This window comes from Serratia sp. PF-27, from assembly GCF_030053255.1.
Lineage (GTDB): Bacteria > Pseudomonadota > Gammaproteobacteria > Enterobacterales > Enterobacteriaceae > Serratia > Serratia bockelmannii.
Genome location: NZ_JASGBT010000015.1, coordinates 110,065 through 222,021 on the forward strand (window position 1 = coordinate 110,065; position 111,957 = coordinate 222,021).

Here is a 111,957-nt window from a genome sequence, read left to right on the forward strand (position 1 = left end):
GGAACCTGAACAGCTGCAAGACGATGTGGTTACGGCGCTTAAAAAAAGCGGTATCCCATCATTGCAGCCTGAATTCATGCAACAGCAGTTGAATGCGGCCAAAACTGATTTGGCGGACGCAGTAAAAGCCCTGGCACTTCAGCCTGACAATAGCGACGCCATTATTAATCAACTGGTCGCCAAGCTTAAAAAACAGGGTGAGGCCATCTCGCAAGATGTGGATCAAGACGCCCTGAAAAAGGCCTTGGCAGAAAATACCGATATGACGCCGCAGGAAGTGGACCAGACGGTGAAGAATTTGGTCGAAGCCAAAAATAAAACTGCACAGCTGGTTAATCAGCGTTTGGATGACGCCGAAGCAAAAATCAATCAGGCAAAACAGGAGTATGTGGAGCTGAAACAGAAGGCGCGCGAACAGGCTGCCGCTGCTGCAGACGAATTGTCGCGGGCTGCATTATGGTCATTCTTTGCGCTGTTGATTGGCGCAGTGGTCAGTGCGTTGGCCGGCTTGTGGGGCGTTAACACCAATGCCCGCCGTATCGCGGTATCACCTGCGCAGGCGTAATCTTCGGGCTCCTTTGCGCGTCTCGATGATAGAGGGATGAGAGCCTGGAATATTAACGACGATGAAGTGACAGCCAGGAAAGACTGGCCCCACCCCGGCCCAGGTGTCGGGGTTTTTTTATTGTTTCGGCGTAATTAACGACCACCTTTCGCGTGGCTCAGGGCATTAGGCACCAATTGCCACGATCCCTGAGAACAGGTGGATACCATAGATGCGCTGTAAATAATAATGAGTGTGATTATGAAACAAGAACTGCATCTTTTACTGGGGAAAATCGGCGCATTCGCGCTTTCCGCCGCCTTCATGGCGGCATTGGTCGGCCTGGTGTTTATCGACGTGCACTGGCTGCATAACTTCGTTCATGAAACCTCGCTGACCGAAGCGGCACAGGAACTGTTGCTGCTCGCCATCTCCGGCGGTTTTTTCGCCGCTGCCCGGCGACAGGCTGAACGGCGTTCCGCCTGGCTGCTGGTTGGCGGCTTCTTTCTCTGCATGCTGATCCGCGAGATGGACTTCGCGTTCGATGCGTTGTGGCATGGCGCCTGGGTGTGGTTCGCACTGGCGGTCGCCCTGGCCTGCCTGTGGCATGCGGCACGGCATATTGCGGCCACGGTGCGCGGTCTGGTCTATTTCGTGACGCATCCCGGCTACGGCATGATGTGCGCCGGCCTGCTGTGCATTCTGGTGTTTTCACGCCTGTTCGGCATGAGCGCGCTGTGGCAAACGCTGATGCTGGACGGCTACAACCGAGTGGTGAAAAACATGGTGGAAGAGGGGTGCGAACTGTTGGGCTACGGCCTGTGTCTGTTGGCTACCCTCAGCTATCTGAAAGGCGTTTTGGCATCGAATGAGGCGAAAGTGTGAGGGCGGTGGCACTTTATTTATCCGGAACAATTTTAGTGATACTATTCGCTTAGCCGAATGCGGCTGAGAAGGTATGCGTTCCATTCTGTATACCCAGTGAGGTTTCAATCTGGCAATTGTGGGCGAGATCTGAAACCTGGCTGACCAAACCCAAAATCCAATTTTCGTACTGCATGTGATCTGTCGTGTGGGTCACCACTGTAGATAAGGAATTATTAATGCCTGTTATTACCCTTCCTGACGGAAGTCAGCGTCATTTCGACCACCCCGTTTCCCCGATGGATGTCGCGCGCGATATCGGCCCTGGCCTGGCGAAAGCCTGTATCGCCGGCCGCGTCAACGGCGAGCTGGTTGACGCCGGCGATCTGATCGAATCGGATGCGCAGTTGGCCATCATCACCATCAAAGATGAAGACGGTCTGGAAATCATGCGCCACTCCTGCGCGCACCTGCTGGGTCATGCGATCAAGCAGCTGTGGCCGGATACCAAAATGGCGATCGGTCCGGTGATCGACAACGGTTTTTATTATGACGTGGACATCGACCGGACCCTGACGCAGGAAGACCTGGATCTGCTGGAAAAGCGGATGCACGAGTTGGCCGATAAGGATTACGACGTCATCAAGAAGAAGGTCAGCTGGCAAGAAGCCCGTGACACCTTCGCTGAGCGCGGCGAAATCTATAAAGTGGCGATCCTGGATGAGAACATCAGCCATGACGATCGTCCGGGTCTGTATCACCACGAAGAATACGTCGACATGTGCCGCGGCCCGCACGTGCCGAACATGCGTTTCTGCCACCATTTCAAACTGCAGAAAACCTCCGGCGCTTACTGGCGCGGCGACAGCAAAAACAAAATGCTGCAGCGTATCTACGGTACCGCCTGGGCAGACAAGAAGCAGCTGAACGCCTACCTGCAACGCCTGGAAGAAGCGGCCAAGCGCGATCACCGCAAGATCGGCAAACAGCTCGACCTGTATCACATGCAGGAAGAAGCGCCGGGTATGGTGTTCTGGCACAACGACGGTTGGACTATCTTCCGCGAGCTGGAAGCCTTCGTGCGCATGAAGCTCAAAGAGTATCAGTACCAGGAAGTGAAAGGTCCGTTCATGATGGACCGCGTGCTGTGGGAAAAAACCGGCCACTGGGAAAACTACAAAGACGCCATGTTCACCACCGCGTCGGAAAACCGCGAATACTGCATCAAGCCGATGAACTGCCCGGGTCACGTGCAGATCTTCAACCAGGGCCTGAAGTCGTACCGTGATTTGCCGCTGCGCATGGGTGAATTCGGCAGTTGCCACCGCAACGAGCCTTCGGGTTCCCTGCACGGCCTGATGCGCGTGCGCGGCTTCACGCAGGATGACGCCCACATCTTCTGTACCGAAGAGCAGGTGCGCGCCGAAGTGAACGAATGTATCCGCATGGTGTATGACGTGTACGGCACTTTCGGCTTCGACAAGATCGCCGTCAAGCTGTCCACGCGTCCGGAAAAACGCATCGGCACCGACGACATGTGGACCCGTGCGGAAGAAGACCTGGCCGCCGCGCTGACCGAGAACGGCATTCCGTTTGAATATCAGCCGGGTGAGGGCGCCTTCTACGGACCGAAAATTGAATTTACCCTGCATGATTGTTTGGATCGCGCATGGCAATGTGGTACCGTGCAGCTCGATTTCTTCTTGCCGGGCCGTTTGGGCGCATCGTACGTTGGCGAAAACAACGATCGCGTCGTGCCGGTAATGATTCACCGCGCCATTTTGGGCTCCATGGAACGCTTCATCGGTATCCTTACCGAAGAATATGCCGGGTTTTACCCGACCTGGATCGCTCCGGTGCAGGTGGTGGTGATGAATATCACCGATAGCCAGTCTGATTACGTCCAGCAATTGACCAAAAAACTGCAGGATGCAGGTATTCGCGTGAAAGCGGACTTGAGAAATGAGAAGATTGGCTTTAAAATTCGCGAACATACTTTACGTCGAGTCCCTTACATGTTGGTGTGCGGTGACAAAGAGGTCGAAGCAGGCAAAGTTGCCGTTCGTACCCGCCGTGGCAAAGACTTGGGAAGCCTGGACGTAAACGAAGTCGTAGACAAGCTGCTGAAAGAGATTCGCAGCCGTAGTCTTCATCAACTGGAGGAATAAAGTATTAAAGGCGGAAAACGAGTTCAACCGGCGCGTCCTAATCGCATTAACAGAGAAATTCGCGCGCAAGAAGTTCGCCTAACCGGCGTCGATGGCGAGCAGATTGGTATTGTCAGTCTGAATGAAGCTCTTGAAAAAGCTGAGGAAGCGGGCGTTGATTTAGTAGAAATCAGCCCAAATGCCGAACCGCCAGTTTGCCGAATCATGGATTACGGCAAATTCCTCTACGAGAAGAGCAAGTCGACGAAAGAACAGAAGAAGAAGCAAAAAGTTATCCAGGTTAAGGAAATCAAATTCCGTCCTGGCACCGATGATGGCGACTATCAGGTCAAACTACGCAACCTGATTCGCTTTCTGGAAGATGGCGATAAAGCCAAAATCACCCTGCGTTTCCGTGGGCGTGAGATGGCGCACCAGCAGATCGGTATGGAAGTGCTTAACCGCGTCCGTAAAGACCTGTGTGAAGATATGGATCTGGCAGTGGTCGAATCCTTCCCTACGAAGATCGAAGGCCGCCAGATGATTATGGTGCTCGCTCCTAAGAAGAAACAGTAAGGCTTACAAGTAATGGAACCCGCGCGGCGCTTGCGCTGTGTGGGTTTTATTCGCCCAACTGATTCGTTGTTTAACAATGCGAAGTGGATTTAATTAAAATGCCAAAGATTAAAACTGTACGTGGTGCAGCCAAGCGCTTCAAAAAAACCGGCAGCGGTGGTTTTAAGCGTAAACATGCCAACCTGCGTCATATTCTGACCAAAAAAGCAACCAAGCGTAAACGTCACCTGCGTCCGAAAGGCATGGTGTCTAAAAACGATCTGGTCCTGGTTACCGCGTGCCTGCCGTACGCATAAGCCATTTTTTTTGAATTTAGAATAAGACTTTAGGAGAGAGCATATGGCTCGCGTAAAACGTGGTGTAATTGCACGCGCACGTCACAAGAAAATTATGAAGCAGGCGAAAGGTTACTACGGTGCCCGTTCGCGCGTATATCGTGTTGCCTTCCAGGCAGTAATCAAAGCAGGCCAGTATGCTTACCGTGACCGTCGTCAACGTAAGCGTCAGTTCCGTCAGCTGTGGATTGCACGTATCAACGCAGCTGCTCGTCAGAACGGTCTGTCTTACAGCAAGTTCATCAACGGCTTGAAAAAAGCGTCGATCGAAATTGACCGTAAGATCCTGGCTGACATCGCAGTCTTCGACAAAGTGGCCTTCGGCGCACTGGTTGAGAAAGCGAAAGCAGCTCTGGCGTAAGTCAGTAGAAGAGGGAGCTTGCTCCCTCTTTTAATCTTTGTTTTCAGCGACAAATATTGACTTTCATTGCCCGCCGCTATATCACTGGTGGTCAATCATCGACAAGGTACCGCAATCATGCACGCAGCTATTTTTCGTTTCTTTTTTTACTTTAGCGCCTGATTTCAGGAGGCTTTGCGCGTAAGAAAAGAAACGAAAAGTAGCGCCTAAGCCTCCCTCGTGGAGGCTTTTTTGTTTTTGGCCATCGGCTCGCCTTGCAAAGCGTTGCGGTGAGAACGGCGGGTACTCAGCCGGCCCTGTGCCGCGCAGGTGAGCCATCCGGCCGACAACGCATTGAAAAGTCTTTGAAGATTGCTCAAAGGCGTGTTCGAATAATAGATAACAATTACTTAGGGCCATCCCGGCCAGAGGAAGAGGAAAGCAATGCCACATCTCGCAGAGCTGGTTGCCAGTGCCAAGGCAGCCGTAGAAGATGCCCAGGATGTTGCCGCGTTAGATTTGGTACGCGTCGAATATTTTGGCAAGAAAGGTCATTTCACCTTGCAGATGCAGTCTCTGCGCGACGTACCGGCGGAAGACCGCCCGGCGGCCGGCGCGGTGATCAACCAGGCCAAGCAAGAGGTGCAAGACGCCCTGAACGCGCGCAAGAACGCGCTGGAAAGCGCCGCGCTGAACGCGCGCCTGGCGGCTGAAACCATCGACGTCTCCCTGCCGGGCCGTCGCATGGAAAACGGCGGCCTGCACCCGGTGACCCGCACCATCGACCGCATCGAAACCTTCTTCGGCGAGCTGGGCTTCTCCGTCGCTACCGGCCCGGAGATTGAAGACGATTACCATAACTTCGACGCACTGAATATTCCAGGGCATCACCCGGCGCGCGCCGACCACGATACCTTCTGGTTCGACGCCACGCGCCTGCTGCGCACTCAGACCTCCGGCGTGCAGATCCGCACCATGAAGAACCAGCAGCCGCCGATCCGCATCATTGCGCCGGGCCGCGTTTATCGTAACGACTACGATCAGACTCACACCCCGATGTTCCACCAGATGGAAGGGCTGATCGTCGATAAAGACATCAGCTTCACCAACCTGAAGGGCACGCTGCACGATTTCCTGAATAACTTCTTTGAAGAAGACCTGCAGGTTCGTTTCCGTCCGTCCTACTTCCCGTTCACCGAACCGTCCGCTGAAGTGGACGTGATGGGCAAGAACGGCAAATGGCTAGAAGTGCTGGGCTGCGGCATGGTGCATCCGAACGTGCTGCGCAACGTGGGCATCGATCCGGAAGTTTACTCCGGCTTCGCCTTCGGTATGGGCATGGAGCGCCTGACGATGCTGCGTTACGGCGTCACCGACCTGCGCGCATTCTTCGAAAACGATCTGCGTTTCCTCAAACAGTTTAAGTAAGGCGGGAATATCACATGAAATTCAGTGAACTCTGGTTGCGCGAGTGGGTAAACCCGGCCATCAGCAGCGAAGCATTATCCGATCAAATCACCATGGCCGGTCTGGAAGTGGACGGCGTGGACCCGGTTGCCGGCGCGTTTAACGGCGTTGTGGTGGGCGAAGTGGTCGAGTGCGGCCAACACCCGAACGCCGACAAACTGCGCGTCACCAAGGTTAACGTAGGCGGCGATCGCCTGCTCGACATCGTCTGCGGCGCGCCGAACTGCCGCACCGGCCTGAAAGTGGCGGTCGCCACCGTGGGCGCGGTGCTGCCGGGCGACTTCAAAATCAAGGCCGCCAAGCTGCGCGGCGAGCCTTCGGAAGGCATGCTGTGCTCATTCTCCGAGCTGGGCATTTCCGACGATCATGACGGCATCATTGAGCTGCCGCTGGATGCGCCGATCGGCACCGACATCCGCGACTATCTGAAACTGAACGACAACACCATCGAGATCAGCGTCACGCCGAACCGCGCCGACTGCTTGGGCATCATCGGCGTTGCGCGTGACGTGGGCGTACTGAACCAGGTTGCGCTGACCGAGCCGGATATGAGCCCGGTGGCTGCCACTATCGACGCCACGCTGCCGATCCGCGTTGACGCGCCGCAGGCGTGCCCGCGTTATCTGGGCCGCGTGGTGAAAGGCATCGACGTCAAGGCGCCAAGCCCGTTGTGGATGCGTGAAAAACTGCGTCGTTGCGGTATCCGTTCTATCGATGCCGTCGTCGACGTCACCAACTATGTGCTGTTGGAACTTGGCCAGCCGATGCACGCCTTCGATCTGAGCCGCATCGACGGCGGCATCGTGGTGCGCATGGCGGAAGAAGGGGAAACCTTGACGCTGCTGGACGGTAACGAAGCCAAACTGAACGCCGACACCTTAGTGATCGCCGATCATCAAAAAGCGTTGGCGATGGGCGGCATCTTCGGCGGCGAGCATTCCGGCGTCAACGGGGAAACCCAGGACGTGCTGCTGGAGTGCGCTTTCTTCAGCCCGCTGTCGATCACCGGTCGCGCGCGCCGTCACGGCCTGCACACCGATGCTTCTCATCGCTATGAGCGCGGTGTCGATCCGGCGCTGCAGTACAAAGCGATGGAGCGCGCCACGCGCCTGCTGCTCGACATCTGTGGCGGCCAGGCCGGTCCGATTATTGACGTGACCGATGAAAACGAATTGCCGAAGCGCGCCACCATCACGCTGCGCCGCGAGAAGTTGGATCGCCTGATCGGCCACGTGGTGCCGAGCGAGCAGGTCAGCGACATTCTGCGCCGCCTGGGTTGCCAGGTGACCGAGCAGGGCGACAGCTGGCAAGCGATCGCGCCGAGCTGGCGTTTTGATATGGAGATCGAAGAGGATCTGGTGGAAGAAGTGGCGCGTGTTTACGGCTACGACAACATCCCGGATGTGCCGGTGCGTGCCGATCTGGTGATGACCCAGCATCGCGAAGCCGATCTGACGCTCAAGCGCGTGAAGACCATGCTGGTCGATCACGGTTATCAGGAAGCGATCACCTATAGCTTCGTCGATCCGAAAGTGCAGGCGTTGCTGCATCCGAATGAAGAAGCGCTGATCCTGCCGAGCCCGATTTCGGTCGAAATGTCGGCCATGCGCCTGTCACTGTGGACCGGCCTGCTGTCCGCGGTAGTGTACAACCAGAACCGCCAGCAGACGCGTCTGCGCCTGTTCGAAAGCGGCCTGCGCTTTGTGCCTGATAGTGCGGCAAATCTGGGTATCCGTCAGGACGTCATGCTGGCAGGCGTGATCGCCGGCCATACGCACGATGAACATTGGGATCTGGCGCGCAAGCCCGTCGACTTCTATGATTTAAAAGGGGATCTGGAGTCTGTCCTCGAGCTGACCGGTAAATTATCCGAAATTCAGTTCCGGGCGGAAGCCAATCCGGCCCTGCATCCAGGGCAAAGTGCGGCGATTTATTTGCACGGCGAACGCGTTGGTTTCATCGGTGTGGTTCACCCGGAACTTGAACGTAAACTGGATCTTAACGGCCGCACCGTGGTGTTTGAACTGGAGTGGAACAAGCTTGCGAGCCGCGCCGTGCCTCAGGCGCGGGAGATTTCGCGCTTCCCGGCAAACCGCCGTGATATCGCTGTTGTGGTGGCTGAAAACGTCCCCGCAGAAGATATTTTGGCCGAGTGTAAGAAAGTTGGCGCAAATCAGGTAGTTGGCGTAAACTTGTTTGACGTGTACCGTGGCAAGGGCGTGGCAGAAGGTGACAAGAGCCTGGCTATCAGTCTGGTATTGCAGGATACCGCTCGTACACTGGAAGAAGAGGAGATAGCCGCTACCGTTGCAAAATGCGTAGAGGCTCTAAAACAGCGATTCCAAGCATCCTTGAGGGATTGAACCTATGGCGCTTACTAAAGCTGAAATGTCAGAACACCTGTTTGAGAAGCTTGGGCTTAGCAAACGGGACGCCAAAGACCTGGTGGAACTGTTCTTTGAAGAGGTCCGTCGGGCCCTTGAGAATGGCGAACAGGTAAAACTGTCGGGTTTTGGCAACTTTGATCTGCGTGACAAGAACCAACGTCCGGGGCGTAACCCGAAGACCGGCGAAGACATTCCGATTACGGCGCGCCGCGTGGTGACCTTCCGTCCGGGGCAGAAGCTGAAAAGCCGGGTAGAAAACGCCAGCCCGAAAGGGTGAGTGACGTGACATCAAAAAAGGCCGCTTGCGCGGCCTTTTTCTTTTCTGGGACAAAATTCAGTTTATTCCTAATTCTCAAGGCGACTATTAAATTTGTTCGTTAAGTCGGTATGGAGGAATTAATTTAACCTCAGTTGCGGAATATTCTTATATCTTATTATTGTTGATGAGTGAATCTATTTTCTCTCCTCAGTAACGGCCGTAATAATGGCCAGGGCCATCGCCGCGGTGGCCGCCGCCCCAGTGAGGGCCCCAGCAGCAGGCGCTGAGGCTTGAGGCCAAGGCTACAACGGCTAACAACCTACCTATACGTTTAATCATTTTATTATCCTCCGATGGGAATCCGGTTAATTATAATTTTCGCGTCGCTTAAGCGATGTCAGCAATTCGTTAAGCCTTGTCAGTGGCTATGATAATTAAAGGCGGCGGCAAACAGTGTAGGGATTGTGTAAGGCCGTCGAAAACGATCTGAAAATAGGTATCGATGAGATAGTCGTTAAATAAATGCGCTGATATAACCACTGCAGCAAGAAAAATAGAGTGAGAAGGTAAAATGAAAAAAATCCTGTTGCTGGTGTGTATCCCGCTGTCGCTGTCGCTGTCGCTGCCGCTGGCGGCGCAGGCCGATGTGTCCGTCGATATCAACGTGCCGGGCGTTTCTCTGCACCTGGGGGATCAGGACCGCCGCGGCTACTACTGGGATGGCTACGACTGGCGCCCACCGCAGTGGTGGCATGCGCACCAGGGCCGAGGTCTGGGGGAGCGCAATGCGCGCGGTCTGTACTGGGACGGCGGACGCTGGCAACCTTCGCCGCCGCGTGGCTATGAACATCGCCAGCCGGCACGCAGCGGCAATCCGTTCCACGGCGATCGCGATAATCGCGACCACGACCGCCGTCATGACGATCGTGGTGACCATGACCGCCGTGATGACGCCCGCGGTCAGCCTTATCCACCGGGCAACGCCGGCCCGCATCGTTAATCCCTGAGTTTATCGGCGGCTGGTTTTGCCATCATCGTTGCGATGACGGGCAGGACCAGCTGCTGCTTTCCTGCGCCATCGCCTACGCAAGGCTTCCCCTTGCGGCGTTAACCCCCTAATATTCGACTCAGACGTCAATTATCCGGCCACGACAGCGGCCGGCAGGGAATCGCCGCGCCATGCCAACCAGCCGTACCTTCACCTTACTGTTGCAACATCAACGTTACTGCGATAAACGCCAGGTCAGTCTGTTGGCGCTGGGCGTGGCGGTGGCTTTATTGTTCAGCCTTTGCGCCGGCGACCAATGGATATGGCCGTCAGAATGGTTCAGCGAACGGGCGCAACTGTTCGTTTGGCAACTGCGCTTGCCGCGCGCGCTGGCGGTGATGCTGGTCGGCGCTGCCCTGGCGGTGGCGGGCGCGGTGATGCAGGCGCTGTTTGAAAACCCGCTGGCGGAGCCCGGTCTGCTGGGCGTCGCTAACGGCGCCGGTGTCGCGCTGGTGCTGACGGTGTTGTTGGGGCACGGTTTGTTGCCGGTGGCGCTGTTGAGCGCCGCCGCGATAGTCGGTGCGCTGGCGATGACTTTCTTGCTGTTGGGCTTTGCTCGCCGGCGACGCTTGACCAATGCGCGGTTGTTGCTGGTCGGCGTGGCGCTGGGCATCGTATGTAGCGCGCTGATGACCTGGGCAGTTTATTTCAGTACCAGTCTCGATCTGCGGCAGCTGATGTACTGGATGATGGGCGGCTTCGGTGGCGTAGACTGGCGCCAAAAGTGGCTGGTGCTGGCGCTGCTGCCGGTGTTGCTGTGGCTGTGTGGCCAGGGGCGGGTGCTCAATCTGATGGCGCTGGGCGAGGTGCAGGCGCGACAGCTCGGGCTGTCGCTGCATCTGTGGCGCAATCTGCTGGTGCTGGCGATCGGCTGGCTGGTCGGTGTCAGCGTGGCGCTGGCCGGGGTGATCGGCTTCGTCGGCCTGGTGATCCCGCATATTTTGCGGCTTACGGGCCTGACTGACCAGCGCTATCTGTTGCCGGCCTGCGCGCTGGCGGGGGCCGGCGTGTTGCTGGTGGCCGATGTGGTGGCCCGCGTTGCGCTGCTGGCGGCCGAGCTGCCGATCGGCGTGGTGACCGCCACGCTGGGGGCGCCGCTATTTATCTGGTTACTGACCCGGACAAAGGGCGTAAGGTAGTTTTCTTTATTCACCTGCCATTAAAAAACCAAAGGATGACAACCGATGAGTAAGCCAATCTACAATCTGCCGTTACAGACTATCGAGAATCAGGCCACCACGCTGGGGAGCTATCAGGACAAGGTGCTGCTGGTGGTCAACGTAGCCTCGGAGTGCGGCCTGACCAAGCAGTACGAAGGGCTGGAAGCGCTGTACGAAACCTATCGCGATCGGGGGCTGGAAGTTCTGGGGTTCCCGTCCAATGAATTTCTGGGTCAGGAGCCGGGCAGCAACGAAGAGATCCTGGCGTTTTGCCGCGGAACCTTCGGCGTGCAATTCCCGATGTTCGCCAAGATTGAGGTGAACGGCGAAGGCCGTCATCCGCTGTATCAGGCGTTGATTGCCGCCCAGCCGGAAGCTGTCGCCCCGGAAGGCAGCGAGTTCCTGGCGCGGATGACCAGCAAAGGGCGTGCGCCGAAGCACACCGGCGATATTCTGTGGAACTTCGAGAAATTCCTTATCGCACGCGACGGCACGGTGATCCAGCGCTTCTCGCCTGACACCACGCCAGAGGATCCGGCGCTGGTGGCGGCGGTGAAACAAGCGCTGGCGGGATAATACGGATGCTGCAACTCGTTGAGGTTGGGGTGGCGGGGCGCCTGGCGCCTTTTACGGCACAGATTGACGGCGGGTTGCAGGTTCACCTGATCGGCCCAAATGGCGCAGGGAAGAGCACCTTGCTGGCCCGGGCGGCGGGCATGCTGCCGGGGCAGGGCGAAGTCTGCCTGGACGGACGCGCGCTGTCCGGTTATTCGGGCGACGAGCTGGCGCACCGACGCGGTTATCTCAGCCAGCAACAGCCGCCGGTGTCGCTCATGCCGGTGTTTCAGTATTTGGCGTTGCACCGGCCTGCCGGCGCGGCGCAAACTGAGGTGGAGCAAGCCATCCTCTATCTGTGCCAGCGGTTGAAGCTGGTGGATAAACTGTCACGCATGCTGGCGCAGCTTTCCGGCGGAGAATGGCAACGGGTGCGACTGGCGGCGGTATTGCTGCAGGTGTGGCCCAGCGTCAACCCGCATAGCCGATTGTTGTTGCTGGATGAACCGACCAATAGCCTGGATGTGGCGCAAAAGGTTGCGCTGGATCGCCTGCTGCGCGAATTCTGCCAAAGTGGGCGCAGCGCGCTAGTGTGTGCGCACGATCTGAATCATACCCTGCAGCAGGCCGATCGGGTTTGGTTGTTGCACGCTGGGCAGTTGGTCGCGCAGGGCATCACCCGTGAGGTGATGGTGCCCGCACTGTTGTCGCAGATCTATGAAGTGGATTTCCACCTGCAATGGGTGGGGAACCAGCGTTGGATCATGACCCGCACGGCTTAATTCGCCCCGGCGGCATAAATGTAAACGAAAACTAAACGTAGTGAATATAAATATCCGGGTAATCATCGGCTATTATTGTGCTGCCTCTCATTTTCTCGTGGATTTTCTTGAAAAACGTCGATGACGTGCTACGCTTGATTCGGCAAAAATAAAATAAGTAAATAATTATTAATAAATATAAGAAATTGATTTTAATAATAAATTTAAATTAATGATGACGGCACCTTCCTATCAGTTCTCCCACTGATGACGAGTCTCGTCTTAAGGTTTAGTTAAGCTTGCGGCCTTACATTGTCAGTTAATCCACGGAAACGATTCTTCTCTGGCGTTTAATATTCGTTAAACGAAAGGGATTTACAGTGTCATCAAAAGCAGCTCGATACGTTTGGGGTTAACTATGGATCAATTTTTGCCTTTCTCTCGTCCGGCCATCGGCGATGAAGAAATCGCCGCGGTAGAGAAAGTGTTGCGCTCCGGTTGGATCACCACCGGGCCGCAAAACCAGCAACTGGAAAGCGACTTCTGTTCCACCTTCGGCTGTAAGCACGCCATCGCGGTCAGTTCCGCCACGGCGGGCATGCACATCACGTTAATGGCGCTTGGCGTCGGCCCTGGCGACGAAGTCATCACCCCTTCGCAAACCTGGGTCTCCACCCTCAACATGATCGAGCTGCTGGGCGCCACGCCGGTGATGATCGATGTTGACCGCGATACGTTGATGGTCAGCGCCGCCGACGTCGAGGCTGCCATCACCCCGAATACCAAAGCGATTGTTCCGGTGCATTACGCCGGTGCCCCCCTGCAGATGGATGCGCTGCGCGCCGTGGCCGAACGCCATGGTCTGCCGCTGATCGAAGACGCCGCCCACGCGGTCGGCACGCGCTACAACGGCGAATGGGTCGGCGCGCGCGGCACGGCGATTTTCTCTTTCCATGCGATCAAAAACGTGACCTGCGCCGAAGGCGGCCTGATCGCCACCGACGACGATGCGCTGGCGGATCGCCTGCGTTGCCTGAAGTTCCACGGTCTGGCCGTCGATGCCTTCGATCGCCAGCAGCTTGGCCGCAAACCGCAGGCCGAAGTGGTGGAACCGGGGTACAAATACAATCTGTCCGACATTCACGCGGCGATCGCCGTGGTGCAACTTTCGCGCTTCGCCGAGCTGAACGCGCGTCGCAAGGCGCTGGCGCAGCGCTACCTGAGCGCGCTGGAAGGCTCGCCGTTCCAACCGTTGGGCGTGCCGGATTATCCGCATGACCACGCCTGGCACCTGTTTATGGTGCGCGTCGATCCCGAGCGCTGCGGCCTCGATCGCGACCAACTGATGGAGCGCCTGAAAGAGGTTGGCATCGGCACCGGGCTGCATTTCCGTGCCGCGCACACCCAGAAATTCTACCGTGAGCGCTATCCGCAGCTTTCTTTGCCGAATACCGAGTGGAACTCGGCGCGGCTGTGCACCTTACCGCTATTCCCTGATATGACCGACGCCGACGTGGATCGCGTGGTCAATGCCTTGTCTTCTGTTGTGGAGTCTTTACGTGTCTCGCGTTGAACCGATTAAAAAAGTGTCGATAGTCATTCCGGTATACAACGAGCAGGAAAGCTTGCCGGCGTTGCTGGAACGCACTACTGCCGCCTGTAAGCAGTTATCTCAACCCTATGAAATCATCCTCGTCGACGATGGCAGCAGCGACAATTCCGCCGACATGCTGACTGCGGCGGCGGAAAAGCCGGACAGCAACGTGGTCGCTGTCTTGCTGAACCGCAACTATGGCCAGCACTCGGCCATTATGGCCGGTTTCAATCAGGTGACCGGCGATTTGGTGATTACGCTGGACGCCGATCTGCAGAACCCGCCGGAGGAGATCCCTCGTCTGGTCAGCGTGGCGGAAGAGGGCTATGACGTGGTGGGCACCGTGCGCGCCAACCGTCAAGACTCCTGGTTCCGCAAAAGCGCCTCGCGCGTGATCAATATGATGATTCAACGCGCCACCGGCAAGTCGATGGGGGACTATGGCTGCATGCTGCGTGCCTACCGTCGTCATATCGTTGAGGCGATGCTGCACTGCCATGAGCGCAGTACCTTTATCCCGATTCTGGCGAACACCTTCGCCCGTCGCACGACCGAGATCGACGTGCGTCACGCCGAACGTGAGTTTGGCGACTCCAAGTACAGCCTGATGAAGCTGATCAACCTGATGTACGACCTGATCACCTGCCTGACCACTACGCCGCTGCGTTTGCTCAGCGTGGTCGGCAGCATCGTGGCGCTGTCCGGGTTTGTATTGGCACTGGTGCTGATTGCGCTGCGTCTGCTGCTCGGCCCTGAATGGGCCGCCGGCGGCGTGTTCACCCTCTTCGCCGTGCTGTTCACCTTTATCGGCGCCCAGTTTGTTGGCATGGGGCTACTGGGTGAATACATCGGCCGCATCTATACCGACGTGCGTGCGCGTCCTCGCTATTTTGTTCAGAAAGTGGTCGGTGCACAGCAGGACCACAATACTCAGGAAGAAGAATGATGAAAGCTATTGTATTTGCTTACCACGATATTGGCTGCGCAGGTCTGAAAGCGCTGACTGAGGCGGGTTATGACGTGCAGGCCGTATTCACGCACACCGACGACCCTGGTGAGAACAATTTCTTCTCCTCCGTGGCCCGTTTGGGCGCCGAATTGGATCTGCCGGTCTATGCGCCGGAAGACGTAAATCACCCGCTATGGGTTGACCGCATCCGCGCACTGCAGCCGGACGTGATCTTCTCGTTCTACTACCGCCACATGCTGAGCGACGAGATCTTGTCGCTGGCGCCGCAGGGCGGTTTCAACCTGCACGGTTCGTTGCTGCCGCACTACCGTGGCCGCGCCCCGGTGAACTGGGCGCTGGTGAATGGCGAAACCGAAACCGGCGCCACGCTGCACAAGATGGTGAAACGCCCGGATGCCGGCGACATCGTCGGTCAGCAGAAAGTGACCATCGCAGACAACGACACCGCGCTGACGCTGCACAAAAAAGTGCTGGAAGCCGCGCAGGTCGTGTTGCAAGAGCAGCTGCCGAAGCTGAAGAACGGCACCGCCACCTTCACCAAGCAGGATGAGTCTCAGGCCAGCTACTTCGGCCGCCGCACCGCAGCGGACGGCGAGATCCTGTGGCACAAGTCCGCCAAAGAGATCAACAACCTGGTACGCGCCGTCACCGAACCGTACCCGGGCGCATTCAGCTACCTCGGCCAGCGCAAGCTGATCGTCTGGCGCTCCCGCGTGCTGGATACCCAACATGATAAACAACCGGGCACCGTGCTGAGCACCTCGCCGCTGGTCATCGCCTGTGGCGAAGGCGCGCTGGAGATCGTCGCCGGCCAGAACGACAGCGGTCTGTACGTGCAGGGCAGCCGCCTGGCGCAAGAAATGGGCATCGTCACCGACGTGCGCCTGGCCGCCAAGCCGAATGCCGTGATGAAACGCCGCACTCGCGTGCTGATCCTCGGGGTTAACGGCTTCATCGGTAACCACCTGACCGAACGCCTGCTGCGTGACGATCGCTACGACATCTACGGCCTGGATATCGGCTCTGACGCCATCAGCCGCTTCCTCGACAACCCGCGTTTCCACTTCGTGGAAGGCGACATCAGCATCCACTCCGAGTGGATCGAGTATCACATCAAGAAATGCGACGTGGTGCTGCCGCTGGTGGCGATCGCGACTCCGATCGAATACACCCGTAACCCGCTGCGCGTGTTCGAGCTTGACTTCGAAGAGAACCTGAAGATCGTTCGCGACTGCGTGAAATACAACAAGCGCATCATCTTCCCGTCCACCTCAGAAGTGTACGGCATGTGCGACGACAAAGAGTTCGACGAAGACCATTCGCGTCTGATCGTCGGGCCAATCAACAAACAGCGCTGGATCTACTCGGTCTCCAAACAGCTGCTGGATCGGGTGATCTGGGCTTACGGCGCCAAAGAAGGCCTGAAGTTCACGCTGTTCCGTCCGTTCAACTGGATGGGGCCGCGTCTGGATAACCTGGACGCCGCGCGCATCGGGTCTTCCCGCGCCATCACCCAGCTGATCCTCAACCTGGTGGAAGGTTCGCCGATCAAACTGATGGACGGCGGCGCACAGAAACGTTGCTTCACCGACATCAACGACGGCATCGAAGCGCTGTTCCGCATCATTGAGAACCGTGATGGCCTGTGCGACGGCCAGATCGTCAACATCGGCAACCCGACCAACGAAGCGAGCATCCGCGAGCTGGCGGAAATGCTGCTGGAAAGCTTCAACAACCACCCGCTGCGCGACCGCTTCCCGCCGTTTGCCGGCTTCAAGGACGTGGAGAGCAGCAGCTACTACGGTAAAGGTTACCAGGACGTCGAGCACCGCACGCCGAGCATCAAGAACGCTCACCGCCTGCTGGGCTGGCAGCCAACCATCGAGATGAAGCAAACCGTCACCGATACGCTGGACTACTTCTTGCGCACTACCGTTCAGGAAGGGAACGGTGCATGAAGAAAGTCGGTCTGCGGGTTGATGTAGATACCTTCAGCGGCACCCGTGAAGGGGTGCCGCAGTTGCTGGACCTGTTCGACAAGTACGACATTCAGGCCAGCTTCTTCTTCAGCGTGGGACCGGACAACATGGGGCGCCATCTTTGGCGCCTTTTGCGTCCGAAATTTCTGTGGAAAATGCTGCGTTCGAACGCCGCCTCGCTGTATGGGCTGGATATTCTGCTGGCCGGTACCGCCTGGCCGGGGCGCAACATTTCACGCGCGCTGGGGCCGCTGATGAAGCGCACCGCCGAAGCCGGCCATGAAGTCGGGCTGCACGCCTGGGATCACCAAGGGTGGCAGGCCAAGGTTGGCAAGTGGAGCGAAGCGCAGCTGACCGAACAGGTGCAGCGGGGCGTCGACGCCCTGAGCGCCTGCACCGGCCAGCCGGTGAAATGCTCCGCCGTGGCGGGCTGGCGTGCCGATACGCGCGTGCTGGAGGTCAAGCAGCGCTTCGGCTTTCATTACAACAGCGATTGCCGCGGCACCCATCCGTTCCGTCCGGTGCTGAGCGACGGGCGCCACGGCACGGTGCAGATCCCGGTGACGTTGCCGACCTTCGACGAAGTGATCGGCAGCGAAGTCAGCATGGCCGACTTCAACGACTACATTCTGCGCGCCATCGAGAACGATCGCGGCGTGCCGGTGTACACCATTCACACCGAAGTGGAAGGCATGTCGCAAGCGGCGATGTTCGAACAGTTATTGCAACGCGCACGGCAGCAGGGCATCGAATTCTGTCCGCTTAGCGCGCTGTTACCACAAGATTTGGCGTCACTGCCGTTGGGCCGCATCAAGCGTGCTCCTTTCCCCGGCCGCGAAGGTTGGCTGGGCTGTCAAACCGATGTGAAGGACGTTACATGAAGGCGCTAAAAGGATCCTGGGCCATTCTGCTGGCCGTTTTTTTTGCTCTGGTTTACCTGATCCCGCTTAACGGCCGCCTGCTGTGGCAGCCGGATGAGACGCGTTATGCCGAGATCAGTCGTGAAATGCTGCAGCGCGGCGATTGGGTGGTGCCGCACCTGCTGGGGCTGCGTTATTTCGAAAAGCCGGTAGCGGGTTACTGGTTCAATAACATCAGCCAGTGGCTGTTTGGCGAAAACAACTTTGCGGTGCGTTTCGGCTCGGTGTTCAGCACCGGCATGACCGCGCTGCTGGTGTTCGCGCTGGCGATGCTGATGTGGCGCAATGCGCGCCGCGCCAGCCTGGCGGCGCTGATGTTCCTGTCGATGGTGCTGGTGTTCAGCATCGGCACCTACAGCGTGCTGGATCCGATGATCTCGCTGTGGCTGGCGGCGGCGATGGTCAGTTATTACCTGACGCTGAAGGCCTCCTCGGTCAAGGGAAAACTGGGCGCTTACGCACTGCTGGGCTTGGCCTGCGGCATGGGCTTTATGACCAAGGGCTTCCTGGCACTGGCGGTGCCGGTGATCGCGGTGATCCCGATCGTTATCCAGCAACGCCGCATCAAGGATCTGCTGTGCTATGGCCCGGTGGCGATCGTGACCGCGACGCTGCTCAGCCTGCCGTGGGCGCTGGCGATCGCGCAACGCGAACCCGACTTCTGGAATTATTTCTTCTGGGTCGAGCATATTCAGCGTTTCGCCGAAGATAATGCTCAACACAAGGCGCCGTTCTGGTATTACCTGCCGGTTCTGCTGGCGGCGGTGCTGCCTTGGCTGGCGCTGCTGCCCGGCGCGCTGCTCAAAGGTTGGCGCGAGCGCGTGCAGCGCCCGGAGCTGTTCTTCCTGCTGAGTTGGGCGATGATGCCGTTGATCTTCTTCAGCATCGCCAAAGGCAAGCTGCCGACCTACATTCTGCCGTGCATGGCGCCGCTGGCGCTGCTGATGACCGCCTATGCGGAAGACTATGCCGCCACGCTGCGCGCCAAGCTGTTCAAGGCCAATGCCTGGTTGAACGGCCTGTTCGGGCTGATTGGCATCGTGGCGCTGGTGGTGTTGAGCTCCGGTCTGCTGCCGAAAGCGCATCTGTTTACTCCCCAAGAGTGGCCGAAAGTGGTGCTCGGCCTGATCGCCTTCGGTGGTTGGCTGCTGTTCGCATTGGTTTCCGCACGCGATAACGGCCGCCAATGGCGCTGGGCGGCGGCTTGCCCGGTGCTGCTGTGCCTGGTGATCGGTTACGCCATTCCGCAACAGGTGACCGATTCCAAACTGCCGCAAAACTTCGCCCGCGCCACGATGGCCGAGCTGGGCGACAGTCGTTACGTGCTAAGCGACAGCGTTGGGCTGGCGGCCGGCCTGGCCTGGGAGCTGAAGCGCAGCGACGTGCTGATGTACAGCCAGAAAGGCGAGGTGGCCTATGGTCTGGAGTATCCGGACGCCAAAGGCCACCTGATCAGCGATGCCGATTTCCCGCAGTGGCTGGCGCAGGCGCGTAAGCAGGGGAACGTATCGTTGGTGCTGCAACTGTCACGTGGCGAAGCGCTGCCGCAGGAGCTGCCTGCCGCAGACAAGGTGGATCGCATGAACCGCCTGGTGCTGATGTGGTATAAACAGCAACCATGATCGGTTTTCTGTTGGTGATAGTGGTCAGTCTGCTCACCTGTGGTGGGCAGCTGTGCCAGAAACAGGCGGCGCACTGTTGGGAACGGGCGGGCGAGGCGCGGCTGAAACAGACGCTGCGCTGGCTGGCGCTGGCGGTGCTGCTGCTGGGGCTGGGCATGGCGGTGTGGCTCAATGTGCTGCAGCGTCTGCCGCTCAGCCTGGCTTACCCGATGCTCAGCCTGAACTTCGTGATGGTGACGCTGGCGGCGCGCTGGCTGTTTCATGAGCCGACGACCGCTCGCCACTGGTGCGGCGTGGCGTCGATTATGCTGGGGATCCTGCTGATGAGCGTGCATTCATGAAGGGCTATGCCTGGGGCGCCGCCAGCGTACTGCTGGTGACGCTGGCGCAGTTGCTGATGAAGTGGGGCATGGTGCAGATCCCGCTGATGTCGTTCGCCGATGTCTCGTTGGCGTTGATCGGCAATTACTGGATACCGCTGCTGGCGGTGGGCGGCGGCATCTTCGGCTATGCGCTGTCGATGCTGTGTTGGTTTTTCGCGCTGCGCCATCTGCCGTTAAACCGCGCTTATCCTCTGTTGAGCGTTAGCTACGCGCTGGTCTACCTGGCGGCGGTGATCCTGCCGTGGTTTAACGAGTCCGCTACGCTGCTGAAAACGTTGGGCACGCTGTTTATTCTGTTCGGCGTCGGGCTGATTAACAGCAAATCCGAGACAAAATCGCCGGAATAGGGGCTAAACCGGCGATCCTGCTATTATCTCCCTCATGGCGCTTGCCTTTTTCCCCGTGCGGGAGATAAATTAACGCCCAATAGCGCTCTCCTTACGTGGTGCCGGCTTTGCCTCGCAGGCGGTGTGGTGGTGTACCGGATGGCATAATGCGGCAACGTGTTCAATGAAGGGATATTATGCGGATGCGTGTGTGGTTTTTATTAGCCAGTTTGATCCTCGCCGGTTGCAGCAGCCATGCGCCGCCGCCCAGCGGCCGCCTGGCGGATTCTATCGTGGTGGTGGCCCAACTCAATGAACAACTGCGCCAGTGGTACGGTACGCCATACCGTTACGGCGGCCTGGATCGCGGCGGCGTAGATTGCTCCGGCTTTGTTTACCGCACGTTCCGCGATCGCTTCGACATGCAACTGCCGCGTTCGACCGAAGAACAGACCTCACTGGGTACCAAGGTCTCACGCGATGAGTTGATGCCGGGCGATCTGGTGTTTTTCAAAACCGGCGGCGGTGAGAACGGCCTGCATGTCGGCATTTACGATACCAATGACCAGTTTATCCATGCTTCGACCAGCCGCGGGGTGATCCGCTCCTCGCTCGATAACGTCTATTGGAAGCGTGTGTACTGGCAGGCGCGACGCATTTAACCTTAACCCGTTGATTTGGTGTATCATGGCGGCATCTCGTGTTTTGAACGGTGCCTGCCATGAACAGCCTGCGTTTACTGATCTCCGACTCCTACGATCCCTGGTTCAACCTGGCAGTGGAAGAGTGCATCTTCCGCGAAATGACTACGCAAAAAATTCTCTTCCTGTGGCGCAATGCCGAAACGGTGGTGATTGGTCAGTCGCAGAACCCCTGGAAAGAGTGCAATACCCGGCGCATGGAGCAGGATGGCATTCGGCTGGCGCGGCGCAGCAGCGGCGGCGGGGCGGTATTTCACGACCTGGGCAATACCTGCTTCACCTTTATGGCCGGCAAGCCGGGCTACGACAAGAGCGTCTCGACCGACATCATTCTGCAAGCGCTGCGGGAGCTGGGCGTGGCGGCCAGCGCGTCGGGGCGTAACGATCTGGTGATGGAAACCGCCGACGGGCCGCGCAAAATATCCGGCTCGGCCTATCGAGAAACGCAGGATCGCGGTTTCCATCACGGTACGCTGCTGCTGAATGCCGATCTGGAACGGTTGGCGGACTATCTCAATCCGGATCCCAAAAAGCTGCAGGCCAAGGGGATTACCTCGGTGCGTTCGCGCGTCGCCAATCTGGCGGAGTTTTTGCCGGGCATCAGCCATGCGCAGGTATGCGACGCCATCGTACAGGCCTTCTTCGCCCACTATGGCGAGACGGTCGAGCCGGAGATTATTTCGCCGGACGTGTTCCCCGATCTGCCCGATTTTGCCGCGCAGTTCGCCAAACAGAGCAGTTGGGAATGGAATTTTGGCAAGGCGCCGGCGTTCAGCCACTTGCTTAACGAGCGTTTCGTCTGGGGCGGCGTAGACTTGTTCTTCGATGTGGAGAAAGGGGCGATTGTTCGCGCGCAGGTGTTCACCGATAGCCTGAATCCCGCTCCGCTGCAGCGGTTGGCGGACATGCTGGTGGGCTGCGCGTACCGCAGTGAGCCCGTCGCCGCCTGCTGTGACCGACTGATGGCGGAGTATCCTCAACAGGCGGCCGAATTAGCCGAGTTGCGGCAATGGCTGAGCGAAACGATCCGTTAGCCGGAGTGGGAATGGTGAAGGGGATGAGCGTGCTCATCCCTTTTTTTATCGCTGAAATCGGCGTTTAGCAGGGGCGTAGCGCAGATTTTCTGAAAATCAAGATGGGCACTTTTTTACATTTTCAATGCCGAGAATAACGGGCGGAATTGATGCGTTATTAAATTTAATCAGTCGTCGTTAACGGTAGGAAAAATCCGCGTTAAGGAGGAAAGATTATTTTACTTTATTTAAGATTTTTCTTAAATAAAACAAGGGAGATAAGTCAAATTTAGCCGCCAATCCATTCAACTTAAGCCAAATACCTTTCCACATAACGCGTTTGGCGGTCGCTATGGCATAAGTCAGGCTGCTTTTCTTTGCGCCTTTCACGATTGTCGTATAGCTTTAATCTATCAATTAAATGATATTTCATGGGTATTTACATTGATATTTCCGATTAATCCCAGAGGGATTGATCGATAAAATATATTGATATACGATGATACGCTAGCCATTCATCCTGTGGCATTAAAATGAACATCCAACTCGAAGCTGACTTTATTAGTAGCTATGTTTTGCAACCTGTTTACTCAATGGAGGGCGGGCTGTTGGCGGTTGAAATGTTGAGCCGTTTCAACAGTCTCGACGGTGATTTAGCCATGCCGGCCGAAATTGGGATTAATTTATTGACGTCTGAACAAAGGATTGAGTTATTTAATGAGCAATTGAAACTTGCGGAGCAGCATGCGGCTTGGTTTACCGGTAACAACGTGCAGTTGACCATCAATATCGAAGAAACCATCGTCGAACTTATTCTTTCTGATTCGGCGTTATGTCAACGGATCGGGCAATATCCTTTTATTGCATTTGAAATCAGTGAGAGTTTTCCGAATCTTTCGGCCGGGAAGAACAACCCGAGCGTGCGGCGATTAAGCGAAATGTTTTCGCTGTGGCTCGATGATTTCGGTTCCGGTAAAGCCACGTTGACCGCGCTGTACGATGGTTTGTTTGACTATGTAAAGATAGACAAGCGTTTTTACTGGCAGCTGTTTACCCATCAGGGATATGACGTGGTCATCGACTCGTTGTTAAAGAATATCAACCTGTTATGTAAAGGCGTAATCGTCGGAGGAATAGAGAAAAAAGAGTACTTTAATAAACTCAGATACGCCGGTGTTTTAGGCCTGCAAGGTTTTTTATGGCCCAGCGTTGGTGTGGATAATCTGCAAGCTTTGCTGGCGAGGCCCAGCGAGTTCAATAATTAAGAAGTGATATAAAAAACTACACACAATGAGGTAAATAATGCACGGGGTGAGGTTACTGTGATCCCGTCGCCGTTATTCGCCATCGCTTTATGCTGATAACTGCGTTTGTCAGCCGACGTTAAAGCGCGTTTCCTCAGCTGAGGGGCAACGCCAAACTCCCCGCATCCGCCCTGGTGACAGGCGGATGCGTTCTCCCTGCATTCCTTCGGTGTTAATCCGCCCGTTCAGGCTCTACACTACGCTGAAACGGAGGGCCTATGCCGCAGTTCGATAACGCTTACTACCAACAGTTACCCGGTTTCTACACCGCCCTGAACCCGACACCGCTCAAGGATGCACGCCTGCTGTACCACAGCGAGCCGCTGGCACGCGAGCTGGGGCTGGATGAAAGCTGGTTTACCCAGGATAAAACCCCCATTTGGGCGGGAGAATCGCTGCTGCCCGGTATGCAGCCGCTGGCACAGGTGTACAGCGGCCACCAGTTCGGCGTGTGGGCCGGGCAACTGGGTGATGGCCGCGGCATTTTGCTGGGCGAACAGGTCATGGCGGATGGCAGCCACCGCGATTGGCACTTGAAGGGGGCCGGGCTAACGCCATATTCACGCATGGGGGATGGCCGCGCGGTGCTGCGTTCGGTTATCCGCGAGTTTCTTGCCTCTGAGGCGCTGCACCATCTGGGGATCCCCACCACCCGAGCGTTGACTATCGTCACCAGCCAGCAACCGGTATATCGCGAGCAGCCAGAACGCGGCGCCATGCTGATGCGAGTGGCGGAAAGCCATGTGCGCTTCGGCCACTTCGAACACTTTTATTACCGTAAACAGCCGGAGCAAGTGCGGCAGCTGGCGGATTTCGTCATCGCCCGTCACTGGCCACAGTTGCAGGATCTGGCTGAGCGTTACCTGCTGTGGTTTACCGACGTGGTCGAACGCACGGCGCGTTTGATCGCCCATTGGCAAACCGTCGGTTTCGCCCACGGCGTGATGAACACCGACAATATGTCGATTCTCGGTATCACCATCGATTACGGCCCTTATGGCTTCCTGGACGACTACCAGCCCGGCTATATCTGCAACCACTCCGATCACCAGGGGCGTTACGCCTTCGACAATCAGCCGGCGGTGGCGCTGTGGAACCTGCATCGCCTGGCACAAACCCTGTCTGGGTTGATGACCACCGAGCAGCTGCAGCAGGCGCTGTCGGCATATGAGCCGGCGCTGATGCGCGCCTACGGTGAACAGATGCGCGCCAAACTCGGCTTCTTCACGCCGACGGCGCAGGATAATGACGTGCTCACCGGTCTGTTGAGCCTGATGGCGCAGGAAGGGCGGGACTATACCCGCACGTTCCGCTTGTTGAGCGAGACCGAACAGCAGCAGGCGCAGTCGCCGCTGCGCGACGAGTTTATCGACCGTGCGGCGTTCGACGCCTGGTATCAGCAGTATCGTCAGCGCTTGCAACAGGAACAGGTCAGCGATGCGGAACGGCAACGGGCGATGAAGGCGGTGAACCCGCGCCTGATCCTGCGCAACTATCTGGCGCAGCAGGCGATTGAGGATGCGGAGAAAGACGACGTGGGCCGTTTGCAGCGGTTGCATCAGGCTCTGCTGAGACCGTTCGACGATGCGCCGGAGTATGACGATCTTGCTGCGCTGCCGCCGGATTGGGGCAAACATCTGGAGATTTCCTGCTCCAGTTGAGATGAAAAAGGGCGCCTCATGGCGCCCTTGATGTTATTGACGTAGATAGACCTGCGGCAGAGACACTTCGGGATGATGCACCACGCCGAGATCGGCCTGATACCAGCGGGTGAGGATCTCCGTCTGCAGGACCTCTTGCGGCGTGCCGCTCGCCACCAGACGTCCCTGATGCAACAGCAGGATCCGATCGGCGTACAGCGCCGCCAGATTGAGATCGTGCAGCACGCAGCAGACGCCCAGCGGCTGTTGCCGTGTCAGCGAGCGCAGCAGGCGCAGAGTGTGCTGCTGGTGATACAGATCCAGCGCCGAGGTCGGCTCGTCGAGAAACAGCCAGGCGGGAGACGGTTGCGGTTGCCACAGCTGCGCCAACACCCGCGCCAACTGCACCCGCTGCTGTTCGCCACCGGACAACCGGCGGTAATCGCGCTGCGCCAGCGCCAGGCAGTCGGTTTGTTCCATCACCTGTTGGATCGCCTGATGCTCGTCGCGTTTGCCGTGCGGCGATCGCCCCATGCTGACCACTTCTTCCACGCTGAAGGGAAACGCCAGATCGCTGTATTGGCGCATCACGGCTCGGACTTTGGCCAACTGCTGCGGCGCCCAGTGTTCCAGCGGGCGGTCGAGCAGCCGGCATTCGCCGCAGTCCGGCGTCAGATAGCCGGTCAGCAAGCGCAGCAGCGTCGATTTGCCGGCGCCGTTAGGGCCGATAATCGCCACCATCTCACCGCTGGCGAGGCTGAGCGAAACGTCGTTGATCAAGCGGCGCGTACCGAGGCTGTAACGCAGCTCTCGGGCTGTCAGGCAGGCGGCGTTATCCACCGGTTCGCTCCCGCTGGCGCATCACCAGCCATAAGAAGTAAGGACCGCCGATCAGGCTGGTCATCAAGCCTACCGGCATTTCGGCCGGCGCCACCAGTGTGCGCGCCAGCGTATCGCTGACCAGCAGCAGACAGGCGCCGCCCAGCGCGGAGCAGGGCAGTAGCCAGCGGTGATCGCCGCCAAGGCGCATGCGCACCAGATGTGGTACCACCAGACCGACGAAGCCGATCACGCCGCTCATCGCTACCGCCGCGCCGATCAGCAGGGCGCTCAGCAACAGCAGCTGCAGCTTGGCGCGCTGGACGTTCACCCCGAGGTAGTGGGCCTCTTCGTCCCCCAGCTGCAACAGATTCAGCCGGCGCGCCTGCAACAGCGTCAGCAGCGCCGTAGGCAGGATCAGCGAGGCGGAAACGGCCAGCGTCGGCCACTGCGACTGGCTGAGGCTGCCCATCATCCACAGCGAGAACTGGCGCAGCTGTTGATCGCTGCTGACGTAGGAGAGCACGCCGATGGCCGCCATGCACAGGGCGTTGATGGCGATGCCCGCCAGCAGCAGCCGCGACAGATTGCCGTGCCCGCTGCGGCTGATGCCGTAGATCAAAAGCGATACCAGCAGGCTGCCGAGGAACGCCGCCAGCATATGGCCGTATAGCGCGATCGTCACCGGCAACGCCAGCGGCATCACGATGAACAGGGCGACAAACAGCGCGCCGCCGCTGCTGATGCCCAGCAGGCTCGGATCCGCCAGCGGGTTGCGGAACAGCCCCTGCATCACCGCGCCGGACACTGCCAATGCGCAGCCGATCACTACTGCCAGCAGCACGCGCGGCAGACGAATGTTCAGCCAGATGTGCCAGGCGGCGTCGCTGAAGGGTTCGCGCCACAGGGTGCGAAACGACAGCGTCAGCGCGCCCAGGTTGGCGGCGACCAGGGCCAGCAACGTCAGCAGCACCAGCAGGCCGATGATGGCCAACTGAGGCGAGGTGCGACAGCGCATTACTTTTGCTCCGCCGCGTGGCGCAGTTTGGCCAGCGCCGCCGGCGTTTCCAGACCGAAGCCCAGCAGCGCCATGTCATCGACGATCAGTACGCGGCGCTGCTTGCCTGCTGGCGTCAACGCCAGGCCCGGCAGCGTCCATAGCTGCTGTTCGCCGCCGAGGGTGCGCACGCCGTCGGTGGTGACCAGCAACAGGTCCGGCGCGCTGGCGATGACGCCTTCCTGCGACAGAGGACGATAGCGGTCAAAACCCTGCATGGCGTTTTTCAATCCGGCGGCGGCGATCACCGCGTCGGCGGCCGTGTGTTGCCCGGCGGCCATCGGCGTAATGCCGCCGTGGCTCATCACAAACAGCACCTTGACCGGCAGCGGAGAGGTGTCGACCGCCGCCAGCTGTTGTTGATAGCGCTCGCTCAGCTGTTTGCCTTGCTCATCACGCTGCAGCGCGGCGGCGATCACGGCGATTTTCTGCGGCACCGCCTGCAGGGTGGTGTCACCCGGCACGCTGACCACTTTGACGCCGCTGTCCGCCAGCTGTTTGAGCACCAGCGCCGGCTGCGCCAGCTCGGTCGTCAGCACCAGCGTCGGTTTGAGCGCCAAAATGCCTTCGGCGTTCAGTTGGCGCATGTAGCCGACGTCCGGCAGCTTTTTCACCGCCTCCGGATGCAGACTGGTGCTGTCACGGGCGATCACGTCGTCGCCGGCGCCGAGCGCGAAGGCGATTTCCGTCACGTCGCCGCCGATCGAGACGATGCGCTGCGCCGCCGCCGCCGCCGCCGCCGCGGTGAGCGGCAGCGCCAGCGTCATCATCAGCGTCAGGCGGCGGATCAAGGAAGATTTCATGCGGCGATGTCCTTGGCGGCGAGCGCGGCAACCTGCTCGCGCCACTGGGTTTGTTCCGGCTGCCCTTCGGTACGCTGGCCATACAGCTGCGCAATCTGCGTGCCATCGGCGGCGAACAGCTCCAGGCTGGTGACGATGCCGTCCTTGGTCGGTTTGCGGGTGATCCAGCTTTCGGCGATGGCGTCTTCGATCAGGTGCAGCGTGAAGCGACGGTTGAACACGTTGATCCAGCCTTCCTGCGGCATCAAACGTTCGATCTGGCCGGTGAAGATCTGCACGCAGCCGCGGTTGCCGACGAAGATCATGATCTCGTTTTGCTGCTGCTGCGCCGCTTCCAGCAGCTGCGACAGCGCGCTGTTGTCCACCTGATAGGCCAGATCGTCGCCGACGGCGCGGAACGCCTGCTGGCGCGTCAGTTTGTTGCGGCTGAGCAGCTGGAAGAACTGGTGAACGTCGGTCATCGCGCGCCATTCACCGTCGATTTTGGCATGATCCTGCGTCGTTTCATCCGCGGTGCTCGCCTCGGCGGGCTGCAGCGCCAGCGCCGGGTTTTCTTCGCTCAGGTGGCGCTCCACCAGTGCCATCCAGGCCGGCAGATCGGTCTCTTCGGTGGTGTAGACCTTGTGCAGCGCATCGCCCTGTTGGTCGAAGAACTGGATGCTGTGGCGCACGCCGCGCTTGTTGGTTTCGCTCATGGCGAAGACGCTGGTCCAGTGGTTGAGGAACAGGCGCAGATCCAGCTCGCGCGGGTTGAGGATCAGCCCGGCGTGGCCGTTGAGGTGCTGGTTGCGGTAGCGGCCCATCTGCTCATGCACCGCATAGCTGTTGCGGGTGATGGACTTGGTGACGCCCACCTGCTCAAGCTCGGTCAGCAGGGTGCGCGCGTCGGCCTGCAGGCGGCGGGTGTCGTGGCCGACGCGGGCGTGCGTCAGCTCCGCTTCGCTGACGCCAAGGATCGCCGCCAGATCGCGGGCGTATTTGCCTGGGTGGTCGATTTTGGCCTGTTGGTAGCGTTCGTATAGGGTGTTGCTCATGCGGGATTCTCCTGCGCTGTAATGCGAACGGCGGACAACCGGGTTGTCCGCCAGATAGTCAAATGATTACCACTGGTAGCTGACCAGCAGTTTGGCGTTGCGTCCATCCTGCGGGATGCCCTGCGGCGAGTAATATTCTTTGTCGAAGGCGTTGCCCAGCACCACGGTGGTGGTCATGCCCTGCAGCCGATCGCGACCCTTGTAGCTCAGATAGAAGTCGTTGACGCCATAGCCGGCTTGTTCGGCCGTGCCGGTCTCCACGCGCGTCGCGCGTTCGGCGAAGGTGGCGACCCAGCCGGCGGACAGACCGGTTTCGCCCAGCGGCACGTCCAGCGAGCTGGTGACAGTGTCTGGATTGATGCTGCTTAACCAGTCACCGGTCGCTTCATTTTTGCCACGGGTGCGGTTATAAGCCAAATCCCAGCCGAACCACGGTGTTTTATAGCTGAGCGTAGCATCCCATCCCCAGATTTTGGCGCGATCGATATTGGTCGAGAATGTGGTGCAACTGATGCAATAAGGGCCTCGCGGACCGCGTCCCAGTTCCATTGTGACATCGGTGGTGATGTAGTCCTTGGCTTTGGTATCGAAATAGCTGGCTTTGAACTGCAGACTATCATCGGCCAGCATCAAATCATCGAAACGCAGACCAAACCCGTACTCTTGGGTTTCGTTGGTTTCCGGTTTCAAATTCGGGTTAGGCACCCAATAGTTGGTGATGGTGGTTGGCCCCATTGGAATTGAGAAGTGTTTGGAGTCGTTGTACATCTCACCCATCGTCGGCGCGCGGAACGCCTGAGAATAGGAGCCGAACAGCATCAACCAGTCGGTAGGCGTAATGCTGACCGCACCGCGAGAGGACCATTTATCCGCATCCACATCGGCATAACCGTCGCTTGAGCCCTTGTAATTGTCATAGCGGGTGCCGGCGAGCAGAGTGACAGGCAGATCGCGCAGCGTGATTTCATCTTGCAGCCAGCCTGAAGCGAAATTGATTTTTGCTTGCGGGAAACTTTCGGTAGCGCCGCCCGGCGTTTGTTCCTGTTTGTAAGCCTCGGTGCCGTAGGTCAGCAGGTGAGAGGCGAAAGTATCCGCAAACAGGCGCGTTCGGTTTTCGAGTTTGGCGCCTTTCGTGGTTTGTTTGCGTGCTTCATCTTCGCTGCCATTGGCGTGAGCGTTAATTTTTACGTCTGAATAATACACTTTCGCTTCTGCATCCAGCCAATCTTGGCCGGCCGGTTTCAGTTTGTAACTCAGTGCCGCGTCGCGTTGAATCGTCGAACGATCGGTCATTAAGTTTCCACTGGAGCTGGCTGGAGTTTGCGGGTTTTTCGGCTCCTGGGCGCTGTTGTTGTAGTAACGCAGGTTGCCGCTCAGCGACTGGCTATCGTCGATCTTCCAGGTGCCTTTGGCCAGCACGTTGCTGATGGTTTCGTCGTTAGGCGCATCGAAGCCGTTGCCCTGACGAAGATCGCCGACGTCGCGAGTGCCGAACGACAGCAGGCCGTCGAGGTTATCGGTCTTGCCGTAGGCGCTGGCGCCCATCCCCAGGCTGTGATCGCCGGTGCCGGCGGTGCCGTAGACGCGGAACCCGGTATCGTGGCCCGGCAGCAGCAGATCGGCGGCATCGACGGTCTCATAAGACACTACGCCGCCCAACGCGCCGCTGCCGTACAGCAACGCGGAGGGGCCGCGCACGATTTCAATGCGTTTCACTAACGCAGGATCCAAAAATGTGCCGTTAATATGGCCGGTATCGGTCCCCTGGCGGATGCCGTCAACCAACGTCAGCACGCCGCGTCGGTCGTAACCGCGCATCATGAGATCTTGCCCATTGCTGCGCCCGGAACCCGTGACGGTAATGCCCGGCACGCGGCGCAGCATATCGGCGGCGGTGCCTGCAGTTTGGCTTTCTGGCGAATTGCCTTCGATGACCGTGACCATCATCGGCGCTTCAAAGCTGCTGCGTTGGTTACCGGTGGCGACCACCGTCATGGTCTCGTCGGCGGCTTTGGCTTTTTTAGCCGGCGCCGCGTTGGAAGAGGATGTTGTGCTGGTGTTTTGTGCCAAGGCCACCGTAGGCAGAGCGCAGGCAATCGCCAGACTCAAAGCGGAAAAACGCAGCCGGGTGGAAAATGTCAGAGGCATGGTGCAACTCTCCGTATGTAATAAAACATATCAATAGATTTGCTGGCTGCCTGGATCAAAAGATCGGGGTGGCTGGCGTTTGAGGATTCTGTGGTTATTTGGTCAGGATCAATTTCCCGGCTTTGGTCTGCCGCAGCTGATAGCGCTGGCCCTGATGGGTAATGAACGCGATGCCGTCGGTGCCGAGCAGCTGTGCGCTGTCGTAGCTGGGCGGCGCGTTTGCGCTGTGCTCGGTCGGGGCCGCGGCGGCGGGGGTAGGCGTGTTGGCAGTATCCATCATCATTGTGCTTATAAAACAGACCATTAAATGGTAATTAATATCAAACTGAGAATCATTATCATGTGAAGGAAAGGTTACATCAAGGAAAATTTTCTTACCGATGGAACCTTTTTGTCGAACGGACATCCGGCGGCGGGCCGAGCGCACTCGGCCCGTAAAAAAGGGGCGTTATTTCAGCAGGGTTTCGATGCGGTCAAACAAACGCTCGGGCTTAGTGATCGGCGCAAAGCGCGTGATGCGCTGGCCGTCGGCGGTGAGCAGGAATTTGGTGAAATTCCACTTGATGCGGCGGCTGCCCAGAATGCCGGGTGCCAGGCGTTTCAGCTCATTGAACAGCGGGTGCGCGCCGGGACCGTTAACGTCTATCTTGCTGAACAGCGGGAAACTGACGCCGTAGTTGAGGCTGCAAAAGTTGGCGATCTCCAGCGGACTGCCCGGCTCCTGAGAACCAAACTGGTTGCAGGGGAAGCCGAGCACCACCAGGCCGCGTTCGCGATAGTATTGCCACAAATTTTCCAGCCCACGGTATTGCGGGGTGAAGCCGCACTTGCTGGCGGTGTTGACCACCAGGTAAGCGCGCGCCGGGAAATCGCCCAGCGTTTTTTGCTCGCCCTGCAGCGTGACGCAGGGGATGGATAACAGAGAGTGAATCATGCCGGGGCTCCCAGTGCGTTTCGGCGGGCGCTAAAGCGTTGCAATCAGTATAGATGAGCGGGGCAGAAGGAATAAAGCCGGGGGCGTGGCCCCGGCCTCTACTGGGTTAGAAACGGCTATCAACCGCATCCGCCAGCATCGCCAGCAGCTGCTCGCTGTCGGACCAGCTCAGGCAAGGATCGGTGATCGACTGGCCATAGGTCAGCGGCTGGCCGGCGACGATTTTCTGCGTGCCTTCCACCAGGAAGCTTTCCGCCATTACGCCGGTGATGGCGGCGGAGCCGGCGCGGATCTGCTGGCAGACGTTGTCGGCCACTTCCAGCTGGCGACGGTGCATTTTCTGGCAGTTGCCGTGGCTGAAGTCGATCACCAGGTGTTCAGGCAGATCGAACTCGCGCAGGCTGTCACAGGCGGCGGCGATGTCGCTGGCGTGGTAGTTCGGCGTTTTGCCGCCGCGCATGATGATGTGGCCATACGGGTTGCCGCTGGTCTGGTAGATGGTCATCTGGCCATGTTTGTCCGGCGACAGGAACATGTGCCCGGCGCGCGCCGCGCGAATGGCGTCGATGGCGATGCGGGTGTTGCCGTCGGTGCCGTTTTTGAAGCCGACCGGGCAGGAGAGCGCCGAAGCCATTTCACGGTGGATCTGACTTTCGGTGGTGCGCGCGCCGATGGCGCCCCAGCTGATCAGATCGGCGATGTATTGGCCGACGACCATGTCCAGGAATTCGGTGGCGGTCGGCAGGCCGAGCTGGTTCACTTCCAGCAGCAGGCGACGCGCCATTTCGATGCCGCGGTTGACCTGGAAGGTGCCGTCCAGCGCCGGATCGGAGATCAGGCCTTTCCAGCCGACGACCGTGCGCGGTTTTTCGAAGTAGGTGCGCATCACGATCTCCAGGCGATCCTGGTAGCGTTCGCGCAGGGCGTTCAGCCGGCCGGCGTAATCGACGGCGGCGTCGAGATCGTGGATGGAGCAGGGGCCGATCACCACCAGCAGGCGGCGGTCTTCACCGGTGAGGATTTTTTCAATGCGTTTTCGTGACGCTGTCACGTTTTCGGCGACGGCCGCCGAGATCGGCAGCGTGTCCGCCAACGCTTGCGGCGTGACGAGGCTGTCGATGCGCGCGGTCCGCAGTTCATCTGTTTTGTGCATGTTGTTCCCTGGAAACTGTTCTTCTCTGCGGCAGGAGTGCCGGGAAGTGATGGCGATCACAATAACGCAAAAAGCGCTGAATTCAACCGTAGAGATTGTGTTCTGTTGATCAAAACCGCGAAAAAAAGCACAAAAAAATCAGCTGCTGTTGAAATAAACGGCAGGCGGCGGGGCACGGCGGCCCCGCGAGAAAATGATCAGAACATGCGGCGACTCATACCGAGGATGTCGAGGATTTTGGTGGAAATCTCTTCGACAGAATAATTGGTGGTATTGAGGTAGCGGATCTGATTTTTGCGGAACAGCGCCTCGACCTCGGCGATCTCCATGCGGCACTGGCGTAATGAAGCGTAACGGCTGTTTTCACGCCGCTCTTCACGGATCGCCGCCAGGCGTTCCGGATCGATGGTCAGGCCGAATAATTTATGCTGAAACGGTTTCAGCGAGGCCGGCAGGTGCAAATTATCCATATCGTCGGCGATAAACGGATAGTTGGCGGCGCGAATGCCGAACTGCATCGCCAGATAAAGGCTGGTGGGGGTTTTGCCGCAGCGCGACACGCCGAGCAGGATCACCTGCGCCTGATCGAGGTTGCGCAGCGAAATGCCGTCGTCATGCGCCAGGGTATAGTCGATGGCGGCAATGCGCGCGTCGTACTTGCCGAGGTTGCTGGCGGTCAGGCCGTGGGTGCGGTTCGGCACCGGCGTCGGTTCCACTTCCAGCTCGCCCTGCAGCGGGCCGACCAGCGCCTGCACGATATCCTGGCAGAAGCCCTGGCTCTGCACGATCACATCGCGCACTTCCGGCGAGATGATGGAGTAAAACACCAGTGGCCGCACGCCGGTTTGATTATAAATATCATCGATTTGCTGGCGAACTGCGCGCGCGCGCGCCTCGGTTTCGACGAACGGCAGGGTAAAGGTGGTCGCCGTGACCGGAAACTGCGACAGCACCGCGTGCCCCAACACTTCGGCGGTGATCGCCGTACCATCCGAAATATAAAAAACGCTTCTTTCCACCCGAGGCTCCTTACCTGAAAACGGTGTTCCTGCTGTCATCACTGTCAATATCATGGGCCGCGGACGATCCGTCGGTAAAGGGGGGAGGGAAAAAATTGTGACGGCGGGACGGTAAAGCGCTTTGCGCCGGCGCGTGAAGAAAAGCGCGTTTTGCCGGCGGTAAAAATTGTGGCGCAACGAGGTTTTTCGACCCGAAACGTAAATTTGCCGTTATTTTCACCAAAAACGGTAGCGTTTGCGCGGTCATTAAAACAGAAGTTTAAAAAGAACGTAATTTGTTGAGAACTAAGCTTTTCGTGCGATTGGGAACGGTTCCCTGCCAAATCAGCCGGTTAGGACATTCTCTTAAAAACCACTTTCTTCAGTGGGTTGATCGATTCACCTTTCCATTTTCCCCAGATCAGTGTGCTAGTCTGATTCGGCTCCGTGTTAGCGGCGCCGTAAAGCAAGCGAATTAAATCCGTCTTTACCCTACTGATAGCAATAAGGATTGTCTCGATGTCCAACAATGGCCCAGACTTGCGTAATGTGCTTTGGTACAACCAGCTTGGCATGCACGACGTTGACCGTGTCGGCGGCAAAAACGCCTCCCTCGGTGAAATGATCACCAATCTTTCCGATTTGGGCGTGGCCGTGCCGAACGGTTTTGCCACCACCGCACAGGCGTTTAACGATTTCCTCGAACAAAGCGGTGTTAACCAGCGCATCTATCAGCTACTGGATCAGACCGACGTTGACGACGTTGCCCAACTGGCCAAGGCCGGCGCCCAGATCCGCCAATGGGTGATCGACACGCCGTTCCACGCCGAGTTCGAGCGTGAAATTCATCAGGCTTACCAACAGCTCGCCGACGGCGAACCGGAAGCTTCCTTTGCGGTGCGCTCCTCCGCCACGGCGGAAGACATGCCGGACGCGTCCTTCGCCGGCCAGCAGGAAACCTTCCTCAACGTGCAGGGCATCGACGCCGTAATGGTGGCGATCAAGCACGTGTTCGCCTCGCTGTTCAACGACCGCGCCATCTCTTATCGCGTGCACCAGGGCTATGACCACCGCGGCGTGGCGCTGTCGGCGGGCGTACAGCGCATGGTGCGCTCGGATCTGGCCTCCTCGGGCGTGATGTTCACCATCGATACCGAGTCCGGCTTTGATCAGGTGGTGTTCATCACCTCCGCCTTCGGTCTGGGTGAAATGGTGGTGCAGGGCGCGGTGAACCCGGATGAGTTCTACGTGCACAAACCGACGCTGCAAAAAGGCAAGCCGGCGATCGTGCGCCGCAACCTGGGCTCGAAAAAGATCCGCATGGTGTACGCACCGTCGCAGGATCACGGTAAGCAGGTGCGCATCGAAGACGTGCCGGAAGCGCAGCGCAGCCGTTTCTCGCTGACGGATGACGAAGTGCAGGCGCTGGCGCAGCAGGCGATCCTGATCGAAAAACATTACGGCCGCCCGATGGATATCGAATGGGCGAAAGACGGCCATACCGGCAAGCTGCTGATCGTGCAGGCGCGTCCGGAAACCGTTCGCTCCAACGAACAAACCATGGAGCGCTACCAGCTGAATGGCACTAGCCCGGTGCTGGTGGAAGGCCGCGCCATCGGTCATCGCATCGGCGCCGGTCCGGTGAAAGTGATCCACGACATCAGCGAAATGGATCGCATCCTGCCGGGCGACGTGCTGGTGACCGACATGACCGACCCGGACTGGGAGCCGATCATGAAGAAGGCCGCCGCGATCGTCACCAACCGCGGCGGGCGCACCTGTCACGCGGCGATCATCGCCCGTGAGTTGGGCATCCCGGCGGTGGTAGGCTGCGGCCACGCCACCGATGTGCTGAAAGACGGCCAGAAAGTCACCGTTTCCTGTGCGGAAGGCGACACCGGCTTCGTTTACAGCGACATGCTGGATTTCAGCGTGCAGAGCTCCGAAGTGACCGAGCTGCCGGATCTGCCGCTGAAGATCATGATGAACGTCGGCAACCCGGATCGCGCTTTCGACTTTGCGCGTTTGCCAAATGAAGGCGTGGGCCTGGCGCGGCTGGAATTTATCATCAACCGCATGATCGGTGTGCACCCGCGCGCGCTGCTGGAGTTCGATCAGCAGACACCGGCGCTGCAAAACGAAATTCGCGCGTTAATGCAGGGTTACGACCACCCGGTCGAGTTCTACGTTGGCCGCCTGACAGAAGGGATCGCGACGCTGGGTGCCGCCTTCTGGCCGAAGCGTGTGATCGTGCGCCTGTCCGACTTCAAATCCAACGAGTACGCCAACCTGGTGGGCGGCGATAAGTATGAACCACACGAAGAGAACCCGATGCTGGGCTTCCGCGGCGCCGGCCGTTACGTGGCCGACAGCTTCCGCGATTGCTTCGCGCTGGAGTGCGAGGCGGTGAAACGCGTGCGTAACGAAATGGGGCTGACCAACGTCGAAATCATGGTGCCGTTCGTGCGCACCGTGGCCCAGGCGGAAGCGGTGGTGGCGGAGCTGGCGCGTCAGGGGCTGAAGCGCGGTGAAAACGGGCTGAAAGTGATCATGATGTGCGAGATCCCGTCCAATGCGCTGTTGGCGGATCAGTTCCTCGAGCACTTCGACGGCTTCTCTATCGGTTCCAACGACATGACCCAGCTGGCGCTGGGGCTGGATCGTGACTCCGGCGTGGTGTCGGAGCTGTTCGACGAGCGCAACGAGGCGGTGAAAGCGCTGCTGTCGATGGCGATTCAGGCGGCCAAACGCCACGGCAAATACGTCGGCATCTGCGGCCAGGGCCCGTCTGACCATGAAGACTTCGCCGAGTGGCTGATGGAGCAGGGCATCGACAGCCTGTCGCTCAATCCAGACACCGTGGTGCAGACCTGGATCAATTTGTCGAAAAAGAAATAATGTCTCGGCCTCGCTGAGGCATTAACGCCGGGCCGCAGTTAACGCTGCGGCCTTTTTATTTCCGAATGTAAATAACGGCGCGTAAAATAATCAATTCGACGAAAAAAGAATAAAAAAAAGCCCACCGTAGGAGATGGGCAAAGACTACACACAGCAATTCACATGTATGGCATTACATTGTTCAGAAAGGTTGCTTTAAAATCAGTGATTTGAAGCAATAGATGGCCATAATACTAGATTTTTGAACGCGACTAGTCATTAAGAATCATCCTAATCGATAGCGCCATCACATTTTATTTGTGGGAGTTATCTCTTTTTGCCGCTTGCAACAAACAGGGATTTACATTGCACCTTTCATTCGCTGTACCGTAATCAATATAGGGCGGCATTATATTTGGTGGAGATATTACTCGAATGAGGTAGGAATAATGACCTGAGTGAAATGTTCCGCCCGACGATGCGGGCGGAAGGGGGGAATTAGCGTTTTTCCAGATCTTCGATGACTTGCTCCGGCGCGGTGGTCGGCTCCGGCGCTTCATCCATCCAGGCGGTCAGCAGGCGATAAGATACCGCCAATACCACCGGGCCGATGAACAGGCCAATCATACCGAAGGCCAGCAAACCGCCGATAACGCCGGACAGGATCAGCAGCAGCGGCAGGTCGGCGCCCATGCGGATCAGCACCGGGCGCAGCACGTTATCCAGCGTGGCTACCACGCAGCTCCAGACCAGTAGTACGGTGCCCCAGGTGGTGTCGCCGTGCCAGTACAGCCAGATGATGGCCGGCACCAGCACCAACAGCGGCCCCAATTGTGCCACGCAGCAGATAAAGATCAGCATCGTCAGCAGGGTGGCGGCTGGTATGCCGCTCACCGCCAGACCGATGCCGCCCAGCACCGACTGCACCAACGCCGTCACCACCACGCCCAGCGCGACGGCGCGGATCGCCTGGCCGCCCAGTAGCACCGCCGCATCGCCGCGTTTGGAACCGAGGCGTACCGCAAAGTGACGGATACCCAGCGCCACCTGCTCGCCACGCGCATACAACAAGGCGCTGAACAGCAGCATCAGCGCGCAGTGCAGCAGCAGACGACCGATATGCGCCGCCTGCGCCACGAACCAGGTGGCGGTTTGACCGAAGTACGGCTGTACCTTCGCCAACAGCGCAGCGCCGCCGGCGTTAACCAATGTGTGGTAGCTGGTATAGAGCCTGTCGCCGATCATCGGCACGGACTGCAGCCAGGCGAGATCGGGAATGTGCAGCTTGCCGGGTGAACTGGCCCAGGCGATCAGCGGCGCGCTGTTATCCACCACGCTGCTGATCAGCAGGGAAATCGGCAGAATGAACAGCAGGATCAGCAGCAGGGTCATGACCAACACCGCCAGCGAGCGACGGCCCCATAGCAGCTTTTGCAGTTTGAGCAGCAACGGCCAGGTGGCGATCACCACCATGCCCGCCCAGGCGAAGCCGAGAATAAACGGTTGGATCACCCAAAAACAGGCAACGATCATGATGGCGATAAACAGCACGCCGAAAATAATTCGCGGTAAGTCGTAACGCGATTGCGGGAGTGGCATCAGTGGCTTCTCATCCTGGTCAATTAAATCCCTGGCACCGGCGAATCGGGGTGCCTGTCGGTCGGTTTATCGCCGCCGGGCGGCCGCCTGTGGCGGCGCTCGCAGGGCGGTAATAATGTGAATGCCTTCACTAAACGAGTATGTTAGTTTTTAGTGTCACTAAAAAATAGGGTGGGTCTGAATTAAAGGCCCGATTCAGCGTACATCAGCGCATAAAAAATAGACGGACAGGGTCAAAAAAGCGAATGATCCCACAGATTTCTCAGGCGCCCGGCCTCGTTCAACGGGTGCTCGACTTTTTGGAAGCACTGAAGCAAAACGGATTCAACGGCGATACCGCCACCAGCTACGCCGACCGCCTGACGATGGCCACCGACAACAGTATCTATCAGCTGTTGCCCGATGCGGTGGTGTTCCCCCGTTCCACCGCTGACGTGGCGCTGATTGCGCGTCTGGCCGGGGAAGAGCGATTCAATACGCTGACCTTCAGCCCGCGCGGCGGCGGCACTGGCACCAACGGCCAGTCGCTCAATACCGGCATCGTGGTCGATATGTCGCGCCATATGAACCGCATTCTGGAGATCAACGTCGAACAAGGCTGGGTGAAAGTCGAAGCCGGCGTGATCAAGGATCAGCTGAATCAATACCTGCGGCCGTTCGGCTACTTCTTCTCGCCGGAACTGTCCACCAGCAACCGCGCCACGCTGGGCGGCATGATCAACACCGACGCCTCCGGCCAAGGTTCGCTGGTATACGGCAAAACCTCCGATCACGTGTTGGGCCTGCGGGCGGTGCTGCTGGGCGGCGAGATGATCGATACCCGCGCCATGCCGACGGCGCTGGCGGAAACGATTGCTCTGGAAGAGACCGCGGAAGGGCGCATTTACCGCACGGTGCTCAATCGCTGCCGTGAGCAGCGCGCATTGATCCTGGAGAAATTCCCCAAGCTCAACCGCTTCCTCACCGGTTACGATCTGCGCCACGTGCTGAGCGACGATCTGCAAACCTTCGATCTGACGCGCATCCTGACCGGCGCCGAAGGCACGCTGGCGTTTATCACCGAGGCGCGGCTGGATATCACGCCGCTGCCGAAAGTGCGCCGCCTGGTCAACGTGAAGTACGACTCCTTCGACTCGGCGCTGCGCAATGCGCCCTTTATGGTCGAGGCCAAGGCGCTGTCGGTGGAAACCATCGATTCCAAGGTGCTGAATCTGGCGCGTGAAGACATTGTTTGGCACTCGGTGAACGAACTGATCGCCGACGTGCCGGATAAAGAAATGCTCGGGCTGAACATCGTCGAGTTCGCCGGCGACGATCGGGCGCTGATCGACGGCCAGATGGAGGCTCTGTGCCAACGGCTGGATGAACTGATCGCGCAGCGGAAGGGCGGCGTGATCGGGTACCAGATCTGCGGCGATCTGGCTGGCATCGAGCGCATTTACAACATGCGCAAGAAGGCGGTCGGGCTGCTGGGCAACGCCAAGGGGCGCGCCAAGCCGATTCCGTTTGCCGAGGATACCTGTGTGCCGCCGCAACACCTGGCGGACTATATCGTCGAATTCCGTCAACTGCTTGACGACCACAACCTGAGCTACGGCATGTTCGGCCACGTCGACGCCGGGGTGTTGCACGTGCGCCCGGCGCTCGACATGTGCGACCCGCAGCAGGAAGTGCTGATGAAGCAGATCTCCGATCGGGTGGTGGCGCTGACCGCCAAATACGGCGGTCTGTTGTGGGGGGAGCACGGCAAGGGCTTCCGTGCCGAGTACAGCCCTGAGTTCTTCGGGGAAACGCTGTATGAAGAGCTACGCCGCATCAAGGCGGCGTTTGATCCGGATAACCGTTTGAACCCGGGCAAGATCTGTTCGCCACTGGCGGTAGATGCGCCGATGATGGAGGTAGACGCGGTCAAACGCGGCACCTTCGATCGTCAGATCCCGGTCGAGGTGCGCACTTCGTTCCGCGGCGCGCTGGAGTGTAACGGCAACGGCCTGTGCTTCAACTTCGACGTGCGTAGCCCGATGTGCCCGTCGATGAAGATCAGCGGCAACCGCATTCATTCGCCGAAAGGGCGGGCGACGCTGGTGCGCGAGTGGCTGCGTCTGTTGGCCGAGCAGGGCGTCGATCCGTTGGCGCTGGAGAAACAGCTGCCGCAGCAGCGCCTCAGCTTGCGCGGTCTAATCGAGAAAACCCGCAACAGCTGGCATGCCGGCAAGGGCGAGTACGACTTTTCGCACGAAGTGAAAGAGGCGATGTCCGGCTGTCTGGCCTGCAAGGCCTGTTCCACCCAGTGCCCGATCAAAATTGACGTGCCGGGGTTCCGTTCGCGCTTCCTGCAGCTTTACCATACCCGCTACCTGCGCCCGGTGAGCGACTACATGGTCGCCGGCGTAGAGAGCTATACCCCATTGATGGCCCGCGCGCCGAAGGTGTTCAACTTCTTCTTCCGCCAGCCGTGGCTGCGGGAGATGAGCCGCAACGCCGTCGGCATGGTCGATCTGCCGCTGTTGTCCAGCCCGACGCTGCGTCAGCAGCTGTCCGGCCACCGCGCGACCACGCTGACGCTGGAACAGTTGGAAGGGCTGAGCGCCGAGCAACGCGAAGAACACGTGCTGATTGTTCAGGATCCGTTCACCAGCTATTACGACGCCAAAGTGGTGGCGGATTTCGTTCGGCTGGTGGAAAAGCTCGGCTATAAACCGGTGCTGCTGCCGTTCTCGCCGAACGGCAAGGCGCAGCATGTGAAGGGCTTCCTGACGCGCTTTGCCCGCACCGCGCGCAAAACCGCCGATTTTCTCAACCGCATGGCGCAGCTCGGCATGCCGCTGGTGGGCGTCGATCCGGCGCTGGTGCTGTGCTACCGCGACGAATACCGTGAGATCCTCGGCGCCGAGCGCGGCGATTTCCAGGTGCAGCTGGTGCATGAATGGTTGCAACAGCGGATCGCGGATCGCGCCGAACAGCCGGCGACCGGCGAACCCTGGTATCTGTTCGGTCACTGCACCGAAACCACCGCGCTGCCGGCCAGCGGCCAACAGTGGGCGGCGATCTTCGCCCGCTTCGGCGCCAAACTGGAGAACGTCAGCGTCGGCTGCTGCGGCATGGCCGGCACTTACGGCCATGAAGCCAAGAACCTGCAAAACTCGCTCGGCATTTATGAGCTATCATGGCATCCGACGCTGCAGCGTTTGCCGCGTCAGCGCTGCCTGGCGACCGGTTATTCCTGCCGCAGCCAGGTGAAACGCATTGAGGGCAATGGCGTGCGCCACCCATTACAGGCACTTCTGGAGATGATTGAGTGAAATTGTGGAAACGTGAAACATCGCTGGAGCAGCTGAACCGCGCCGGCGACGGCTGCATGGTCAGCCATGTGGGCATCGAGTTTACTCAGCTGGGCGAGGATTTCCTGGAAGCCACCATGCCGGTGGACGGCCGTACCCGCCAGCCGTTCGGGCTGTTGCACGGCGGGGCGTCGGTGGTGCTGGCGGAATCGATGGGATCGATGGCCGGTTACCTGTGCAGTGAGGGCGAGCAGAAAGTGGTGGGGCTGGAGATCAACGCCAACCACCTGCGCGCGGTGTTCGATGGCCAGGTGCGCGGGGTATGTCGCGCACTGCACGTCGGCCGTCGCCATCAGGTGTGGCAAATCGAGATCTTCGACGCGCGCGATCGGCTGTGCTGCACCTCGCGCCTGACCACGGCGGTCATTGACTGATTCTCGCCGGTCCCGCAGGCTGCCGGCCTGCGGAGCCTTTCGCTTTACAGCTGAAACGGCACGCGTTTAACGAAGTCCTTCTGAAACGCATTCGCCTTCTCCCAGGTACCTTCCATTGCATATTTTTGGCAGATCAGCGTCAGCGTGTGGCGGGCGAAGTGGTAGCTTTGCACCCGAAACAGCTGGCAGCGCTGCGGATTGTTGATCTCGACGATCAGCCGATTATGCAGTTTGCTGAGCGCGTGCAGGTAGCTGTCGTCATCGCCGTTCTCCAGGCACAGATTGGCCATGGTGAGGCTGACGCTGTTGTACCGCTTCAGGTGGTCGATATTGCATTCCGGGCGCCGCAGCGCCGCTTCGGCCATATAAAAGTCCACCGTGGCGTCGCGCACGCTGAATTTGTAGTCATCAATCTTGCCCAGCAACCATGCGTTGATCGAAAGAGTCATTGGCTTCGCGCTCAAATCCAAATTGAATGATAATCATTATCATATAAATTGCCGCGTTGCCGATCAATCCCCGGTGCGGCGTTTTTTCATCGTGGGGGTGTAAAAGGCCGCCGACGACCCAATTTAATCCTGAGCGACTAAACTTTAACCTGAGGGGCGCGCGCTGGTGCCGCGCCACGAAATGCCGATAAACGCACATTTACGACAGACAGAATGCAGAAATAGGTATTTTCTATGAATGTTTAGATCGGCAGTGTACCGCGGCACTGTAACGCTGACGGGCCACCGGGGAGTGCGGTACGGTGATGCAGGATAAAGAACAAATTCATAGGGATAGCATGCACACCTTGCCGCCAGATGCCGCAAGCTACCACGAATGTCCCGCTGGCTTGCCGCACGCCGCAGCGAAAAACCGCGCTCGCGGTGGATACCCCCGCAAAACAAACGGTTGAAGTGATAATCGTTATCACTAACATATAAGCAACCCAGATTGGCTGTGGCCAAACACGAGTGTGAGGTAGACCCTATGCAAACGGAAAATGTCGGCACCTTTTCTCTGGATGAAAATGTCTGGCAAGGCATTTCGCTCAGCGACAGCGCCGTACGACAAATAACGAAACTGATGCAGCAGGATCCGCAGGTGAAAGGGCTGCAGCTAGGGGTGAAACAATCCGGCTGCGCCGGCTTTGCCTATGTGCTGGATCTGACCCGCGAACCCGCCGATGACGATCTGCTGTTTGAGCGCGACGGCGCCAAACTCTATGTGCCGCTGAAGGCCATGCCGTTCATCGATGGCACCACGGTAGATTACGTCCGCGAAGGGCTGAATCAGATATTCAAATTCAACAACCCTAAAGCTCAGCATGCCTGCGGGTGCGGCGAGAGCTTTGGCGTTTGAGCGATGCAATCAACATGACACGAAGCAATGTAGAAATGCCTAATGAAGTGCAGGCTTGGGTCAGCGAAGGTCGCTACAAAGAAGGTTTCTTCACCCAGCTGGCAACCGATGAGTTGGCCAAAGGCATCAACGAAGAGGTGGTTCGCGCCATCTCGGCCAAGCGCAACGAACCCGAGTGGATGCTGGAATTCCGCCTCGAGGCCTACCGCGCCTGGCTGCAGATGGAAGAGCCGCACTGGCTGAAGGCCAATTACGAACGCCTTAACTACCAGGACTACAGTTACTATTCGGCGCCGTCCTGCGGCAGCTGCGACGATGCCTGTGGTTCGCAACCCGGCGCCGAGCAGCAACCAGGCGCGGCGACGGAAAAAGATTACCTGACCAGCGAAGTGGAGCTGGCGTTCAATCAGCTCGGCGTGCCGGTGCGCGAGGGCAGCGAAGTGGCGGTGGACGCCATCTTCGACTCAGTATCGGTCGCTACCACTTACCGTGAAAAACTGGCGGAGAGCGGGGTGATCTTCTGCTCGTTCGGCGAAGCGATTCAGGAATACCCGGATCTGGTGCGTCAGTACCTGGGGCGCGTAGTGCCGTCCAACGATAACTTCTTCGCTGCGCTGAACGCCGCGGTGGCCTCTGACGGCACCTTCGTCTATGTGCCGAAAGGCGTGCGCTGCCCGATGGAGCTGTCGACCTATTTCCGTATCAACGCCGCCAAAACCGGCCAGTTCGAGCGCACCATCCTGATCGCCGACGAAGGCAGCTATGTCAGCTATATCGAAGGCTGTTCTGCCCCGGTGCGCGACAGCTATCAGCTGCACGCGGCGGTGGTGGAAGTGATCCTGCATAAAGACGCCGAAGTGAAATACTCGACGGTGCAGAACTGGTTCTCCGGCGGTGAGAGCAAGGGCGGTATCCTCAACTTCGTCACCAAGCGCGCGCTGTGCGAAGGCGCCGGCTCGAAAATGTCCTGGACCCAGTCGGAAACCGGCTCGGCCATCACCTGGAAATACCCGAGCGTGATCCTGCAGGGCGACAATTCGATCGGCGAATTCTTCTCGGTGGCGCTGACCAGCGGCCATCAGCAGGCGGACACCGGCACCAAGATGATCCACATCGGCAAAAACACCAAGTCGACCATCATCGCCAAAGGCATCTCCGCCGGCCACAGCGAGAACACCTATCGCGGCCTGGTGAAAATCCTGCCGGGGGCGGAAAACGCCCGTAACTTTACCCAGTGCGACTCGATGCTGATCGGGCCGGACAGCGGTGCCCACACGTTCCCTTACGTTGAAGCGCGCAACAACAGCGCTCAGCTGGAGCACGAAGCCACCACCTCGAAGATCGGCGACGACCAGCTGTTCTACTGCCTGCAGCGCGGCATCAGCGAGGATGACGCCATTTCGATGATCGTCAACGGTTTCTGCAAGGACGTTTTCTCCGAGCTGCCGCTGGAGTTCGCCGTCGAGGCGCAGAAACTTCTGGCCATCAGCCTGGAACACAGCGTGGGTTAATCGCCGCATTTTTAGCGCCGTCGGCGCTATCTGAGGACACAGCATGTTAAGCATCAAGAATTTGAAAGTCAGCGTGGAAGGCAACGAGATCCTCAAGGGATTGGATCTGGAGATCAAACCGGGCGAAGTGCATGCCATCATGGGGCCGAACGGCTCGGGCAAGAGCACGCTGTCCGCCACGCTGGCCGGGCGTGAAGAGTACGAAGTGACCGAAGGGGAAGTCACCTTCAAGGGCAAGGATCTGCTGGAGCTTGATCCGGAAGACCGCGCCGGCGAGGGCGTGTTTCTGGCCTTCCAGTACCCGGTGGAGATCCCCGGCGTCAGCAACCACTTCTTCCTGCAGACCTCGGTCAACGCGGTGCGCAAATACCGCGAGCAGGAGCCGCTGGATCGCTTTGACTTCGCCGATTTCATCGAAGAGAAAATCGCGCTGCTGGACATGCCGGCCGACCTGCTGACCCGTTCGGTCAACGTCGGTTTCTCAGGCGGCGAGAAAAAGCGCAACGACATTCTGCAGATGGCGGCGCTGGAGCCGGATCTGTGCATTCTCGATGAAACCGACTCCGGTCTGGACATCGATGCGCTCAAGATCGTCGCCAACGGCGTCAACTCGCTGCGGGACGGCAAGCGCGCCTTTATCATCGTCACCCACTACCAGCGCATTCTGGACTACATCCAACCGGATTACGTACACGTGCTGTCGCAGGGGCGCATCGTCAAATCCGGCGATTTCTCGCTGGTAAAACAGTTGGAGGAGCAGGGCTATGGCTGGCTTACCGACCAACAGTAATTCAAACGCGCTGCAGCAGCTGTATCGCCTGTTCGAAGGCCGCGGTGGCGAGCGTTCGCCGCATGCGCTGGCGCACTGGCAGCAGGCGCTGCGCCTCGGCTGGCCGACGCGCAAGCATGAAAACTGGAAATACACGCCGCTGGAGAGCCTGCTGGAGCAGCAGTTCCTCGAGCCGCAGCCCGCATTGGTGTGCGCAGAGCAGCTCGAGGCGCTGGCGCTCGGCATCGATGCCTGCCGGCTGGTGTTTATCGACGGCCGCTACAGCGCCGCGCTGAGCGATGACGATCTGGGTGATTACCAGTTTGAGTTGACCGCCTACGGCACGCCACAGGCGCTGCCGGAGGCGATCCAACCGGAAATTTTCCTGCACCTGACCGAAAGCCTGGCGCAGGAAACCAGCCTGATTCGCCTGCCGGCCGGCAAGGCCCCGGCTCGTCCGCTGTACCTGCTGCATATCAGCAGCGGACGCGGCGCCAGCGGGGAAGTGAACACCGTGCATCACCGCCATCATCTGGAGATTGGGCGCGGGGCCGAGGCGGAAGTGATCGAACACTACGTCAGCCTGGGCGAGGCCGCGCACTTCACCGGTGCACGCCTGACCGCCAACGTGGCGGACAACGCCGGACTGTTGCACTGCAAGCTGGCGTTTGAGAGCCAGCCAAGCTACCACTTTGCCCATAACGATTTGGTCATTGGCCGCGACGCGCGGGTGAAAAGCGACAGCTTCCTGCTGGGCGCCGGCTTGACGCGGCATAACACCAGCGCGCAGCTGAACGGCGAAGGCGCGAACCTGGTAATCAACAGCCTGGTGCTGCCGGTGGGCAAAGAGATCTGCGATACCCGCACCTATCTAGAGCACAACAAAGGCTATTGCGAGAGCCGCCAGCTGCATAAAACCGTGGTCAGCGATCGCGGCAAGGCGGTGTTCAACGGCATGATCAAAGTGGCCAAGCACGCGATCAAAACCGACGGCCAGATGACCAACCATAACCTGCTGTTGGGGAAGGTGGCGGAGGTGGATACCAAGCCGCAGCTGGAGATCTACGCCGACGACGTTAAATGCAGCCACGGCGCCACCGTGGGGCGCATCGATGAAGAGCAGCTGTTCTATCTGCAGTCGCGCGGCATCGACAAACACGCGGCGCAGCAGATGATCATCTTCGCCTTCGCCGCCGAGCTGACCGAAGGCATCGCCAACGACACCATCCGGGAACGGGTGCTGGCACGCATCGCCCAGCGCCTGCCGGGGGAGGCTGCATGAGTTATCCGATTGAACGCGTGCGCGGCGATTTCCCGCTGCTGGCGCGTGAGGTGAACGGCCAACCGCTGGCCTATCTCGACAGCGCCGCCAGCGCGCAGAAACCGCAGGTGGTGATCGACCGCGAGCTGGATTTCTATCGCCACGGCTATGCCGCGGTGCATCGCGGCATTCACACCTTGAGCGCCGAGGCGACTCAGCAGATGGAAGCGGTGCGGGAACAGGCGGCGCGCTTTATCAACGCCGCCTCGGCGGAAGAGATGGTGTTCGTCAAGGGCACCACCGAAGGCATCAACCTGGTGGCCAACAGCTTTGGCCGCCACCTGCTGCAGCCGGGCGATGCGATTCTCATCACCGAGATGGAACACCACGCCAACATCGTGCCCTGGCAGATGCTGGCGCAGGAGCGTGGGTTGCAGCTGCGGGTTTGGCCGCTGCAGCCCGACGGCACGCTGGATCTGGCGCGGTTGCCGGAGCTGGTCGACGCGTCCTGCAAACTGCTGGCGCTGACCGAGGTCTCCAATGTGCTGGGCACCGTCAACCCGGTGCGCGACATCATCGCCCGCGCCAGAGCCCTGGCGCCGGATCTGACGGTGCTGGTGGACGGCGCGCAGGCGGTGATGCACCAGCGCGTCGATGTTCAGGCGCTGGACTGCGATTTTTACGTGTTTTCCGGCCACAAGCTGTACGGCCCTTCCGGTATCGGCATGCTGTATGGCCGCCAGGCGCTGCTGCAGCAGATGCCACCGTGGGAAGGGGGCGGCTCGATGATCCGCCAGGTCAGCCTGACGGCGGGCACCACCTTCGCCGATCCGCCGTGGCGCTTCGAGGCGGGTTCGCCGAACACCGCCGGCATCATGGGGCTGGGGGCGGCGTTCGATTACGTCGAAGCCCTGGGTCTGAATGCGATCCACGATTATGAACAGTCGCTGATGCACTACGCGCTCGAGGCGCTCAAGCAGGTGCCGACGCTGAAAATCTATGGTCCGGCACATCGGGCCGGGGTGATCGCCTTTAATTTGGGAGAACACCACGCCTATGACGTCGGCAGCTTCCTCGATCAGTATGGCATCGCCATTCGCACCGGCCATCACTGCGCCATGCCACTGATGGCGTTTTATCAGGTGCCGAGCATGTGCCGCGCTTCGCTGGCGTTATATAATACCCGCGAAGAGGTGGACCGGCTGGTGGCCGGGCTGCAACGCATTCATCAGCTATTAGGTTAGGCCGGGGCGCGTCCCCGGCGGTACAAAAGGATCCCCATGGCGAATTTGCCGGACAAAGATAAATTGGTGCGTAATTTCTCCCGCTGTCTGAACTGGGAGGAGAAATACCTGTACGTGATTGAACTTGGCGCCAAGTTGCCGCCGCTGGACGAGGCCGAGCGGCAGGCCGGCAACCTGATTTCCGGCTGTCAGAGCCAGGTGTGGATCGTGATGCGTCTCGATGAGCAGGGGCAGGTCGAGTTTCACGGCGACAGCGATGCGGCGATCGTCAAAGGGTTGCTGGCGGTGGTGTTTATTCTTTATCGTCAATTAACGCCACAACAGATCGTCGATCTCGATGTGCGGCCGTTTTTCGGCGAACTGGCGCTCAGCCAACATCTGACGCCTTCACGCTCGCAGGGGCTGGAGGCGATGATCCGTGCCATTCGCAGTAAAGCGGCGCAGCTGGCCTGATCCTTAACGCCTTTCTCCTCAAGGCTCATTGATATATTCGCTTTGTCAATGAGTCTTTACAATCCGTTGTTTTCCCCAGGAACCATCCCCCAATTCAGTGATATTTCAGCAGCTTACCTATTGACGTTTCGTTGACAATCAACGACGGCGATTACGTTATAACGTGTTGATTTTTAGAGAACTTATTGCCTTTGATGCCAGCATTGCTAGTATTAATCAGGTATTGTCTGATTTACCCACCGTCGGGCGCTCGTTAGCCTTGGGGGCGAACCGTCATAAAAAATATAGGGATGATAATGAAACGTGCGTTGAGTTTAATGGGCATGGTCTTCGCCACCGTACTGGCCGGCACGCAGGCCGCCAGTGCGACCGAGTACCCGCTGCCGCCGCCAGACAGCCGTCTGATCGGTGAAAACACCACTTATACCGTGCCAAACGACGGCCGTCCGCTGGAGGCGATCGCCGCCGACTACAAGATTGGCCTGCTGGGCATGCTGGAAGCCAACCCTGGCACCGACCCGTTCCTGCCCAAGCCAGGCACGGTGCTGACCATTCCGACCCAAATGCTGCTGCCTGACACTAAGCGTGAAGGGATTATCGTCAATCTGGCCGAGCTGCGTCTTTACTACTACCCGAAAGGCGAGAACAAAGTGATCGTCTATCCGATCGGCATCGGCCAGACCGGGATGCACACGCCGCTGGAAGTGACCTCCATCAGCCAGAAGATCCCTAACCCGACCTGGACGCCCACCGCCAACATCCGCAAGCGCTATCAGTCCCAGGGCGTGACGCTGCCTGCAGTGGTGCCGGCCGGGCCTGAGAACCCGATGGGGCTGTTCGCCCTGCGTCTGGCGATGGGGCGCGGTGAATACCTGATCCACGGCACCAACGCCAACTTCGGTATCGGCATGCGTGTCAGCTCCGGCTGCATTCGCCTGCGTCCGACGGACATCGAAGCGCTGTTCAATCAGGTGCCGCGTGGTACACGGGTGCAGGTGATCAACGATCCGGTGAAGATTTCGGTTGAGCCGGACGGCAAACGCTATGTGGAAGTGCACCAGCCGCTGTCGCGGGTAGAAAGCGACGATCCGCAGACCATGCCGATCGCGTTGTCTAAAGCGGAGAAAGCCTTTGCTGCGGATGGTCAGACCGATCGCGCCGTGTTCGATAGCGCGGTTGTACGCCGTTCTGGCATGCCGGTGCTGGTCAACGTAGGAGAGAGTCCGTCTGAGGTGAGTTTAACGCCTGCAGCGGCGCCTGCGGCGAATAAGAGCCCATTCAAGGCAGCGCCAATCAGTTCGGTGAACTAAGTTTGCAAGATTGAGCGGTCGAAGAGGGGTTCAGCGTGCTGAACCTCTTTTTTTGCCCGCTATGCAGGAAAAATCAGTCCAGGATACAGGCGAAAAAAAAACGGCGCACAATGTGCGCCGTTTTCAATAACCAAAGCTATCTTACTTTTTGTAAGCGTGAGCTTGGTTGTCCAGACGCTGGTTAGCGCGTGCTGCGTCGTCTTTAGCAGCTTGAACGTCAGAACGCATTGCGTTCACGTCGTTGCTCAGCTGATCAACTTTAGCGTTCAGAGTCTGAACGTCAGAAGACAGTTGATCGATTTTAGCGTTGCTAGAGCAGCCAGCCAGCAGAGTGGAACCCAGGATTACCGCGCCCAGTACCAGTTTAGTACGATTCATTATAACACCCTCTAGATTGAGTTAATCTCCATGTAGCGTTACAAGTATTACACAAACTTTTTTCGAAAGAGAATAATTTTTTAGTGTTGAGGTGCTTTATTTTGATCGTTCGCTCAAACTTGCATCTGGTTTTACAAATTAGTTAAAAAAACGAGGGAAAACAGCCGGCTTCCATGGGACTACTCCGATTCTTTATTAGCTAAATAATGAGCGGTCCGCGGTTGCGTTTTGAGAAAAATAGGTTACTGCTGATAAAAAAAACGCCGCAAAGCGGCGTTTTGATCAAGGCAATTATGTCACGTTTTATATTACAGCACGTGTACCGAGGCAGTGTTGGTGGTGCCGCTCGGCACCAGCGCGCCGGAAACCATCACCACGACGTCGCCTTTTTGCGCCAGGCCGCTGGCCAGCGCGGCTTCTTTACCGATGCGGTAGAAGTCGTCGGTAGAAGCGATTTCCTTGACCATCTGCGGGATGACGCCCTTGCTCAGCACCAGCTGATGCGCGGTAGTCTCATTGGTGGTCAGCGCCAGGATCACCGCGTTCGGGAAGTATTTACGCACGGATTTCGCTGACTTGCCGCCGCTGGTGGCGACGACGATCAGCGGCGCGTCCAGTTTCTCGGCGGTTTCAACCGCGCCACGGCACACCGCTTCGGTGATGCGCAGCTTGCGGCGATCGTTCAGGGAGTCGATGCGGCTTGGCATCACGCGATCGGTGCGCTCGCAGATGGTCGCCATGATGTTGACCGCTTCCAGCGGATATTTGCCCTTGGCGCTCTCGCCGGACAGCATGACAGCATCGGTGCCGTCCAGGATGGCGTTGGCAACGTCGCCGGCTTCCGCACGGGTAGGGCGCGGGTTTTTGATCATGGAATCGAGCATCTGGGTGGCGGTGATCACCACTTTACGCGCACGGTTGCATTTTTCGATCATCATCTTCTGGGCGAAGATCACTTCTTCGACCGGGATCTCCACGCCCAGATCGCCGCGGGCAACCATGATGCCGTCGGACGCTTCGAGGATTTCGTCGAAGTTGTTCAGGCCTTCCTGGTTCTCGATCTTGGAGATGATCTGGATCTGCTCGCCGCCGTGCGCTTTCAGGTGCTCGCGGATCTCCAGCACGTCGGAACGTTTACGGATGAAGGACGCCGCCACGAAGTCGACGCCTTGCTCGCAGCCGAAGATCAGGTCGCGTTTGTCTTTTTCGGCCAGCGCAGGCAACTGGATGGACACGCCCGGCAGGTTGACGCCTTTGTTCTCGCCCAGATCGCCGTTGTTCAGCACCTTACAAACGACTTCGTTCTCGGTCACGTTGGTGACTTCCATGCCGATCAGGCCGTCGTCAACCAGCACGGTGTTACCGATCTTCAGGTCGGCGGCGAAGCCGGCGTAGGTGACCGCTACGCGATCGCTGTTGCCGATCACACTCTGGTCGGTGGTGAAGGTGAAGGTTTGGCCGGCGACCAGCGAGGCGTCTTTACCGCCTTCCAATTTCATGGTGCGAATTTCCGGGCCTTTGGTATCCAGCAGGATGCCGGCGTTGATACCGGTTTTCGCCATCACGGCGCGCATGTTCTTGATGCGGTTGCCGTGCTCTTCATAGTCGCCGTGAGAGAAGTTGAGACGCATCACGTTCATGCCCGCATTGAGCAGGTTGGTCAGCATTTCTTCCGATTCGGTTTTTGGACCGATGGTACAAACAATTTTGGTCTTTTTCATGGCGGAGTTTTCTACAAGTTGTGATGGATAAAAAAACGAATTTGACCGGCGCTATTTACGCCGATAGGGAATTTGAGCCGTGCCTGGTGGTGAAAAACATAGTTAAGGATAGGTGACGACAGTTGAAGTGGGGCGGAAAAATTCAGCCCGCGCGGGGGCGCGGAGATGCTGCGCAACGGGGTGAGATGAAATCGTGTTGTTATTGCGTTTTCGCAGATCAAGGGCTGAAACCATTCAACTGATAGACGTTGCGCATTATAAAGGCTAAGCGGCGGGAAACAAAATAAAAAACCGCAGCGGTGTGGCGGATATGTCAAAACGGGGGCAAATGTGGCGCAAATGCAACGCGTTGCGTACAGCTTGTTGCGCAAATAACCTTGCTGTAAATACGGCTTAGCGCGTTTGCGGGATTTCCAGCAGCACGCCGGCGCTCAGGCAGAAGCAGCCGCTGGCGACGTTGGCCGGCAGGATCAGGCTCTCGCCGGCCCGTACTGTCCGCGTATCGCCGCCGAGGGTGAACTCGAATTCACCCGATATCACCCGGGTTTGCAGCGCATGCGGGGGCTTTTGCAGTTGGCCAAAGGCGCCGGCCTCGAAACGCACTTCCGCCGCCGGCGAACCGTCGCTCATCACCCCTTCACGGCGGGCAAGGCCATTGTCGAGCGGTAAAAAGGCGGTTTTGGCGGTGAAGGTGGTCATGTGGCGTTCCTGATGGTGGATGGCGGTAGTTCGGCGCAATCGACATGAGAAATCGAGCGGTCGAGCAGAGACGAAACAACGGGAAGTATAACGCGATAGGGGGAGAGATAAATCAGCAATATGGTGCGTCCGAGTGGACTCGAACCACCGACCCCCACCATGTCAAGGTGGTGCTCTAACCAACTGAGCTACGGACGCACTGTACTGCTTCTGGAATTTGGTGCGTCCGAGTGGACTCGAACCACCGACCCCCACCATGTCAAGGTGGTGCTCTAACCAACTGAGCTACGGACGCATCTTTTCCTGTCTGTCATGGCTGACAGCGGGGACGAATATTAACGAGCTACCTGCGCGCTGGCAAGGGGAAAAGCGCAATTTTATTCGGTATTTCACGCGATTGCTGAGGTTGTGCGCAGTCCGGCGTTTTTTTCCGCAAACCGCAGCCCGGCCGGGGATGAAACCGGCCGGGAGCGGATTCAGCGCGTGGATCGCTGCAGGATGACGGCGGTCGGCTGTTTCTGCAGCCAGCGCATACGCAGCGCCATCATGATGGCGGCGAAGGTCAGGCCAATGATAAAGCCGATCCAGAAGCCGCTTGGCCCCATTGCCGGCACCACCACGTCGGTTAACGCCAGCAGATAGCCGCTCGGCAGGCCCAATACCCAATAAGCGATAAAGGTGATGAAGAAGATCGCTCGGGTGTCTTTATAACCACGTAGCACGCCGCTGCCGATCACCTGGATCGAATCCGAAATTTGGTACAGCGCCGCCAACAGCATCAGCTGCGAGGCCATAGCCACCACCGCCGGGCTGTCGTTGTACAGCAGGGCGATCGGTTCGCGCAAGGTGGCGGTAAACAGCGCGGTGCAGACGGCCATGGTGATGCCGACGCCGATGGCGGAATAGGCGGCGACGCGTGCGCCTTCGACCGAGCCTTCCCCCAGACGATAACCGACGCGGATGGTGGCGCCGACGCCCAGCGACAGCGGCAGCACGAACATCAGCGCGCTGAAGTTAAGCGCGATCTGGTGGCCGGCGACCGCGACGATCCCGAGCGGCGAAACCAGCAACGCCACCACGGCGAACAGCGTGACTTCGAAGAACAGCGCCAGCGCCACCGGCATGCCGATGCCGATCAGGCGCTTCAGCGCCGCCCAGTCCGGGCCGCCGAGATCGCCGACCTGGCGTTTGATGTCGCGCTGCGACGGCGCGCGCTTCACGTACCAGCGCATCATCAGGAACATGATCCAGTAGACGCTGCCGGTGGCGACGCCGCAGCCGACGCCGCCGAGCTCCGGCATGCCGAACTTGCCGTAGATGAAGATGTAGTTGATCGGGATATTCACCAGCAGGCCGAGGAAGCCGATCACCATGCCGGGCTTGGTTTTAGACAACCCCTCGCACTGGTTGCGCATCACCTGGAAGAACAGGTAGCCCGGCGCCCCCCACATGATGGCGTGCAGGTAGCCGACGGCTTTATCCGCCAGCTGCGGATCGATGTTGTGCATCATGTCGATGACGAACTTGCAGTTATACAGCACGACGATCAGCAGTACGGAGACGCCGGAGGCCAGCCAAAAACCCTGGCGCACCTGATGGCCGATACGATCGCGGCGGCCGGCACCGTTGAGCTGAGCGATAACCGGGGTCAACGCCAGCAGCAGACCGTGGCCGAACAGGATGGCCGGCAGCCAGATTGAGGTGCCGACCGCCACCGCCGCCATGTCGGTGGCACTGTAAGCGCCGGCCATGATGGTATCCACCACGCCCATAGCGGTTTGCGATATTTGCGCGATAATGACCGGGATAGCGAGAGCCAATAAACTACGCGCTTCAATTAAGTACTTCTGCACGCATACACCTTTTCTATTTATATATGTGGGAGGGAGGGCTGCCGCGAGAGGACAACAATTAAAATAGCGGAATTTTGTCAAAAAGATTGTACCTGCTCGGCGTCGTTAAGCAAACGCCGCAGATAAATAGTTATTAAATGCGCAGCCATTCCTTTTTTACCGTCGCGGATTTGGTTTTCAGCGCCAACTGGGGCAAACTGCCGGTAGCGTTTTAACCTATTTAGCAAGAAGAGGCACATATGTTCACCGGTATCGTACAAGGCACCGCGCCGCTGGTCGCCATTGATGAGAAACCCAATTTCCGCACCCACGTGATCGAAATGCCTACCGAGCTGCTGCCGGGGCTGGAGCTGGGCGCGTCGGTGGCCCATAACGGCTGCTGCCTGACCGTCACCGCGGTGGAAGGCAACCGCGTCAGCTTCGATTTGATCAAAGAAACGTTGCGCCTGACCAACCTCGGCGATCTGGCGCTGGGCGACATCGTCAATATCGAGCGCGCGGCGAAGTTCAATGATGAAATTGGCGGCCATTTGATGTCCGGCCATATTATCTGCACGGCGGAGGTGGCCAAGATTTATACCTCGGAAAATAACCGCCAGGTATGGCTGCGCATGCCGGATGCGGAATTGATGAAATATGTGCTGCACAAAGGTTTCATCGGCATCGACGGCATTAGCCTGACCATCGGCGAAGTGGTGAATAACCGTTTCTGCGTGCACCTGATCCCGGAAACGCTGGATCGCACCACGCTGGGTAAAAAACGCCTCGGTGACAAGGTGAACATCGAGATCGATCCGCAAACGCAGGCGGTGGTGGACACCGTCGAGCGCGTGCTGGCCAACCGGGAAGTGACGCTGGCGGCGGCGGTGGCGCCGGCGCACAAAGACTGACAGCGATTCGGGCGTTGCCGCCGGAATCGAATCATAAGCAGAGAGGAGAAACGCGTGAAGTTTTATGGGAAAACGTTGTTGTTAACCGCGTTGCTGGCGCTGAGCGCCTGCAGCAGTTCGCCTGAGCAGGGCGCGGGCGCGCAAATGGCCGATGCGGACGATACCTGTGGCGCATCACAGTATCAAAACTTCGTCGGCAAACCGATGAGCTCGCTGGAAGGCGTACGGATCGACGCCAAGGTGCGAGCCATTCCGTACAACTCTGCCGTCACCATGGATTTCAACCTGCGCCGCCTGAACTTCCTTGGCGACAGCGACGATAAAATCATCCGCGTTTACTGCGGCTAAGCCGTACGCTTCGAACGAGCAAAAAAGGCCCCGGCGATGTGACTACCGGGGCCTTTTTTGTCGGGCAAGTGGCTTAGCGGGCGACGCGGATGCCGCCTTCAACGCCTTTCGGGCTGAATACCACCTGCCACAGTTGCAGATCGCGCGCCCGGAACGCGCCGGCGCAGGCGTTCAGGTAATAGCTGAACATCCGCTCGAAGCGTTCGGAGTAGCGCGGGGCAAGCTGCGGCCACGCCTGTTTGAAGCGCTCGAACCAGGCCATCAGCGTGCGATCGTAGTCGGCGCCGATGTTGTGCCAGTCTTCCATCACGAAATGGCCTTCGCTGGCTTCGGCGATATGGCTCACTGAAGGCAGGCAGCCGTTCGGGAAGATATATTTGTTGATCCACGGATCGACGTTCATGTCGGTTTTGTTGGAACCGATGGTGTGCAGCAGGAACAGGCCGTGCGGCGCTAAATTGCGTTCTACCACATTGAAATAGGTGCGGTAGTTTTTCGGCCCGACGTGCTCGAACATGCCGACCGAGACAATGCGATCAAACTGCTGATGAAGATCGCGATAATCCTGCAGCAGGATCTGCACATCCAGCCCGGCGCAGCGAGCCTGGGCCAGCTTCTGTTGTTCGGCGGAAATGGTCACGCCGACCACCGACACGCCGTAATTCTTCGCCGCATAGGCAGAGAGGCCGCCCCAGCCGCAGCCGATGTCCAGTAAGCGCATGCCTGGCTGCAGCTGCAGTTTTTCGCAGATCATCCGCAGCTTCGCTTCCTGCGCTTCCTCCAGCGTGGTGGCGTCTTTCCAGTAGCCGCAGGAATACTGCATGTAAGGATCGAGCATCAGGATAAACAGATCGTTGCCGAGATCGTAATGTTCTTTGCCGACGATCCAGGCGCGCTTTTTCGATTGCAGGTTGGTCAGGCGCGCGACGGCGATCCGCAGGGTATCTTTCAAGTGGTGGGGAAGTTTCTTCTCCAGCCCGGCGCTGACCACGCGCTGGAAGAATATATCCAGCCGTTCGCACTCCCACCAACCGTCCATATAACTTTCGCCGAGGCCCAGTGACCCTTGTTGCAAAACGCGTTTAAAGAATTCGGGATTTTTAACCTGAATATCGAAAGGGCGCGATCCATTGATTTCGATACCGGCCAGACCGAGCATTTCGTGCGCGATGCGATACCACTGGTTATCCTGGATGCTCAGATCTTCTATACACGATGAACTCATAGCTTCTCCATCACCTTCTTCTGACTGATGACCCGTTAGGAAACAGCTTAGACAATTTCTGCGGGTGCATACGTATACCGACGGGAAATAAGCCCGCGGCGTCTGATATCCGACTATGAACAGAGGAAATTTAAAGAAACGACCCGACGCAAATGGCGCAGGATAAACGCCTCTTTAAAAAAGAGTGTGACGCAAGACGCGTACACAAGAGCTAATTGAGATATAGAGATTATAAGGTGTTACTTTATAAAGTTGTTTTTGAGTATAGGCGTGCCGAGGCGTTGACTCAACTGTAAATCGCACTCGGCGCGCATATTCTTTAAGTGATTATTAAGCTTGGCAATTATGACGCTGAGTTAGCATGTTTCCGCTGCGCCTTTTGCTGCGCATCGCCCGCTTTTCCCCGCTGGAGGAAATAGCCCAGCGCGGCGAGGATCACCGTAGACACCATCACCGTCACCGTCGCCACCAGCGGCTGGGCAATAAACGCCGACACCAGCATGCTCGCCACAAAACACAGCCCCAACTGCAGCGTATTTTGCAGCGCGGCGGCTTTGCCGCTGCTTTCCGGGAACGGCATCAGCGCATTCGCCACCATGATCGGGTAGCCCGCGCCGTTGACCAGCGCCATCACGCAGAACGGGATCAGCAGCGTGGTGAGCGTCGGAGCGGTTACGGTCGCCACCAGATACAGCGCCACCATGCTGACACCATAAGCTACCAGCAGCCACGGCAGCAGGGTTTTGCCATTGATGCGTTTGAGCGCGGCGCGGCAGCCATAGCCCCCCAGCAGGAAAGCCAGCGTCTGCGGCACATAGCTCAGACCAATGTCGCTCGGGCCATAGCCCATATCACCGAGGATGAACGGCGAGCCGGTCAACCAGGCAAAGAAGCCGGCCGAGCAGGCGGCGTACATGGCGACGTTGCCGCTGAACACCGGGGATTTCAATAATTGCCAAAAACTGACGCTGCTTTTTGGCGCATCGGCGGCGGGTTGAGTTTTGGCGCGATCTTTGAGCAGCAACGTCGGCAGCAGCAGCAGGGCGGTGATGGCCAGCAACACGGCGAAGATCGCACGCCAGCTGGCGTGGTTAAGCAGCCAGGCGCCAAGCAGCGGCGCCAGCGCCGGCGACAGCGCGACCAGCGGCATGATGGTGGCGAATACGCGATTGGCCTGGCCTTCGCGATAGCGGTCGACCACCAGCGCTTGCCAGATGGCGGCGGCGGAACAGACGCCGACGGCCTGAATAAAGCGCAGTATCCAGAGCTGCACGGCATTTTCCACCCACAGCATGCCCAGGCAGCCGAACGCGAACAGCGTCAGGCCAATCAATAATACCGGTTTGCGGCCCAGCCGGTCGGAGAGCGGCCCCCACAGCAGCTGCGCGAAGGCGAAGCCGGCCAGAAATATGCTCAGGCTGGCGCTGACCGCGCCGGCGGAAATTTGCAGTTCCTCCCGCATGGCGCCAAAGGCGGGCAGGTACATATCGGTCGCCAGATAACCCAGCATGCTCAGGCCGGCGAGATAGAACATAAAACCAAAGGAGTTTCGCATGGTATTTCTCGTTAATATTTTAGTGTCGCAGGTTTTTAGCGCCGGCCAGTGTATCCGGCTGGATCTCTGCTTGTGAAACGGTAATATTTGCAAAGTGCTGTTAAAAAAATTGAAGGCAAAGCGATGTGGTCTGAATATTCTCTTGAAGTGGTTGACGCGGTGGCGCGCACCGGCAGTTTCAGCGCGGCGGCGCAGGAGCTGCACCGGGTGCCGTCGGCGGTGAGCTACACCGTGCGGCAGTTGGAACAATGGCTGGCGGTGCCGCTGTTTGAGCGGCGTCACCGTGATGTGGAGCTGACGCCGGCCGGCGCGTTATTTATCAAGGATGCGCGAGCTGTTATCAAAAAAATGCTCGACACACGCCGCCATTGTCAGCAGGTGGCTAACGGGTGGCGCGGTCAGCTGAATATCGCCGTGGACATCATCGTCAAACCGCAGCGCAGCCGCCAACTGGTGCTGGATTTCTACCGCCATTTCCCCGACGTTGAACTGATGTTGCAACCCGAGGTGTTTAACGGCGTGTGGGATGCGTTGGTGGACGGCAGGGCGGATATGGCGATTGGCGCCACCCGCGCGGTGCCGGTCGGCGGCGGCTTCGCCTTTCGCGACATGGGGGATATGAACTGGCTGTGCGTGGTCAGCCCACAGCACCCGCTCGCGCAACTGGCAGGGCCGCTGAATGACGATCGGCTTAGGCCGTACCCTGCGCTTTGTCTGGAAGACACTTCGCGCAATCTGCCCAAGCGCGTCACCTGGACGCTGGATAACCAGCGGCGGCTGGTGGTGCCGGACTGGACCTCGGCGCTCGACTGTCTGTGCGCCGGGTTGTGCGTCGGTATGATGCCGGCGCATCTGGCGCTGCCGCGGGTGCAGCGCGGTGAGTTGAAGGCGTTGCAGCTGCAGCAGCCGTTTCCCGCCAGCCCGTGCTGCCTGACCTGGCAGCAGGATAAACCGTCACCGGCGATGAGCTGGCTGCTGGCGTATCTGGGCGATGGGGAGACGCTGAATCAGGAGTGGCTGAGCGAGGCGAAGCCGGAAGCCGCGCAGGCTTCCGGCGCGGGGGATTAGCGGCGGTAGTCGATGAACGGCCCGTCGGCGACCGAGCGGCGTTCGATCAGCTTCGGATGCACTTCGATCACCTGCGACTCTTCGCGCTTGCTGATGATGCGATCTAGCAGCATGGTGAAGGCCATTTCGCCCAGGCGCTCTTTCGGCTGGTGAATGGTGGTCAGCGCCGGGGTGAAGTAGCGGGCGTTGCGCACATTGTCGTAGCCGATCACGGAAATATCCTGCGGCACGCGCAGGCCCAGCTCGTCGGCGGCGCAGATGGCCCCCATCGCCATGATATCACCGCCGCAGAATACCGCGGTCGGCCGCTGTTTTTGCGACAGGATTTGGTGCATCGCCTTATAGCCGGACTCCGGCTCGAAGTCACCCTGGACGATCCACTCTTCGCGAATGTCGATATTCGCTTCCTGCAGCGCCTTCATAAAGCCCTGGTGACGGCCACCGCCGGTGTTGCGTGACAGTTGGCCGGGAATGGCGCCGATATCGCGGTGGCCGCGCTCGATCAGGTAACGGCCGGCCAGATAGCCGCCTTCGAACGCGTTATCGATGATGGTATCGGTGAAGTCGCCGCGCGCGGCGCCCCAGTCCATCACCACCATCGGGATGTTACGGTAGTCTTCCAGCATGCCCAGCAGCTGATCCGGATACTCGGAGCACATGACCAGCAGGCCGTCGACGCGCTTTTGCGCCAGCATCGCCAGGTAGGCGCGCTGCTTGTCGAGATTATTGTGCGAGTTGCACAGGATCAGGGTGTAGCCTTTGCTGTAGCAGCTGTTTTCCACCGCCTCGATCACTTCGGCAAAGTAGGGGGCTTCGCTCGAGGTGGCCAGCAGGCCGATCGACTTGGTGTGATTGACTTTCAGGCTGCGCGCCACGGCGCTCGGCGAGTAGTGCAGCTCTTTAATGGCGGCCCACACGGCCGCTTTGGTCTCTTCGGCGACGAAACGAGTCTTATTGATGACGTGCGAAACGGTGGTGGTGGAAACGCCCGCGCGTTTGGCCACATCTTTAATCGTTGCCATGTAAGGAATGACTCCTGAACTCACATGTTTACAGCATGTAAGTGTGATGTTAATCGTTTGCCTACGTAGATCCTTCTCCAGAGAAGCGAAAACTGAGTTTTTAGTGTGTTGAAGTCTTCAGCGCTTAATCAGGAGGGGCATGAATGCCGGTACGCAGTTGTGAACTGCGAATTTTGTCGCATATTGAACAAAAGTGGAAGAGGTAATCGAGATTATAAACCGGGAAATGATAACAAGATTTTATCGGCGAACTGTGGGAAAATGATTTGACGTACTAATTGTGCGCCTTTTATCCTTAGGAAAGCCCATTTTAAAGGAGTTGTCATGGATACCGAATTGAAGATGTCGCTGTTCACTACCGTCTGCGCGCTGGCGGTCATTATCGCTTTCAGCTTCGTTGCCGCGTTGAACTGATTTACCCCCGGTTATAAAAAAGGCGCAGCCAGGCTGCGCCTCATCACCTCAGAACCTGCGCTTACGCCAGGTTTTCCGCTGCGAAGGTCCAGTTGACCAACGCCCAGAAGTTTTCCAGGTATTTTGGACGCGCATTGCGGTAATCGATGTAATACGCATGTTCCCACACGTCAACGGTCAGCAGCGGTTTGTCTTCACCGGTCAGCGGGGTGGCCGCGTTGGAGGTGTTGACGATCGCCAGCGCGCCGTCCGGTTTTTTCACCAGCCAGGTCCAGCCGGCACCGAAGTTTTTCACTGCGGCATCGGTGAACTGCTCTTTGAACGCAGCGAAAGAGCCGAAGGATTTGACGATCGCTGCCGCCAGTTCGCCCTGCGGTTCACCGCCGCCCTGTGGTGACAGGCAGTGCCAGTAGAAGGTGTGGTTCCACACCTGCGCGGCGTTGTTGAAGACGCCGCCGTTAGAGGTCTTGATGATCTCTTCGAGCGATTTGCCCTCGAACTCGCTGCCTTTCACCAGGTTGTTCAGGTTAACCACGTAGGTGTTGTGGTGCTTGCCGTAGTGGTATTCCAGGGTCTCGGCGGAGATGTGCGGCTCGAGCGCGTTTTTCTCATACGGTAATGCAGGTAATTCAAACGACATTGCTTCCTCCTTTACAGCGCCATTCGCCTCTCGCCGGGCGAGAGTCATATGGGCCGTTTTTTATTGTGGTCATTCAATCTTAACAATTTTCATCATAAAAAACAGGAAGAAAAGCGAGAAATGCGCGTGGGGAGGTGCGATGGGCGATAGCTTGAGCAGGCGGTTGCGACCGGGGCCGCAACCGCACAGAGCAGGGAATTAACGGATAGTTTTCGGCGTTACTACGCGGCGTGCGCCGATGTAGTGGTTCTGCCAATAGTCGTTGTCGAGCTGGCTGATGCGGATCTCTTCACCGGTGCGCGGTGACTGGATGAATTTGCCGTTGCCGAGGTAGACGCCAACATGGTCCGCCACGCCGCGGTTGTTGATGCGGAAGAACACCAGATCGCCGCTTTCCAGTTCGCTTTTCTTGATCGGCGCCGCGTCGCGCAGGTGATACATCTCGTTGGCGGTGCGCGGCATTTTGATTTTCACCACGTCTTTATAGGCGTAATAGATAAGGCCGCTGCAGTCGAAGCCGGTGCGCGGCGAACTGCCGCCCCAGCGATAAGGCTTGCCCATCTGATCCATCAGCTTGGCCATCGCGGTCTGCTTGGCGTGTTGGTAGCGTTTTTTGTGCGCCGGGCTAAGTTTTAACGGCTTCTCGTCACGCACCAGTTTAGCGGTGGCCATACCGGCTTCGCGGTGGCGACCATAGCCTTTTTTATAGCCCTTCTTCGGCGGGGTGACTTTAATCTTGGCAGTTTTCTGCGCTTTGGCCTTGGGTTTTGCGCTGGCGATCTTTTTCGCGCTTTTCTCGCTTTTCGCCTTGGCGGTCTTGGTTTTTTTCGCGGGGGCCGTCACTTTGGCTTTTTTAGCGGCTTTGTCCGCTTTCTTTTTTCTGCGGTCATCGGGCCGCGCTTCATTAGCATGGCTTTTACGCTGCTCGGCGGCAACACGCGCCTGTGGCGCAGCGTGCGCCAAATTGAAGAAGAGCTGCGTAAACAGCAGCGCAAAGAGCGTAAGAATTAAACGCATGTCGACGTCACCAACCTTGGCCCCGAAGCGGATATCGAAAGAGTTACAGTATTCCCGAATTTCGCCATATAAAACAGCGAAGAACTCATAAATAATAATCCATATTGTGAGAAAACGTTAATGACATTTTTTTTGTTTCAAAATCAGCCTGTTGGTGTATAAAAAAGCGCCAGTCGGCGGTGGCGGATATAATTAAGTCGCGCCGTCATCGCGGCGCAATATATTAGTGAAATGGTCGGATTAAAAATGTTATTCTCAACGTATGTTTTGACCGGAATGACGTGGCCGGTGAAACGCGATCGGCGGCGGGCGAATATCCTTGCAAAAGATGGCGTTTTCTTGCGACTGTTCCAGCCGCTACAATAGCCCGCGTGATGCATGTTGTAGCCATGAAATGTGGCTTGAGGAAGCAATAAATGACGACGACACTTGAAAAAATTCAGCACCAGATCGCTGAAAACCCGATTCTGCTGTACATGAAAGGTTCGCCAAAGCTGCCGAGCTGTGGCTTCTCCGCGCAGGCAGTGCAAGCGCTGTCCGCCTGCGGCGAGCGTTTCGCCTACGTGGATATTCTGCAAAACCCGGACATCCGCGCCGAATTGCCAAAATACGCCAACTGGCCGACGTTCCCGCAGCTGTGGGTAGACGGTGAGCTGGTCGGCGGTTGCGATATCATCATCGAAATGTATCAGCGCGGCGAACTGCAGCAGCTGATCAAAGAAACGGCAGAAAAGTATAAAGCGCAGGAAGACCAGCAGTCTTAATCGACAGGCTTGTGGTTATCGCGTAACGGGCGGCGCCAGTGCAAACTGGGCCGCCTTTTTTGTTGGGCTTATTCGGCGAGATCGCCGGCGGGCAGCGGCCAGCCGCCGAGGCGTTTCCAGCGGTTAACCAGCTCGCAAAACAGCAGGGCGGTTTGCTCGGTGTCGTACAGCGCAGAGTGCGCCTGGCTGCTGTCGAACGGCATACCGGCGGCGATGCAGGCTTTCGCCAACACCGTTTGGCCCAGCACCAGGCCGCTCAGCGCAGCGGTGTCGAAGGTGGCGAACGGATGGAACGGATTGCGCTTCAGGCCGGCACGTTCGGCCGCGGCCATCAGGAAGCTGTGATCGAAGTTGGCGTTGTGCGCCACGATAATGGCCCGGTTACACCCGCGGTCCTTGAGCCCTTTGCGCACCGCTTTGAAAATGGCGTGCAGCGCGTCGTATTCGCTGACCGCGCCGCGCAACGGGTTGTGCGGATCGATGCCGTTAAACGCCAGCGCTTCCGGCTGCAGGTTGGCGCCCTCGAAAGGCTCCACGTGGAAGTGCAGAGTCTCGTCCTGCTGCAGCCAGCCATCTTCGTCCATTTTCAGCGTCACGGCGGCGATCTCCAGCAACGCATCGGTATTGGCGTTGAAGCCGGCGGTTTCAACATCTATTACTACGGGATAAAACCCACGAAAACGACCACTCAGGGCGTTAAGATCACTTTTTTCGGCCATCAGTTTCTTATCTTCATCGAATGCAGCGCGCATTATGGCAAATTTTGCGCCCGGTTGCAGGCGCTATCGCGCGGAGAATCAGCAGGGCGCCAGCGCGCCCTGAAGGGGTGGCTTAATGGCCGAGGCCCTGACCGGCGTGTTTGTTTTCGATCAGCTCAATTTTGTAGCCGTCCGGATCTTCGACGAAGGCGATCACCGTGGTGCCGCCTTTCACCGGGCCGGCTTCACGGGTGACCTTGCCGCCTGCGCGACGGATGCTGTCGCAGGTGGCGGCAACGTCGTCTACACCCAACGCCAGGTGGCCGAAGGCGGTGCCCATGTCGTAGCTGTCGGTGCCCCAGTTATAGGTCAGTTCGATAACCGCGCCTTCGCTCTCTTCCGTATAGCCGACGAAAGCCAGGGAGTATTTGTACTCCGGGTTTTCGCTGGTGCGCAGCAGACGCATGCCTAATACCTTGGTGTAAAAGTCGATGGCACGTTGCAGGTCACCGACGCGGATCATGGTATGGAGTAAGCGCATAATTCCTCTGAATTGACTGTGCCGTGGCAGACGGCGGGTGGATTGAAGCACAAGCGAGTATAGCCTTGTCCTACAAGGGAATTCAATGTGACGAATGAGTGACAATGTCACATGTCGGGGTTGGAGCGGTGGTGTTTAAATATTGATCGAGCGTACCGATCGATACGAAGTAATTGATCTGCACAATCAATTATCAATTCCCCACATAACCGTGTAGAAATTGAACTGCAGCATAAACAACACCAGGGAACCCCGGCCCGCCTTGTGCGGGCCTTTTTGCGCGCGGCGCATAAAAAACGGCCATGCGATTGCGTGGCCGTTGGGGTCAGGACGGGTTACTTCGTCAGAAACGGATAGTCGGTATAACCTTCGGCGCCACCGCCGTAGAAGGTTTCCGGCTTAGGTTCGTTCAGCGGGGCGTGCTGACGGAAACGCTCGACCAGATCCGGGTTGGCGATATAGCTGCGGCCGAAGGCCACCGCGTCGATGAAGCCTTTTTCGATTAACGCTTCGGCTTTTTCGGCGGTGTAGGCGCCAGCGCCGACGATCACCCCTTTAAAGTGGGCGCGCACCGAGTCGCGGAAGGCGTCGGAATACGGTTTGCCACCGGCCCAGTCCGGTTCGGAGATGTGCAGGTAAGCGATGTTGCGCTTATTCAGCTCTTCCACCAAATACAGCGCCGCTTCTTCCTGATCTTCACCGTTGTCCAGCCCATTGAACGGCCCAAGCGGCGAGATACGAATACCGATGTGCTCGGAACCCCATTCGGCAATGGTGGCATCGACCACTTCCAGCGTGAGGCGGGTGCGGTTCTCAATGCTGCCACCGTATTGATCGGTACGTTGGTTGGAAGCCGGTGACATGAACTGGTGCAGCAGATAGCCGTGGGCCGCATGCAGTTCGATGAAGTCGAAGCCGGCGTCACGCGCGTTGGCGGTCGCCTGGCGGAAATCGTTAACGATGCCCGGGATCTCGCTGGTTTCCAGCGCGCGCGGCGTAGAGGTCGGTACGCGTACCCAGGCGCCGGTTTCATTACGCACGGTGGTGCGGGTGTCGGCGTTGATGGCCGAAGGCGCGACCGGCGCTTGCCCGCCCGGCTGCAGGCTGGCGTGGGAGATGCGGCCTACATGCCACAGCTGTACGGCGATGTGGCCGTTTTTGTCGTGTACCGCCTGCGTGATGTGTTTCCACGCGGCGATCTGTTCCGGGGTATGCAGGCCTGGCGCACCGGCGTAGCCTTTCGCCTGGAAGGAGATCTGCGTCGCTTCGGTCACGATCAGGCCGGCGCTGGCGCGCTGCGCATAATATTCCGCCATCAGTGGCGTAGGAATATCGCCCGGTTCGATGCTGCGCAGACGCGTCAGCGGAGCCATAAACACGCGGTTGGGCAGGGTGACGGCGCCAACCTTCAGCGGAGAGAGCAATTTTTCAGTCTTCATAGTGCATCCTGTATTTAATAGACCGGTCGTCTAGTGATGGGCGATAAAAAAACACGAACTGCATTTTCACGAAAAAAGACGGTGGTGTTATGGCTGCGGCGGGCGCAGCAGCAACTCGATGCTTTCCAGCGCGCTGGTTAACGGCGCCAGCGAGTGACGGATCTTGGCGCGCAACGAGGCGCCGAGCCACAGTGAATACAGCGTTTCTGCGGTCGCCGCGGGGCTCATGGCCACCGACAGCGAGCCCTCGGCGATACCGCGCTCGATGGCCTCCTGCAAGTGGCCGATCACGCGAGCGGTGCCCGTTTCCAGCGCATGGCGCATTGGTTCCGACAGATCGCTCACCTCGGCGGAAAGCTTCACCGCCAGGCAGGCGTTATGGCATTCGCTGCGGCAGTGATAGCTGATAGCCTGGGCGTAATAGCCGAGCAGCTGGTGGCGGGCATCGCCGCGTCTGTCGGCAAACAGCGCCTGCATCTGTGCGTCATAATGCGTGAAATAGCGTTGCAGCATCGCTTCGCCGAAGGCTTCCTTCGAGCGAAAATAGTGGTAGAACGAGCCTTTCGGCACGCCCGCGGTAGCCAGCAGTTCGCTCAGCCCCATGCCGGTAAAGCCCAGGCGCAGGCTGAGGGTTTCGCCGGTGGCGAGCAGATGTTCACGTGTATCCACGTTGCAATGCGTTGATTTGGTCATCATGGCGCCGAGCATAATAGACCGATTGGTCTAGGTCAATGGGAATAAAAAAACCGGCGCACAAAACGCCGGTTGTCTGCAAACTATTGTGCCCCAGTGGCACACGGAAGTTAAGCGCTACGCCGCGTTGCGGCAACGCTGCAGGATATCCAACTGGGATTGATATTCGCGGGTCTGTACGTTCAGCATGCCCAACAGGGTGTGGAACAGGTTGTCCTGCGACACGTCGTCCTTTTCCGCCAGCGTGTTCAGGCACTGGCGATCAATGCCGAAATTGCGCTGATAGTCGGCAGACATCCACATCAGGAAAGGCACGTGCGTTTGCTGACTCGGCGCGAAGACATAAGGCGTGCCGTGCAGATACATGCCGTTTTCCCCCAGCGATTCGCCGTGATCGGATAAATAGACCAGTGCGGTATTGAACCGATCGTCATACTGCCGCAGCAGCTTGATGGTGGCATCGAGCATTGCGTCGGTATACAGGATTGAGTTGTCGTAGGTGTTCACCAGCTGTTCATGGCTGCAATCCTGGATCTGATTGCTGTTGCAGGTTGGCGAAAACGTCTGGAATTCTGGTGTGCTGCGGCGGTAGTAAGCCGGGCCGTGGCTGCCCATCTGGTGCAGCACGATCACGCCGTCGTCATTCAGACTATTGATATAGTCGTTCAGCTTGTACAGCAGCACGTTGTCCATGCAAACCTCACCGTCACAGTCCTGCGGCAGTTTCAGCTTGGTCATGTCCACGTGCGGCACCCGGTCACAGGCACCTTTGCAGCCGCCGTCATTATCGCGCCACAGCACATTGACGCCGGCATGCGCCAGCACGTCGAGCATGCCTTCTTGATGCGTTGCCTGAGTCGCGTCGTACTCCTTGCGGGGCATGTTGGAGAACATGCAGGGGACGGAGATCGCCGTTTCGGTGCCGCAGGAACTGGCGTTCTTGAAGTAGACCACGTCGTCCTGCTTCAGGCGCGGGTTGGTTTCGCGCCCGTAACCTCCGAGGGAGAAGTTTTCGGCGCGGGCGGTTTCGCCCACCACCAGGATCACCAGCGTTTTCTTGGTCTGCTTGGCGATCAGCGGCCCTTTACGCGCGTCTTCACCGATCTTGACCAGCGGCAGATTGCGGGTGAAGTAACGTTGTTCGGTAAACTTGATGGTGCCGGCCACGAAGTTGGAAGGCGTCAACATCTTCACCACGCTTTTATTGTTGCGGATCAGCGAAGCGTAGTCTTTGTAGAACAGCGCGGCGACGATCAGGATCACCACCAACGACAGCATGACGTTAGCGGCGCGCAGCCCGACCATGTACCACCAGGGGCGAGTCTGGCGAATTTGGGTGAAGCAGACCGCTACCGCCGGCAGAATGCCGAGCAGCGCCAGCCACAATCCCATGCGCGGCGTCAGCAGCGCGGTCGCCTCCTGCGGGTTGGTTTCGAAGGCGTTTTGCATCATGTTGCCGTCGATCACCACACCATAGCTGAACATGAAATAGTTGGCTGCGGCGCTGCCGAGCAAGAAAAAGATGATCAACGGCTTACGCAGGTAGGGCACGGTCAACACGCTGAAGATAATATTCAGCGCACAGAAGATCACCACCGGCATGCTCGCCGCGAAAATCACGCTGTGGACGCTATCGAAGGTGATATACGACCAGGCGCGATGCAGGAATAACGCGTTTTGAAATAGAGTGAAGAACAGGGCGGTGGCGAGGGTAAAACCGAGGCTGTTGCACTGTAAGCGTTGACGTAACCACATTGCCAATGTCGGGATCCTGAAAGTAGATAATGTCGTGAAATCTACCGGATGAAACTTAAGAAAACCTTAGAAATTCAGAATACTGGCGACGGAGAATACGTGAAAACCGCCAGGCCTTATGGCCTGGCGGTGGGGCAGTTTAGTAGGCGGCGGTGAATTGCGCGCGAATAAACTGAGGTTTTTCAATCTCATCAACGATAGCGACCGCCAGATCTTCCACCGAAATGCTGGCCGGCGCGTCGCCGTTCATCAGCAGTTGCGTGGTGCCGAGGCGGAACTGGCCGGTGCGTTTGCCCGGCTCCAGCAGGGCGGCCGGCGAGAGATAGGTCCAGTCGAGTGCTGATTCGTTGCGCAGTTTATTGCGCAGATCGCGCACCGCCTGCGCGCCGGGGCGGATATTTTCCGGGAACTGCGGCGTATCCACCAGTTCAACGCCCGGCGCCACTTCCAGGCTGCCTGCGCCGCCCACCACCAACAGGCGCTTGACGCCTGCCTGCCCGACAGCGGTAAGGATCTGCTGGGCCCCGCGCGTAGTCTTCTCATACAGGTTGTCTTCGCCCCAGCCGGGATTGTAGGCGCTGATCACCGCATCCTGACCGTGCAACTGCCCCGCCAGCCAGGCGGTGTCGGCGACGTCGCCCAGTGCGATGGTCAGATTGGCGTGCTCCGGCAAATCTTTTTTCTGGCGGGCGATTGCCGTTACCTGAATACCGCGAGCCAGCGCTTCATCTACCACGCGGCGGCCAACAAAACCGGTTGCTCCAATAATGGCTACTTTCATCTGTATGCTCCTTCGGGGATAGGTTCAGTATCGTAAGGCAGGCCGATGTGCCTGCTGCGTGGTGTCTACTCTAGTCCTTAACAATAGCCGTGATTAGTGCCATATTCATGCTTTCTTGATTAAGTAAAACTTCATAATCGTGGATAAACTCAATCGAATGGCGGTATTCGCCACCGTGGTGGCGGAGGGATCGCTGGCCGGCGCGGCGCGGCGTCTGGGCATGACGCCTTCGGCGGTCAGTCAGCATATGCGCTCGCTGGAGAAAGCGCTCGGGGTGCCATTGCTGCATCGTTCCACCCGCCGTCTGGCGCTGACCGAGGCGGGAGCCGCGTTCTATCCCGGCTGCGAGGCGATGCTGCAACAGGCGAAGCAGGCGGAGCAGCGGCTGGCGGAGCTGCGGGATACGCTGGTGGGCGAGCTGCGCATCGCCACCCCGGTCGGCATCGGCGGCCGTTCGTTGGCGGAGGCATTGTCGCCGCTGCTGCAGGCGCACCCCAAGCTGACGCTGCGGGTGCTGGCGGACGATCGCATCGTCGACATGATAGAACAGCGGGTCGACATCGCGCTGCGGGCCAACCGTCAACTGGCGGACGCCAATATGATCGCGCATCCGCTGACGGCGTGGCCGATGGTGCTGTGCGCCGCGCCGCGTTATCTCAGCCAGCATGGGGTGCCGGAAAAACCGCAGGATTTGGTGCAGCACCGCTGGATCTCCAGCGGCTACAGCGGGGCCCATCTGGACTTGCTGCATCAGTCCGGCCAGCAGGTTAAGCTGCGGCTGGCGGAAGGGCAGATCGTCAGTGAGAGCATGAACGTAATGCGCGCCTTTACCCGTGCCGGGCTGGGCATTTCCGTTCAGCCGCTGTATGAAATTGGCGATGAGCTGCAGCGCGGCGAGCTGTTGCTGTTGTTGCCGGAGTGGCGGCCGGCGCCGCTGCGGCTGAACGCGCTGACGCTCGAACGCACTATGCCGGAGAAAAGCCGCCAGGCGCTGCGCTATTTGCGCGACTATTTTCGCCGCAATGGCGAAAAGGGACTTGCCAGCGGCGGCGATGGCGTCTTCAATTAGCAAGAGAACGCAGGAGGAGCCCCGTGGCGCAGCAGCTTGAGTTTTTCGACATTCCCAGCCCGTGTCGCGGCATTTGCCAGGCTGACGATCGCGGATTCTGCCGTGGCTGCCTACGCAGCCGCGAGGAGCGTTTCGGCTGGATGAACATGAGCGACGCGCAAAAGCGCGAGGTGCTGCGCCTGTGCCGTCAACGCTTCCTGCGGCTGCAGCGTGCCAATAAAGCGCCTGACGAGCCGCTGCCTGAGCAGCCGTCGCTGTTTTAACCTTTCCTGATCTGCCGCACGTTCGTGTGGCTTACCGCTTCCCTGTGCCTCACCGGCTTGTGTATGCTGACTGACAACTAATGTCATGAGGTTTTCGCAATGGTAGAACGTATTCGTCTCGCGCCGCAGGGGCCTGAATTTTCCCGCATGATTTGCGGTTACTGGCGGTTGATGGAGTGGGGCATGTCGCCGCAGCAGCTGCTGACGTTCATCGAACAGCATGTCGAACTGGGCGTCACCACCGCCGATCACGCCGATATCTACGGTGGCTATGCCTGCGAACAGGCGTTCGGCGATGCGCTGCGCCTGAAGCCGGCGCTGCGCCAGTCGCTGGAATTGGTGACCAAGTGCGGCATCGCCACCACCGCCAAGCCCGGCAACCCGATCGGCCACTACATCACCGACCGCGATCATATCGTACAGAGCGCGGAACAGTCGCTGCGCCATCTGCATACCGACTACCTGGACCTGTTGCTGATCCACCGCCCGGATCCGTTGATGGACGCTGACGACGTGGCCGAAGCCTTTGTCGCGCTGCACAAAAGCGGCAAGGTGCGCCATTTTGGCGTCTCCAACTTTACGCCTGCGCAGTTCCAACTGCTGCAGTCGCGCCTGCCGTTCTCGCTGGTCACCAATCAGGTGGAGATCTCGCCGATTCACCAACCGGCGATCCTGGACGGCACGCTCGACCAGTGCCAGCAGCTGCGCATCAAGCCGATGGCCTGGTCCTGCCTGGGCGGCGGCCGCTTGTTCAACGATGCTGAGTTCCAGCCGCTGCGCGACGAGCTGCAGCGAGTGGCGCAAGAGATCGGCGCCGAGACCATCGAGCAGGTGGTGTACGCCTGGGTGATGCGCCTGCCGTCTTCGCCGCTGCCGATTATCGGCTCCGGCAAGATTGAGCGGGTGCGCTCGGCGCTGAAGGCGCAGAAACTGGTGTTGAACCGCCAGCAGTGGTTCCGCATTCGCAAGGCGGCGCTGGGGTATGACGTGCCCTAAGGCGGAGCAGAAAGAGGAAAGCCGGGCGGCGAAAGCGCCCGGCTTTTTTTTATGCTGATCCTTAGGCCAACACCACCTGATCGGTATTGAAGTGATCGAGCGAGACGCCGATCAGCGTGACCTGGCTGTGCCCGAAGGCCAGCACCAGATCGTCGTTTTGCTGCGTGGCGTAGTCGCGAATATTCCCGCTGGCGCCTTCGGTACCGATAAACACCAGTTTATCGGTGGCGTTGAAGCCATACAGCTGGTCGCGGCCAAAATCCCCGCTGAACAGGAAGGTATTGCCGTTGCCGACGCCCTTCAGGATGTCATCGCCGCTGCCGCCGACGAAGGTCAGATTGCCGCCGGCGTGGCCGATCAGCGTGTCGTTGCCGGCGTTGCCGAACAGCCAGGCGTCGTGGCTGCGAGCCTGCAGGAGATCATCGCCGTCGCCGCCGGTGGTAGTGGCGGCATAGGCTTTGAGGCCCGCATCCGATTTCAATCCGGTTGCTGTCACCTGGTGATCCACCTCTTTGCTGAAAATCAGCCAGGAGGTTTCTTTGCTGCGCAGGGTGCTGATGTCGTCCGCCAGCGTAATGCCGCCCTTGGCATCGCGCAGGTAAAGCGTGTTGCCGTCGTAGGCGACCTCGGTGTTTTTCAACGCCTGCTGGGTATCGAAGATATTGTGGCCTTTTCCGCCGGCGATCAGGTTATAGCCGCCGGCGTCGCGGAAGATATCGTCGCCGTCGCGGCCCTCGAGATAGTCGTTGCCTTTGCCGCCCTTGATCAAATCATTGCCGTCGCTGCCGATGATAAACGTCGGTCCGCTGTGCGTTTCCGCGTTGCGGTTCAGGTCTTCCACCCAGGTATTGCCGCGCGTCACGTTCGACAGGTTGGAGACGATGATGGTCGAGTCCTTGTCGGTCAGTGAATAAAACTCGGAGTTCAGCACCCGCATCAGGCCGTCCTGATAAAAGAACGGCAGGTGCGACAGCCAGGTCGGAATGTTGAGAATGGAAAACGGCAGCAGGTTCCAGGCGTCCGACGCGTAGTGGTCGTTGAAGTTGACGATATTGTTGGTGGCGGAGGCGTGCGGCGCATCGTGTACGCCCAGTGACGGCAGGGTCAGTGAGGTGCCGTCGAGCGCGCGGAACACCGGGTCGTTCTCGTAGCCGATGTTGATCACCTTACCGCCGGCTTCGTACTGGGTCGGCGAGGCGAAGGCGACATAGTTGGACTGCGCGTAGAAGCCGCCCCAGTTGGCGTCGCTCTGCGCTGCCATGCTATTGACCGCCAGCCCGCCGAGGCTGTGGCCGCTGACCACCACGTCTTCACCGCTCAGCCCGTGGGCCTTAGCGAATTTCGCCACGTCGCCCAGCAAATTGCCGAAGGCCTTCAGCGTATAGCCGTCGGCATAGCCTTTCGGCCCGAACCCGGCCAGCAGATCGTTAATCACATCGCCGATGGTATCGCCGATCAACGACTCGCGCGGGCCGCTGGTGCCGCGAAATGAGATGCCAATGGCGGTGAGATTGCCTTCGCTGTCATATTTGCCCAGTACTTCGGCCTGCGCGGTGGTGTAACCGGCTGTCTCGCCGTAGTAGGTGCCGCGCGCATCGGTTTTGCCGGCGTAACCGAGCTGCGCGGCGCTGATCACCGACCAGCCGGCATTGTTTACCGCCTCCTGCGCGGCCTGTTCGGAGTCGGGGTTCCAAGGGAGGCCAGGCAGGCCACCCTGCGACTGGGTACTGCCGATCAGCGCAGTGACCAGCGTCAGCGGCAGACCGAGGCCGAAACCGGTCTGGTGATAGCCTTCATCGAAGCCGTTATCGATATTATGGTAAGCGTAGGTAGAGATGGCCAAGGCGTCGGAAAACAGCGCCTTCGACGCATTTTCGTCCAGATCCTTATAGCTAAAGATGCCCATATCAGTTCCTTATGAAGTATGCCGCCTGGCCGGGGAGTGAACTCTCATGCGTCGGCGGTGGAAACAGGGAAACAACGTTAGCCGAACGACAGCTGGTCAGAGGACCAACATCGGTAGAAATAGTATTAGCCCTAAATATTAGGCGTGCGAATCAAATTGGCGAGATTGTGCGTTGGTTAACAGTGCCGGCGCTGGCTCTCCTATACTGATAGCTCTGTATAGACATTAAGGAGACTGATTGATGAAACGTTATTGGTATGCCGCGCTGGGCCTGATGGCCTGTGTAGCCGCGCAGGCGGCGACGGTCGACGTGGAGATGAACTTGGTGACCGGGCAGGGCATCGGTCAGGATATCGGCAAAGTGGTCATTAGCGAAACGCCGTACGGCTTGCTGTTCACGCCAAACCTGAAAGCGTTGCCTGCCGGGGTACACGGTTTCCACGTGCATGAGAAAGGCAGCTGCGAGCCGGGTATGAAGGACGGCAAGGCGGTGGCGGCGCTGGCGGCCGGTGGGCATTTTGACCCGCAAAAGACCGGGAAACACCTCGGGCCGTACGCCGACGGGCACCTGGGCGATTTGCCGGCCATCTATGTGACCGCCGACGGCATGGCTAACTACCCGGTGCTGGCACCGCGGCTGAAAAAAATCAGCGAAATAGAGGGTAAGGCGCTGATGGTGCACGCCGGCGGCGATAACAACTCGGATCATCCACTGCCGCTCGGCGGTGGCGGCGAGCGCTTTGCCTGCGGCGTGATCAAGTGATCAGCCGCCGCTGACGACCGGCGTTGCGGCAGGCTGGCCCATCGCCTGTTGCAACTGTTGCAGCGAGCAGTAAAGCCGCCAAATCAGCCCGGCTAAATCGCGCGCCGCCTGTTCCGGGTGGTGCGCCAGCGCGTTGCTCATGCGCTGCAGCTCTTGCAGCGTGGCGTCCAGCGAACTGTGCTGCACGCCTTTCTCCGTCATGATGCCGCGCAGGCAGTGGATACAGACGTTGCGCACCGCCGACAGCGGATCGGAACGGGTCTGCCAGTCGCGCAGCTGCCAGACGATATGGCTGCAGTTGAGCAGTACCACGCCCCAGCGCAGCAGCCAGGTGCGGGCCTCCTGATCCTGACTCTGATTAAGCTGGCTGATGCGATGGTAGATCAGCGATTCGAACTGGCTTTCGCTCTGCTGCGGTTTTTTGCTCAACTGATCGATAAAATCGCGCCGCAGCGCGCGGATAATGCGGCGGCTTTTTCGCTTGTCCGAACTGGGGCGTAGGATCTGAAACGCCAACCCGGCCAGCAATACACCGACGATTTTACCGATGTTGTCATTGATAAAGGACTGGTAGTCATAGCTCGGCGGGTTGCTGACGGTCAGAAACGAGCCCATGAAGACGATCAGCTGCCCCCAGAGCGCGGCATAAGGCGGATTCTGCAGCTTGAGCATTTGCATGGTCACCAGGATCGGGAACAGGAAGGCGCAGAACACCCAGAAATCGTCAATTTGGATCATCAAACCGAATTTCACCACAAAGCAGGCGACCGAGAGCAGCAGCACCGCCTTGAGCAAGGTGCTGACGCTGTTGATCGGCGAAGGCGTGGAGGAGTAGAGCACGCAGCTGATGGCGGTGAGCGTTAGCGCCGCGCTGCCGGCGTCCCACTGCGTGTTGATCCAGTAGGCGCAGCCGATCACGATGCATAAAAAGGTGCGCAGGCCGTTATAGGCGGCTTCGTAGCTGTCGGTGTGGCGCGCCAGTGAGGTGACGTGCGGCGGCTGGAGATCGCTGACCGCCGTGGCGCTTTCCAACCGCAGCAGCCAGCGGTTGCAGCGCAGGTAAAGCCAACAGAAATCGCGCAACCGCAGCCAGAAGGCGCGATGGCGGTAGTCCGTCGCATCTTGCGGGGCGATCTGCTGGAGCAGACGCGCCAAGCGATATTTATCGGTGGCGGGATCGCGCAGCTCGTCCAGCAGCTGTGTCAGCACCGGCATCAGATTAGCAGGGCGATCCGGCCAGTTCAGCAGCATGCGGCGCAGGCTGGAAATGACGCTGGTAATGCGCAGCTGCTGGTGCAGCAGATAGTTGAGCAGGTTATTTTGCCGCCGCAGCCGGTAGTGGCTCCAGAATGCCTGAATGCGCAGCAGGTTCATGGTCAGGATCTGGCCGATGACCCCCTCGTGCGAGGTGCGCATCTGCGCGGTGACCTCCGGCTGCCACAGCATGGCGGCGTGCTCCAGCAGGCGTAGCTGCATGCGCCGCAGCGAGGTCAGCAAGGCTTCGCCGTCGGAGGTGCTGGGCAGGATCATCATCATCAACCCGCCGCACAGAATACCGGTGATCACTTCGCAAACCCGCGCCTGAGCGATATCGAATATCTGCTGGGTATCGGTGACGTTGACCGTACCGAAGGCGATGATGGCGGCGGTATAGCCCGCCAGCGCGAAGGCGTAAGAGACGTTGTTTTGGTAATGATTCGAGACGTAGGTGCACAGCCCGATCCAGGCGGCGATGAACAGCGTAAACAGCCAGGGATCGTTCAGACAGTGGCCGGCGATCGCTACCGAGGCGGCGGCGCCCACCAGGCTGCCGAAGATGCGGCCGATGCTTTTGCTGATCACGCCGCCGATGGTGGGGAAACTCACCACCGCGGCGGAGGTGAGCGCCCAATAGGGTTCGTCGAGCTCGAGCACGAACGCCACCCACAACGCCAGACACATCGCCAGCGAGTTGCGCAGCGCATAGCGCCATTGGCCGCCGGTCGCCTTACCCCAGGGGGTACGGCTCCACTCCAGAAAAGGCAGGTTCACACTTTAGTTCCGCTGATGAATCGAAATGGTGCAGGTGGTACCGGCGACCAGCGTCAAATCGGCGGGCACGTTGAGCAATTTTATCCGCACCGGCACACGCTGGGCCAAACGTACCCAAGGAACATTGGGCTTAACGTCCATTAATAGATCGTTGCTGCTGTCGACGCTCTGATCGTAAATGGCGCGTCCGATGCTCTCTACTTCCCCCTGTAGCGGCGTGTTGCCGTTATATAAAACGATGTCCGCTTTATTGCCTTCTTTTATATGCTTCAGCTTGGTTTCTTCGAAATATCCGAGCACATAAAACGAATGCACATCCACCAACGCCACCAGGGGCGTGCCGGCGTTGGCGTAGTTTCCGACGCGTGCCTGCAGGTTGGTGATATAACCGTCGGTTGGCGCATAAATTTTGGTTTTGCTCAAATTCCATTTGGCCTGTTCCAGGTTGGCCAGGGCCGCTTTATAGGCGGCCTTCATTGCCTGAGCGGCTAAATTGGACTCGTCCAAGTCTTCAGCGGAAATAACGTTACGCGGTAAACCGCGGCGGCGGGCAGCCTCATGGTCCGCTTTGGCCAGATCGGATTGCGCTTTTGCCACCGCGGCCTCGGCATTGTCCAGCGCAATCTGGTAGGGCACCGGGTCGAGGGTAAAAATCAGACTTCCCGCAGGTACGAACTGATTGTCATTCGCGCTTATTTTCTCTAATCTTCCAGAGACTTCAGGGGTGATATTGACGAGTTCTGCGCGCACTTTTCCGTCACGGGTCCATGGGGATTGCATATAATAATTCCATAGCCACCAACCGGCGCAGACGGCAATGGCGCAGACGATCACCGTAGAGAAGTATTTTAATGTTTTATGCTGCATGGGTTACCAACTCGCTAAAATCCATAAGGAACCGCTGACGGTCAGAACGAAAATGGACAGGTCCATCAACATGGGATGCCAGATTTCACCGGAATACATCCAGTCTCTCAGCAGCTGATGAATCAGCAGCCATAAGACCAGTCCTAGTAAAAAAGCTTTAAATATAGGTGGAAAATAAAGCGATGCCCCCAGGACCAAATCGGGTAAGGGGGATGAGGTGTGTAACCATGATGTATTCACATTAACAATCCCTAAGGGTGAATATGTTGAATATTTGCATAACGATTAAACAATAGCGGCTAAAAATAGTGGTTATTTCCACAATATACATTATATACATTTGTGTTTTTAATGTGAGTTACCCAAAATAGTCTAAGCTCTGGGAGGTAATGTTAGCATGCTAATTATAAGGAGGGGTAAGTGGAGTCAACATTAGGTTCAGATTTAGCACGATTGGTTCGTGTTTGGCGGGCGCTCATCGATCACCGGCTCAAGCCGTTGGAGCTGACCCAAACGCATTGGGTTACGTTGCACAATATCAATCGCTTGCCGCCGGAGCAGTCGCAAATCCAGCTGGCCAAGGCGATCGGTATCGAGCAACCGTCACTGGTTCGCACGCTGGACCAACTGGAGGAGAAGGGGCTTATCACGCGTCACACCTGTGCCAACGATCGCCGCGCGAAGCGCATCAAGTTGACCGAAGCGGCCGATCCGATCATCAGAGAAGTCGATAGTGTGATCACGTCTACGCGCAGTGAGATTTTAAGCGGCATTACCGCCGACGAAGTGCATCTGTTGGTAGGGCTGATTGGCAAGTTAGAACAAAATATCACCGAACTGCAGAACAAATAATAATATTCTTATTTTCTACGATTACAGTTTCACAGCATCAGAAATAAAACCGGAGGCGATTGCCTCCGGTTTGCCGTGTGCCGCCGGCTGACTTACAGCGGAGAGACGGTGATGGTGTCGCCCATGCGCGCCATGCGCACGCGCTGGCCCGGGCTGAACTTGGTGTCGCCCGCTTTCTGCACCACGACGATGTTCTCTTTCTGGTCGGTTTTGATTTCCAGCTCGTAGCCTGAGGTACGACCGGCCACTTCACCGATGCTGTTGCCCGCTGCGCCGCCGGCGATAGCGCCCGCCGCGGTAGCCAGCGTACGACCGGTACCGCCGCCAACGGTGTTACCCAACAGCCCGCCAATCACTGCGCCGCCGATCATCCCCAAGGCGTTGGAACCTTCCCCGCCCTGAATTTTCACCGGACGCACGGAAACCAGCGTCCCGTAGGTGACGTTCTGCACCTGTTTGGCCTGCGAGGACGAGTAGACATCGCCGGACATGGATTCATTGGCACACCCAGCCAACGTAACGGCGGCGACGGCAACGACGAGAAGACGCTTGATCATATAAAACTCCTGATGGTAGTAGTCCATAACCTGGCAATGCTCACCAGGCAAGATTCAGTGAAAATGATAGACAAAGTATGGCTGAAAGTTGATACAGCGCCATGCCTCATCGCTGCACGCAGCTTAACTTTTCTCTGTTCAACCAATAATAAACCGCGGTTTACCTTTATGACAGCCTCACCGACATTCCGTTGCCGGTTAACGCACGGTTTAACACATGAAATGTGCCACCGCGGCGCACCTGGCTCACGGCCTGTAAAAAAAGCATCATAATTCATGGCGTTAATCCGGCAATTCTGGTTTATTTGTCAGGATGAAATTTGCTTACCGCGCGGGTTAGAGGATGTTGCTATGAAGTCAGGCCGCTATATAGGCGTCATGTCCGGCACCAGTCTGGACGGAATCGATGTGGTATTGGCCGCGATCGACGATCGCATGGTGGCGCAGCAGGCCAGCTATAGCCATCCGATGCCGATCGCGCTGAAAAAAGAGATCCTGGGGATGTGCCAGGGGCAGCAGACCACGCTGGCCGCCGTCGGCCGATTGGACGCACGGCTGGGCACGCTGTTTGGCGAGGCGGTGCTTGGCCTGCTGAAGCAAACCGGCATCGACGCCGAGCAGATCACCGCCATCGGTTGCCACGGCCAGACGGTGTGGCACGAACCGGAAGGCGACGCGCGTTTCTCGATGCAGCTCGGCGACAACAACCGCATCGCCGCGCTGACCAATATCACCACCGTCGGCGATTTCCGCCGGCGCGATATGGCCTACGGCGGGCAGGGCGCGCCGCTGGTGCCTGCGTTTCATCAGGCGCTGCTGGGGCATCCCGTCGAGCGGCGTATGGTGCTGAACGTCGGCGGCATTGCCAACCTTTCTCTGCTGTTGCCCGGTGCGCCGGTGCGCGGTTTCGATACCGGGCCGGGCAATATGCTGATGGATGCCTGGGTCTGGCGTCACCGTGCGCAACCTTACGATCAGGACGGCGGCTGGGCGATGCAGGGGCGAGTCTGCTTGCCGCTGTTGCAGCAAATGCTGGCGGACCCTTACTTTGCGCTACCGGCGCCGAAAAGCACCGGCCGAGAGTATTTCAATATCGCCTGGTTGGAGCGGCAGCTGGCCGGATTGCCGGCGATTGCGCCGGTCGACGTGCAGGCCACGCTGACAGAGCTGAGCGCCGTCAGCATCAGCGAACAGGTACAACTGGCCGGCGGGTGCGAGCGCCTGCTGGTCTGCGGTGGCGGAGCGCGCAACACGCTGCTGATGGCGCGCCTGTCGGCGCTGTTGCCGGGCACGGAGGTCGGGCTGACCGACGATTGCGGCGTCAGCGGAGACGACATGGAGGCGCTGGCCTTTGCCTGGCTGGCGTTTCGCACGCTGTCCGGCCAGGCCGGCAACCTGCCTTCGGTCACCGGCGCCAGCCGTGAAACGGTGCTGGGTGGGATTTATCCGGTTTTGCCGTTGAGGGGCCGTTAGCTCTGTTAGGATAACCTGTGAAGGATTTCTCTAAGGAGCAACAGCATGAAAAAAGTCATTTTCGTCGCCGGCGCGCTGGCGTTGTCCGGCTGCAGCTACATCCTGCCGCAGAGCAGCCAGACGATGCACTACCAGTGCGGCACTACGCCGCTGACGGTGGGGCTCGACGGCAAGGCGAGCGAAGTCAGCCTGCTGATGGACGGCGAGCAGCTGCATCTTAAGCAGGTGCTGGCGCTGACCGGTGCCAAATACAGCGACGGTAAATACACTTTTTGGTCGAAAGATCGTAACGCCTATCTTGAGCGCAACGGCAAGGTAGTCATGAGCGACTGCGTGTTGACGGAGTGACGGTCACGGCGGCGTCGGAGCGATTGAGTTCCTGACGCCGCAGGCGCAGAATGTAACGACGGATTTTTTCAGTTGGTCGATAAACCAGATGATTGAAAAGAATGAGTTTGATGTTGCGGACCTGCGCCGTGAATATACCCGAGGCGGCCTGCGCCGCAACGATCTGACCGCCAACCCGCTCGAACTGTTCGAACGCTGGTTGAAACAGGCCTGCGACGCGCGCCTGGCCGATCCTACCGCCATGTGCGTCGCTACCGTCGACGAACACGGCCAGCCGTATCAGCGCATCGTGCTGCTCAAGCATTTCGATGAGCAGGGGCTGGTGTTCTACACCAACCTCGGCAGCCGCAAGGCACAGCAGCTGGCGCAAAACCCGCATATCAGCCTGCTGTTCCCCTGGCACATGCTCGACCGTCAGGTGATTTTCCTGGGGCAGGTGGAGCGCCTGTCGACCCTCGACGTGCTGAAGTACTTCAACAGCCGGCCGAAGGACAGCCAGATCGGCGCCTGGGTGTCGCAGCAGTCGTCGCGCATTTCCGCGCGCGGCGTGCTGGAAAGCAAATTCCTCGAGTTGAAGCAAAAGTTCCAGCAGGGCGAAGTGCCGTTGCCGAGTTTCTGGGGCGGATTCCGCGTGAAATTTGACTCCGTCGAGTTCTGGCAAGGCGGCGCCCATCGCCTGCATGACCGTTTCCTGTATCAGCGGGACGGGAATGACTGGAAAATTGACCGACTGGCACCTTGAAGACGTAAAATCCCCTCTAAGCGCTGGTGCTGACGCCGCCGGCGCTTTATTCTATGCGCTACCCTGAATTTTTATTTCGCCACTGGGCGAAAGGCCGTGTACCGGCAAAGGTGCATTCGTTTATACATGGAGTCATTGATGGCAAGCAGCAACTTGATTAAACAACTGCAAGAGCGGGGCCTCGTTGCCCAGGTTACGGATGAGGAAGCGTTAGCGGAGCGACTGGCGCAAGGGCCAATTGCACTGTATTGCGGTTTCGATCCGACCGCTGACAGCTTGCATTTGGGCCATCTGGTTCCTCTGTTGTGCCTGAAGCGCTTCCAGCTGGCCGGCCACAAGCCGGTAGCCTTGGTGGGCGGCGCCACTGGCCTCATCGGCGATCCGAGCTTCAAAGCGGCGGAGCGCAAGCTGAACACCACCGATACGGTGAACGAGTGGGTCGAGAAGATCCGCAAACAGGTTTCCCCGTTCCTCGATTTCGACTGCGGCAGCAACAGCGCCATCGCGGCCAACAACTACGACTGGTTCGGCGGCATGAACGTGCTGACCTTCCTGCGTGACATCGGCAAGCACTTCTCCGTCAACCAGATGATCAACAAGGAAGCGGTCAAGCAGCGCCTGAATCGCGACGACTCCGGCATCTCCTTCACCGAGTTCTCCTATAACCTGCTGCAGGGCTACGATTTCTCCGAGCTGTACAACCGCCACCAGGTGGAGCTGCAGATCGGTGGTTCCGACCAGTGGGGCAACATCACCTCGGGTATCGATCTAACGCGTCGTCAGCACCAGAAGCAGGTGTTCGGCCTGACCGTGCCGTTGATCACCAAAGCAGACGGCACCAAGTTCGGTAAAACCGAAGGCGGCGCGGTTTGGCTGGCGCCGGAAAAAACTAGCCCGTACAAGTTCTACCAGTTCTGGATCAACACCGCCGACGCCGACGTTTACCGCTTCCTGAAATTCTTCACCTTCATGAGCCTGGAAGACATCAACGCGCTGGAAGAAGAAGACAAAAACAGCGGCAAGGCGCCGCGCGCCCAGTACGTGCTGGCGGAAGAAGTGACCGGCATGGTGCACGGTGCGGAAGGCCTGGCGGCCGCCAAGCGCATCACGCAGAGCCTGTTCTCCGGCGCGCTGCATGACATGACCGAAGCGGACTTCGCCCAACTGGCGCAGGACGGTATGCCGACCATCAAACTGGATGGCGACGCCGATCTGCAGCAGGCGTTGGTGAATGCCGAACTGGTGCCGTCACGCGGCCAGGCGCGCACCATGATCGGTTCCAACGCGGTGACCATCAACGGTGAGAAACAGTCCGATGCCGAATACCGCTTCAGCGATTCAGATCGTCTGTTCGGCCGCTACACGCTGCTGCGTCGCGGCAAGAAACACTACTGCCTGGTGGATTGGCAGTAAGCGAATAATGACGGTAAGGGGCCCTGGCGGCCCCTTTATTTTTGCGCAGCCGCCCGGCTGCCGTATTCCGAACGAGTTCTGTCGATGAAAAACATTCTTTCTATCCAGTCGCACGTGGTGTTTGGTCACGCCGGCAACAGTGCGGCTGAGTTTCCGATGCGCCGCATGGGCGTCAACGTCTGGCCGCTGAACACGGTGCAGTTCTCCAACCATACGCAATACGGCCAGTGGACCGGCTGCGTCATGCCGGCCAGCCACCTGACTGAGATCGCGCAGGGAATCGCCAATATCGATCAACTGAAGCGCTGTGATGCGGTGCTGAGCGGTTATATCGGTTCGCCGGAGCAGGGTGACCATATTCTGGAGATCGTGCGTCAGGTTAAGCAGGCGAACCCGAACGCCTGGTATTTTTGCGATCCGGTGATGGGACATCCGGAAAAAGGCTGCATCGTGGCGCCGGGCGTGGCCGAGTTTCACTGCCGCCAGGCGTTGCCGTGCAGCGACATGGTGGCGCCGAACCTGCTGGAGCTGGAAATGCTGAGCCAGATGGCCGTCGCCAACGTGGCCGATGCGGTGCAGGCCGCCCGCGTGCTGATCGCCAAAGGGCCGCGGCTGGTGCTGGTCAAGCACCTGGCCCGCGCCGGCTATCACGCCGACTGTTTCGAAATGCTGCTGGTGACAGCGGACGAGGCCTGGCACATCAGCCGGCCGCTGGTGGACTTCGGCGCGCGTCAGCCGGTCGGCGTCGGCGATTTGACCAGCGGTCTGCTGCTGGTGGATCTACTGAAGGGCGAGGCGCTGGATAAAGCGCTGGAGCACGTGACCGCCGCCGTGTATGAGGTGATGCTGACGACTCAGGAGATGGGGGAATACGAGCTGCAGGTGGTGGCGGCGCAGGATCGGATCGTGCAGCCGCGCAGCGAATTCAAAGCGGTAAAACTGTAAGTGCAACGGGCCCCGGCGATAGCCACCGGGGCCGAGTGTTTACTTCAATCCTTCGGCGTTCAGCGCCGCATCTACCGCCGGGCGCGCCGCAACGCGATCGAACCAGGCCGCCAGATGGGCGTGCTTGCGCACGTCAAACTGCAGGGCGAATGCCCAGCGCAGCACGGTGAACAGGTAGGCGTCAGCCACGCTGAAACGGCTCCCCAACAGGAAGTGCTGCTTCGCCAGCACCGAATCCAGATAGCTGAACTGCTGCTCCAGCCTGGCGCGCGCGATGGTTTTGTATTCCTCGGGCGTCTTCGGGTTGAACAGCGGGCTGAACCCTTTGTGCAGTTCGGTGGCGATGTAGTTCAGCCATTCGATCGCGTGGTAGCGCGACAGGGTACCCGCCGCCGGGATCAGGTTGCGGTCCGGCACGCGGTCCGCCAGGTATTGTACGATCGCCACGCCTTCGGTCAGCAGGCTGCCATCGTCCAGCAGCAGCGCCGGGACCTGTCCCTTGGGATTGATGGCGAGGTAATCGGCTCCGCTCTCGGTTTTCTTCTGCGCCAGATCGACCTTCTCCGCCGTAAAATCCAGCCCTGCCTCGCGCAGCACGATATGCGGGGACAGCGAACAGGCGCCGGCTTTATAGAACAGTTTCATCGGAAGCTCCTTGTTGATGACGAATGACGGGCATGTTTAACCTCTCATCGTAGTCCCATAGCGCCAAAATTACAGCGGCTTAGCTTACAAATTTAACCGATGAGCGCCTCGGTTGTCTGCAGCTGCGCCAGCGTTGCGGCGATCTGCTGTTGCAGCGCCTGCGGCGCCACCTGCATGGGCGAACGTAACTCATTGGCGATCAGCCCCTGTTGGGCCAGTACCGTCTTGACCGGCGCCGGATTCGGGAAGCTGAACATCTGGTGGATCATCGGCAGCAGCTCATAGAAGTTGCTGCGCGCAGCGGCCAGATCGCCGGTGGCGACTTGCTGTACCAGCTGGACGAAACGCTCCGGGTGAACATGCGCGGCGGCGGAAATGGCACCGGTGCCGCCGAGGCACAGCGTGGTGAGGATCAGATTGTCTTCCCCGGTCATCACATCGATTTCGCCGTCGGCGATCAGCGCCATGGTAGCGTCAGGGTTGCCGCCGCAGTCCTTGATGGCGGTGATGCGCGGGTGACGTGCGAGCCGGCGCAGCGTGGCCAGCTCCATGGCGATGCCGGTGCGCTGCGGAATGTTGTACAGGATCACCGGCACGGTGGAGGCGTCGGCCAACTGGGTGAAATAGTCGATCAGGCCGCATTGCGAAGGGCGGATGTAGTAAGGCGCCGGGATCAGCACGCCGGCGATGTCGCGCAGCTGAATGGCCTGCTGCATCTGCAGCGTGGCGGCCATGTTATTGCCGGAAAGGCCCATCACCACCTGATGGGCGGGCGCCACCTCCAGCACGGCGTCGAGCACCGCCAGCTGTTCTTCCTTGCTCAGCGCGGCGGCTTCACCGGTAGAGCCGCAGACCACCAGGCCGTCGATGCCGGCGTCGAGCAGGTGCCGCGCTAGGCGTTTAACCGCCGGCAGATCGACGGCATCTTGATTGAAAGGGGTAACCATCGCCACCCAAATACCCGAAAATGAGGCCATAAAATATTCCTTCTGTGTGACCGACAGAGAAGCCAGATGAGAAAATTGAAGGCGGGGCGTTGCAGGCCATCCAGTCAGCTCATCTGACGGGACAGCGCGCCCCGGTCAAATGAGCGTCTGTTTCTTCGATTTAACCGCCGCCAAACCGCCAACGGACAACGCAGGTGTCATCAGAATATCAGCGTTGCGTGGGTAGGCCATGGCAGTCTCGTGAAAAGGGGAAGTGGGGTGATAATGAATATTCTTCATCAGGCTGTCAATTTACAACAGATTGATAACATTGTTATTCATGATTCATCAGCAGGGATGAGTTTGGCTAATAAATAAAATCCCCGCCGCGGCGGGGAGGGTTTGACTGGCTCAGCGCGGCGGGCGGGAGCCGATAGTGGCAGACCAACTGAAGGTGTCGCCGCTTGGCCGGTAGCGGTTGGCTTTGCGTTCTGCACGCTCTGCCTTGGCGAGCTTTGCTCTGGCGGCCATGATGCGCGCCACCACTTCATCCTTGACCTTGTGCTGTTCGGCGTTGGTCAGCGGCCGGCCGTGGCTTTTACGCGCTTTGTCCAGCTCGGTTTTGACTTCCCGTTGCTCGCTTTCCGTCATCTCTTTCAACGTCAACTTTTTCATCTGTGCCGCCCGTTCGGTGAAGTTGGCTTTCAGTTTAACGGTGTTATGTGACCGAAAATGTTATGGGCATAACGAAAATGCCCCGTAGGCCGGCATTACACCTCCTCCAGCAGATCATCGACAAAACGCCGCATGCGTTCGGTGCGAAGCTCGGCCATGTGCCGCCCGGCGGCAGTCTGGAAGCCGTCTTGCAGTTTGAACAGCTTGGTTTCGAAGTGATCCAGGCTGAAACGTTTGTCGTCGTATTGGCGATGTTCGGCCCGCGGGTCGGCGGCGTCGTACAGCGCACTGCGCATGCGGCCGCCGATATAGAAGCAGCGCGCCACGCCAATCAGGCCAATGGCGTCGAGACGATCGGCGTCCTGCAGGATCTTTGCCTCCAGCGTTTGCGGGGGGATGCCAGCGGAAAAACTGTGCGCTTCAATGGCGTGGGCTACCGCCGCGATGTCCGCCGGCGCCCATTCCAGCCGGGTCAGCGTCAGCGTGGCTTGCTCCGCCGCCATGCGCGAGGCCAGATGGCGCTGCGGCGAGTTTTTTTCCACCGCCACGGCGTCATGCAGCAGCACCGCCGCGCAGAGAATGCGCCGGTCGCCGCCTTCCAGCTTGCTGATGTGGCGGCAGTTCTTCCAGACTCGATGCAGGTGCGCCACGTCATGCGAACCGTCGTCCGACTCGAGGGTGAGCGGCAACAGCGTTTGCGCCAGCGTTTGGTAGGGGGAAAACGGTTGTAACAACTCTTGCGTCAGCGAGGGTAAAGACACGTTCAGCTCCTGTTGGGGAAAATCGGTCAATCAGCATAGCCGTGTCGGATGCCGGGAAAATGACAGAAAAATGGTTATTGTTTACTAAAGTGCAACCCACTATTGTCATAACTGCGGTTTTTGCAGCGAAACAAGCAACCTAGAATAGCCGCATTCCGCCGTCTCCGCTTGGTGAGAGCCTGTGTCCGCGGGGATGGCCGGAATATCCTCATCAGCCATTTGGAGAAGAGACATGCCAACCCCTCTTGAAATAGTGCGCGCAACCTATGAAGGCAGTTCCGAAGAAAACGGCCGTAATCTGCTGGCGGCGCTGGCCCCCGATGCCGAGTGGACCGAAGCCGCCGGTTTCCCCTACGCCGGTACCTATATCGGCCCGGAGAACATCATCAAGAACGTGCATCAGCGCCTGGGCAGCGAATGGCAAGGTTACCGCGCCGATGTCGACCACTTTTACGACGCCGGCGACAATGTGATCGCACAAGGTTTTTATCACGGCACCTACCGGGCCACCGGCAAATCCTTTAGCGCCTCTTTTGCGCATATTTATACGCTGCGCGCCGGCAAAATCGTGAAGTTCGTGCAGATTGTCGACAGCGCTAAAGTGCTGGAAGCGATGCAGCCTTAATCGCCGCCGCGCTTGCCGAATTTGCGGTCGAACTCGCGCCGGTAGCCCCGGGCCTTGTTGCGATCGCGGATCCACAGATAGCCGCACACCAGCGCAACCGCTCCCGAGAAGGTGACGTTGCGCATATCCCGGTCATACCAAAACACCAATAGCGCATCCAGCGCCGCAATCAGCGCGATCCATTTATACATATGGGATTGACGCCGCGTGGCGGCGTTGAGTCGCTTTAACTGTCTTGCTTCGTCCAACACCGGTTTTTGCTGCATAGCGTTTCGTTATCATCAGGCTGTTCACGCTAAATTAGCAGAATTTCCCCAACCGCCGCAAAGATTAACGCGCGGCGTCATGCGGTTTTCGCCGCCCCTGGCGCGGTGCAGAAAATTTGTGCGCGGGTGCTTGAATTGTCCATTGGGCGTGGTAGGTTATTTATTCGCTATTTTTGGGTTTTTATTCAAATCTCGCCGTGTCATCAAGCTGCAGCACTGGGCGGTTAACGTGATGGGTTCGATACATGCGGCGGTTAACTTCGGCAGGAGGATGTGATGAACGATAAAACGGCACGCCCGCAGGATGTGGTTCAACAACAGCTTGACGCCTATAACGCCCGCGACATCGACGCCTTCATGGCCTGCTGGGCGGACGACGCGCAGTATTACGAGCATCCCGACACGCTGCTGGCCAGCGGCAAGGCGGCGATCCGTGAACGGCATCTTGTGCGTTTCCAGGAGCCGAGTCTGTATGGCGAACGGATAAAACGCATGGCGGTGGGGAATATGGTGGTCGATCAGGAAGTGGTGACGCGCAACTTCCCGCAGGGGCGCGGCAAAATGGATGTCATCGCCATTTACGAAGTGGAACAGGGGCAGATCGCCAAAGCCTGGTTCAAGATCGGCCCCTGCATGCCGGATGAAGGCGCGCTCTAGCCGCGCATTATTGCAACGCCATCACCGCCTCTATCTCTACGCACACCTGCGGTGAGAACAACGCGCTGACCGCCATCAGTGAACAGGCCGGCAGCGCGCCGTCGAAATAGTCAAACAGCACCGGGCGCACGCCCGCCAGATCGGCGATGTCGGTCAGGAACACGCTGATTTTAATCAAGGCCTTGAGATTCACGCCTTCGCTGGCGGCGATGGTCGCCAATTGCTCGAGGATCTCCTGCGTCTGTTCCGGCGCGCTTAAGCCTTGCGCGTCGGTGGCGAAGGCCGTCAAGCCCGACACATACAGGCGATCGCCGTGGCGCACCGCATGCACATAGGGGCCGCCCGGCGTAGGCAACTGCGGATAATTCGTGCGTTTTAATGATGTCATGATCAAACCCCGCGCAAGACCGGTTAATAAAAGCGACAAACTTGGTTAGGATACTGAGGAAACGGCGGCCAGACGCCGCACACCGATGATATATGAGCGTATCATCCCTCTTTATTTTATACGTCGTCTCTCACCCGAATGTGACAGTGCGGCGCAGATCGGCCACAAGGACGCATGAGACGATGAACCCGCTTTTTACTCCCTACCTGCAACGCTGGCAACTGGAACAGGACGGTAAAGCCTTCGAAACCCACAGCAGCCTGCTGATGCCGGTGCGTTACCGGGGCGAGGCCGCCATGCTGAAGATCGCCCGCGAGCAGGAGGAGCGCTTCGGCGGCCAGCTGATGTGCTGGTGGCGCGGGGAAGGCGCCGCGCAGGTGTTGGCGTGGCACGAAGACGGCATTCTGCTGGAGCGCGCACAGGGCGAAAGCTCGTTGGCGCAGCTGGTGCGTGACGGCGACGATGAGCAGGCCACGGCGATCCTGTGCCGGGCGATCGCCGCCTTGCATGCGCCGCGCGCGGCACCGCTGCCCGAATTGATCCCGTTGCAAGAGTGGTTCAGCTCGCTGTGGCCGGCGGCGCAGGCGCACGGCGGCATGCTGCGTCTCAGCGCCACGACGGCGGCGGAATTGCTGAGTAGCCCGCGAGATGAAAGCGTGCTGCACGGTGATATCCACCATGACAACGTGCTGGACTTCGGCGAACGCGGCTGGCTGGCGATCGATCCCAAGCGTTTGTACGGCGAACGGGGCTTCGATTACGCCAATATCTTCTGTAATCCCAACTACGGCATCGCCACCGATCCGGCCATTTTCCAGCGGCGCGTAGAACAGGTCTGTCGCTTGGCCGGGCTGGAACGCCGGCGCTTGCTGCAATGGATCCTGGCCTGGGCGGGGCTCTCCGCCGCCTGGTTTATGGAAGACGGGCAGGCGGCGGATATCGACTTCCGCGTGGCCGAGCTGGCGGCGCGCGCGTTGGATCTCCCGTTGCCGGCCGGCGATTCAGGGTTCATCCTGCCAGTAATCGAGCGAGGCTGAAGGGCGTTGCAGATAACGCACCTGTTCGCCGTCATTGCCGCGCGCCATCGCCTGGTATTTGCCTGAGTCCGGATACATCACCACTTCCGGCTGTTCGCGCGTGCTGACGGACAGGTACTTCAGCGGCGCATCGGAGGTGTTGATGATCTGGTGCGGATATTCCGGACCCGGCGGAATGAAAATCACATCCCCGCTGACGATCGGCAGCATTTCTCCGGCCACGCGCAGCGTACCGCTGCCTTCCAAAATGATGAACATTTCCTCCTGAGCGTAGTGAAAATGGTAGGGGCAGGAGCGCATGCCCGGCGCCACACAATCGAAAGAAGCGCCCAGCTTGTCGGCGGCGGTGCCGGTGCCGAGGCGAGCGCCGACGCTGTCATACAGCGGCGGCCGTCGGTCATGCTTCATCTCTACCTGTTCGACATTGCGTATCAGACGCTGGGCCAACAGCGCGGCTTTCTCGGTCATAAACTTCCTTGGTGACGGCGTCACTTATTAGGTGGATTGACATTCAGACGACAGAGAAAGTGAAGGCGCCACGGCGCCGCTTGTCAATGTAGACCGCCCGTTACGCCTCGGAGGCTCGCCGCGGCAGCGACAGCAGCAGATGGGCGATAGCGCCGCCGACAATGCCCCAGAAGGCCGAACCGATGCCGAGCAGCGTGACGCCGGAGGCGGTGATGAGGAAGGCGATCAGCGCCGCGTCGCGCTGTTTTTCATCATGCAGCGCACGTTGCAGGCTGCCGCCGATGGTGCCGAGCAACGCCAGCCCGGCAATGGTGTGGATCAAGGCGACCGGCAACGCGCTGAACAACAGGCCGATGGCACCGCCGAACAGACCGGCCAGCAGATAGAAGCCGCCGGCGGCCACCGCGCCCATATAGCGCCGCTGCGGATCGGGATGCACGTCCGGCCCCATGCAGATGGCGGCGGTAATGGCGGCGATGCACACCGAGAAGCCGCCGAACGGCGCCAGCAGCAGTGCGGTCAGCGCCGTCCAGGCGATCAGCGGTGAGGTGGGGACGCGGTAGCCCGCCGCCTGCAGCGTGGCGATGCCGGGGGCGTTTTGCGAAGCCATGGTGACCACGAAGAAGGGCACGCCGATGCCGAGCAGCGTCGGCCAATTGAAATGCGGCGCGATAAATTCCGGCATGGCGAACGCCGGCGCTTGCTGCGTTAGCTGGATATTGCCCTGCAGCGCGGCGATCGCCAGCCCAACCGCCAGCGTCAGCATGATGGCGTAGCGCGGTTGATAACGGCGGCTGAGCAGATAGGCCAGCCCCATGCCGGCGCTGAGGGGGAAATTGAGCTGCAGCGAAGCGAAGGCGTCCAGCCCGAAACGCAGCAAGATCCCCGCCAGCATCGCCGCAGAAATCGCCTGCGGGATGTAGTCCATCAGGCGGGCGAACAGCCCGGTGACGCCGCACAGCAGGATCAGACCGGAAGCGAAGATAAACACGCCGATCGCCTCGTTGATCGGCGTGCCGGGCAGGCTGGTGACCAGCAGCGCCGCGCCGGGCGTCGACCAGGCGGTGAGGATCGGGGTGCGGTAGTAAAGCGAGAGCCCGAGCGAGGTGACACCCATCGCGATCCCCAGTGCGCTCAGCCAGCCGCCGATCTGCGCCGGCGTGGCGCCTGCGGCGGCGGCGGCCTGGAAAATGATCGCGGCAGAGCTGGTGTAACCCACCAGAACGGCGACAAAGCCGGCCATGATGGCGGGCAGGGTCAGATGGCGCAGGGAGAGGGCTGGGCGCATGAGGAGCTCCAATCGGTAATTGTGCGTTATAACGCACGACAAGAAATCAGCATAGCACCGTGCGCTATAGCGCACAAGCGGGTATAATCGGGCACGATACGCAGAGGAGAACAGGATGCAGGAACTTGCCGGCCATTTGGCGCACACCCTTCGCACGCTGCGCACACAGCGCGGCTGGAGCCTGACGCAGGCGGCGGAATACACCGGCGTCAGCAAAGCGATGCTCGGGCAGATTGAACGCGGTGAATCCAGCCCGACGGTGGCGACGCTGTGGAAGATCGCCACCGGCTTCAACGTGGCGTTCTCCGCCTTTCTTGAGGCGTCGCCCGCTCAGCAACAGGCGACGCTGCACCGCTACGGTGAACTGCCGGTGTACGATCAGGACAATGCTGATATGCGCGTGGTGCCGCTGTTTCCCTACGACCGCCAGCTGGGTTTCGATATGTTCGTCATCGATCTCGCACCGGGCGCGCTCAGCGAATCGTCGCCCCATGAGCCGGGCGTGATCGAGCATGTGATCGTGATCAGCGGCCGACTAGAATTGGCGATCGACGGCGAATGGCACAGCCTGGCGGCCGGCGAAGCGATGCGCTTTCAGGCCGATCGGCCGCACGCCTACCGCAACGCCAGTTCACAAACGGTGCGCATCCACGATCTGATCCACTATCCTCAATCCTGACTCAACGCGGTGGCCGCGGGCTTTGACTCCGCGCCGCCAAACGCCTACCTTGTTGAAAATGACTCTTATTTCACAGGCTGTCGCCCATGACGGGGCGGCGTTGTAGCCGACTCAAAAGGAGCTTGATTTTGCCGGTCACCAATCGACGTCAGTTCATTAGACTCAGTGCGCAAACCGCAGGAGCCGTATTCGCGATGACTTCATTACCTAACAGTATCCGCCTGGCGATGGCGGCGGAGGGCGGCGCGGCCGCCGGCGATGACTTCCTGTGGCTGGAGGAGCTGCAGGGTAAAAAAGCGCTGCAATGGGTGCAGCAGGAAAATCAGCGCACCGTGGCGCGTTTCGGCCAGGGCGAAGACTTTCAGCGCATTGAGCGCGAAGTCCTGGATATCCTTAATAAAGACACCCAAATCCCGTGGGTGAGCAAACGCGGCGAGTACTATTACAACTTCTGGCAGGATCGGGCCAACCCGCGCGGCCTGCTGCGGCGCACCACGCTGGACGAGTACCGCAAGGCCAAACCGGCCTGGGAGACGGTGCTGGATATCGATGCGTTGGGCAAAGCGGAGGGCAAGGATTGGGTCTATCAGGGCTCGCAATCGCTGGCGCCGGAATACCGTTATTGCCTGATGCAGCTGTCGCCGGACGGCGGTGACGCCACCGAGATCCGCGAATTCGATCTGGTGGCCAAACGCTTCGTCAAAGACGGTTTTAATGTACCGGTGGCGAAAAGTCGGGTCTCCTGGGTCGATCGGGATACGCTGTTCATCGCCACCGATTTCGGCCCCGGCTCGATGACCCAGTCCGGCTACGCGCGCATCGCCAAGCGCTGGCGGCGCGGCACGCCGCTGAGCGCCGCCGAAACGCTGTACGAAGCGCAGCCCGAGGACATGGCGGTCTTCGCCTATCACGACCGCACGCCGGGTTTTGAGCGCGATTTCGTCGGCCGCAGCCTGGACTTCTACCGCCGCGACTATTTCTTGCTGATGCAGGACGGCCGGCAGAAAAAAATCGATATCCCGGCCGACGCCGAGCTGGATACGCATCGGGAATGGCTGCTGATCAAACCGAGCAGCGACTGGGAGGTGGGCGGCAAGCGCTATCCGTCCGGCGCGCTGCTGGCGGCCAACTTCGATGACTATCTGGCGGGTAAGCGCGAGCTGCAACTGCTGTTTACCCCAACGGCGGAGCAGGCGCTGAGCGGCTACAGCGGTACCCGCGATCATCTGATCCTCAGTATCATGGATAACGTGGTCAACCGTCTGGAAGTGCTGACGCCGCAGGGCGGCAGCTGGCAACGTCGTCCGCTGGGCAACCCCGGCGCCATCAGCACCATCTCCGCCGGCGGCATCGACGAAGAGAGCAACGCCTATTTCCTGACGGTCAGCGGATTCCTGCAACCGACCTCGCTGTATATGGGCAACCTCGATGGCGGTGAGGCGACGCTGCTGAAACAAGCGCCGCAGGATTTTGACGCGTCAGGCTACCAAGTGAGCCAGCATTTTGCGCGCTCCAAGGACGGCACCCGCGTGCCGTATTTCCAGATTGCCGCCAAAGATCTCAAACCGGACGGCAGCACGCCGACGCTGCTGTATGGCTACGGCGGGTTTGAAGTGCCGCTGTTGCCGGGCTATCTCGGCGGCAAGGCGCCGGCCTGGCTGGAACGCGGTGGGGTATACGTGGTGGCCAACATCCGCGGCGGCGGCGAATACGGCCCGGCCTGGCACCAGGCCGCGCTCAAGCAGAACCGCCATCGCGCCTACGAGGATTTCGCCGCCGTGGCCGAAGATCTCATCGCACGCCAGGTGACCTCGGCGCCGCATCTCGGTGCGCGCGGCGGCAGCAACGGCGGCCTGCTGGTGGGCAATATGCTGACGTTGTATCCGCAGCTGTTCGGCTGCATCGTCTGCGAAGTGCCGCTGCTGGACATGCAGCGCTATACGCAGCTTTCCGCCGGCGCGTCGTGGATCGCCGAATACGGTGACCCGAGCAAGCCGGAGGAGTGGGCCTACATCAAGACCTTCTCGCCGTACCACAACATTCAGACGCAGACGGCCTATCCGCCGGTGTTGTTCTATACCGCGACCAGCGACGATCGGGTCAACCCGGCCCACGCGCGCAAAATGGCGGCGCGCATGCAGGCGATGGGGTATCAGCAGGCTTATTTCTATGAAAATACCGAAGGCGGGCACAGCGCCGCCGCCGACAAGCAACAGGCGGCATTCCACAGCGCACTGGTAAGCGAATTCATGTGGGCCAACCTGAGCGATAAACCCAAATCAGCGTAAACCCGTTTATTGCGGGCATAAAAAAACACCGGGGCGTTAACCTCGGTGTTTTTATTTACGCCCAATCTGCCGACGATCAGTGAGCCGCGGTGGCTTCCTGCGCTTTCTGATTGGCGTCTTCGGTGGTATCCAGCGTCATGCGGTACAGTTTCGGCGCGGTCAGCATCATCAGGATAGCAATGACGGCGGTGACGATGCCGATTTGCATAAACACATGGCTGTAGATGGCCAGCGAAGCGTGCGCGTCGTTGATGTCGCTTGGGACGGCGGTCAGACCGGCAACCTTACCGGCGATCAGCGCGGCGGCGGCGGTGGTCAGGAACCAGGAACCCATGATGAAGCCCATCAGACGCTGCGGCACCAGCTGTGCCACCATCGCCAGACCCAGGCCGGAAATCATCAGCTCACCGATGCTCTGCAGCGCGTAGCTCAGGATCAGCCAGTTGACCGACACAATGCCCTGTTCGTTGGCGAAGCTGGCGCCCCATGGCAGCACCAGGAAGGCGCAGGAGCACAGGATCATACCGAAAGCGAACTTGTGCGGCATCGGCAGGCGATCGCCCATTTTGTTATACAGCGCGGCCAGAATCGGGCTGGCGAGCATGATCCAGAATGGGTTCAGCGCCTGATACTGCTCAGGCTCGAAGGCGATGCCGAAGATGCTGTGTTCCACGTTGTGGATGGCGAAGAAGTTCAGTGAGGTTGGCATTTGGCTGTACAGCACGAAGAACACCACCGCTTCCAGCATCAACAGGAAGGCGACGATCATCTTGCGGCGTGCGGCGCCGTGCAGGGCGAAGGTTTCCTTGGCGAACACCAGCACGATGCCGGCGGAAACGAGGGCCAGCGCCCAGCGCGCGATCACCTGGTTGTGCAGCAGCCAGCTGGACACGGCGATCAACGCCACGATGCCGACCAGCACCATCAGCAGTTTCGGCAGATGCAGCGGCTTGAAGTCAGGCTTGGAGCCGTTTTCCTTCACCCACTTGTGGCACATCATAAAGTTGACCAGGGTGATCAGCATGCCGACCACGCTCAGGGAGAACGCCACGCTCCAGCCGTATTTCGCTGCCAGCCACGGGGTGGCCAGCATGGAGAAGAAGGAACCGATGTTCACCGACATGTAGTACATGGTGAAGGCGCCGTCGAGACGCGGATCGTCTTTCTCATAGCAGGTGGACAGTAGGGAGGACGGGTTAGCCTTGAACAGGCCGCTGCCCACGGCGATGGTCGCCATACCCATGTAGACCCAGAAGATGTCGTGGCCGGAGTAGGCCACCATGGCGTAACCGGCGGCCAGCACCAGTGCGCCGAGCACGATCACGCGTTTGGCACCCAGCACCTTGTCGCCCAGCCAGCCGCCGATGGCGACGAAGCCGTATACCAGGGCGCTGAAGGAAGAGAACAGGGTGATGGAGTCGGCTTCGCTCATGCCGAGCATCTTGACCAGATAAACCGCCATGATGCCCTGCAGGCCGTAATAGCCGAAACGCTCCCACAGTTCGATCGAGAAGATCAGATAGAACGCTTTCGGTTGTTTGAACGCGTTAAGGCTAACGCTCTCCGGGTGTTGGTTGTTTGCTGTTGACACTGGTACCTCTGTTTTTTCGCAGCCCGTCTTTGGAGGACGGGAAAGTACAAAAGTTGATGCGGAACGGCATCCTTTTGCGTTGTTATAGGATGGGGACGGCGGTTAATGTTCACTATCTTTGTCAACGTGGCAAGCAGTTTGTCATATTCGGTTACATTTAACGCTCGCAGGATTATGCTGCGATGTTGCAAATGTTATGCAGTATTAACTTTCGGGTTTTAATGATTTGCCGATTTTTTGTTTTGATTAAAAGCTATACGGATTTTAAACAGTGATATATTCTGCTGAATTGCTATTTTTTAGCGCATCAGTGTATGTGTGGTTATTAATCCATTGGAATGTTGTGCATATGACGCATTTTGTAAAATTATAGAAATTTAAGAAAACGGGGCTGGCATTTGTGAACGCCTTGTGATCCTGAAAGCGTGACGTTCACCGCAATTTTCGACTAATTTTTCGCTTGAAAATAACACGGCACTGAGTTTTTCACTGAAAACCGCGATAACACCGGGGTTACTGCTGCGCGATATCACATTTCCGATAAAAAAGAGGCGCTGGCGGGGAGAGATGAAGCGACGGGTGCGGTTTGCCGCACCCAACAGGCTCAGGATTCCGGATAAACCTTTTCTTTATACTCGCACAGGTCTTCGATAATGCAGGAACCGCAGCGCGGTTTACGCGCGATGCAGGTGTAGCGCCCGTGCAGGATCAGCCAGTGGTGGCAATCGACCTTGAATTCGGCGGGCACCACCTTCAACAGCTTCTCTTCCACCTGATCGACGTTCTTGCCCGGCGCGAAGTGGGTGCGATTGCACACCCGGAAGATATGGGTGTCGACGGCGATGGTCGCCCAGCCGAAGGCAGTATTGAGCACCACGTTGGCGGTCTTGCGGCCGACGCCCGGTAGTGCTTCCAGCGCGGCGCGATCCTCCGGTACTTCGCCGCCGTGCAGCTCCAGCAGCATGCGGCAGGTCTTGATCACGTTTTCGGCCTTGCTGTTGAACAGACCGATGGTCTTGATGTACTCCTTGACGCCATCAACCCCCAGCGCCAGCATGGCGGCGGGGGTGTTGGCGACCGGGTACAGCTTGGCGGTCGCCTTGTTGACGCTTACGTCGGTGGCCTGCGCAGACAGCAGCACCGCAATCAGCAGTTCAAATGGCGTGGTGTACACCAGCTCGGTGGTCGGATGCGGGTTGTTGTCGCGCAGCCGGGTCAGAATTTCCAGTCGCTTCTGCTTGTTCATCAGGCCTTCTCAGCACGTCCTTGTTCCAACAGCGGTTCCACTGCCACGGCGCGGGCTTTGCGCGCCTTCATTTTTTCGTCGATCAGATATTTGACCGCCAGCAGCAGCCCCAGGCCGATAAAGGCACCCGGCGGCAGCATCGCCAGCAGAAACGGGCTGTCGAAATGCACGACTTCGATGCGCAGCGACTTGGCCCAGCCGCCCAGCAGCTGATCGGCGCCGTCGAACAACGTGCCGTTACCCAACAGTTCGCGCATCGAGCCCAGCGTCACCATCACGCCGGTAGCGCCGAGGCCGATGGCCATGCCGTCCAGCGCCGAGAGGCCGACCGGCTTCTTGGCGGCCACCGCTTCGGCGCGGCCCACCACGATGCAGTTGGTCACGATCAATGGAATAAAGATGCCGAGCGACTGATACAGGCCGAAGGCATAGGCGTTGATCAGCATCTGCACGATGCTCACCACCGCGGCGATGATCATCACGTAGATAGGAATACGCACCTCGCTCGGCACCCAGCGGCGCACCGCGGAGATGGAGGCGTTGGTCAGCGTCAGCACCAGCGTGGTGGCCAGCCCCAGGCCCAGCGCGTTGGTGACGGTGGACGTCACCGCCAGCAACGGACACATGCCCAGCAGCTGCACCAGGGCGGAGTTATTTTTCCACAACCCCTGGACGATCAATTCTTTGGCTTCACTCATTCGCTGGCTCCACACGCAGGTAAGCTTTCAAGTTTAGGCGGCAGCGTTTCCATATACAACGCCGTACGGCGCACCGCATTGACCACCGCACGCGGGGTGATGGTCGCGCCGGTGAACTGGTCGAACATACCGCCGTCTTTCTTCACCGCCCAGCGCTTATCGTCAGGGCCTTCGATTTTCTTGCCGCTGAAGAAAGAAATCCAGTCGGAAATGCGTAGTTCAATTTTGTCACCCAGCCCCGGGGTTTCGTGGTGCTCAATCACGCGGGTGCCGAGCACCGTGCCGTTGAAATCGGCGCCGACCAGCAGTTTGATGGCGCCGGAGTAGCCGTCCGGCGCGGTGGTTTCCAGCGCGCCGGCGGTCGGTTGCCCGTTTTTGCGCGCCAGGTACAAACGGTGCGGCGCGCCGTCGCCGAGCGCCGGGTCGCTGACCAGGAAGCACTCGTTCTGCATGATGTTGTCGTAGTTTTCCGGCGGTACCACCTGATCGAGCAGCGCTTTTTGCTGCAGCGCCGCCTGATGGGCGATGGTGGTTTTCGTCAGGGCATAGACCACGGCGGTCAGGCCGGTGGTGACTGCCGCAAACACCGCCAGCGTGGTGCCGTGCTTTCTCATGGAATTCAGCATGGCGGCTCCTTAGCGATGGCCGTACACGCGCGGCTGCGTGTAGTGGTCGATTAACGGGACGGTGATATTGGCGAGCAGCACGGCGAAGGCCACCCCGTCAGGATAGCCGCCATAGACGCGGATCAGCCACACCAGCACGCCGATCAGCGCGCCGTAGATCAAACGGCCCTTCGGCGTAGTGGAGGCGCTGACCGGGTCGGTGGCGATGAAGAACGCGCCCAGCATGCTGGCGCCGGAGAACAGGTGGATCAGCGGCGAAGCCTGATGCGCCGGATCGAGCCACCAGGCCAGACCGGAACAGAAAGCGATGGCGGCCAACATGCTGAACGGGATCTGCCAATGGATCAGGCGGCGCGCCAGCATAAACAGACCACCGGCCAAGAAGCCGAGGTTGACCCACTGCCAGCCGATGCCGGCCAGGGCGCCGCCGAACAGCGGCTGCTGCAACACCTGTTCCACGCTGTGGCCGCTGCGCAGGCCGGTTTTGAAGCCGTCGAGCGGCGTGGCCTGGCTGATGCCGTCCACGCCCATCTGCAGTTCGTGCAGCGTCGCGCCTTGCGAGGTATGGCCACTGAAAATGGTCAGCAGCGTGTCGTGGAGCGACAGCGCAGTGGCGCGCAGCTCATCCGGCGGCAGCCAGCTGGTCATCTGCACCGGGAAGGAGATCAGCAGCACCACGTAACCGACCATCGCCGGGTTGAACGGGTTTTGCCCAAGGCCGCCATACAGCTGTTTGGCGATAACGATGGCGAAGAAGGTGCCGATGACGATCATCCACCACGGCGCGAGCGGCGGCAGGCTGATGCCGAGCAGCAGCGCGGTCAGCAGGGCGGAGTTATCCGCCAGCCGGCTGCGCACCGGCAGCTTGCGCAGCCTGAGGATCGCGCCTTCCGCGGCCAGCGCGACGATCGCCGCCAGCGCCACCTGGATCAGCACGCCGTAGCCGAAAAACCAAATCTGCGCCGCGATGCCGGGAATGCACGCCAACATCACCCACAGCATAATGCGGCTGGTGCTTTGCTGGTTGTGGGTGAAAGGCGAGCTGGCGATGTGTAAGCCTTTGGCGGCTGTGGGTGATACCGGCCTGAACTTCATAGAGTAACGATACCTTCTGCGCCGCGCCTGCGGCACTTTCGATGCGCCGAATTGCGGGCGCGGCAAAAAATAATAGCCGAGCATTCTACCTGATTCGATGCGAGGGTAATACGCCTTAATGGTAGGGGTATTCGGCTTTCCGCACATCTGGCGATCGGGACGGCGCGATTTGATTTTTTTTTGGACGGTAAATGGGCTAACGTGAGGAATTGTCAGTGGAACTTGTGCCGCCATCGACCGCGGAAAATGGGTTAAGCGTCTGAATGAGATATCATTTTTCTCCAGATTTCCGCACAAAATAACAACTTTCACATAATCCGTGTAGGTTACTATCGCGAACATTATTGAGTCAGTGAATCCATAATAATGACAAATGAAGACATTTTTTTTATTGAAGAGCTAATTGAGTGGGTGGAGATACATCTGGAGAAACGGCCAAACCTGGATGAAGTCGCGCGTATTTCGGGCTATTCCAAGTGGCATCTGCAGCGTAAATTCAAGCGTATTACCGGCATTCAACTCGCCACCTATATCCGTTCGCGCATCCTGACGCGCGCCGCGGTGGCGCTGCGCATTACTCGCCGCTCCATCATCGACATTTCCGATGAGCTGGGCTTCGATTCACAGCAGACCTTCACCCGCATGTTCAAGCAGCGCTTCGGCACCACGCCCAATCGCTACCGCTCGATGGCGCACTGGGACGTGAAAAACCTGATGCCGCGCTTTAACTTCGAAGCCAGCTACGGTGCCGGTTATTATCCGGAAGTGAAGCGGTTGACGCTGCCCGACATGCAGTTGGTCGGTTTCACGCGTCGGTTGGATTTCGCCTCCGAACAGGAGCTGGAATATTCTTCCTGCATGGCGATGAAGGACGAGATTTTCAACGACTTCTTCAAGGGGTTGCACGTTGACTGTCGGCGAATTTACAGCATTTATTCTCCTCATGCCGGGGAGGGCGACGAGCTCTCGTCCACGTTGGTGATGGCGGTCGATCCTGAACACAAAAAGGATATTCTTTCCAACCATCAGATCGACACCTTCCATCTGCCGAGCCGCGAGTTTATCTCCATCAACCATAAGGGCACGGCGAAAGAGTGTCTGCAGTTTTTCGGCTACCTGATGTCGCATGTGATGCCGGGGCTGAAGGATGAGGTGCGCGGCAGTATGGAAATGGAGATCATTCAAACCAAAGAGTGGAACCCCGAGTCCAAACTGCGCCAGATTGAAGTGGATTACACCTACCTGATTTCTATCGATTAAACGGCACCCGGGGGCGGCCAGGCGCCGCTGTCATTATTTGTCTTCCGTTTCCGCCGTCAGCGATTCCCTGGCGGCTTTTTTGGCTTTGGCGCGGGCGATAGCCGCTGCCACCGCCGCCTTGCGCGGGTCTTCCTCGGCGGCAGCCGGAGCCGGTTCCGCCGCTGCAGGAGCATCCGCCTGCTGCGCGGCTTTCTTGGCTTTTACACGTGCCAGTGCCGCGGCAACCGCTGCTTTGCGCGGGTCTTCCTCGACGGCAGCCGGAGCCGGTTCCGCCGCTGCAGGAGCATCCGCCTGTTGCGCGGCTTTCTTGGCTTTTACACGTGCCAGTGCCGCGGCAACCGCGGCCTTGCGCGGGTCTTCCTCGACGGCAGCCGGAGCCGGTTCCGCCGCTGCAGGAGCATCCGCCTGCTGCGCGGCTTTCTTGGCTTTGGCGCGGGCGATAGCCGCTGCCACCGCGGCTTTGCGCGGGTCTTCCTCGGCGGCAGCCGGAGCCGGTTCCGCCGCTGCAGGGGCGTCAGATTGTTGCTCCGCTTTTTTGGCCTTCACGCGCGCCAAGGCGGCAGCAACGGCCGCTTTCCGCGGATCGTCCTCTGTTGCGGCCGGCGCTTCTTTACGCGCTTTCACGCGGGCCAGCGCCGCGGCCACGGCGGCTTTACGCGCGTCGTCGCCGGTGGCCGCCGGCGGTGCTTTCGTTTCCACCTCGGCAGCCAGCTGGGCACGTCGTTCGCGCGCCTGCGCTTTACGTGCTTCGCGGGCAGCGATCATCTCGCTGTTGTCCGGCTGCTGGCCGTCGACCGGCGTAACCGCCGCTTCGGCATTCTTGCTGCGTACGCGCGCCAGCGCGGCCTGCACCGCGCCCTGATCGTCGTCGGTCAGTTTCACGGCGGCCTTTTTATGTCGCTCTTCGCGCGCCAGTTTCTCGCGCTCCAGACGGGCCTGCTTGGCTTCGAAACGGGCCTTGGCCTCGGCGGTGCGCGCCGCCTCCAGATCGATAGCCTTGATTTCGGCCTTTTCCTGACGGTAGTACTGCACCAGCGGAATGTTGCTGGGGCAGACGAACGCGCAGGCGCCGCATTCGATGCAATCGAACAGGTTGTGGTTACGTGCCTTGTCGTGCTCCTGCCCGCGGCTGAACCAGTACAGCTGTTGCGGCAGCAGCCCGGCGGGGCAAGCGTCCACGCACAGGCCGCAGCGGATGCAGGATTGCTCGGGTTCCTGCGGCGTCATTTCATCGACCGTCGGCGCCAGAATGCAGTTGCTGATCTTGACGATTGGCACGTTCAGCGCGGGCAGGGTGAAGCCCATCAGCGGGCCGCCCATGACCACCATCTGCTGCGCCTGCGGGCGGAAACCGGTGAAGTCAAGCAGGTGCTGCACCGGCGTGCCGATGCGCGCCCACAGGTTACCGGGGCGCTCGATCGCCTCGCCGGTCAGGGTCACTACGCGCTCAATCAGCGGTTCGCCGTCGACGATCGCTCGCTTGATGGCGAAGGCGGTGCCGACGTTTTGCATCAATACGCCGATAGCGGAGGAGTGTTTGCCGTGCGGCACTTCCTTGCCGGTCAAAATTTTGGTCAGCTGCTTGGCGCCGCCGGACGGGTATTTGGTCGGGATGACGCGCAGCGCAATGCCGGTTTGGCCGCGCAGCGCCTGTTTCAGCGCCGCGATCGCCTCCGGTTTGTTGTCTTCGATGCCGATCAGCGTGAGCTTGGGTTGCAGAATGTGTTGCAGGATCTGCGTGCCTTCAATGATCTGATCGGCATGTTCCTGCATCAGGCGGTCGTCAGCGGTGATGTAAGGCTCACACTCGGCGGCGTTGAGGATCAGCGTTTCCACGCCGCTCATGCCGCCTTGCAGTTTGCTGGCGGTCGGGAAGCCAGCGCCGCCCAGACCGGCGATGCCGGCCTGATGAATACGTTGAATCAGTTCCGCGACGGGGGATTGACGGTAGTCCGCAACCGGATCGCGCTCGCACCAGCGGTCTTCCCCGTCCGCCTCGATAATCACGCACAGCTCCGTCAGCCCGGACGGGTGAGCGGTGATGTGCGGCGTAATGGCGCTGACGGTGCCCGAGGTCGGGGCATGCACCGGCACGGTGCGGCCGCGGCCGACGGTCAGCGGTTGGCCTTTCAACACCCGATCGCCGGCGTTGACGCACAGCTCGCCTTCCGGCCCCAGATGCTGCTGCAGCGGAATGATAAAGGTCTTGGGCAGGGGAGCGATACGCAGCGGCGCACCGCTGGACTGCGTTTTCATTTCCGGTGGATGGATCCCGCCGTCGAAATCCCAGATCCGGTCTTTTTTAAAGGCGGCGAACAGATTAAGCATGTTGCTCCACGTGGATCACTTGCACCGGGATCGTCTTCATGTCCCACTTCCAGTTGGCGGTGGTGGTAGCGACCGGTCTCATTTCAATACAGTCGGTAGGGCAAGGGGCGACGCACAGATCGCAGCCGGTACAGAGGTCGGTAATGACGGTATGCATGGCGCGGGTGGCGCCGACGATGGCGTCCACCGGGCAGGCCTGAATGCACTTGGTGCAACCGATGCAGTTGGCCTCGTCGATATAGGCCACCTTACGCTCCGGCTCGGCGGCGGCTTCGCTACCCAGCGGCTGCGGCTCTACGTTGAGCAGCTCCGCCAGTTTCAGCATCACCTGTTCGCCGCCTGGCGCGCATTTGTTGATCATCTCGCCGTTGGCCACTGCCTCGGCATAGGGGCGACAGCCGGGGTAGCCGCACTGGCCGCACTGGCTCTGCGGCAGGATTGCGTCGACCTGCTCGGCGACCGGATCCTCTTCCACCTCAAAACGGCGCGCGGCGTAACCCAGCACCAGTCCGAACAGCAGCCCGAGCGCGCTTAAAGCCGCGATAGCTATCCACAACGCAGTCATTAGAATTTCACCAGCCCGGTAAAGCCCATAAAGGCCAGCGACATCAGCCCGGCGGTGATCAGCGCGATCGAGGAGCCGCGGAACGGCGCCGGGACGTCGGCGACCGCCAGACGTTCGCGAATGGCGGCGAACAGCACCATCACCAGCGAGAAACCGGCGGCGGCGCTGAAGCCGTAAACGGCGGACTGCAGGAAGTTATAGCCGAGGTTGACGTTAAGCAACGCTACGCCCAGCACCGCACAGTTGGTGGTGATCAGCGGCAGGAAGATGCCCAGCAGGCGGTAGAGTGCCGGGCTGGTCTTGCGCACCACCATCTCGGTGAACTGAACGACGACGGCGATCACCAGAATGAAGGAGAGCGTGCGCAGATACACCAGATCCAGCGGAACCAGAATAAAGGTGTTGATCACCCAGGCGCTGACGGAGGCCAGCGTCATAACGAAGGTGGTGGCCATTCCCATGCCGATGGCGCTTTCCAGCTTCTTGGAAACGCCGAGGAACGGGCACAGGCCAAGAAACTTCACCAGAACGAAGTTGTTCACCAGTACGGTGCCGACAAACAGGAGCAGGTATTCGGTCATTGCGATGCCTAAAAAAATAAAAGCCGCCTATTATCGGGAATCGGCGGCCGGACGACAACATATGAATCGCAGGGGTATTGCCTTTTTTGGTGAAAATTTACACAAATCACCCAATAAAACGTGCTGCAACTCCCTTTAACGTTCGGTAAAGGTCCCTTTGACCCGCTGCGAGCGCTTGATGTAAGGCACCAGCAGCGCCGCCATCAGCAGCGGCCAGCCGAGGCTGCGCACCGCCACTTCATCCGGCACCGGCGCGAAGGCGAAGGCTTTCACCGCCAGAATTACCGTGATCAGCAGCCATAACAAGAACAGTTTGGGGAAGCGCTGCGAGCGCTGGCAAAACAGAAACACCAGCCACAGGGTGAAGCCCCACATCAAAAGCGTGGTCAGCACCGAAAAGTACCATTGCAGGGTAAATGCCTGGGCGTTGGTCAACAGATAGTCGCGCGACTCGGGCATGAAGATCGCCATGGCGTACAGGAGCAGCATCAGGCTGGCGCTGAGCAGGATGACGATCAGATAGGCCAGCGGGGCCAGCAACCAACCGCCGATACGAGTGTATTCAGCTTGAGACATAAAGGCTTCCTGATTGAAACGGGGATCACAGGCGGCATAGCTTAGCGGGTAATATAGGCTTCGTCATCTCTATCAACCGGATAGCTCGGCATCGCGACGCCGGGCCGCACGTTTGGCTACGCCGGCCTCGCTTCGAATTAACATCTCATTTACTTCTTGTTCCATCCGGCCGCATGGTGTCAAATCGAAAGGGTCTGTCGTGAGCCAGCAAGAGGAAATCCCATGGCTGAGAAAATTCGTGTCGGGCTGGTCGGTTACGGCTACGCCGGCAAAACCTTTCATGCGCCGCTGATTGCCGGTACGCCGGGGCTGGAGCTGGCCGCCGTCTCCAGCAGCGATGCCGGCAAAGTGCACGCCGACTGGCCGTCGATGACGGTGGTGGGTGGTGCGCAGGCGCTGTTCGCCGATCCGGCCCTCGATCTGATCGTCATTCCTACCCCCAACGATACCCATTTCCCGCTGGCACAGCAGGCGTTGGCCGCCGGCAAGCACGTGGTGGTGGATAAACCGTTTACCGTTACATTGTCACAAGCGCAGGCGCTGCAACAGCAGGCACAGCAGAGTGGTTTATTGCTGTCGGTGTTCCACAACCGCCGCTGGGACAGCGATTTCCTCACCCTTAAAGCGCTGTTAAACGACGGTTCGCTGGGCGAGGTGGTGTATTTCGAGTCACATTTCGATCGCTATCGGCCGCAGGTGCGCCAGCGCTGGCGTGAACAGGGCGGCGTCGGCAGCGGTATCTGGTTCGATTTGGGACCGCATCTGCTCGATCAGGCGCTGCAACTCTTCGGCAAACCCGAACGGCTGTTTGTCGATCTGGGTGAGCTGCGGCCGGGGGCGCAGGCGGTGGACTATTTCCACGCGCTGCTGAGCTATGGCGATCGCCGTGTGGTGCTGCACGCCAGCATGCTGGCTGCGGCAGAGAGCCCGCGCTACGTGGTGCACGGCACCCGTGGCAGCTATGTCAAATATGGCCTGGATCCGCAGGAAGACCGACTGAAGGCCGGTGAGCGCCTGCCACAGGCCGACTGGGGCTATGACATGCGCGACGGTGTAGTGACGCTGTCACGTGACGATCTGCTGGCTGAGAAACCGCTGCTCAATATTCCCGGCAACTACCCGGCTTATTACGCGGCGGTGCGCGACGCGATTGCCGGCATAGGCGAAAATCCGGTGCCGGCCGCCGACGCCATCGCGGTAATGGCATTGATCGAACTGGGGTTGGAATCGGCCCGGCTGCAGCAGGCGCTGCCGGTGGTCTGATCCCGTTCATTCCTCTGTGCCCGGCGCAACGTCGGGCCTTTTTACGACTTTACGTGCAAGGAAATCCGTTTCATGTCCTGGTTGCAGCGTTTGCGCATTGATAAATTTTTGCTGGTTCTGATTTTGGTGGTGATCGTCGCCTCGCTGTTCCCCTGCGAAGGCATCTGGAAAACCTTCTTTGAACACCTGACCACCGCCGCCATCGCGCTGCTGTTCTTTATGCACGGCGCCAAGCTGTCGCGCGAGGCGATCATCGCCGGCATGAGTCACTGGAAGCTGCACCTGCTGGTGTTCCTCAGCACCTTTGCGCTGTTCCCGCTGCTCGGGCTGGCGATGAACTTGCTGGTGCCGGGCATCATGACGCCGACGGTCTATCTCGGCTTCCTCTACCTGTGCGCGCTGCCGGCCACGGTGCAATCGGCCATCGCCTTTACGTCGGCGGCGGGCGGCAACGTGGCGGCGGCGATCTGCAGCGCCTCGGCATCGAGCATTCTCGGCGTGTTCCTGTCGCCGCTGCTGGTGGGGGCGTTGATGCATACTCAGGGCGGCAATACCGACGTGCTGCACGCCATCGGTTCGATCATTTTGCAATTGATGGTGCCGTTCGTGATCGGCCACCTGGCGCGGCCATTGATCGGCAAGTGGATCGATCGCCATCGCAAACTGATCAACCTGACCGACCGTTCGTCGATCCTGCTGGTGGTGTATACCGCGTTCAGTGCGGCGGTGGTGGAAGGGATTTGGCATCGCATCGACGGCTGGTCGCTGCTGACCATCCTGGTGATGTCGCTGGTGCTGCTGACGGTGGTGCTGGTGATCAACACCTACGCGGCGCGCTGGCTGGGCTTTAACACCGCCGATGAAATCACCATCGTCTTCTGCGGCTCGAAAAAGAGCCTGGCGAACGGCATCCCGATGGCCAACGTGCTGTTCCCGGCCGCGGCGGTGGGCGCGATGGTGCTGCCGCTGATGATTTTCCACCAGGTGCAACTGATGGTGTGCGCGGTGCTGGCGCAGCGCTATGCGCGTAAAACCGCCAAACAGCGGGCCGAGGCGGAGGCGCTGGCGGCCAAATAGGCCGCAGACCGCTAACGGCGGCCCAGCGCGTCGAGCAGAAAGTCGGCGCGCTCGTCCGGTGAGGCGCGCGGCAGTTCTTGCAGCTGATAGCCATAGCGGCGATAGACGGCCACCATCGCCCGGTAGGTCAGCTCGGCTTCGGCGAAAGATTGCTTTCTTTCGCTGTCCTGCGCATAGATCGCTTGCCACGGCGGGGCGATGAACACCCTTTCGGCATAGCGGAAGGTGCCGATCGCCGCCGTCAAATGCGCGGGGATCGGCAGCCCGCACAGCGTGAGATACCCGGCGATATCCGGCAGGCCGCGATCGAAGAACCAACATGTTGCACCCGTCGCTTCGCGCCATGAATGCAGTTCCCAATCGAGCATCCGCTCGGCGAAGGCCTGACGATCGCCCCACGGTAGCGCATTACCCCCAATATTCACCTGATGCTGAATAATCGCCCGGCCCGCCTCCAAGGAGTGCGGGTAACCACGGCGATGAAGAACGTCGATGAGCGTGCTTTTGCCCGAACCCGGGCCGCCGGTCAGCACGATGCGGCGTAGTTTGTCAGACATACGGAATTCCTCTCTTGCCACAGAGTGATGGGGTGAAAACAGCGATAAAGACGAGCAGGCGGAAGAAAACGGGGGATGAGAAGAAGGCGCCGTTTGGCGCCTTGGGAGATTTAGCCCTGCACTTTGGCGCGCAGTGCCTGTTTTTCCTGTTCGCTGAGGAAAGCCAGCTTCAGGCCATTTTCCTGAGCGGTGCGGATTTCTTCCGGCGTCAGCCCGGCCTGCGGCGCGGCGACGCGGTATTCATGCTCGATCTCGATGCCCTGAACCGCCGGATCGTCGGTGTTGATCGACGCCAGCACGCCGTGGCGCAGGAAAGTGGCCAGCGGATGCTGCGCCAGCGACGGCACGGTGCTGGTCTGGATGTTGGAGGTCAGGCAGGACTCGATGCCGATGCCGTGTTCCGCCAGGAAGTCCATCAGCGCTGGATCTTCGACCGCTTTCACCCCGTGGCCGATACGTTCGGCGCCCAGCTCGCGGATCGCCTGCCAGATGCTTTCCGGGCCGGCGGCTTCGCCCGCGTGCACGGTGATGCGCAGGCCGGCGTCGCGCGCGCGGTTGAAGTGGCTGAGGAACAGGCTACCGGGGAAGCCCAGCTCATCGCCCGCCAAGTCCAGCGCGGTAATGCCGTCGCGGTGCGCCAGCAATCCTTCCAGCTCTTGCAGACAGGCGGCCTCGCCAAAGGTGCGGCTCATGATGCCGATCAGGCGAATGTCGATGTCGCGATCGCGGCAGCCCGAGCGGATCCCGTCGATCACCGCTTCCACCACGCCGGCGACCGGCAACTGATGCTTCATCGCCATGTAGTAAGGGGAAAAACGCAGCTCGGCGTAGTGCAGGCCGGCGTTGGCGGCGTCCTCGACGTTTTCGTAAGCCACCCGGCGGCAGGCGTCCAGATCGCCCAGCACCGCCACGCCCCAGTCCAGTTTCTGCAGGAAGCTGACCAGGTCCGGTTCGGCATGGGTGATCTGCACGTGCGGGCGCAGGCTCTCCAAATCATTGGCCGGCAGGGCGAGATTGAACTGGCGACCGAGGTCGAGAATGGTCTGCGCGCGGATGTTGCCGTCGAGATGGCGGTGAATGTCGGTAAGCGGTAGGCGGGGATCGATCATGCTGGGCACTCGCTAATTTATCGTAGGTAAAGTGCAGAACAGTATAAAAACAAATGAATGAAACTTGCCATCTCGTTGCATAAAAAAGTGACTTACATCACAAATAATGCGAGGTGTATCGCATTATCGTCGTGAATCAGGCTTTCAACACGCTGACGCCCGCCTGCTGCAACGGCGCGATCAATGCGTCGTCGGTGGCGCGTTCAACGATGATGGTATGCGCCAGCGTAATGTCACCGATCGCATACTGCGAGGCGGCGTTAAGCTTGGCGGCGGAGGCCAGCACCACGGTTTCCGCCGCGCGGGCCGCCAGCGCGCGTTTGATGTAGGCCTCTTCCAGATCGCCGGTACTCAGCCCTGCAGTGGGGTGCACGCCGGTCACGCCCATAAAATAGAGATCGGCGCGAATATGCGACATCGCTTCCACCGCGGCGGCGCCGACGCTGACGATCGAATGCTTGTACAGCCGGCCACCGATCAGAATCACCTCGACCGTGGGGTGATCGACCAGGCCCACGGCGACGCTGGGGCTGTGGGTGACGATGGTGGCGTTCAGGTTGAGCGGCAACTGCCTGACCAGCTCTGCAGAGGTGGTGCCACCGTCGATAATCACTACCTGGCCGGGGGCGATCAGCGCAGCTGCCGCTTTGGCGATCGCGCGTTTGGCGCCGGATTCCAACTGATTGCGTTCGGCAAAGCTGGCAATGGCGGAAGAAACCGGCAGGGCGCCGCCATGCACCCGCTGCAGCAACCCCTCGGCGTCCAGTTCGCGCAAATCGCGCCGGACAGTATCTTCCGACAGCCCGAACATTTCGCTGAGCTGCTTGGCCAATACCTGGCCGTCCTGAGCCAGTTTTTCCAGAATGATTTTCTTGCGCTGGCTGGTCAACATGGCCATTTTCCTCTCAAATTTGGTTTGCACGAAATATCTTGATCATACACGAAACTGCACGATAGTATCAATTTCCTTCCTCTGGCGGAGTAAACCGATGATAGCCACCAAAGACAGGGTTCGCATTGTCGAAACCCGGGTGTTGTCCGATGACTGGTACCTGCTGAAAAAAACCACCTTTGATTTTCTGCGGCGCGACGGCGTCTGGCAGCGGCAAAGTCGCGAGACCTACGATCGCGGTGATGGCGCGGTCATTTTGCTGTTCAACCGGCAGGCGCAAACGGTGATTCTGACGCGCCAGTTCCGTTTTCCGGTCTTCGTCAACGGCCATGACGGCATGTTGATTGAGGCTGCCGCCGGGTTGCTGGACAACGCGTCGCCGGAGGCGCGCATTCGCGCCGAAGCGGAAGAAGAAACCGGCTATTTCGTGCAGAGCGTGGAAAAGGTGTTCGAAGCCTACATGAGCCCAGGCTCGGTCACCGAGAAGCTGCACTTTTTCGTCGGCGAATATCAGGCGGGCGATCGCATCAACGAGGGCGGCGGGGTGGCGGCTGAGGGGGAGGATCTGGAGGTGCTCGAGCTGCCGCTGGCGCAAGCCCTGCAGGCGATTCGCCAGGGCACGATCGTTGATGCCAAGACCATCATGCTGCTGCAGTTTGTCGCCTTGAACCGGACGTTGGAGGAAGAACGATGAAAGCACAACAAATCTTGATCGCCGGTCCCTATCGCAGCGGCACCGATGGCGATCCGCAGCGTATCGCCGCCAATCTGGCGCGCCTGGAACAGGCGGCGTTGGCGGTTTACCAGCGGGGGCACGTGCCGGTGATCGGCGAGTGGCTGGCGCTGCCTTTGGCGGCGGCGGCGGGCTCCACTCAGGTTGGCGATGCGGTGAGCGAGGCGTTTCTTTACCCGGTGGCGCATCGGCTGATTGCGCAGTGTCAGGCAGTGTATCGCATCGAAGGGGCGTCTGCGGGGGCCGATAACGACGTGCGGCTGGCCAACGAGTGGGGATTGACGGTTTATCGTCGTCTGGAGGAGATCCCGTCTGTTCAGGCGTAACGCAGGGGCGGGCAGAGGCTCGCCCCGTCGCGCTATTGCTCGTCCAGCACCAACCTCAATCCGGCGATCAGCTTGTCCATGCCGGCCTCCAGCTTGCTGCGCGGGCAGCCGACGTTGAGGCGCAGGAACCCGCGGCCCTCCTCGCCGTAGGTAAAGCCCGGCATGATCGCCACCTTTTCACGCTCGATCAGCACCTGCTGCAGCGCCCGATCGTCAACGGCCAGCGGCCGCAGATCGATCCAGGCCAGGTAGGTGGCCTGCGGCGGGCGCCAGCCCAGCGCGGGAAACGCCTGCTCCAGCCGCTCGGCGACGTAGGTCAGATTATCCTGCAGGTAGTCGCGCAGGGCGTCCAGCCAGGGTTCGCCGTGGCGGTAGGCGGCCACGTGCGCCGCCACCGCCAGCACCGCCGGCGAGGAGAGGCCATCGCGGGCTTTGAGCTGCTGGAAATAGGCTTCGCGGCTGGCGTCGTCACTGATAAAGCCGTAGGCGCCGGTCAGTGCCGGAATGTTGAAACTCTTGGAGCCGGAGGTCAGCAAGGCCCAGGCGCCGCTCGCCACCTGGCTCCACGGCGTATGGCGGTGTTCACCCCAGACCATGTCCATGTGGATTTCATCGCTGATCACGCGCACGTCATGGCGCTCGCACAGTTCGGCCATCTGCTGCAGCTCGTCGCGGCGCCACACTTTGCCGGTGGGGTTATGCGGGCTGCACAGCAACAGGATCTTGGTCTGCGGCCGCGCCAGCAGCGCTTCGAGATGCGCCATGTCGCAGCGCCAGTCGTCGCCGGCCTTGTGCAGCGGGCAGGCCAGCAGCTGGCGCTGGTTGGCGAGGATCACCTTGTAGAAGGCGTCATAGGCCGGGGTATGGGTCACCACATAGTCGCCCGGTATGGACCATTGGCGGATCAGCTGCGCCGCCATGTAGATAACGGAAGGGCCGTACACCGCCGTTGCGGTGTCGATAGCGGTGTTGAAGCGTTGCTGATACCAGTGGCGCAGCGCGCCGAGAAAATCCTCATGCTGCCAGCGGCTGTAGCCCAGCACGCCGTGCTGCAGGCGCTGCTGCAACGCCTCGAGAA

At 59.2% G+C, this 111,957-nt stretch carries 112 protein-coding genes, 2 tRNA genes, 1 other RNA gene and 1 other annotated feature (2 of these 116 cut by a window edge); of the genes, 60 read left to right on the forward strand and 55 right to left on the reverse strand.

The annotated features are described in order from the left end of the window. From QMZ29_RS05470 to QMZ29_RS05590, 25 genes are all read left to right on the forward strand, one after another. On the forward strand, positions 1 to 565 hold the 3' portion of the coding sequence (locus tag QMZ29_RS05470; protein WP_164062554.1) for an AAA family ATPase. 485 nt of this gene lie to the left of the window's left edge; only the last 565 of its 1,050 coding nucleotides appear in the window; its start codon lies off the left edge, out of view; its stop codon occupies positions 563 to 565. 240 nt (positions 566 to 805) lie between these two features. Then, on the forward strand, positions 806 to 1,429 hold the full coding sequence (locus QMZ29_RS05475; RefSeq protein ID WP_261425730.1) for a hypothetical protein: 624 nt from the start codon (positions 806 to 808) through the stop codon (positions 1,427 to 1,429). Positions 1,430 to 1,647: 218 nt separating this feature from the next. Next, complete coding sequence (gene thrS, locus QMZ29_RS05480) at positions 1,648 to 3,576, forward strand: threonine--tRNA ligase (RefSeq protein WP_025159696.1); 1,929 nt, start codon at positions 1,648 to 1,650, stop codon at positions 3,574 to 3,576. 3 nt (positions 3,577 to 3,579) lie between these two features. Next, entirely contained in the window at positions 3,580 to 4,131 is a 552-nt protein-coding gene (infC, locus tag QMZ29_RS05485; protein WP_048233542.1) for a translation initiation factor IF-3, read from the forward strand. Between the two features lie 98 nt (positions 4,132 to 4,229). After that, complete coding sequence (gene rpmI / locus QMZ29_RS05490) at positions 4,230 to 4,427, forward strand: 50S ribosomal protein L35 (RefSeq protein WP_004931418.1); 198 nt, start codon at positions 4,230 to 4,232, stop codon at positions 4,425 to 4,427. A 43-nt stretch (positions 4,428 to 4,470) separates the two neighbouring features. Next, positions 4,471 to 4,827 carry a 50S ribosomal protein L20 gene (rplT, locus tag QMZ29_RS05495; RefSeq protein ID WP_004931417.1) on the forward strand — a complete coding sequence of 119 codons (357 nt, stop codon included), beginning with the start codon at positions 4,471 to 4,473 and terminating at the stop codon, positions 4,825 to 4,827. 113 nt (positions 4,828 to 4,940) lie between these two features. Beyond that, positions 4,941 to 5,063, forward strand: a sequence feature (Phe leader region). Continuing rightward, entirely contained in the window at positions 4,945 to 4,989 is a 45-nt protein-coding gene (gene pheM, locus QMZ29_RS05500) for a pheST operon leader peptide PheM (protein ID WP_121626058.1), read from the forward strand. Its footprint overlaps the feature before it by 45 nt. Before the next feature lie 187 nt (positions 5,064 to 5,250). Next, positions 5,251 to 6,234, forward strand: coding sequence for a phenylalanine--tRNA ligase subunit alpha (gene pheS / locus QMZ29_RS05505; protein WP_043143373.1), 984 nt, complete (start codon positions 5,251 to 5,253; stop codon positions 6,232 to 6,234). Positions 6,235 to 6,248: 14 nt separating this feature from the next. Further along, positions 6,249 to 8,636 carry a phenylalanine--tRNA ligase subunit beta gene (gene pheT, locus QMZ29_RS05510; protein ID WP_049205172.1) on the forward strand — a complete coding sequence of 796 codons (2,388 nt, stop codon included), beginning with the start codon at positions 6,249 to 6,251 and terminating at the stop codon, positions 8,634 to 8,636. Positions 8,637 to 8,640: 4 nt separating this feature from the next. Continuing rightward, positions 8,641 to 8,937, forward strand: coding sequence for an integration host factor subunit alpha (gene ihfA / locus QMZ29_RS05515; RefSeq protein ID WP_004931414.1), 297 nt, complete (start codon positions 8,641 to 8,643; stop codon positions 8,935 to 8,937). Between the two features lie 553 nt (positions 8,938 to 9,490). Continuing rightward, positions 9,491 to 9,919 carry a DUF2502 domain-containing protein gene (locus tag QMZ29_RS05520; protein ID WP_197780559.1) on the forward strand — a complete coding sequence of 143 codons (429 nt, stop codon included), beginning with the start codon at positions 9,491 to 9,493 and terminating at the stop codon, positions 9,917 to 9,919. Between the two features lie 179 nt (positions 9,920 to 10,098). Further along, positions 10,099 to 11,106, forward strand: coding sequence for a vitamin B12 ABC transporter permease BtuC (btuC, locus tag QMZ29_RS05525; protein WP_060432948.1), 1,008 nt, complete (start codon positions 10,099 to 10,101; stop codon positions 11,104 to 11,106). Positions 11,107 to 11,151: 45 nt separating this feature from the next. Continuing rightward, positions 11,152 to 11,703 carry a glutathione peroxidase gene (locus QMZ29_RS05530; RefSeq protein WP_025302621.1) on the forward strand — a complete coding sequence of 184 codons (552 nt, stop codon included), beginning with the start codon at positions 11,152 to 11,154 and terminating at the stop codon, positions 11,701 to 11,703. Between the two features lie 5 nt (positions 11,704 to 11,708). Next, on the forward strand, positions 11,709 to 12,464 hold the full coding sequence (gene btuD / locus QMZ29_RS05535; protein WP_049205168.1) for a vitamin B12 ABC transporter ATP-binding protein BtuD: 756 nt from the start codon (positions 11,709 to 11,711) through the stop codon (positions 12,462 to 12,464). A 397-nt stretch (positions 12,465 to 12,861) separates the two neighbouring features. Beyond that, positions 12,862 to 14,016, forward strand: a complete 1,155-nt coding sequence (gene arnB, locus QMZ29_RS05540; RefSeq protein ID WP_025302623.1) for a UDP-4-amino-4-deoxy-L-arabinose aminotransferase — start codon at positions 12,862 to 12,864, stop codon at positions 14,014 to 14,016. Continuing rightward, a complete protein-coding gene (arnC, locus tag QMZ29_RS05545; protein WP_025302624.1) occupies positions 14,003 to 14,983 on the forward strand; it encodes an undecaprenyl-phosphate 4-deoxy-4-formamido-L-arabinose transferase in 981 nt (326 codons plus the stop codon). The genes arnB and arnC overlap by 14 nt, the downstream gene beginning before the upstream one ends. Continuing rightward, entirely contained in the window at positions 14,983 to 16,965 is a 1,983-nt protein-coding gene (gene arnA, locus QMZ29_RS05550; RefSeq protein ID WP_147823435.1) for a bifunctional UDP-4-amino-4-deoxy-L-arabinose formyltransferase/UDP-glucuronic acid oxidase ArnA, read from the forward strand. Before arnC ends, arnA begins: the two co-directional genes overlap by 1 nt. Then, the gene (arnD, locus tag QMZ29_RS05555) at positions 16,962 to 17,867 is read left to right on the forward strand and encodes a 4-deoxy-4-formamido-L-arabinose-phosphoundecaprenol deformylase (RefSeq protein ID WP_025302626.1); all 906 of its coding nucleotides are present in this window, start codon (positions 16,962 to 16,964) and stop codon (positions 17,865 to 17,867) included. Before arnA ends, arnD begins: the two co-directional genes overlap by 4 nt. Continuing rightward, a complete protein-coding gene (arnT, locus tag QMZ29_RS05560) occupies positions 17,864 to 19,528 on the forward strand; it encodes a lipid IV(A) 4-amino-4-deoxy-L-arabinosyltransferase (protein WP_025302627.1) in 1,665 nt (554 codons plus the stop codon). Before arnD ends, arnT begins: the two co-directional genes overlap by 4 nt. After that, positions 19,525 to 19,869 carry a 4-amino-4-deoxy-L-arabinose-phosphoundecaprenol flippase subunit ArnE gene (arnE, locus tag QMZ29_RS05565; protein WP_025302628.1) on the forward strand — a complete coding sequence of 115 codons (345 nt, stop codon included), beginning with the start codon at positions 19,525 to 19,527 and terminating at the stop codon, positions 19,867 to 19,869. The genes arnT and arnE overlap by 4 nt, the downstream gene beginning before the upstream one ends. After that, the gene (arnF, locus tag QMZ29_RS05570) at positions 19,866 to 20,258 is read left to right on the forward strand and encodes a 4-amino-4-deoxy-L-arabinose-phosphoundecaprenol flippase subunit ArnF (protein ID WP_089195823.1); all 393 of its coding nucleotides are present in this window, start codon (positions 19,866 to 19,868) and stop codon (positions 20,256 to 20,258) included. The genes arnE and arnF overlap by 4 nt, the downstream gene beginning before the upstream one ends. A 176-nt stretch (positions 20,259 to 20,434) precedes the next feature. Further along, entirely contained in the window at positions 20,435 to 20,899 is a 465-nt protein-coding gene (locus tag QMZ29_RS05575) for an NlpC/P60 family protein (RefSeq protein ID WP_016927954.1), read from the forward strand. 59 nt (positions 20,900 to 20,958) lie between these two features. Further along, positions 20,959 to 21,972 (forward strand): lipoate--protein ligase, encoded by a 1,014-nt coding sequence (gene lplA / locus QMZ29_RS05580; RefSeq protein WP_043143387.1) that lies wholly within the window; start codon positions 20,959 to 20,961, stop codon positions 21,970 to 21,972. Positions 21,973 to 22,484: 512 nt separating this feature from the next. Further along, entirely contained in the window at positions 22,485 to 23,216 is a 732-nt protein-coding gene (locus QMZ29_RS05585) for an EAL domain-containing protein (RefSeq protein WP_043143424.1), read from the forward strand. A 257-nt stretch (positions 23,217 to 23,473) separates the two neighbouring features. Continuing rightward, complete coding sequence (locus tag QMZ29_RS05590; RefSeq protein WP_025302632.1) at positions 23,474 to 24,916, forward strand: protein adenylyltransferase SelO; 1,443 nt, start codon at positions 23,474 to 23,476, stop codon at positions 24,914 to 24,916. 33 nt (positions 24,917 to 24,949) lie between these two features. On the opposite strand, the gene QMZ29_RS05595 is transcribed toward QMZ29_RS05590, so the two are convergent. The 9 genes from QMZ29_RS05595 to ppsR form a co-directional block, all read right to left on the reverse strand. Further along, entirely contained in the window at positions 24,950 to 25,735 is a 786-nt protein-coding gene (locus QMZ29_RS05595) for a heme ABC transporter ATP-binding protein (RefSeq protein ID WP_025302633.1), read from the reverse strand. Next, positions 25,728 to 26,732 (reverse strand): FecCD family ABC transporter permease, encoded by a 1,005-nt coding sequence (locus tag QMZ29_RS05600; RefSeq protein WP_016927948.1) that lies wholly within the window; start codon positions 26,730 to 26,732, stop codon positions 25,728 to 25,730. The genes QMZ29_RS05595 and QMZ29_RS05600 overlap by 8 nt, the downstream gene beginning before the upstream one ends. After that, on the reverse strand, positions 26,732 to 27,574 hold the full coding sequence (locus tag QMZ29_RS05605; protein ID WP_261425774.1) for a heme/hemin ABC transporter substrate-binding protein: 843 nt from the start codon (positions 27,572 to 27,574) through the stop codon (positions 26,732 to 26,734). Before QMZ29_RS05605 ends, QMZ29_RS05600 begins: the two co-directional genes overlap by 1 nt. Then, positions 27,571 to 28,608, reverse strand: coding sequence for a hemin-degrading factor (locus tag QMZ29_RS05610; protein WP_049271968.1), 1,038 nt, complete (start codon positions 28,606 to 28,608; stop codon positions 27,571 to 27,573). The genes QMZ29_RS05605 and QMZ29_RS05610 overlap by 4 nt, the downstream gene beginning before the upstream one ends. Positions 28,609 to 28,674: 66 nt before the next feature. Beyond that, on the reverse strand, positions 28,675 to 30,756 hold the full coding sequence (locus tag QMZ29_RS05615; RefSeq protein ID WP_060432956.1) for a TonB-dependent hemoglobin/transferrin/lactoferrin family receptor: 2,082 nt from the start codon (positions 30,754 to 30,756) through the stop codon (positions 28,675 to 28,677). A 94-nt stretch (positions 30,757 to 30,850) separates the two neighbouring features. Beyond that, positions 30,851 to 31,033, reverse strand: a complete 183-nt coding sequence (gene hemP / locus QMZ29_RS05620; protein WP_043141213.1) for a hemin uptake protein HemP — start codon at positions 31,031 to 31,033, stop codon at positions 30,851 to 30,853. Between the two features lie 171 nt (positions 31,034 to 31,204). Continuing rightward, positions 31,205 to 31,690 (reverse strand): glutathione peroxidase, encoded by a 486-nt coding sequence (locus QMZ29_RS05625; protein ID WP_025302639.1) that lies wholly within the window; start codon positions 31,688 to 31,690, stop codon positions 31,205 to 31,207. A 106-nt stretch (positions 31,691 to 31,796) separates the two neighbouring features. Beyond that, on the reverse strand, positions 31,797 to 32,843 hold the full coding sequence (locus QMZ29_RS05630; protein WP_261425780.1) for a 3-deoxy-7-phosphoheptulonate synthase: 1,047 nt from the start codon (positions 32,841 to 32,843) through the stop codon (positions 31,797 to 31,799). A gap of 197 nt (positions 32,844 to 33,040) precedes the next feature. Beyond that, the gene (gene ppsR, locus QMZ29_RS05635; protein WP_161781785.1) at positions 33,041 to 33,901 is read right to left on the reverse strand and encodes a posphoenolpyruvate synthetase regulatory kinase/phosphorylase PpsR; all 861 of its coding nucleotides are present in this window, start codon (positions 33,899 to 33,901) and stop codon (positions 33,041 to 33,043) included. A gap of 459 nt (positions 33,902 to 34,360) precedes the next feature. Here ppsR and ppsA point away from each other — a divergent pair, with 459 nt between their 5' ends. Continuing rightward, positions 34,361 to 36,739, forward strand: coding sequence for a phosphoenolpyruvate synthase (gene ppsA, locus QMZ29_RS05640; protein WP_049209411.1), 2,379 nt, complete (start codon positions 34,361 to 34,363; stop codon positions 36,737 to 36,739). 109 nt (positions 36,740 to 36,848) lie between these two features. On the opposite strand, the gene rprA is transcribed toward ppsA, so the two are convergent. Both rprA and ydiK read right to left on the reverse strand, forming a co-directional pair. Further along, positions 36,849 to 36,958, reverse strand: an RNA gene (gene rprA, locus QMZ29_RS05645) — antisense sRNA RprA. Positions 36,959 to 37,216: 258 nt separating this feature from the next. After that, on the reverse strand, positions 37,217 to 38,317 hold the full coding sequence (gene ydiK, locus QMZ29_RS05650) for an AI-2E family transporter YdiK (protein ID WP_025302642.1): 1,101 nt from the start codon (positions 38,315 to 38,317) through the stop codon (positions 37,217 to 37,219). A gap of 245 nt (positions 38,318 to 38,562) precedes the next feature. On the opposite strand from ydiK, the gene ydiJ reads away from it, so the two are divergent. Both ydiJ and menI read left to right on the forward strand, forming a co-directional pair. Next, positions 38,563 to 41,619, forward strand: a complete 3,057-nt coding sequence (gene ydiJ / locus QMZ29_RS05655; RefSeq protein WP_261425785.1) for a D-2-hydroxyglutarate dehydrogenase YdiJ — start codon at positions 38,563 to 38,565, stop codon at positions 41,617 to 41,619. After that, a complete protein-coding gene (menI, locus tag QMZ29_RS05660) occupies positions 41,616 to 42,032 on the forward strand; it encodes a 1,4-dihydroxy-2-naphthoyl-CoA hydrolase (protein WP_016927938.1) in 417 nt (138 codons plus the stop codon). Before ydiJ ends, menI begins: the two co-directional genes overlap by 4 nt. Positions 42,033 to 42,076: 44 nt before the next feature. On the opposite strand, the gene QMZ29_RS05665 is transcribed toward menI, so the two are convergent. Beyond that, complete coding sequence (locus QMZ29_RS05665; protein WP_004931369.1) at positions 42,077 to 42,481, reverse strand: hypothetical protein; 405 nt, start codon at positions 42,479 to 42,481, stop codon at positions 42,077 to 42,079. Positions 42,482 to 43,007: 526 nt separating this feature from the next. On the opposite strand from QMZ29_RS05665, the gene sufA reads away from it, so the two are divergent. The 7 genes from sufA (at position 43,008) to QMZ29_RS05700 (ending at position 49,927) form a co-directional block, all read left to right on the forward strand. Next, the gene (gene sufA / locus QMZ29_RS05670) at positions 43,008 to 43,379 is read left to right on the forward strand and encodes a Fe-S cluster assembly scaffold SufA (protein ID WP_004931368.1); all 372 of its coding nucleotides are present in this window, start codon (positions 43,008 to 43,010) and stop codon (positions 43,377 to 43,379) included. A gap of 14 nt (positions 43,380 to 43,393) precedes the next feature. Beyond that, positions 43,394 to 44,890 carry a Fe-S cluster assembly protein SufB gene (gene sufB / locus QMZ29_RS05675; RefSeq protein ID WP_025302644.1) on the forward strand — a complete coding sequence of 499 codons (1,497 nt, stop codon included), beginning with the start codon at positions 43,394 to 43,396 and terminating at the stop codon, positions 44,888 to 44,890. Positions 44,891 to 44,933: 43 nt separating this feature from the next. Beyond that, positions 44,934 to 45,680 carry a Fe-S cluster assembly ATPase SufC gene (sufC, locus tag QMZ29_RS05680; RefSeq protein ID WP_016927936.1) on the forward strand — a complete coding sequence of 249 codons (747 nt, stop codon included), beginning with the start codon at positions 44,934 to 44,936 and terminating at the stop codon, positions 45,678 to 45,680. Then, positions 45,655 to 46,941, forward strand: coding sequence for a Fe-S cluster assembly protein SufD (gene sufD / locus QMZ29_RS05685; protein WP_197780553.1), 1,287 nt, complete (start codon positions 45,655 to 45,657; stop codon positions 46,939 to 46,941). The genes sufC and sufD overlap by 26 nt, the downstream gene beginning before the upstream one ends. After that, entirely contained in the window at positions 46,938 to 48,164 is a 1,227-nt protein-coding gene (gene sufS / locus QMZ29_RS05690; protein ID WP_043141139.1) for a cysteine desulfurase SufS, read from the forward strand. Before sufD ends, sufS begins: the two co-directional genes overlap by 4 nt. 36 nt (positions 48,165 to 48,200) lie before the next feature. Further along, complete coding sequence (sufE, locus tag QMZ29_RS05695; RefSeq protein ID WP_025302647.1) at positions 48,201 to 48,617, forward strand: cysteine desulfuration protein SufE; 417 nt, start codon at positions 48,201 to 48,203, stop codon at positions 48,615 to 48,617. 296 nt (positions 48,618 to 48,913) lie between these two features. Next, the gene (locus tag QMZ29_RS05700; protein ID WP_025302648.1) at positions 48,914 to 49,927 is read left to right on the forward strand and encodes a L,D-transpeptidase family protein; all 1,014 of its coding nucleotides are present in this window, start codon (positions 48,914 to 48,916) and stop codon (positions 49,925 to 49,927) included. Between the two features lie 141 nt (positions 49,928 to 50,068). Here QMZ29_RS05700 and QMZ29_RS05705 read toward each other — a convergent pair whose 3' ends face one another. The 6 genes from QMZ29_RS05705 to QMZ29_RS05730 form a co-directional block, all read right to left on the reverse strand. Continuing rightward, positions 50,069 to 50,305 carry a major outer membrane lipoprotein gene (locus tag QMZ29_RS05705; RefSeq protein ID WP_004931354.1) on the reverse strand — a complete coding sequence of 79 codons (237 nt, stop codon included), beginning with the start codon at positions 50,303 to 50,305 and terminating at the stop codon, positions 50,069 to 50,071. A 308-nt stretch (positions 50,306 to 50,613) separates the two neighbouring features. Beyond that, the gene (gene pykF / locus QMZ29_RS05710; protein ID WP_025302649.1) at positions 50,614 to 52,026 is read right to left on the reverse strand and encodes a pyruvate kinase PykF; all 1,413 of its coding nucleotides are present in this window, start codon (positions 52,024 to 52,026) and stop codon (positions 50,614 to 50,616) included. 393 nt (positions 52,027 to 52,419) lie between these two features. Continuing rightward, positions 52,420 to 52,725, reverse strand: a complete 306-nt coding sequence (locus QMZ29_RS05715) for a cupin domain-containing protein (protein WP_025302650.1) — start codon at positions 52,723 to 52,725, stop codon at positions 52,420 to 52,422. Between the two features lie 121 nt (positions 52,726 to 52,846). Continuing rightward, a tRNA-Val gene (locus QMZ29_RS05720) sits at positions 52,847 to 52,923 on the reverse strand. 20 nt (positions 52,924 to 52,943) lie between these two features. Next, positions 52,944 to 53,020, reverse strand: a tRNA-Val gene (locus QMZ29_RS05725). A gap of 181 nt (positions 53,021 to 53,201) precedes the next feature. Then, positions 53,202 to 54,578 carry an MATE family efflux transporter gene (locus QMZ29_RS05730; protein ID WP_060432961.1) on the reverse strand — a complete coding sequence of 459 codons (1,377 nt, stop codon included), beginning with the start codon at positions 54,576 to 54,578 and terminating at the stop codon, positions 53,202 to 53,204. 239 nt (positions 54,579 to 54,817) lie between these two features. On the opposite strand from QMZ29_RS05730, the gene QMZ29_RS05735 reads away from it, so the two are divergent. Continuing rightward, on the forward strand, positions 54,818 to 55,468 hold the full coding sequence (locus tag QMZ29_RS05735; protein WP_060432962.1) for a riboflavin synthase: 651 nt from the start codon (positions 54,818 to 54,820) through the stop codon (positions 55,466 to 55,468). A 54-nt stretch (positions 55,469 to 55,522) separates the two neighbouring features. After that, entirely contained in the window at positions 55,523 to 55,816 is a 294-nt protein-coding gene (locus QMZ29_RS05740; protein ID WP_049207088.1) for an I78 family peptidase inhibitor, read from the forward strand. Between the two features lie 73 nt (positions 55,817 to 55,889). Here QMZ29_RS05740 and cfa read toward each other — a convergent pair whose 3' ends face one another. Both cfa and punC read right to left on the reverse strand, forming a co-directional pair. Next, a complete protein-coding gene (gene cfa / locus QMZ29_RS05745) occupies positions 55,890 to 57,041 on the reverse strand; it encodes a cyclopropane fatty acyl phospholipid synthase (RefSeq protein WP_282981180.1) in 1,152 nt (383 codons plus the stop codon). Between the two features lie 343 nt (positions 57,042 to 57,384). Beyond that, positions 57,385 to 58,596 carry a purine nucleoside transporter PunC gene (gene punC, locus QMZ29_RS05750; RefSeq protein ID WP_261425797.1) on the reverse strand — a complete coding sequence of 404 codons (1,212 nt, stop codon included), beginning with the start codon at positions 58,594 to 58,596 and terminating at the stop codon, positions 57,385 to 57,387. Between the two features lie 123 nt (positions 58,597 to 58,719). On the opposite strand from punC, the gene punR reads away from it, so the two are divergent. Beyond that, positions 58,720 to 59,664, forward strand: coding sequence for a DNA-binding transcriptional activator PunR (gene punR / locus QMZ29_RS05755; RefSeq protein ID WP_261425799.1), 945 nt, complete (start codon positions 58,720 to 58,722; stop codon positions 59,662 to 59,664). Here the strand turns inward: punR and purR are convergent. Next, positions 59,661 to 60,686, reverse strand: coding sequence for an HTH-type transcriptional repressor PurR (purR, locus tag QMZ29_RS05760; RefSeq protein WP_025302656.1), 1,026 nt, complete (start codon positions 60,684 to 60,686; stop codon positions 59,661 to 59,663). The two genes, punR and purR, sit on opposite strands and share 4 nt — an antisense overlap. Before the next feature lie 324 nt (positions 60,687 to 61,010). On the opposite strand from purR, the gene cydH reads away from it, so the two are divergent. Further along, positions 61,011 to 61,100 (forward strand): cytochrome bd-I oxidase subunit CydH, encoded by a 90-nt coding sequence (cydH, locus tag QMZ29_RS05765; RefSeq protein ID WP_019455989.1) that lies wholly within the window; start codon positions 61,011 to 61,013, stop codon positions 61,098 to 61,100. 61 nt (positions 61,101 to 61,161) lie between these two features. Here the strand turns inward: cydH and sodB are convergent, their stop codons facing one another. Next, complete coding sequence (gene sodB / locus QMZ29_RS05770) at positions 61,162 to 61,740, reverse strand: superoxide dismutase [Fe] (protein ID WP_004931333.1); 579 nt, start codon at positions 61,738 to 61,740, stop codon at positions 61,162 to 61,164. A gap of 198 nt (positions 61,741 to 61,938) precedes the next feature. Beyond that, positions 61,939 to 62,757, reverse strand: coding sequence for a C40 family peptidase (locus QMZ29_RS05775; RefSeq protein ID WP_043141154.1), 819 nt, complete (start codon positions 62,755 to 62,757; stop codon positions 61,939 to 61,941). A gap of 416 nt (positions 62,758 to 63,173) precedes the next feature. On the opposite strand from QMZ29_RS05775, the gene QMZ29_RS05780 reads away from it, so the two are divergent. Continuing rightward, a complete protein-coding gene (locus tag QMZ29_RS05780) occupies positions 63,174 to 63,521 on the forward strand; it encodes a Grx4 family monothiol glutaredoxin (protein WP_004931329.1) in 348 nt (115 codons plus the stop codon). 68 nt (positions 63,522 to 63,589) lie between these two features. On the opposite strand, the gene rnt is transcribed toward QMZ29_RS05780, so the two are convergent. The 6 genes from rnt to QMZ29_RS05810 all read right to left on the reverse strand — a co-directional run bounded on the left by rnt (position 63,590) and on the right by QMZ29_RS05810 (position 69,428). Then, a complete protein-coding gene (rnt, locus tag QMZ29_RS05785; protein ID WP_038874795.1) occupies positions 63,590 to 64,273 on the reverse strand; it encodes a ribonuclease T in 684 nt (227 codons plus the stop codon). Positions 64,274 to 64,352: 79 nt separating this feature from the next. Then, entirely contained in the window at positions 64,353 to 64,760 is a 408-nt protein-coding gene (gloA, locus tag QMZ29_RS05790) for a lactoylglutathione lyase (protein ID WP_004931325.1), read from the reverse strand. A 335-nt stretch (positions 64,761 to 65,095) separates the two neighbouring features. Then, the gene (locus tag QMZ29_RS05795; RefSeq protein ID WP_261425808.1) at positions 65,096 to 66,199 is read right to left on the reverse strand and encodes an alkene reductase; all 1,104 of its coding nucleotides are present in this window, start codon (positions 66,197 to 66,199) and stop codon (positions 65,096 to 65,098) included. An 87-nt stretch (positions 66,200 to 66,286) separates the two neighbouring features. Then, positions 66,287 to 66,907, reverse strand: a complete 621-nt coding sequence (locus QMZ29_RS05800; protein ID WP_025302659.1) for a TetR/AcrR family transcriptional regulator — start codon at positions 66,905 to 66,907, stop codon at positions 66,287 to 66,289. Between the two features lie 102 nt (positions 66,908 to 67,009). Continuing rightward, positions 67,010 to 68,647, reverse strand: coding sequence for a phosphoethanolamine transferase EptA (gene eptA, locus QMZ29_RS05805; RefSeq protein WP_025302660.1), 1,638 nt, complete (start codon positions 68,645 to 68,647; stop codon positions 67,010 to 67,012). A gap of 139 nt (positions 68,648 to 68,786) precedes the next feature. Further along, positions 68,787 to 69,428, reverse strand: coding sequence for an NAD(P)-dependent oxidoreductase (locus QMZ29_RS05810; protein ID WP_025302661.1), 642 nt, complete (start codon positions 69,426 to 69,428; stop codon positions 68,787 to 68,789). A gap of 139 nt (positions 69,429 to 69,567) precedes the next feature. On the opposite strand from QMZ29_RS05810, the gene QMZ29_RS05815 reads away from it, so the two are divergent. The 3 genes from QMZ29_RS05815 (at position 69,568) to QMZ29_RS05825 (ending at position 71,756) form a co-directional block, all read left to right on the forward strand. Beyond that, a complete protein-coding gene (locus QMZ29_RS05815) occupies positions 69,568 to 70,497 on the forward strand; it encodes a LysR substrate-binding domain-containing protein (protein WP_025302662.1) in 930 nt (309 codons plus the stop codon). 23 nt (positions 70,498 to 70,520) lie between these two features. After that, positions 70,521 to 70,760 carry a DUF1289 domain-containing protein gene (locus QMZ29_RS05820; protein WP_015377731.1) on the forward strand — a complete coding sequence of 80 codons (240 nt, stop codon included), beginning with the start codon at positions 70,521 to 70,523 and terminating at the stop codon, positions 70,758 to 70,760. 99 nt (positions 70,761 to 70,859) lie between these two features. After that, complete coding sequence (locus QMZ29_RS05825) at positions 70,860 to 71,756, forward strand: aldo/keto reductase (protein WP_025302663.1); 897 nt, start codon at positions 70,860 to 70,862, stop codon at positions 71,754 to 71,756. Positions 71,757 to 71,817: 61 nt separating this feature from the next. Here QMZ29_RS05825 and QMZ29_RS05830 read toward each other — a convergent pair whose 3' ends face one another. Beyond that, complete coding sequence (locus QMZ29_RS05830; protein WP_261425814.1) at positions 71,818 to 73,662, reverse strand: polyurethane esterase; 1,845 nt, start codon at positions 73,660 to 73,662, stop codon at positions 71,818 to 71,820. A gap of 241 nt (positions 73,663 to 73,903) precedes the next feature. On the opposite strand from QMZ29_RS05830, the gene sodC reads away from it, so the two are divergent. After that, positions 73,904 to 74,425, forward strand: coding sequence for a superoxide dismutase [Cu-Zn] SodC (sodC, locus tag QMZ29_RS05835; protein WP_261425816.1), 522 nt, complete (start codon positions 73,904 to 73,906; stop codon positions 74,423 to 74,425). On the opposite strand, the gene QMZ29_RS05840 is transcribed toward sodC, so the two are convergent. Genes QMZ29_RS05840 through QMZ29_RS05850 form a run of 3 tightly spaced genes read right to left on the reverse strand, consistent with a single transcriptional unit; the run spans position 74,426 to position 77,563 of the window. Beyond that, positions 74,426 to 76,456 (reverse strand): FUSC family protein, encoded by a 2,031-nt coding sequence (locus QMZ29_RS05840; protein WP_261425818.1) that lies wholly within the window; start codon positions 76,454 to 76,456, stop codon positions 74,426 to 74,428. A gap of 3 nt (positions 76,457 to 76,459) precedes the next feature. Then, positions 76,460 to 77,323, reverse strand: a complete 864-nt coding sequence (locus QMZ29_RS05845) for an efflux RND transporter periplasmic adaptor subunit (RefSeq protein WP_004931305.1) — start codon at positions 77,321 to 77,323, stop codon at positions 76,460 to 76,462. Between the two features lie 3 nt (positions 77,324 to 77,326). After that, the gene (locus QMZ29_RS05850) at positions 77,327 to 77,563 is read right to left on the reverse strand and encodes a DUF1656 domain-containing protein (protein WP_004931303.1); all 237 of its coding nucleotides are present in this window, start codon (positions 77,561 to 77,563) and stop codon (positions 77,327 to 77,329) included. A 180-nt stretch (positions 77,564 to 77,743) separates the two neighbouring features. On the opposite strand from QMZ29_RS05850, the gene slyA reads away from it, so the two are divergent. Beyond that, positions 77,744 to 78,175, forward strand: coding sequence for a transcriptional regulator SlyA (slyA, locus tag QMZ29_RS05855; protein ID WP_004931301.1), 432 nt, complete (start codon positions 77,744 to 77,746; stop codon positions 78,173 to 78,175). Between the two features lie 92 nt (positions 78,176 to 78,267). Here the strand turns inward: slyA and QMZ29_RS05860 are convergent, their stop codons facing one another. After that, positions 78,268 to 78,732: an outer membrane lipoprotein gene (locus tag QMZ29_RS05860; protein WP_025159710.1), complete on the reverse strand. Its 465-nt coding sequence runs from the start codon at positions 78,730 to 78,732 to the stop codon at positions 78,268 to 78,270. A gap of 351 nt (positions 78,733 to 79,083) precedes the next feature. Here QMZ29_RS05860 and anmK point away from each other — a divergent pair, with 351 nt between their 5' ends. The 5 genes from anmK (at position 79,084) to pdxY (ending at position 83,653) form a co-directional block, all read left to right on the forward strand. Continuing rightward, entirely contained in the window at positions 79,084 to 80,205 is a 1,122-nt protein-coding gene (gene anmK, locus QMZ29_RS05865) for an anhydro-N-acetylmuramic acid kinase (protein ID WP_197780544.1), read from the forward strand. Positions 80,206 to 80,250: 45 nt separating this feature from the next. Further along, positions 80,251 to 80,553, forward strand: coding sequence for an MliC family protein (locus QMZ29_RS05870; RefSeq protein ID WP_043141183.1), 303 nt, complete (start codon positions 80,251 to 80,253; stop codon positions 80,551 to 80,553). Positions 80,554 to 80,641: 88 nt separating this feature from the next. Continuing rightward, positions 80,642 to 81,295 (forward strand): pyridoxamine 5'-phosphate oxidase, encoded by a 654-nt coding sequence (gene pdxH, locus QMZ29_RS05875; protein WP_025302668.1) that lies wholly within the window; start codon positions 80,642 to 80,644, stop codon positions 81,293 to 81,295. Positions 81,296 to 81,433: 138 nt separating this feature from the next. Next, the gene (tyrS, locus tag QMZ29_RS05880; protein WP_043141190.1) at positions 81,434 to 82,708 is read left to right on the forward strand and encodes a tyrosine--tRNA ligase; all 1,275 of its coding nucleotides are present in this window, start codon (positions 81,434 to 81,436) and stop codon (positions 82,706 to 82,708) included. A gap of 84 nt (positions 82,709 to 82,792) precedes the next feature. Beyond that, the gene (pdxY, locus tag QMZ29_RS05885; protein ID WP_043141216.1) at positions 82,793 to 83,653 is read left to right on the forward strand and encodes a pyridoxal kinase PdxY; all 861 of its coding nucleotides are present in this window, start codon (positions 82,793 to 82,795) and stop codon (positions 83,651 to 83,653) included. A gap of 39 nt (positions 83,654 to 83,692) precedes the next feature. Here the strand turns inward: pdxY and gstA are convergent, their stop codons facing one another. From gstA to QMZ29_RS05905, 4 genes are all read right to left on the reverse strand, one after another. Beyond that, entirely contained in the window at positions 83,693 to 84,298 is a 606-nt protein-coding gene (gene gstA, locus QMZ29_RS05890; protein ID WP_025302671.1) for a glutathione transferase GstA, read from the reverse strand. Between the two features lie 92 nt (positions 84,299 to 84,390). Further along, the gene (gene dapA / locus QMZ29_RS05895) at positions 84,391 to 85,275 is read right to left on the reverse strand and encodes a 4-hydroxy-tetrahydrodipicolinate synthase (protein ID WP_169541216.1); all 885 of its coding nucleotides are present in this window, start codon (positions 85,273 to 85,275) and stop codon (positions 84,391 to 84,393) included. A 360-nt stretch (positions 85,276 to 85,635) separates the two neighbouring features. Continuing rightward, entirely contained in the window at positions 85,636 to 85,899 is a 264-nt protein-coding gene (locus tag QMZ29_RS05900) for a YjbD family protein (RefSeq protein WP_004938373.1), read from the reverse strand. Positions 85,900 to 85,994: 95 nt separating this feature from the next. After that, entirely contained in the window at positions 85,995 to 86,690 is a 696-nt protein-coding gene (locus QMZ29_RS05905) for an HD domain-containing protein (RefSeq protein WP_049204298.1), read from the reverse strand. Between the two features lie 202 nt (positions 86,691 to 86,892). Here QMZ29_RS05905 and QMZ29_RS05910 point away from each other — a divergent pair, with 202 nt between their 5' ends. Next, the gene (locus tag QMZ29_RS05910) at positions 86,893 to 87,285 is read left to right on the forward strand and encodes a nuclear transport factor 2 family protein (RefSeq protein ID WP_004938379.1); all 393 of its coding nucleotides are present in this window, start codon (positions 86,893 to 86,895) and stop codon (positions 87,283 to 87,285) included. Here QMZ29_RS05910 and QMZ29_RS05915 read toward each other — a convergent pair. Next, the gene (locus QMZ29_RS05915; protein WP_107226861.1) at positions 87,282 to 87,551 is read right to left on the reverse strand and encodes a hypothetical protein; all 270 of its coding nucleotides are present in this window, start codon (positions 87,549 to 87,551) and stop codon (positions 87,282 to 87,284) included. The genes QMZ29_RS05910 and QMZ29_RS05915 overlap by 4 nt on opposite strands. Positions 87,552 to 87,827: 276 nt before the next feature. Between QMZ29_RS05915 and QMZ29_RS05920 the strand changes: the two genes are divergently transcribed. After that, on the forward strand, positions 87,828 to 88,208 hold the full coding sequence (locus tag QMZ29_RS05920) for a nuclear transport factor 2 family protein (protein WP_261425834.1): 381 nt from the start codon (positions 87,828 to 87,830) through the stop codon (positions 88,206 to 88,208). A gap of 7 nt (positions 88,209 to 88,215) precedes the next feature. Here the strand turns inward: QMZ29_RS05920 and QMZ29_RS05925 are convergent, their stop codons facing one another. Beyond that, positions 88,216 to 88,596 (reverse strand): RidA family protein, encoded by a 381-nt coding sequence (locus QMZ29_RS05925; RefSeq protein WP_041037983.1) that lies wholly within the window; start codon positions 88,594 to 88,596, stop codon positions 88,216 to 88,218. A gap of 182 nt (positions 88,597 to 88,778) precedes the next feature. On the opposite strand from QMZ29_RS05925, the gene QMZ29_RS05930 reads away from it, so the two are divergent. Next, positions 88,779 to 89,633 carry an aminoglycoside phosphotransferase family protein gene (locus QMZ29_RS05930; protein ID WP_025302676.1) on the forward strand — a complete coding sequence of 285 codons (855 nt, stop codon included), beginning with the start codon at positions 88,779 to 88,781 and terminating at the stop codon, positions 89,631 to 89,633. Here QMZ29_RS05930 and QMZ29_RS05935 read toward each other — a convergent pair. Continuing rightward, positions 89,598 to 90,101 carry a cupin domain-containing protein gene (locus tag QMZ29_RS05935; protein ID WP_033652588.1) on the reverse strand — a complete coding sequence of 168 codons (504 nt, stop codon included), beginning with the start codon at positions 90,099 to 90,101 and terminating at the stop codon, positions 89,598 to 89,600. The genes QMZ29_RS05930 and QMZ29_RS05935 overlap by 36 nt on opposite strands. Before the next feature lie 100 nt (positions 90,102 to 90,201). Further along, positions 90,202 to 91,389, reverse strand: a complete 1,188-nt coding sequence (locus tag QMZ29_RS05940) for a benzoate/H(+) symporter BenE family transporter (RefSeq protein ID WP_147823575.1) — start codon at positions 91,387 to 91,389, stop codon at positions 90,202 to 90,204. Between the two features lie 115 nt (positions 91,390 to 91,504). Here QMZ29_RS05940 and QMZ29_RS05945 point away from each other — a divergent pair, with 115 nt between their 5' ends. Then, on the forward strand, positions 91,505 to 92,068 hold the full coding sequence (locus tag QMZ29_RS05945; protein ID WP_025302679.1) for a helix-turn-helix domain-containing protein: 564 nt from the start codon (positions 91,505 to 91,507) through the stop codon (positions 92,066 to 92,068). 194 nt (positions 92,069 to 92,262) lie between these two features. Beyond that, positions 92,263 to 94,356: a prolyl oligopeptidase family serine peptidase gene (locus tag QMZ29_RS05950; RefSeq protein ID WP_261425845.1), complete on the forward strand. Its 2,094-nt coding sequence runs from the start codon at positions 92,263 to 92,265 to the stop codon at positions 94,354 to 94,356. 76 nt (positions 94,357 to 94,432) lie between these two features. Here QMZ29_RS05950 and dtpA read toward each other — a convergent pair whose 3' ends face one another. The 5 genes from dtpA to rsxD form a co-directional block, all read right to left on the reverse strand. Beyond that, positions 94,433 to 95,947: a dipeptide/tripeptide permease DtpA gene (gene dtpA / locus QMZ29_RS05955; protein ID WP_025302681.1), complete on the reverse strand. Its 1,515-nt coding sequence runs from the start codon at positions 95,945 to 95,947 to the stop codon at positions 94,433 to 94,435. A gap of 604 nt (positions 95,948 to 96,551) precedes the next feature. Then, on the reverse strand, positions 96,552 to 97,193 hold the full coding sequence (nth, locus tag QMZ29_RS05960) for an endonuclease III (RefSeq protein WP_019455952.1): 642 nt from the start codon (positions 97,191 to 97,193) through the stop codon (positions 96,552 to 96,554). Next, positions 97,193 to 97,891, reverse strand: a complete 699-nt coding sequence (locus tag QMZ29_RS05965) for an electron transport complex subunit E (RefSeq protein ID WP_038873082.1) — start codon at positions 97,889 to 97,891, stop codon at positions 97,193 to 97,195. The genes nth and QMZ29_RS05965 overlap by 1 nt, the downstream gene beginning before the upstream one ends. Continuing rightward, a complete protein-coding gene (gene rsxG / locus QMZ29_RS05970; RefSeq protein WP_261425849.1) occupies positions 97,888 to 98,517 on the reverse strand; it encodes an electron transport complex subunit RsxG in 630 nt (209 codons plus the stop codon). Before rsxG ends, QMZ29_RS05965 begins: the two co-directional genes overlap by 4 nt. A 9-nt stretch (positions 98,518 to 98,526) precedes the next feature. Then, entirely contained in the window at positions 98,527 to 99,612 is a 1,086-nt protein-coding gene (rsxD, locus tag QMZ29_RS05975) for an electron transport complex subunit RsxD (protein ID WP_261425851.1), read from the reverse strand. Between the two features lie 366 nt (positions 99,613 to 99,978). Between rsxD and QMZ29_RS05980 the strand changes: the two genes are divergently transcribed. After that, positions 99,979 to 100,872, forward strand: a complete 894-nt coding sequence (locus QMZ29_RS05980; RefSeq protein WP_025302685.1) for a helix-turn-helix domain-containing protein — start codon at positions 99,979 to 99,981, stop codon at positions 100,870 to 100,872. Positions 100,873 to 100,905: 33 nt separating this feature from the next. On the opposite strand, the gene rsxC is transcribed toward QMZ29_RS05980, so the two are convergent. The 4 genes from rsxC to QMZ29_RS06000 form a co-directional block, all read right to left on the reverse strand. Further along, positions 100,906 to 103,200 (reverse strand): electron transport complex subunit RsxC, encoded by a 2,295-nt coding sequence (gene rsxC, locus QMZ29_RS05985; RefSeq protein WP_283003010.1) that lies wholly within the window; start codon positions 103,198 to 103,200, stop codon positions 100,906 to 100,908. Then, the gene (rsxB, locus tag QMZ29_RS05990; protein WP_004938428.1) at positions 103,193 to 103,765 is read right to left on the reverse strand and encodes an electron transport complex subunit RsxB; all 573 of its coding nucleotides are present in this window, start codon (positions 103,763 to 103,765) and stop codon (positions 103,193 to 103,195) included. Before rsxB ends, rsxC begins: the two co-directional genes overlap by 8 nt. Further along, the gene (gene rsxA, locus QMZ29_RS05995) at positions 103,765 to 104,346 is read right to left on the reverse strand and encodes an electron transport complex subunit RsxA (protein ID WP_004938443.1); all 582 of its coding nucleotides are present in this window, start codon (positions 104,344 to 104,346) and stop codon (positions 103,765 to 103,767) included. The genes rsxB and rsxA overlap by 1 nt, the downstream gene beginning before the upstream one ends. A gap of 135 nt (positions 104,347 to 104,481) precedes the next feature. Further along, positions 104,482 to 104,922 (reverse strand): DUF2569 domain-containing protein, encoded by a 441-nt coding sequence (locus QMZ29_RS06000; protein ID WP_043143301.1) that lies wholly within the window; start codon positions 104,920 to 104,922, stop codon positions 104,482 to 104,484. A gap of 222 nt (positions 104,923 to 105,144) precedes the next feature. On the opposite strand from QMZ29_RS06000, the gene QMZ29_RS06005 reads away from it, so the two are divergent. Both QMZ29_RS06005 and QMZ29_RS06010 read left to right on the forward strand, forming a co-directional pair. After that, a complete protein-coding gene (locus QMZ29_RS06005) occupies positions 105,145 to 106,185 on the forward strand; it encodes an oxidoreductase (protein WP_025302687.1) in 1,041 nt (346 codons plus the stop codon). 72 nt (positions 106,186 to 106,257) lie between these two features. Then, on the forward strand, positions 106,258 to 107,262 hold the full coding sequence (locus tag QMZ29_RS06010; protein ID WP_033640474.1) for a bile acid:sodium symporter family protein: 1,005 nt from the start codon (positions 106,258 to 106,260) through the stop codon (positions 107,260 to 107,262). Between the two features lie 11 nt (positions 107,263 to 107,273). Here QMZ29_RS06010 and QMZ29_RS06015 read toward each other — a convergent pair whose 3' ends face one another. The 3 genes from QMZ29_RS06015 to QMZ29_RS06025 form a co-directional block, all read right to left on the reverse strand. Beyond that, positions 107,274 to 107,819, reverse strand: a complete 546-nt coding sequence (locus tag QMZ29_RS06015) for an AAA family ATPase (protein ID WP_261425854.1) — start codon at positions 107,817 to 107,819, stop codon at positions 107,274 to 107,276. A gap of 110 nt (positions 107,820 to 107,929) precedes the next feature. Further along, a complete protein-coding gene (gene add / locus QMZ29_RS06020; protein ID WP_016927887.1) occupies positions 107,930 to 108,928 on the reverse strand; it encodes an adenosine deaminase in 999 nt (332 codons plus the stop codon). A 136-nt stretch (positions 108,929 to 109,064) separates the two neighbouring features. Next, positions 109,065 to 109,820 carry a DeoR/GlpR family DNA-binding transcription regulator gene (locus tag QMZ29_RS06025; protein WP_049201919.1) on the reverse strand — a complete coding sequence of 252 codons (756 nt, stop codon included), beginning with the start codon at positions 109,818 to 109,820 and terminating at the stop codon, positions 109,065 to 109,067. 97 nt (positions 109,821 to 109,917) lie between these two features. Here QMZ29_RS06025 and QMZ29_RS06030 point away from each other — a divergent pair, with 97 nt between their 5' ends. Together QMZ29_RS06030 and QMZ29_RS06035 are read left to right on the forward strand one after the other, a co-directional pair. Then, a complete protein-coding gene (locus tag QMZ29_RS06030) occupies positions 109,918 to 110,514 on the forward strand; it encodes an NUDIX hydrolase (protein ID WP_141969063.1) in 597 nt (198 codons plus the stop codon). Beyond that, on the forward strand, positions 110,511 to 110,879 hold the full coding sequence (locus QMZ29_RS06035) for an NUDIX hydrolase (RefSeq protein ID WP_141969061.1): 369 nt from the start codon (positions 110,511 to 110,513) through the stop codon (positions 110,877 to 110,879). Before QMZ29_RS06030 ends, QMZ29_RS06035 begins: the two co-directional genes overlap by 4 nt. A gap of 32 nt (positions 110,880 to 110,911) precedes the next feature. On the opposite strand, the gene QMZ29_RS06040 is transcribed toward QMZ29_RS06035, so the two are convergent. Then, positions 110,912 to 111,957, reverse strand: partial view of a MalY/PatB family protein gene (locus QMZ29_RS06040; RefSeq protein WP_025302693.1) — the 3' portion only. 136 nt of this gene lie beyond the right edge of the window; 1,046 of the gene's 1,182 nt are visible here — the last part of the coding sequence; its start codon lies beyond the right edge, outside the window; the stop codon is at positions 110,912 to 110,914.

Excerpts from the sequence above, each read along its gene's own strand:
- QMZ29_RS05945 (WP_025302679.1), top strand. The coding sequence starts at position 91,505 with ATGCAGGAACTTGCCGGCCATTTGGCGCACACCCTTCGCACGCTGCGC.
- cfa (WP_282981180.1), bottom strand. The coding sequence starts at position 57,041 with ATGAGTTCATCGTGTATAGAAGATCTGAGCATCCAGGATAACCAGTGG.
- rsxD (WP_261425851.1), bottom strand. The coding sequence starts at position 99,612 with ATGAAGTTCAGGCCGGTATCACCCACAGCCGCCAAAGGCTTACACATC.
- QMZ29_RS05920 (WP_261425834.1), top strand. The coding sequence starts at position 87,828 with ATGAACGATAAAACGGCACGCCCGCAGGATGTGGTTCAACAACAGCTT.
- rnt (WP_038874795.1), bottom strand. The coding sequence starts at position 64,273 with ATGCGCGCTGCATTCGATGAAGATAAGAAACTGATGGCCGAAAAAAGT.
- lplA (WP_043143387.1), top strand. The coding sequence starts at position 20,959 with ATGAACAGCCTGCGTTTACTGATCTCCGACTCCTACGATCCCTGGTTC.
- ppsR (WP_161781785.1), bottom strand. The coding sequence starts at position 33,901 with ATGACAGCAGGAACACCGTTTTCAGGTAAGGAGCCTCGGGTGGAAAGA.
- QMZ29_RS05860 (WP_025159710.1), bottom strand. The coding sequence starts at position 78,732 with ATGATCAAGCGTCTTCTCGTCGTTGCCGTCGCCGCCGTTACGTTGGCT.
- QMZ29_RS05625 (WP_025302639.1), bottom strand. The coding sequence starts at position 31,690 with ATGATTCACTCTCTGTTATCCATCCCCTGCGTCACGCTGCAGGGCGAG.
- QMZ29_RS06000 (WP_043143301.1), bottom strand. The coding sequence starts at position 104,922 with ATGTCTCAAGCTGAATACACTCGTATCGGCGGTTGGTTGCTGGCCCCG.
- QMZ29_RS05795 (WP_261425808.1), bottom strand. The coding sequence starts at position 66,199 with ATGAAGACTGAAAAATTGCTCTCTCCGCTGAAGGTTGGCGCCGTCACC.
- QMZ29_RS05800 (WP_025302659.1), bottom strand. The coding sequence starts at position 66,907 with ATGCTCGGCGCCATGATGACCAAATCAACGCATTGCAACGTGGATACA.
- QMZ29_RS05910 (WP_004938379.1), top strand. The coding sequence starts at position 86,893 with ATGCCAACCCCTCTTGAAATAGTGCGCGCAACCTATGAAGGCAGTTCC.
- sufD (WP_197780553.1), top strand. The coding sequence starts at position 45,655 with ATGGCTGGCTTACCGACCAACAGTAATTCAAACGCGCTGCAGCAGCTG.
- QMZ29_RS05585 (WP_043143424.1), top strand. The coding sequence starts at position 22,485 with ATGAACATCCAACTCGAAGCTGACTTTATTAGTAGCTATGTTTTGCAA.
- QMZ29_RS05980 (WP_025302685.1), top strand. The coding sequence starts at position 99,979 with ATGACAAATGAAGACATTTTTTTTATTGAAGAGCTAATTGAGTGGGTG.
- sufA (WP_004931368.1), top strand. The coding sequence starts at position 43,008 with ATGCAAACGGAAAATGTCGGCACCTTTTCTCTGGATGAAAATGTCTGG.
- QMZ29_RS05605 (WP_261425774.1), bottom strand. The coding sequence starts at position 27,574 with ATGAAATCTTCCTTGATCCGCCGCCTGACGCTGATGATGACGCTGGCG.
- QMZ29_RS05705 (WP_004931354.1), bottom strand. The coding sequence starts at position 50,305 with ATGAATCGTACTAAACTGGTACTGGGCGCGGTAATCCTGGGTTCCACT.
- QMZ29_RS05520 (WP_197780559.1), top strand. The coding sequence starts at position 9,491 with ATGAAAAAAATCCTGTTGCTGGTGTGTATCCCGCTGTCGCTGTCGCTG.
- rsxC (WP_283003010.1), bottom strand. The coding sequence starts at position 103,200 with ATGCTTAATCTGTTCGCCGCCTTTAAAAAAGACCGGATCTGGGATTTC.
- nth (WP_019455952.1), bottom strand. The coding sequence starts at position 97,193 with ATGAACAAGCAGAAGCGACTGGAAATTCTGACCCGGCTGCGCGACAAC.
- QMZ29_RS05475 (WP_261425730.1), top strand. The coding sequence starts at position 806 with ATGAAACAAGAACTGCATCTTTTACTGGGGAAAATCGGCGCATTCGCG.
- sufS (WP_043141139.1), top strand. The coding sequence starts at position 46,938 with ATGAGTTATCCGATTGAACGCGTGCGCGGCGATTTCCCGCTGCTGGCG.
- ihfA (WP_004931414.1), top strand. The coding sequence starts at position 8,641 with ATGGCGCTTACTAAAGCTGAAATGTCAGAACACCTGTTTGAGAAGCTT.
- QMZ29_RS05845 (WP_004931305.1), bottom strand. The coding sequence starts at position 77,323 with ATGCAGCATAAAACATTAAAATACTTCTCTACGGTGATCGTCTGCGCC.
- rplT (WP_004931417.1), top strand. The coding sequence starts at position 4,471 with ATGGCTCGCGTAAAACGTGGTGTAATTGCACGCGCACGTCACAAGAAA.
- QMZ29_RS06025 (WP_049201919.1), bottom strand. The coding sequence starts at position 109,820 with ATGTTGACCAGCCAGCGCAAGAAAATCATTCTGGAAAAACTGGCTCAG.
- btuD (WP_049205168.1), top strand. The coding sequence starts at position 11,709 with ATGCTGCAACTCGTTGAGGTTGGGGTGGCGGGGCGCCTGGCGCCTTTT.
- QMZ29_RS05630 (WP_261425780.1), bottom strand. The coding sequence starts at position 32,843 with ATGCACAAAACAGATGAACTGCGGACCGCGCGCATCGACAGCCTCGTC.
- QMZ29_RS06005 (WP_025302687.1), top strand. The coding sequence starts at position 105,145 with ATGGCTGAGAAAATTCGTGTCGGGCTGGTCGGTTACGGCTACGCCGGC.
- pdxH (WP_025302668.1), top strand. The coding sequence starts at position 80,642 with ATGATTGAAAAGAATGAGTTTGATGTTGCGGACCTGCGCCGTGAATAT.
- QMZ29_RS05950 (WP_261425845.1), top strand. The coding sequence starts at position 92,263 with ATGACTTCATTACCTAACAGTATCCGCCTGGCGATGGCGGCGGAGGGC.
- QMZ29_RS05930 (WP_025302676.1), top strand. The coding sequence starts at position 88,779 with ATGAACCCGCTTTTTACTCCCTACCTGCAACGCTGGCAACTGGAACAG.
- pheT (WP_049205172.1), top strand. The coding sequence starts at position 6,249 with ATGAAATTCAGTGAACTCTGGTTGCGCGAGTGGGTAAACCCGGCCATC.
- pheS (WP_043143373.1), top strand. The coding sequence starts at position 5,251 with ATGCCACATCTCGCAGAGCTGGTTGCCAGTGCCAAGGCAGCCGTAGAA.
- arnB (WP_025302623.1), top strand. The coding sequence starts at position 12,862 with ATGGATCAATTTTTGCCTTTCTCTCGTCCGGCCATCGGCGATGAAGAA.
- arnF (WP_089195823.1), top strand. The coding sequence starts at position 19,866 with ATGAAGGGCTATGCCTGGGGCGCCGCCAGCGTACTGCTGGTGACGCTG.
- sufC (WP_016927936.1), top strand. The coding sequence starts at position 44,934 with ATGTTAAGCATCAAGAATTTGAAAGTCAGCGTGGAAGGCAACGAGATC.
- QMZ29_RS05935 (WP_033652588.1), bottom strand. The coding sequence starts at position 90,101 with ATGACCGAGAAAGCCGCGCTGTTGGCCCAGCGTCTGATACGCAATGTC.
- ppsA (WP_049209411.1), top strand. The coding sequence starts at position 34,361 with ATGTCCAACAATGGCCCAGACTTGCGTAATGTGCTTTGGTACAACCAG.
- rpmI (WP_004931418.1), top strand. The coding sequence starts at position 4,230 with ATGCCAAAGATTAAAACTGTACGTGGTGCAGCCAAGCGCTTCAAAAAA.
- QMZ29_RS06035 (WP_141969061.1), top strand. The coding sequence starts at position 110,511 with ATGAAAGCACAACAAATCTTGATCGCCGGTCCCTATCGCAGCGGCACC.
- ydiJ (WP_261425785.1), top strand. The coding sequence starts at position 38,563 with ATGATCCCACAGATTTCTCAGGCGCCCGGCCTCGTTCAACGGGTGCTC.
- QMZ29_RS05810 (WP_025302661.1), bottom strand. The coding sequence starts at position 69,428 with ATGAAAGTAGCCATTATTGGAGCAACCGGTTTTGTTGGCCGCCGCGTG.
- QMZ29_RS05610 (WP_049271968.1), bottom strand. The coding sequence starts at position 28,608 with ATGAGCAACACCCTATACGAACGCTACCAACAGGCCAAAATCGACCAC.
- rsxB (WP_004938428.1), bottom strand. The coding sequence starts at position 103,765 with ATGACTGCGTTGTGGATAGCTATCGCGGCTTTAAGCGCGCTCGGGCTG.
- QMZ29_RS05915 (WP_107226861.1), bottom strand. The coding sequence starts at position 87,551 with ATGCAGCAAAAACCGGTGTTGGACGAAGCAAGACAGTTAAAGCGACTC.
- QMZ29_RS05530 (WP_025302621.1), top strand. The coding sequence starts at position 11,152 with ATGAGTAAGCCAATCTACAATCTGCCGTTACAGACTATCGAGAATCAG.
- purR (WP_025302656.1), bottom strand. The coding sequence starts at position 60,686 with ATGGCAACGATTAAAGATGTGGCCAAACGCGCGGGCGTTTCCACCACC.
- QMZ29_RS05700 (WP_025302648.1), top strand. The coding sequence starts at position 48,914 with ATGAAACGTGCGTTGAGTTTAATGGGCATGGTCTTCGCCACCGTACTG.
- btuC (WP_060432948.1), top strand. The coding sequence starts at position 10,099 with ATGCCAACCAGCCGTACCTTCACCTTACTGTTGCAACATCAACGTTAC.
- QMZ29_RS05665 (WP_004931369.1), bottom strand. The coding sequence starts at position 42,481 with ATGACTCTTTCGATCAACGCATGGTTGCTGGGCAAGATTGATGACTAC.
- eptA (WP_025302660.1), bottom strand. The coding sequence starts at position 68,647 with ATGTGGTTACGTCAACGCTTACAGTGCAACAGCCTCGGTTTTACCCTC.
- pdxY (WP_043141216.1), top strand. The coding sequence starts at position 82,793 with ATGAAAAACATTCTTTCTATCCAGTCGCACGTGGTGTTTGGTCACGCC.
- QMZ29_RS05780 (WP_004931329.1), top strand. The coding sequence starts at position 63,174 with ATGACGACGACACTTGAAAAAATTCAGCACCAGATCGCTGAAAACCCG.
- QMZ29_RS05590 (WP_025302632.1), top strand. The coding sequence starts at position 23,474 with ATGCCGCAGTTCGATAACGCTTACTACCAACAGTTACCCGGTTTCTAC.
- anmK (WP_197780544.1), top strand. The coding sequence starts at position 79,084 with ATGAAGTCAGGCCGCTATATAGGCGTCATGTCCGGCACCAGTCTGGAC.
- arnD (WP_025302626.1), top strand. The coding sequence starts at position 16,962 with ATGAAGAAAGTCGGTCTGCGGGTTGATGTAGATACCTTCAGCGGCACC.
- hemP (WP_043141213.1), bottom strand. The coding sequence starts at position 31,033 with ATGGATACTGCCAACACGCCTACCCCCGCCGCCGCGGCCCCGACCGAG.
- QMZ29_RS06010 (WP_033640474.1), top strand. The coding sequence starts at position 106,258 with ATGTCCTGGTTGCAGCGTTTGCGCATTGATAAATTTTTGCTGGTTCTG.
- arnE (WP_025302628.1), top strand. The coding sequence starts at position 19,525 with ATGATCGGTTTTCTGTTGGTGATAGTGGTCAGTCTGCTCACCTGTGGT.
- dapA (WP_169541216.1), bottom strand. The coding sequence starts at position 85,275 with ATGGCCTCATTTTCGGGTATTTGGGTGGCGATGGTTACCCCTTTCAAT.
- QMZ29_RS05925 (WP_041037983.1), bottom strand. The coding sequence starts at position 88,596 with ATGACATCATTAAAACGCACGAATTATCCGCAGTTGCCTACGCCGGGC.
- cydH (WP_019455989.1), top strand. The coding sequence starts at position 61,011 with ATGGATACCGAATTGAAGATGTCGCTGTTCACTACCGTCTGCGCGCTG.
- QMZ29_RS05900 (WP_004938373.1), bottom strand. The coding sequence starts at position 85,899 with ATGAAAAAGTTGACGTTGAAAGAGATGACGGAAAGCGAGCAACGGGAA.
- QMZ29_RS05825 (WP_025302663.1), top strand. The coding sequence starts at position 70,860 with ATGGTAGAACGTATTCGTCTCGCGCCGCAGGGGCCTGAATTTTCCCGC.
- tyrS (WP_043141190.1), top strand. The coding sequence starts at position 81,434 with ATGGCAAGCAGCAACTTGATTAAACAACTGCAAGAGCGGGGCCTCGTT.
- ydiK (WP_025302642.1), bottom strand. The coding sequence starts at position 38,317 with ATGCCACTCCCGCAATCGCGTTACGACTTACCGCGAATTATTTTCGGC.
- QMZ29_RS05615 (WP_060432956.1), bottom strand. The coding sequence starts at position 30,756 with ATGCCTCTGACATTTTCCACCCGGCTGCGTTTTTCCGCTTTGAGTCTG.
- punC (WP_261425797.1), bottom strand. The coding sequence starts at position 58,596 with ATGCGAAACTCCTTTGGTTTTATGTTCTATCTCGCCGGCCTGAGCATG.
- QMZ29_RS05965 (WP_038873082.1), bottom strand. The coding sequence starts at position 97,891 with ATGAGTGAAGCCAAAGAATTGATCGTCCAGGGGTTGTGGAAAAATAAC.
- sufE (WP_025302647.1), top strand. The coding sequence starts at position 48,201 with ATGGCGAATTTGCCGGACAAAGATAAATTGGTGCGTAATTTCTCCCGC.
- QMZ29_RS05830 (WP_261425814.1), bottom strand. The coding sequence starts at position 73,662 with ATGGGCATCTTTAGCTATAAGGATCTGGACGAAAATGCGTCGAAGGCG.
- thrS (WP_025159696.1), top strand. The coding sequence starts at position 1,648 with ATGCCTGTTATTACCCTTCCTGACGGAAGTCAGCGTCATTTCGACCAC.
- sufB (WP_025302644.1), top strand. The coding sequence starts at position 43,394 with ATGACACGAAGCAATGTAGAAATGCCTAATGAAGTGCAGGCTTGGGTC.
- pykF (WP_025302649.1), bottom strand. The coding sequence starts at position 52,026 with ATGAAAAAGACCAAAATTGTTTGTACCATCGGTCCAAAAACCGAATCG.
- QMZ29_RS05775 (WP_043141154.1), bottom strand. The coding sequence starts at position 62,757 with ATGCGTTTAATTCTTACGCTCTTTGCGCTGCTGTTTACGCAGCTCTTC.
- QMZ29_RS05735 (WP_060432962.1), top strand. The coding sequence starts at position 54,818 with ATGTTCACCGGTATCGTACAAGGCACCGCGCCGCTGGTCGCCATTGAT.
- arnA (WP_147823435.1), top strand. The coding sequence starts at position 14,983 with ATGAAAGCTATTGTATTTGCTTACCACGATATTGGCTGCGCAGGTCTG.
- QMZ29_RS05715 (WP_025302650.1), bottom strand. The coding sequence starts at position 52,725 with ATGACCACCTTCACCGCCAAAACCGCCTTTTTACCGCTCGACAATGGC.
- QMZ29_RS06030 (WP_141969063.1), top strand. The coding sequence starts at position 109,918 with ATGATAGCCACCAAAGACAGGGTTCGCATTGTCGAAACCCGGGTGTTG.
- rsxA (WP_004938443.1), bottom strand. The coding sequence starts at position 104,346 with ATGACCGAATACCTGCTCCTGTTTGTCGGCACCGTACTGGTGAACAAC.
- add (WP_016927887.1), bottom strand. The coding sequence starts at position 108,928 with ATGATCGATCCCCGCCTACCGCTTACCGACATTCACCGCCATCTCGAC.
- QMZ29_RS05940 (WP_147823575.1), bottom strand. The coding sequence starts at position 91,389 with ATGCGCCCAGCCCTCTCCCTGCGCCATCTGACCCTGCCCGCCATCATG.
- gstA (WP_025302671.1), bottom strand. The coding sequence starts at position 84,298 with ATGAAACTGTTCTATAAAGCCGGCGCCTGTTCGCTGTCCCCGCATATC.
- gloA (WP_004931325.1), bottom strand. The coding sequence starts at position 64,760 with ATGCGCTTACTCCATACCATGATCCGCGTCGGTGACCTGCAACGTGCC.
- QMZ29_RS05870 (WP_043141183.1), top strand. The coding sequence starts at position 80,251 with ATGAAAAAAGTCATTTTCGTCGCCGGCGCGCTGGCGTTGTCCGGCTGC.
- arnT (WP_025302627.1), top strand. The coding sequence starts at position 17,864 with ATGAAGGCGCTAAAAGGATCCTGGGCCATTCTGCTGGCCGTTTTTTTT.
- QMZ29_RS05575 (WP_016927954.1), top strand. The coding sequence starts at position 20,435 with ATGCGGATGCGTGTGTGGTTTTTATTAGCCAGTTTGATCCTCGCCGGT.
- QMZ29_RS06015 (WP_261425854.1), bottom strand. The coding sequence starts at position 107,819 with ATGTCTGACAAACTACGCCGCATCGTGCTGACCGGCGGCCCGGGTTCG.
- sodC (WP_261425816.1), top strand. The coding sequence starts at position 73,904 with ATGAAACGTTATTGGTATGCCGCGCTGGGCCTGATGGCCTGTGTAGCC.
- sodB (WP_004931333.1), bottom strand. The coding sequence starts at position 61,740 with ATGTCGTTTGAATTACCTGCATTACCGTATGAGAAAAACGCGCTCGAG.
- punR (WP_261425799.1), top strand. The coding sequence starts at position 58,720 with ATGTGGTCTGAATATTCTCTTGAAGTGGTTGACGCGGTGGCGCGCACC.
- rsxG (WP_261425849.1), bottom strand. The coding sequence starts at position 98,517 with ATGCTGAATTCCATGAGAAAGCACGGCACCACGCTGGCGGTGTTTGCG.
- QMZ29_RS05600 (WP_016927948.1), bottom strand. The coding sequence starts at position 26,732 with ATGCGCTGTCGCACCTCGCCTCAGTTGGCCATCATCGGCCTGCTGGTG.